Genomic DNA, 110,055 nt, shown 5'->3' on the forward strand with positions numbered 1-110,055 from the left:
AATTTAATATAAAAATATTAATATTTAAGTTAATAAAAGCAAGTAGTTCTAGGCAACAAAGAAGTGAGAAACAGAGCTTATGAGTACATAAGTGAGTATCACAACGACTGAAGTTAACGACGAAATATGCCGCTTATATTAAATTAAAATCTGGTGATGATGGTTTAGAGGGTAACACTCCTTTCCATTCCGAACAGGCAAGTTAAGCCTCTAGACGCCGAGAGTACTGCACGGGTGACTGTGTGGGAGGGTAGGTTGTTGCCAGGTAATATTCCGCGATAGCTCAACGGTGGAGCACTCGGCTGTTAACCGATAGGTTGAAGGTTCGAATCCTTTTCGCGGAGCCATTTTGGAAACATAGAAGTAGAATATCTACTTCTTTTTTTATGTTTAAAAAAATTTCAAATAACTACTATTTGATTTTTGAAATTTATGAATTATAAACCATAGAAAGTTTTTTAGATTAATGAATAAGATGAGTAATAAAATAAATAATAAGTATATGTAGATTTTAAATTGAAATTTTAATTCAAGTGAAAATTTTATATTCATGTTAAATAGAATATATTAATTTAGAAATTTGGAATGCATAAAAGACCTTTGGATGTAATTTATATTAAATAAAATTTAAAAATATTAATAGAAATTGATGCATAATTTTATTTGGTTATATATAATATTTATATATTAAATTCTAATTTGATATATAAAAAATTTGAGTGAGGGTTTTATGGATAAAATAGAATTATTAAAAGATATTATAAAAAATAGTACTAACATTGTATTTTTAGGAGGAGCAGGAGTTTCAACGGAAAGTAATATTCCAGATTTTAGATCTAATCAAGGAATATATAACTCTAAAAATAAATATAATTACCCACCAGAAGTAATGCTTAGTCATAGCTTTTTTAAGAGTAATACTGATGAATTTTTTAGATTTTATAAGGATAAAATGATTTTTAAAGATGCTAAACCTAATTTAGCACACAAAGCATTAGCTAAACTAGAAGAAGTAGGAAAGCTAAATGCTATTATAACTCAAAATATTGATGGGTTACACCAACTAGCTGGATCTAAAAATGTTTTAGAACTACATGGTTCGGTTCATAGAAATTACTGTATGGGATGTAATAAATTTTACAACTTGGATTATATATTAAAAAGTAATAATAACATACCAGTATGTGAAGTTTGTGGTGATACTGTTAAGCCAGATGTAGTTCTATATGAAGAAAGTTTAGATAGTGATATTTTAAGAAAGTCGATTTTATCAGTATCACAAGCAGATACATTTATTGTAGGTGGAACTTCTCTAGTTGTGTATCCAGCAGCAGGATTATTGGAATATTTTAGAGGAAAAAATTTAATTCTTATAAATAAAGAAGCCACACCATATGATAATAAAGCTAATTTAGTTATAAAGGATTCTATTGGAAAAGTATTAAGTGAAGCTTTAAAAGAATTGTAATAGAAATTTGATAAATGGATTTAAGTTTCAGCTTGTTTTCATATGTAATAATTAAAATTAAACTTAAATACATACTAAGTATTTTATAAATATTTAGTATGTATTTAAGTTTATAAAATATAAAAACTATTTGTAGTTATTGTACTTATTTTCTTTTGATTGTTCACAGATTCCTATCATTTCACATACATTTTCATGTAAGACAGAATTAAAATATTCTGTTCAAAATATAATTTAATTTATTATAAAAAAATAAAAACAATATGGTTATAATAGTACATATTAATAAAACTTTGATTTACATAAAAATATTAGGTTCAATAAATATAGAATACTACTTCTATAGGGAAACAAGCTCCAATTAAAATTTATTCAATAACTTTAAAATATTTTTACACAAGATACAGTGTTGAATTTTAAGTGATTCGGAGCATGTCTCACTATTTTAGGTATCCAAGTTTTGGAATGGATAATTTTAAAAGTCAACTTGGAACGCTATATATAGTTATTATTTACATAATAGTAATAGTTTATATATTTTTATATTATTATATCAGAAATTACACAGTTATCTTTCTGATTAACATAATCAAGTAGTTCATCAGCTAATTTATTGGCTCTTTTTAAATAGTAGTTGTAATAATGATCTTTTTCTTCATTTGGATTATTAAAATTATATTCCAGAAATTCAATGAACTCATTTAGCATTGAAAGTTTTATGTCAAAAATATATTGACTATAAGTTAAAGTTTCTGTATTTAGCAGTTTGTATAGTTTTTTTGCAAATAAATTTCTTAAATCATTTGTCATATAAAAGGGGTCATCTCTTTCTGCTCCATGAGATATCAATCTAGCAATATCTAATGAATAGGGCATAATTCCGCCAAAGCCCCAATCAATTATTAAAACATCATTTGAACTATTTATTGCATTTATTTGCATTAAATCTCCATTGCAAAGTGTACGAGGACAAGTTAGTTGCCTTTCTAAAAAACATTTATAAGCTTTTGATAAATTAGCATGATGAGTTAAGCATTTTGATCTTTTAATTATTCGAGCATAATATTTTTCAAATCTATTATCTAGTTTATGTTTATCAAAATCATTTTCTACCCAATACTTATTAAAAATCTTAGACAAACTAATAGAGCTATTTAAAGCTATTTGTTCATTAAACTTTTTCAAATCAGTTCCCTCTATATACTCAATTAAAATCCAATATTCATCATATTCAAAAGTATAACCAAACATTTTGGGGGTAGGTAAATTTTTACTCTCTAGAAATGTTTTATATATAAAGATTTCGCTCTCTTCTGATTTTTTCAAAACAAAATTTTCAGAGTTTATATTTATTTTATAAACAGTATATATTCTTTTTTCATCGGACTCACTTATAACATCTTGAAAGGAAGTTATAATAATTTTATTAAGGTCTTTTTTATATTTAGGTTTTAATCTAATAAAAATCGTTAATAATTTTTTATAATAATCATTATTTTCTATAGAATTTATGTTCGATTCCATCAAATTTTCCTCCCTAATAAATATAATAATTTATAATAAAAATATTAAGTAGATTGAAAAAATTTTTCAATGCTTTTATTGGTAGGAATCTGTGAAAATATAATATAGGTAGAGGTAGTAGCATTTAAAGATGCAACAGAGTCAACAAATTCTTCAATTTCTAAAATAGATTTAGCACTTAATTTTACAAGAATACAGGAATGACCAGCTATTCTATAACAAAAATTTACACGAGGGTGATTATAAATAAAATCTTTGAATTTTTCAAATTCACTATTTTTAAGATCAATTTGGATAATACATTGAAGATTTAATCCTAAAGCTGTTTCATTTATTTTTATAGTATAACCTTCAATTATTCCGCTATCTTCTAATTTTCTTATCCTTTCTGCTACAGAAGGAGGAGATAGGTTTACTCTTTTAGATAATTCTCTAATAGATAAACGACTATCTTGTTGAAGTTCTTTTAATATTTTAATATCTGTATCATCAATTTTCATATGCATAGAAATTGCCTTTCTTTTGTTTTATTTAAAATATATTTACTTTAAAATAATATCAAATGATAAGGAAATTTTACCATATATTCATTATAATATAAATGATATTAAAAAACTTATTTAACACATATTTAGAAAGGATAATTAAAATGAAAGATATAAAAAGTTACACAACTTTAAATAATGGAGTAAAAATGCCTTGGCTTGGATTTGGTACTTATAAGGTTGAAGATGGACATACAGTTATTGAATCAGTAAAAGAAGCGCTTAGAATTGGATATCGTAATATAGATACTGCTTCTTACTATGATAATGAGGAAGGTGTTGGCATTGCAATAAAAGAGAGTGGATTGTCTAGAGAAGAAATATTTTTAGTTAGTAAGGTTTGGAATTCAGACCAAGGTTATGAGAAAACTTTAAAAGCTTTTGAAACTTCTATAAAAAAACTTGGAACAGATTATCTTGATTTATATTTAATTCATTGGCCTAACCTATTACACAATGAATCATGGAGAGCTCTAGAAAAGCTTTATAAAGAAGGATATATAAAAGCAATAGGTATTAGTAATTTTACTGTTAAACATTTAAAAAATTTAATGGCAGATGCTGAAATTATGCCAATGATAAATCAAGTAGAGTTTCACCCGTTACTAATTCAAAATGAGTTAAGACAGTTTTGTAAAAAGAATAATATACAATTAGAAGCATGGTCACCTTTAATGAGAGGTAAAATCTTTGACAATAAACTCTTAAAGGATCTTGCAAAAAAATACGGAAAAACGATAGCTCAAATTGTACTAAGATGGGATTTGCAAATGGGTGTTGTAACTATTCCTAAATCAACAAATATAACAAGAATAAAAGAAAACTCACAGATATTTGATTTTGAGATAAATGAAGAGGATTTATTCAAAATTCAACAATTAGATAAAGGGATAAGGATAGGCTCAGATCCTGATAAAGTTTATAAATATGGAATATAAAATAAGAAGTTTTAGAAATATTTAAGATATTAAATAAAGAAGTTAAAAAGTAGGTATATATATGATACCTACTTTTTATAATGTTTATAATATATGTATTTACTTATGGGTTCCATGTATTACTTTAAAGCCATTAGCTTTTAATATTTTTTCATGTTTAGAGTAGTTATCACATTCGACATCTATGCAAAGAGCAATATGAATAGTATCAACATTTTTATTTTTTAATTGATTTATTTTATGTTGCCAATCTTCATCGTTTCCTAATGTACTTGAACAGCCACTACAATAGAAAAAACTAGCCAAAGTCTCCTTTTTATTTTTATAAATAGTAAAAGCATCTAAATCGTTATTAAAAGCATTAAGGCATCCAGTTCCAGCGCATTTACCAATTAGTTTTCTACAAGACATAATTGCTATTGACATAAAAACACCTCCTTTAGGTATAATCAAATAAATGTGTAGTCTCTTATTTTTTCATATTCATTAAAAGTCTTCAAAAGTTATATAAATTGAATTTTTATTTGGATATTTGTGAATAGTACAGTCTACTTCATAAACATCTTTAATAAGCTCTTTTGTTAATATTTCATTAGGTGCTCCAGTTGCAGCAATATTACCATTATGCATAACATATAATTTATCACAATAAGAAGCAGCTAAATTTAAATCGTGCAATGCAGCAATTACAGTAATACCTAAAGATTTTGTTAACTTTAATATTTGAAGTTGATACTTTATATCAAGGTGATTAGTGGGCTCATCAAGAATAAGTAATTTCACTTGTTGAGCTAGTGCCCTTGCAAGTAGAACACGTTGTTTTTCACCACCAGATAAAGTTAAAAAACTTCTATATCTATAGTCAAACATATCAACTTTTTTAAGCATTTCATGAGTTATGTCAATATCCTTATCGTTATCAATTTCAAGAAGACCTTTATGAGGGCTTCTACCTAGTAAAACCATTTGTTCTACAGTCATATCAAAAGCAAGATTGTTGAATTGACTAACAACTCCTAAATTTTTAGCAACGTCTCTAATTGGTATATTTAAGAGGTTTTTTCCATTCAAAAGCATAACTCCAGATTTAGGAGAATATACTCTGTAAATAGACTTTAAAAGGGTAGATTTACCACTTCCATTTGGACCTATTAATCCAACAAACTCACCATTTTTTACAGTTAAAGAGACATTATTTACAATAGTTTTATTACCAAAAGCAACATTTAAATCTTTAATATCTAAATTCATAATAAGCTACCTTTCTCCAAATCCGTAAGCACGTGTTATCATAATATAAATAAAAAATGGTGCACCTAAAAGTGAAGTAATTATGCCAATAGGCATTTCCATATTTTTCAGTATTATACGGGATAGCACATCTGCCCAAACTAAGAATATAGCACCTAGAAGTACAGTAGTTGGTAAAAGTTTCTTATGGTCTGAACCAACTAAACTACGGGTAATATGAGGAATAACTAATCCTACAAAACCTATCATTCCACAACATGAAACAAGAACCCCTGATAAAATTGAAACGCTAATTAAATAAAACTTTCTATATTTATTTAAATCTATACCTAAAGTTATAGCAGTTTCATCACCTAAAAGCATTACATCCATAACCCTAGATTGTATAATAAAGATTATAATAAAAAATACAACTACGATTGTAGGTATCAATAAGTTTGTCCATTTAGCACCAGTTAAAGAACCCATACTCCAATATGAAAGTGAGTGAAGGGCACTGTTATCGTTTGTAAGATAAATCATAAAACTTGATAAGGCAGAACATATTAAGTTAACTACCATACCAGAAAGAACTAATTTTACAGATGTAGCTCTTCCACCTAAATTAGAAAGTTTAAAGACTACTATTGAGGCGAGTAAAGCTCCTATAAAAGCCCAAAAGGTTACACCTGTATTTTGTAAAACTCCAGTAAATAATGTGGAGGCACCAATTAATATTGAAAAAGTAGCACCTAGTGTGGCTCCGGAGGAAATCCCTAAAAGATAAGGATCAGCTAATGGATTTTGCACTGTAGCTTGCATAACCGTTCCACCAAGAGATAATCCTAACCCAGTTATTACACCAAGAAAAACTCGTGGCAATCGTATTTGCCAAACTATATCAATAGATGCCTGTGGAATTGACTTTCCTTTTAAACTTGTACCAAAAAGTTTATTTAAAATTATACTATAAACATCAGTGGCAGGAAGTTTTACAGAACCTATAGACACTGCTAAAACTATAGATACTAATAAAAGCAACATTAAAGCAATAACTATTAAATAATTATATTTACTTAGTATATTTGAAAAGTTTTTATTTTTCATAAATCACCTATTTATATAATTCAGGATATAATTCTTTAGAGTAGCGTTCAATAGCATCTACTACACGAATTCCACCGGCCCAAGTTTCAGCAAGCCCAGTAACAACTATTGCATTATTTTTAACGGCAGTTACATTTTTCAAGGCCTCATTAGAAGTGAAAATTTTAGCAATTTCAGGATCGTGAATATCTTTTCCGTCGCCATCATGGATAAGAAGAATAGTGTCAGGATTTAAACTAACTATATTTTCTAAACTTACAGTTCCAGATTCTTCACCTAAATTTTCTAATCCAGCTTTTAAAGCCATATCACTTACAAGATCATTCTTGCCATATAATCTAAAATCACCTTTTTCTTCTGATTCTAAAATTAATGTTGTTTTTTTCTTGTCAATAGAATTTGTTTTTTCTTCTATTTTAGTTAATCTATCTTTATTGTCTTGTATATATTTATCTGTTTTATCCTTTATATTAAATATAGTTCCTAAGTCATCAATATCTTTAAATAAATTTTCAACAGTATAATTTCCAACGGATTTAACGGTATTACGCTGAGCAAATGTATTAGTACCTCTGCCTATCCATTCGCTTACATCACCAAGTGTTTTATCGGCAAAGACACTTTTCCATCCAAATATAAAATCTGGATTTAAAGATAAAACTTGCTCTTTAGTAGGATATTTTTCAGATACAACTGGAATTTTTGCATATTTGTCTTTAACTTTTTCTGATATAGGGTTGTCCAAATAGCATGTACCAATTAGCTTATCTTCTAATCCTAAGTCTAGCATCAATTCAGTTGTAGTTTGGTTAGTTGTTAAAACTCTTTCTGGTGCCTTATCAAAAGTAATTTCAATTTCTTCGTTATTCACATTATAATTTTTTATAGTTACAGGATAGCTTGAATTTTTATTTTCCTTGGTAGAACTGTTTTCAGTAGATACACTATTTGTATTAGTAGACTTATTATTACTAGAACAACCCATAAATGAAACTGTCATAGCAATGCAAAGTGTAGTGCATAAAGTTTTCATAATTGTTTTTTTTATATTTTTTGATCTCATAAATAAAACTCCTTTAATTTTTATAAATAAAAAAACCTATTTAACCTTAAGTGGCTAAATAGGTATAAGTACAAACTTATATAAACACTATCCCCATCTCTCGTAGGCTATTGTAGTGAAAAAATAGGCAGGTATTCTGGCTAAAGATTATTGATATAGAAAAAATAATCTTTTACAGTGGCGGGACCGCGCGGGATTTACACCCAACTTCCCCTTTTATATAAAAGTAAAATTACTTTTATAACCTATTCTAAAAGTAAGTTAAATTGAATTTAACTTAAAATTTTATTGAATTATCATTGAAAAGCTTATCATAAATTAAAAAATATGTCAAATAATTTTGAAATGATTAATTTTTATAACTAATTGTTCAAATATATAGTGTTCCAAGTTAATTTTTAAACTTATTCAGTTATCAAGTGAGAAAACTCAAATTAATATTTTATCAATAACTAACAGATTATTTCAGTTAAAAGTTAATAGTGAACAGTTAAATAGTTGTGGTGATTATTACTAACTATGTTCCTAATAATACTAAACGTACTTTTTTAGAATCAGCTTTGATTGCTTTAGGTTTTATTTATATTTTTTCTTAACTGATAACAAAAATTTGATGTATAAATTTAAATATTTTTATAGAAGATAATTATAATTACAAAAAATTAATTTAAATTTTTATTGACAAGGTGTGTATATAGAGTATATACTGTGTATATAGGATATATACAAATTAAAAATAAAATTTATAAAGGAAATAGGATTTATGAAAATTATGTTTATAATTATAATGTTTTGTATAGCTATAGTTTTGGAGCATTTAATTTTCTTTAAAAAACGAGAAAAGATAGAAAAATAATTTTTTTTATTACAACTGTATATAGTGAGTATACTCACTATATAAATAATGTTGAAGAAGAGGGGTATTATGAATATTGTAATTGATAATTCTTCTGGAAAGCCAATATACTCACAAATAGAAGAACAAATTAAAAAATCGATATTTGAAGATAAACTTATATTAGATGATATATTACCATCTATAAAGGCTTTGTCTCAGGAATTAAAAATAAGTGTAATAACGACTAAAAGAGCTTATGAAGAATTAGAAAAGCAAGGATTTGTTTATACAGTTCCAGGAAAGGGAACTTTTATCTCAGATAAGGATAAAGAATTTATAAAATATACTATAATGGATAATGTTAAAAAATATCTTTTAAAAGGCATAAATGAAGGGAAAAAAATAAATTTATCCTTAGATAATATGAAAGAAAAATTAGAAATTATATATAAGTATTAAAGGAGTTGAGGAGTATGAAAAATGTTTTGGAGATAAAAAATATAACAAAAACCTATAAAGATTTTAAATTAGATGATGTATCTTTTAATTTAGAAAAAGGATATATAATGGGATTTATAGGTGAAAATGGAGCAGGTAAAACTACAACAATAAAATTAATAATGAATTTATTAAAAAGAGATAGTGGAGAAATTAAGATATTTGGAAAAGATAATGTTAAGTATTCTAAAGAAATAAAAGAAAAAATTGGTTTTGTATATGATGATTGTTTTTATTATGAAAAATTATCTATAAAGAAAAATGCTAAAATAATTTCTAACTTTTATAAGCAGTGGAGTTTTGAAACTTTTAGCAAATATTTAAAGATATTTGGATTAAATGAAGATCAAAAAGTAAAAGAACTTTCAAAGGGTATGAAAATGAAATTTGCAATTGCTATAGCACTTAGTCACAATGCTGAGTTTTTAATAATGGATGAACCAACTGCAGGTCTTGATCCAATTGTTAGAGAAGAACTTTTAGATATATTTCAAAAGGTAATTCAAAATGAAGATATAGCTATTTTAATATCAACACATATAACATCAGACCTTGAAAGAATATCTGATTATATAACTTATATTAATAAAGGAAAAATAGAATTTTCTAAACCTACAATTGATGTATTGGAAGAATATCGAATTGTAAAAGGTGATAAAAGTTTATTAAATGATGAAAATAGAAAAGCATTTATATCAATAAATATAACGAGTTTTGGATTTGAGGCTTTAACTAATAATGTATCAAAAATAAAGGCTATATTTAAAGATAGTGTGATTTTGGAAAAACCAACATTAGAAGACATTATGGTATTTAAAAGCAGAGAAGCAGTTGAAAATATATAATAACGAATTTAAAGATGTAATGGGGAGCGGATTAAGATGTTAAATGTAATAAAAAGAGATCTAAAAATACAGCTTTTATCATTAAAAGGTTCACAATTTATAGTGTTATTGATAAGTATGACAGTAATAGCTATGACACAAGGACAAGATTTTATAAATTATCTTATTATGGTTTTTGTAATAGGAGGACTTAGTTATACAGAACTTGAAAATAGAGATGGTGTTTATAAGTCTACACTTAGTTATCCTTGTACAAGAAAAGATTATGTTTTAGGTAAATTTATAGCTTCAATAGTAGTGGCAATGATAGGATGTATAGTGTCAATAATATTAAATGAGATTTTATTAATAGCAATTCCTACAAAGTTTGCAGGCGTAAATATACATTCATTAAAATCAATATTGCTTTATTCATTAGTAATTTTATCAATGTATTATTTTTCATATTTCTCATTAGGAATTAAAGCAGCTAAGATAAGTTACTATGTAACACTTGTAGTTTTTATGATAGGATTTATGTTTATAAATAATATTTTTAAATTTAATCAAGGCAATATAACAAAATTTATTTCTAATACTAGTATTCAATTTAATATAATACTTATTATGGGGGTATTAGCTATAACTGGAATATTAGCTACTTTATCTGTTGTAATATATGAAAAAAGAGATTTATAGGAGGTATAATATATGAATGCATTACTTAAAAAAGATATGATAACTAGCAAAAATCCATTAATTATAATGAATTTACTTGTAGGATGCGTTATGGTAGTTTTAACGATAATTGGTGCTAAAGCACCAGTTTATTTTCCAATATATATATTTGCAACTTTATTTATACCAATAATATTAAATAAATTTACAGCAACAGAAGAGACACGTAAATATTATGATATGTTAATAAATAGTTTTCCTGTTGATAGAAAAGATGTAGTAGTAAGCAAATATACTTTTTACTTATTAGTGTATTTTATAACATCAATATTTCTATTGTCTATAATTTTTGTTTTGGGAAAAATAAGTGGTGAAGATTTAAAGATGTTGTTGTTTTCTCAATCATTCTCATTCTTATATTATGTAGTGATCATATGCGTTCCAAATTATATTTTTTATAAAGCTAGTTATGATGTGGCAGTAAAATATAGTGGATTTACACTATTAGGAATAATATATTTACCAATGTTAGTGATTTTTTTAGCAGAAAAGATATTTCCATCGGCTTCAAAAAAAGTTGTAGGTTTCTTTATGAAAAGCATAGAAAATGGATTTTTAATAATACCATTAATATTTTTAATAGGGTTAGTGATTTATGGGATAATAACGACTTTATCAATAAAGGGATATTGTAATAAAGATTTATCATAAACAGTTAGGAGGAGGAAGATGAATATAATAATAAACAATTCCTCAGGAGAGCCGATATACTCTCAAATAGAAAAACAGATAAAAGATGATATACTTATGAATAAATTATCTGCAAACGAACCATTACCTTCAATAAGAGCTTTAGCTAAGGATTTGAGAATAAGTGTAATAACAACAAAAAGAGCTTATGAAGAACTTGAAAGAGATGGTTATATTTATACAGTACCTGGAAAGGGGTCTTTCGTTTCGGCTCAAGATAAGGAGCTTGTAAAGGAGCTAATTATAAGAAATATAGAAGAATATTTTACAAAAGCAATAGAGGAAAGTGAAAAGATACAGCTTTCATTAAAAGAAATGAAAGAAATACTAGAAGTTTTATATGAAGAAAAGTAAATAGGTTACAAAACCTATTTACAGATATAGTTAGAAGGAGAGAGCTTATATGGAAAATATATTAGAAGTAAAGAATTTAACCAAGACATATAAAAATTTTAAATTGGAAGATATATCATTTACTCTTCCTAAAGGATATATCATGGGTTTTATAGGACAAAATGGTGCAGGTAAAACTACAACTATAAAGCTTATAATGAATTTAGTAAAAAAAGATAGTGGAGAAATAAAAGTTTTTGAAAAAGATAATTTAAAATTTGAAAAAGAAATAAAAGAACAAATAGGATTTGTATATGATGAAGGATATTTTTATGAACATTTATCAATAGAAGATAATGCAAAACTTGTAGCACCATTTTATAAAGAATGGAGTTTTGAAGCCTTTTATAAATATTTAAATAAATTTGGACTTAATAAAAGTCAAAAGTTTAAAGAACTTTCTAAAGGGATGAAAATGAAATGTTCACTTTCAATAGCCCTTAGCCATAATGCAAAATTTATAATAATGGACGAGCCAACAGCAGGATTGGATCCAGTTGTTAGAGCAGAGGTTTTAAATATATTAAGGGAATTAATACAAGATGAAAATGTAGGTGTATTGTTATCTACTCATATAACTTCAGATCTTGAAAAGATAGCAGATTATATAACTTATATAAACAATGGAAAAATTGTATTTTCTAAAAGTAAAGAAGAAGTGTTAGATACTTATAAAATAGTAAAGGGAGATATAGGTATTCTAACTAAAGAAAATGAAAAATATTTTGAAGGAATAAGAAAGAGTTCTTATGGATTTGAAGCTCTAACTTCTGATGTAGAGGGTGTAAAAAAAGAATTTAAAGATAGTGTTTTAATACAAAATGCAACGTTAGAATTAATAATGATATTAAAAAGAAAATAGAATATAATGATTTGGTAGGTTAAAATATGATGATTAAATCAATAGGCAAAGAGGTTAAATTACAAATTTTAAATTATAAAGGCTATTTAAATATAATGTTTCTTTTACTGCCTATAATTTTGATGTTGTTAACTAATAGAGGAAATTATTATAATTATTTAATTAGTATGGTGGCAATAGCTAATATTGCCACCATACAATATGAAGTAAGGCAAAAAAATCATATATTATTTTTAAGTATAGGTATGTCTAGGGATGAATATATAATATCAAAGTTTTTAGGGTCAGCAATAATAATTATTATAGGAGGAATATTAGGATTTGTTATTAATGAATTATTAGATAAATTTATTATTAAATTACCTATGGATATATTTATAAAAGATGCAATATTAACGTTAATAATATTATTATTATCAATAAGTATTTACTATTTAATATATTATACATTAGGAAATAAGGTTGGTATGGTAGCTTATTTTATAGTCTTTATAGTGATAATTAACATTATGTTTGAAAGTAAATTTAGTCAATACTTAAAAGTGTTTAATGGTGGACAATTACTAAATAATATTCAACTATTAATCTTTATAATATTAGCCATAGTTATTTTTATGGCTATCATGTATATAACAGTATTTTTTTATAGAAAGAAAGATTTTTAGACATACAATTAAAAAATAAGGATTTAAAAAGGATTTGGAAGTGTAAGAAATGGTAAAAGAACCTATAGTTTTTGTTATTGCACTTGTACTAGTTTGTATAGGTGGGATAGTTTCTAGCTTAACAAAAACTATTATTAAAAATTATATAATGCATATTTAATAAAATAGAATTTAATTCTAAACAACTAGGTTTACTAGTTGTTTTTTTTATTTAAGGTTTATTTAAGTTTATGGTTACTTAAGTGTAAGGTTAAATATTTAAAATTATATTTGTCAGGAGGAGATAATATTGTTTAGATTAGAATTAAATAAATTGATAAAAAATAAGAATGGAATAATTGCATTGGCAATATTTATAGTTTTATCACTTGTCATGGTGTTTTTAAATCCGCAACTGGAAAGTGAGAGATCTTATTTAGAACAAGAAAATTATGGTTTTGTAGATATGAGAGAGGGCAGTGTTTTAGCATCAGAAAATTTTGAAATAAAAATTAATGAACTTGAACAGTTAGCAAATCAATCTGCAAATGATAGTAGTAGCAAAAAAATGAGAAATATGGCTCAGGAAAAATTAGATAAAGTAAAGGTTATGAACTATAAGGATGTGGATTTTTGGAAGGTATATAACCATAAAGTAGCTCATCCATTAGCATTAATAGGATTATTGTCTATAATTGCAATGTTAATTTGCAATATATATAGTGATGAAGTGGTTTCATCAATGGATACATTAATACTAACATCTAAAAATAAATATAAGGCACTTAGTTCTAAAGGGATGTTAGCAATTGTAGTTCCAATAGTAGCATACGTAGGGTTTTTAACTATAACATTCATTGAGACATTCTTAAAGTATGGTAGACCTATTAACGGAGATTTACAAGCTTTTAGAATTGTTGATAACTTTATGATGCTAGAGGGTTCTTTTACCATAATACAATATGTAGCTTTAAAAATAGTTTTTGTATTAGTTTTACTTTTAAGTTTATCAATCATAGGGGCTATAATATCATTTAAAACAGAAAGTTCTATGGCATCAATATCTATATTTGGTGTATACATAATTTTAGGCAAAATATTAGTATTTTTAATAAAACCTATAAGTAAGTTTTTAATTGAAATAGGGGGAGCAGACATAATTAGTATATTAAATTTTGGTAATTATCCAGACTTAATATTTCAGGGGAATAATTTAATAGGAATGTACTTAGGTGATATAAGTGTATTTGGATATGATATAAGTTTAATTAAAGCCATATTAGCTATATTAGTAATGATAACTATAGCAAGCATTATATATATGTTTAATAGTTTTAAAAGAATAGAAAGTAAATAATAGAATTTTAGGAGGTATTTATACTATGAATAAATTAGAAATAAAAAATTTAAATAAAAGCTTTGGGAAAAAAAGAGTAACTAATGATTTAACAGTTACATTAGAAAGTGGTGTTTATGGTCTTTTAGGACCTAATGGAGCAGGAAAAACAACACTTATGAAGCAAATAACAACATTACTTACAAGTGATAGTGGAGAGATTTTATATAACGGTGAAAATATAAAATCATTAGATGAAAAATATAGAGATGTTTTAGGGTATTTACCACAGCATTTTGAAGGTTATGGTAATTTTACAGCAAAACAATTTTTAAATTATATGGCAGCATTAAAAGGTATTTCAAAAGATGGTCTTAAAGAAAAAATAGATGAAATATTACATTTAGTTGGGTTATATGACGTTAGAAATAAATCATTAAAGAAATTTTCTGGTGGTATGAAAAGAAGAGTTGGTATAGGACAAGCTTTGTTAAATAATCCTAAAATATTAGTTCTAGATGAACCTACAGCAGGTCTTGATCCTCAAGAGAGAACACGATTTAGAAATTTATTAAGTGAAATATCTAGAGATAAAATAATAATTTTATCAACTCATATAATATCTGATATAGAGTCTATAGCAAGAGAAACAATAATAATTAAAGATGGAACATTACTTGTAAAGGGCAGTCATAAAGAAATTCTAGAAAATATGAAAGATAAAGTATATGTAATAAATACAGACAATGAAGATATAATTAGAGATATTCAAAATAAATATAAAGTAGTAAATATACAAAGAGGAATAGATAAAACTGAAATAAGAGTAATAGCAGATAAAGAACCAGTTTATAAAGAAGTGCATAAAATAGAGCCAAAATTTGAAGATGTTTATATGTTCTATTTTGATATTGAAGATGCAAAAGAAGTTTAGTATTATAAAGGAGGATTGAAATGTATAATTTAGTAAAAAGTGAATTAAGAAAAGTACTACTTAAAAAAAGAGTATTTTTAGTTTGGATATTAGGGGCGTTATTATGTTCAGTACTTGTAAGATTTGATAGCTCATATCCTAATTATATATTAGAAAATTATGCTTCCGTATTTGATAAAACTTATGGAATAGCACCAATAATGGGGATGCTTATACTTATAATAACTTCATCTATGTATAATGTTGAGTATAACTCATATATGACTGATTTGATAAACTCAAGTAAAAATGGAAAGAAAAAAGTTGTTATGGCAAAAAGTATAGCAGGGAGTATAGCTACATCAATAGTATTATTGTCACTATATTTAATTATTGTATTTTCTGCTATACATTACTCAGGTGCTGAAGGTTTAAATTTACAATTAAAAGAATTATGGTATTTTGGAAATAGTGGTTCAACAATAACAGTTCTTCAAATGATTATAATATTAGGAATAACAATGGTAATGGGGTGTATATTCTTTACTCAGATAACACTTTTATTATCATCTATAAGTAACAATGCAGTAATGCCCTTTATGGTAAGTGGATTATTCATGGGAATACCATATATAGCAGCAAACTTTTTACCAGCACAAATTCAAAAATATGCAGGACTGACTCCACTATGGGCTATGTATTCATCGACTTTTATAAGGTATAAAACACCTATGTTCATAGCAGGAATAGATTTACTAATGTTTATATTAGTGTTAATAATAGTTCCTAAAATAACTTATAAAAACTTTGTTAGTGAAAAAAGATAAAATATATAAAGGAGATTAGATATGAAAAAACAATATATTTGTCCTAAATGTGGATGTAATGAATATGAAAATGATGAATTTCAAGCTACTGGAGGAAATTTAGCTAAAATATTTGATGTTCAAAATAAAAAATTTATTACAATAAGTTGTGCTAGATGCGGATATACAGAATTATATAAATCTAAAACAAAAGCAGGATGGAATATACTAGATTTCTTAACATCATAATTTAAACCAATATAATATATAATTATTTTATAAAACTGTTTCAATATAAAGATTTAATATATTGAAACAGTTTTTTTAAACTAAATTATAAAAGTTAAATTTATTTATCTATAGGAATTATATTAATTTTAAAACATTTATATTTAGTTATTATATGTATATAATAAAAGATATAAATATATGGTTTTAATTAAGAAAGGATGAGGTAGTGTGGAGGATATATCAATTAATAATAAAAAAATACTTTTAGTAGATGATGAAGTTGAAATATTAAAACTTTTATCAACAGTTTTGAAAAAAGAAGGATTGAATCATGTTTTTACTGCAGAAACAGGAAGTAAAGCATTAGAAGTTTTTAAAAGAGAGCTTCCTGACTTAGTTATATTAGACATAATGCTTCCAGATATGGAAGGATATGAAGTATGTAAAAAAATGAGAGAAAAGGCTATGGTACCTATATTATTTTTATCTGCTAAAAATGAAGAATTGGATAGAATATTAGGTTTTGCTATAGGTGCAGATGATTATATAACAAAACCTTTTAGTCCTAAAGAGGTGGCATATAGAGCAAAAGCCCATTTAAGAAGAAGTGTTTATGTTGAAAATGCTAATAAAGAGGAAAGTATAATAAAGTTTGGTCCATTTGTATTAGATGAGGAAAAATTTGAATTAAGAAAAAATGGAGAAATAGTAGAATTAAAAGCAAAAGAATTTAAACTATTAGCTTATTTGGCTAATAATAAAAATCAAATAATAAGTAAAGAAAACATATGTGATAGAGTATGGGGTGAAGATTACATAGGATTTGATAATACCATAATGGTTCATATGAGAAGACTTAGAGAAAAAATAGAAGAAAATCCATCTAAGCCTCAGTATTTAGTAACTGCTAAAGGTCTTGGATATAAACTTGTTGTAAAGGATGAGTAATTTATGAATATAAAACTTACTGCAAGATTTGTTATAACAATAGTACTTATAAATGTGTTTATATTTTTTATAAATGTAACATTAGGAATGGTATCTATAATTAAAAATTCATCACAAGGGTTTGTGCTAGTAGAACCGATGACATATAAAGAAGTCAAATTAGATCCAGAAAATTTCACAAGGGTTTTTGGGGATAATATAGAATTATCTAATAATGAAATAATTATAAGAGATGAAGGTAAAAAAAGTTTAGATGAGAATAATCTTTGGGTTCAAGTATTAGATGAAAGTGGAAAAGAAATTACAAATTATAAAAAGCCTAAAGAGGTACAAGATGAATATACTCCTGTAGATATTGTTAATGCTTATAAATATACAGGTGGTGCAGAAGGGTTAGAAAACATATTAGTATCAAGTGTTGATATAGGGGATAGAAAGTTAAGTTACATAATTAATTTTCCAATGGGTAAATTGAGCAAGACAGTTATAATGTATAGCGAAAATATTATGGGAAATCTTATGAAAGATATATTAACAGGGGTATTAATCATGGATAGTTTAATTGCTATAATAGGTGGATTATTATTTAGTAGAAGACTTACAAAGCCAGTTGGAAGAATTATAGATGGAGTAAAAACTTTATCTATGGGAAATTATAATTTAACATTTAAAGAAAAGGGTATTTATTTAAATGTATTTAGAAATTTAAATGCATTGTCGTCTATTCTTAAAGAAAATGAGGTTGAAAGAAAGAAAAATGAAAAAATGCGAGAGGAATGGATAGCAAATATATCTCATGACATAAAAACTCCACTAGCTTCTATAAGAGGTTATTCAGAACTTATAAATGGTGATTACGATTTTACAGAAGAAGAAATACAAGAATATGGTGAAATTATATATCAAAAATCTTTATATATAACAGAGTTAGTTAATGATTTAAATTTAAGTACTCGTTTAAAAAATAACGCATTATTTTTAAAAAAAGGTAGGGCCAATTTAGTAAGCCTAACTAAAGAAGTTATAATAGCTATATTAAATGATAACAAATATAGTAATAGAGATATTGAATTTATTCCTAAAACAGAAGTTGCAGAAAAAGAAGTAGATATTCTTTTATTGAAACGTTGCTTAACAAATTTAATTTTTAATGCAATAGTCCATAATGATGAAGATGTAAAAATTAGAGTTGAATTAGAAAAAAGAGAAAGAATATATATAACGATAAGTGATAATGGAAAAGGTATAAGTGAAGAAGACTTAAAGCATATATTTGATAGATATTATAGAGGAACAAATACAGGTGAACTTCACAAAGGTTCAGGTCTTGGAATGGCTATTTCCAAGGAAATAATTAAAAACCATGGTGGAGATGTACAAATTGAAAGTAAGTTAAAAGAAGGCACAAAAATAACAATAATTTTATAAAAAATATAATATAAGATGAACTAAGTTATTAATAAGTTACATTAAAAAAGCTAAGCAAACTTTTGCTTAGCTTTAATGTAACTTATTATAATTACTTATATAGTCTACATACAGTTTCCACGTGTGGTGTATGTGGGAACATGTCTTTTAATTTTATCTTATCTATTTTATATCCAGCATTAGTAAGAACTTGTAAGTCAGTTACCAATGATTTTGGATTACATGATACATAAATTATTTCTTTAGCATCAAATTTTATTACATAATCTAATGCAATAGGGTGAACTCCAGCTCTTGGTGGATCTAGAATTATTATATCTGGTTTAATTTTTACATCTTTTATTACCTTAGCTACATCACCTGCTATAAATTCACAGTTATCTAAATTGTTTAATTTAGCATTTTCTTTAGCAGCATCTACTGCTTCTTCAATTAATTCTATTCCTAGGACTTTTTTTGCTTTTGGGGCTACTATTTGACCGATGGTACCAGTACCACAATATAAGTCAAAAACTATTTTGTTTTCAGAGTCCCCCATAAAATCTCTAACCATGGAATAAAGTTTTTCAGCACCCTTTGTATTTGTCTGGAAGAATGCAAAGGGATTAATTTTAAATTTTAATCCTAATAAGTCTTCAACTATGTAATCTTTACCGTATAAAACTTTTATTTCATCAGCTTGAACCACATCAGATAGTGAGTCATTTAATGTATGTATAATGCTTACTATTTTTCCATTAAGATTAAGAGATTTTAATTCTTCAACAAATTTTGTTAAATCATAACTATTTTGAGTTGTAGTTACTAAATTAACAAGTATTTCGCCGGTATTTATAGCTTTTCTAACTACTAAGTTTCTTAAAAAACCTTCATGCTTTAGAACTTTATAATATGGAAGCTCTGTGTTTTTAAAATGATTTAATGTAGTTGTTAATATAGTTCTAAAATCATTATCAACTATTTTGCAGTTATCAACAGTTATTATACTAAAGTTTCTGTTTTTAACATGCATTCCTAAAGTTAGCTCTCCACCTTTTTCCATATCTCCAAAGGTAAATTCCATTTTATTTCTGTATTCAAAAACAACAGGACTTTCTTCTATACCTAAGAAGTCATAATCTTTAATATTACCCTCATCTAAAAGTTTTTTAACTTGTTCTGTTTTAAACTTTAATTGAGTTTCATAATCTAAGGATGCATGACTACAACCACCACATTGATTAGAAATATCACAATGTGGCTTTATTTTATAATCTACATCCTCTAACACCTCTATAAGTTTTGCTTGAACGCCATTTTGACTACTTTTTTTAGTAACTCTAGCCTTTACCTTTTGTCCTGGTAATGTGTTTTTTATAGCAACTTTTTCGCCTTCATAAAAAGCTATGCCTTTTCCAGGAAACTCAGTTGTTTCTATTAAAAATTCATACTCTTTTCTTTTTCTCAAGTAAATCGCTCCTAATTTTTATTTTTTGTTAAACGTATGTTTGATAGCTTTTGACCAAGTGTCATTTTGTTTTTCATTGTTGTCATTAATACATTATATAATATAAGTGCAGGAATAAACAATATAACTATAAATAAAAATTTGTCGCTTATATAAAATTTAAAAATTCTTAGAATAAAGTCTATAACAATGGTTCCTAATATAGATATACTAGCAGTTATAAGTACATCTATAAGTTGACTTTGTAATGCATCTTTAAAAGTAATTGAATCGGTAAAAGCGTTATTATTAAGTTGAAGTTCTTCACCTTGTAATTCTTCAGAGTTTTCATTATTAGTAGCTATAGTTTCAATAGTATCATCAGATTCTGTAAACTCATCTAAAGATGCGTCATTAGATAGTTGCATATCCTCTTCTAAAGGTTTGTTATCATTTTCATTATTTTTTAAATCCATTTTAAATCCTCCTAAAAAACTTATTATTTATATTAAACATTAAAAAGTTTTATGTTTTTAAATATACCCATTAATTGGATTTTCATAACTTACTATATTATAAATTCAAAAGGTTACAGTATAATGACAGATATATTTAATATATTTCCATATATAAGTTAAAAATTAAACCATAAAAAAGAGCATGAATTTTATTATTTAAACTGAAATTGGAATTTATTTCATTATAAGTATAACAAAGAGTACAAATAAATACTAATATAGATTTAATTTAAATAGAAAAGTGTTTCGTTATTTTATGGAATATAATGTATATTATAATTGATGTAAAAATCATAGGTTTATTAGGAGGAGAGTTATGGGAAAATTAGAAGGTAAAGTTGCACTTATAACAGGAGCATCTAAGGGAATTGGAGAAGGCATTGCTAAAACTTATGCAAAGTATGGAGCAAAAGTTGTACTATTGGCGAGATCCTCATATGTTGATAGCTTAGCAGATGAATTAAATAAAAAAGGATTTGAGGCTTTAGCAGTTAAAGCGGATGTAGCTAATAAAGAAGAAGTAGAAAATGCAGTAAAAAATGCTGTTAGTAAGTTTGGTAAGATAGATATATTAGTAAATAATGCAGGAGTTTGTAAATTAGGAAACTTTTTAGAAATGACAGATGATGATAGAGATTTTCATATTGATGTAAATATAAAGGGAGTATGGAATGTCACAAAAGCGGTTTTACCTTTAATGATTAAAGAAAAATATGGAAAAATAATTATAATGTCATCAGTTACAGGGGATATGGTAGCAGATGCAGGTGAAACTGCTTATGCTACTACAAAAGCGGCATTAGTTGGTTTTACTAAGTCTTTAGCAATAGAGGTGGCTAAACATAACATAACAGTTAATGCTATTTGTCCAGGTTATGTAGAAACACCAATGGCAAAGAGTATTGCAAAGCAATCAAATGGGGAAAATCCAGAAGAAGTGACTAAAGGAATAGAAAATGCTGTACCGTTAAAAAGATTGGCAAAACCAGAAGAGGTTGGAGAACTTGCTGCATTCTTAGGGTCAGATGAGTCATCCTATATTACAGGAACACAGGTTGTTATAGATGGAGGAAGTACTCTGCCAGAAACAGTTAGTGTAGGTGTTTAATTTATAAATAGATAAATTAGAGTAGTAGATTATAAGTTATTTCAAATTAACTGAAAAAATATAAATCTTATTCATTGTATTGTATCTGTTTAAAAATAATTATAAAGGGTAAACTACAAGAAAAATTTTTATCAACTTATAGGTTAGTTATGTAAAAATACAAGTTATTGTATATAAGATTGCAAGAATCTATAATTAAATTAATTCATGAATTAACTAATTATAGGTATAGGTGGAGGAGAATTTTATGGTTATTGAAATTGGAAAACAGATAAAAAATTTACGTATAGAAAAAGGTGTTACTCAGGAAGAATTAGCAAATCATTTAGGAATTTCATATCAAGCTGTTTCTAAATGGGAAAATAATATTACAGCACCAGATATTCAATTGCTTCCTATGATTTCAGTTTATTTTGGGATTACTATAGATGAGCTTTTTGTTATACCATATGACGCTCAAATGAAAAGAATAGAGAACATGTTATATAATGAAAGAATAATAAGTGAAGAGGTTTTTAATTATGCTGTTAATTTCCTTGAAGGAATTATTAATAGCGAACCTAAAAATGCTAAAGCATACTATCTTTTAGGGGAGCTTTATAATCATAGAGCTGAAAGTGATAGTAAAAAGGCATCGAATTATATAAAAAAGGCTTTAAAATATAAACCATATGAAAAGAACTATCATACTGCACTTATTCATGCAGAAAAAGGTGTATTTGGAGATGAATATTATAATAGACATGATGATTTAATTAAGTACTATGAGGAGTTTACACAAAATCACCCTAAATATTGGAGTGGATATTTGTATTATTTAGATCAATTAATTAGAGATGGTTATTATAAGAAAGCTAAAAAAGTATTAGAGCATGTAAAGCAATTAAATCATACCTGTTTAGATTTTATGTATGAAGGTGATATTGAGTTACAACAGGGGAATATAGAAAATGCTTTAAGATTGTGGAATAAGGGAGTGAGTGAATTCCAAGGAGATTGGAGAGCTTATGTTTCACGAGGAGATCGTATGATGAGATTAGGAGAGTATGATAAAGCACTTAAAGACTATGCAAAATCTATGGAATTACAAGAAAAACCTCGTATTGTGGATCCACTTGAATTTATGGCTAAAATATATGAAACACTAAAAAAATATGATAAGGCTATAGAAGTTTTGCAACAGGAGATATCAATTATACAGAATGAATATAATGTCTTTACAGGAGAACTGGTTGATAGAAATAAAAGAGAAATTGAAAGATTAAAAAAGATTTATGAGAATAAATCTTTATAAGTTAAAATATTTAAACAATTATATAGATAATTAATTTAAAAATAATATTAATTTAATTTAAATTTTTAAGCTCATAAGTTTTTCTTGTGAGCTTGTTATTATATAAATATTAAAAAATATTTATGTAGTTAAGTTAAATATAATGAAGGGATAGTGTACAATTCATAAAATAGAAATTTTACAATAATTTTTAGTTGCGTGCACAACTAAAATGCTTTATAATAAATCTACAAAGGAGAAAATGATATGAACGATTATAGAGAAATAGGCGATTTAATTTATTTTATTTCAAAAGAAACTAAAACACGAATGGATGAAGGTGTTAAAGAAAATAAATTAGGTCAAGGGCAAATGCTTACCATAATGAATTTAATGAAATTAAAAGATAATATACCGATAAGTCAAGAATTGCTTGCTGAAAATATGGGAATTAATAAGGGGAATATAAGCAGAAATTTAATGAAACTTAGTGAAAATGGATTTATAGATATTATTCAAGATAATGACGATAAAAGAAAGAAGAATATAATATTAAAAGACACTTTTTTTAATGAATTTATTGAAATTAGCAAAGTTTTAGAAGATATTTTTAAGGATATGATAAAAAATATAAGAGAAGAGGACCTTTTAATTACGTTAAAAGCTTTAAAACAAATGAAAAATAATTTATATAAAAAATAATGCATTGCACTTATATTAATATATAAATTTTCAGGAGGATAAGATATGAAAATTTCGATAATGTACTTTTCAGGTAGTGGTAATACAAAATACATAGCAGATAGGTTAAAATCAAAATTAGAGGATATAGGATTTAATGTTAAAGCTAATAGTATAGAAGAAAAAATAAGTTTTAATGATGACATAGATTTAATTGTTATTGGAGGACCTATTTATGCTGGAAATGTTCCAGAAAAATTAATAAAGTGGTTATTAAGAAATGTGCCTAATACTATAAATAAGACAAAAGCTATAGTTTATTCAACATCGGCTGGTTTAATAAATGCTAATGGTGTAGATTCATTAGCATCAAAATTAGAAAAAAAGGGATATGAAGTTATAGGAAAAGAAACATATGTTATGCCTAAAAATTTTTATTTTGGTAAATATAAAAGGAATACAGAAGAAGAAATTGAGGTTATGTTTACAAATGTGGAAAGTCAAATAGACGTTTTAGTTAAAAATATAGAAAATAACAATATAGAAAAGATAAATGATAATAAGAGCATAGTTTCAAAGGATATTTTAGCAGAAGTATTTTCTATTATGGCTAAGTTTATGGGCAAAAGTTTTTCAACAAGTGATATGTGTAATGGATGTGGATTATGTGCTAAACAATGTCCACAAAATAATATAATTATTAAAAATAAAGTTGTTAAATTTAAAAATAAGTGTATGATGTGCACTAGATGTATACATAGTTGTCCTAATAATGCTATTAGATATAAAAAACAACAATACCCACAGTATAAAATAGAAAGTTATATTAATAAAAATAAATAAATATATAATAATTAAAGCACTTTGGAAATATTATTTTCTAGAGTGCTTTAGTTATAAAGAAATAGTTATTAAATACGTATAAAAAGGATTTTATGCATACTATAAAGAAATAGAACATGGAAATATTAAGTATTTGATTTATAGTATTCATCGCCCCAAGTACACATCATTTTAAGAATAGGCATTAAACTTTCACCTAAATTTGTTAGGGAATATTCTACTTTTGGAGGAACTTGAGGATAAACTTTTCGGTTAATTAAATTATCAGATTCTAGTTCTCTTAGTTGCTGAGTTAGCATTTTTTGAGTGGTGTTAGGAAGCAATTTTTTTAATTCATTAAATCGTAAAATTCCTTTAGTACCTAAATGCCAAATTATAATTGGTTTCCATTTTCCACCGATTAAATCTACTGTAATTTCAAAGGTACATGTATAATTTCTATTTTTGAATTCTATAGTGTTACAACTAGAAGTCATATAAATCATCCTTTCTATAGTACCTTTTTAGGTACTATGGTACAAAATAGTGCGTACTTGTTATATATAAACTGATTTTTTATAATGATAGCATAACTTTTAACCAAAAACAATTAGGAGGAATATATATGGATGCAATATTAAAAAGAAAAAGTATAAGAAAGTATAAAGACATAAAGATAGAAGATGAGATTATTGAAGAATTGTTAAGGGCAGCAATGCAAGCACCTTCTGCTGGAAATGAGCAACCTTGGGAATTTATAGTCTTAAGAGATAAGGAAATTATGAGAAAAATTACTGATATTCATCCTTATTCGAAAATGTTATTAAATGCAGATGTGGCAATTGTAGTTTGTGGTGATGAATCAAAGGAAGTATTTAAAGGATATTGGGTGCAGGATTGCTGTGCTGCGACAGAAAATATATTATTAGCCGTTGAAGATAAAGGATTGGGCGCTGTATGGTTAGGGGTTTATCCTATGGAAGATAGAGTGAATGGTTTAAGAAGAATTTTAAATTTACCAGCTAATGTAACTCCATTATCAATAATCCCAATTGGATATCCAAACGAAAATAAAGAAGCAGTAAATAGATTTGATGAAACAAGAATACATTATGATAGATGGTAAATAAATTGTTTAGTGAATGCTAACTAAGTTAGTATTTTATTAATCAATTTAATATACAAGGACATGAATAAATTATATACATTATAAAAAATTATTAGATATTAAAATAAATCAGAAGTAAAAAATAGAAAACTTAATTTTACAGGAGGTAATTTTATGAAGGTTGTTGCATTTAACGGAAGTCCTAAGAAGGAAGGAAACACATATAATGCTATAAGGATGGTTGCAGAAGAGCTTGAAAATGAAGGAATAGAAGTTGAAATTGTTCATGTAGGTAATAAAATAATAAGAGGATGTCTTGCTTGTAATGCTTGCGCAAAAAATAAAAATGGGAAATGTATAATTGATAATGATGAAGTAAATGAATTTATACAAAAGATGAAAGAGGCAGATGGAATAATATTAGGTTCACCGGTACATTACTCAGGTATAGCTGGAACTATGAAATCATTTTTGGATAGAGCATTCTATGTTGCAAATGATGGGGCTTTAAGACATAAGGTAGGAGCATCTGTAGTTGCTGTTAGAAGATCAGGAGGAGTTGCTACTTTTAATCAACTAAATAATTATATTAATTATGCGGAAATGCTTATGCCAAGTACAAATTACTGGAATGTAATACATGGAGCAATGCCAGGTGAAGTTTCAAAAGATGAAGAAGGAAAACAAATAATGAGAGTTCTTGGAAAAAATATGGCTTGGCTTATGAAAACAGTTGAAAATGGCAAAAAAACAATTAAAGAACCGGAAAGGGAAAATAAAATACTTACAAACTTTGTTAGATAATTGATAATTCAATTATAAAAAATTAAAAGGTAGGGATTTAAATGATAAAGGTAGTTGCTAGAAATGTTGCTAAAGAGAATAAACTTACTGAAGTTATTCAGCTTTACAAAGAACTAGTAGGATTAACAAGGAAAGAAGAAGGATGTATAAAGTATGAATTGTATCAAGATGAAAATGATCCTACAATTATTACGATGATTGAAGAGTGGGAAAGTAGAAAGGCTTTGGATGAGCATTTGAAATCAGAGCATTTTACTAGAATTGTTCCAAAGATAAAAAAGTTCATGACGAAACAAACAGATATGAATGTATACAATAAATTAATTTAATACTTGTGATAAAAATTGGGCAACTTTACGCAAAGTCAATATTAATTTATGTATGAATAATATGTTAAAATAAAAAACTTCCAACATTGTAATCTAGGTTAATGTGTTGGAAGTTTTTTATTTTAACAATCGCCTAATAAATCAAAATTTAAATCGCTTAATAAATGATTAGTAGTAGTTACATTTAGCTTCTTTTTTATTGCAAAAATTATAGCTGAATCTCTTGAATCTTTTGCATATAATTGTCCTACGTTTCCAAGGGTTAAAATTCTTTGTATTTCTTCAAGACTTAATTTAGCAGCAATACAAAGTTGTAAAATTTTATCACGGCTAGGTTTTTTCTTTCCGCTTAAAATTTGATAAGCATAAGTTCTATCAAGATTAGAGTCATCTATGATTTTACTCTTTTTAAGTTTTTTTTCATGTAGAATATTTTCAAAATAAGTGCAAAAATCTAAGTTGTTAAAAGCAGTTTTAGTTTCATTTATGTATGTATTTAATTTGGTTGTATCATCTATTGAATTTAATATATCTAAAAGTTCAGAAGTTTTTTTATCTTTCATAAGTACAATCCTCCTTAAAATTCGCTGGTATGATTATCATAATTATACCAGTATGATATAATTTTCATTGGAGAAAAGCAATGATTAAAGGGGAGTTTTAATGGAAGATTTACTTAAAGAATATGTAGAATATAAATTATCAAATTATAAAGTATTAACTAAGCTTAGTGAAAATAAGAAAAGTAAGATTTTTTTAGTGCAACATGTTGAGACAAGTGTTATTTATGTAAAAAAAATTCTTATTAATTATGATATAGAGGTTTATAAAGAAATACAAAATATTAGGAGTATATATACACCATATATTTATGAGGTTTTAGAATATAGTGGTAAATTAATATTGATAGAAGAGTTTATAAATGGTTCTACATTAGAAAAAACTTTAGAAAATATTAGTGGGCCTTTAAGTGAAATTAAAACTATTGAATATATAATTTGTCTTTGTAATATACTAGAAAAACTTCATAGTTTAAAAAAACCTATAATTCACAGAGATATAAAGCCATCTAATATTATTATAAGTAATGATGATGTTTTGAAATTAATAGATTATGATGTGTCCAGGACTTATAAAATAGAGGAAAATCATGATACAGTTATTATGGGTACACATGAGTACGCACCACCAGAACAATTTGGATTTTCACAAACAGATTGTAGGAGTGATATATATTCTATAGGAATATTAATGAATTTTATGACAACAAAGGATTATCCTAAAAATAAAAAAAATGATGGAATTTTAAAAGAAGTAATAGAAAAGTGTACAAAATTTTTACCGAATGATAGGTATCAATCCGTTAGAGAATTACAAGAAGAATTAAAATTAAAACTAAATGCATATAAAGAAGATTTTATCTGTAGAGTAAATTCGTCCAATATGGGATTATCAGAAATAGAACCTTTAGACTTAAAGGAAAAGGTTGATGTATTTGGAAAAATTTTTGATAAGAAGATAGAAAATTATAAATATAAACCGGATAATATGACTTTAAAAAATTTTTATAAGGCTATTCCAGGGTTTAGAAGTGGCCAAACTTGGAAAAGCATTATAGCATGTATTTGGTATATATTTTTAATGCTTATAGTGGTAATTATATTTCCTACTTCAAAAAATATTTCTGAAGATGCAATGATGTTTTTCATGTTTATAGTATTAACAATGTTATATACAAATTTTTTAAATATAAGAAAACACATACCTATAATAAATAATTTGAAAATTTATATAAGAATTTTAGGGTATGTATTATATACATTTATAATTATAATTATAACAGGAGCACTTTTAAATATTTAAATTAAAAAATATTTTTTTACTCTTTTTGTATGCTTACAGCACACCAAATAAAATAATATAAGTTTTATAATGAATCTGTCGCAATAAATTATGTGACAGATTTATTTTTTGGGGTGATGTAATATGAACAAAGGAAAAGTTAAAAAGAAAATTTATAAAAGATGGTGGTTTTGGACTGTAGCAATTATTTTCATTTTAATCTTAGCGAATCCACTTAATAACAATAGCAAAACTGTTAAAGAGAAAAATAGCGTTGAAACTGATAAAAAGAAATCAGAGGAAAAAGTAGTAGAAGATAAAACTAAAACCAGAGATAACTCAACAGCAGTAGAAACAGTATTAGAAACGGGAAATTTTATAGTAGGACAAGACATACCTAAAGGAAGATATGTATGTACTAGTGATTCAAGTGGAAATTTTGTTATTTATGATAAGGATAATATTCCAGTAGTTAATGAAATTTTAGGGGATGAAAATTTTGGGGTTACAAAAGTGACTGTTGATATTAAGGATGGCGAAAAAATAGATATAGGTGGAATTAAAAATGTTAAATTTACTCCAGCAAATACTGAGTTATTACAGGAGTTAACTACAGGAATATGGGAAGTTGGTCTTGATATTAAAGAAGGTAGATATGTTGCATCATCAGCTAAGGGACAAGGGAATTTTATAGTTTATAGAAAGGGGCTTCCAATAACTAATGAAATATTATCTCATTCAGGAGAGTTTGGAGTTCCTAGTATAACACTTGAAATTAAAAATGGGGATTTAATTCAAATAAGTGCATTAGAGAAAGTTATATTTAATTCAAAATAAAGCTAATAATGGAGGTTAATTAAGTAATGAAAAAAAGTAAAGCATTAGTTATATCAGCAGTATTAGGTATTATATATTCAATTTATTTAGTAAGTTATTTTGGTGGAACAATATTTGGAGCAGGGTCAGGAACTGAAGCTGTAGGTGGTGCAATTGCAACGGCATTAGTTACACCACATATGATATGTATAGTTTTAGCTACAATATTTAATACACTAGGTGCATTTTTAAATAAATCTGGGTTTGCATTGACAGGTGCAATACTGTATTGTGTTGGTGGTGTTCTATTTATAATGTATATATTCTTTGTTATACCGATGATAGTTCTAAGCTTTGTTGGATACGGAAAAGTTAAAAAGAATATGATTTTAAGTAAATAATAAATTGGATAAAAACTGTATTAAAATAGGATTTGAATTCTAGATTAATGCAGTTTTTTAGTATGTATAAAAATATATGTAATATTATATATATTTTGATAGAGAAACCAAATAAATACTTATATTTCAATTGAAATTTTAAAACAACTATAAAAAATATTAAAGTTTTTATAAATGATAACGAATTCATTATTGTAGAACAAAGTATAAAATATTAGGAAAATTAAGAAATGTTAATTTATTTTTAGGAGGTATATTATGAAATCACAAAAACTTGCTGCAATTATGTTATCTGTAGTAGTAATATTAGGAGCTGCTAGTCCAATTTTAATGGAAGGTACTACAGTTCAGGCTAAGGAGATAAGCACTAAAAATATACAAACAAAAATATCTACTAATATTGGAATTGGTCAAGAATCATGGGGTTCTACTGTATTTGCTCCATATGTAGATGCTTGTTCGTATCCTGTATTTTCTCTTACTGATTATGCAAAAGCAACAGGAACAAAACACTTTATATTAGGTTTTGTAGTTGATAAAAATGGACAACCATCTTGGGGAACATATTATGATATGGAGGAAGGTCCTACAGATTATCAAGGCGGTAGTTTGTTAAAAGAAATTCAAGGTTTAAGGCAAATGGGCGGAGATGTAATGGTTTCTTTTGGTGGAGAAGCTAATGTACCATTAGCATCATCAATTAAAGATGTTAATAAATTAAAGGATACCTATAAAAAAATTATTAAGGATTATGGATTAACACATGTAGATTTTGATATTGAAGGGGCATGGACAGCAGATTTTGATTCTATAGAAAGGCGTTCAGAAGCGCTTGCATTACTTCAAAAAGAACTTAAAGCTGAAAATTATCCTCTTGAAGTATGGTATACACTGCCAGTGTTACCTTCAGGAATGACTAATGGAGTAGACGTAGTAAAAAGTGCAGTTAAACATGGCGTAGACTTAAGCGGTGTAAATGTAATGACTATGTGTTTTGGTAGCAAAGTACCAGACGGAACTATGGGAGATTTAGTTATAGATTCAGCTAAAAGCGTTCATAAACAATTAAAAAATATATATGCTCAAGCTAATATAAAGAAAAGTGATGCAGATATTTGGAAAATGATAGGAGTTACTCCTATGAATGGTTTAGATTATAGTGGAAATATAGTTGATCAAAATGAAGCAAAGGAAGTTTTGAATTTTGGTAAAACTGTAGGAATGAGACTTATAGGTATGTGGTCTGTAAATAGGGATTTCCAAAATTCTCAAGGAAAGACTAATTATGTTTCTATAAATGATAGTTCTATATTACAAGAAAAGTTTGAGTTTGGTAAAATACTTTCAAAATATGATTCAAATGATGGAACAGAAGTAATAGAAAAACCAGATACAGAAGATCCAGGTGATGGTGGTGAAGTAGATGGAGTTTCTGCATATAAAACAGATAGAGCATATGTAGCAGGAGAGCAAGTAAGTTATAAAGGAAAGATTTATGAAGCAAAATGGTGGACAAAGGGAGACTTGCCAGATGCAAAAGTAAGTAATTCATGGGAAACACCATGGAAATTAATTAAAGATGTAGAGACTCCAGGAGAAAAACCAGATGAAAAACCAGATGAAAAACCAGGAGAAGATGGAGAAACATCAGAAGATGCACCATTATATAATTCTGATAAGGAATATATAGCAGGAGATAAAGTAACTTATAATGGAAAAGTATATAAAGCAAAATGGTGGACAAAGGGAAATTTGCCAGATACAAAAGTAAGTAACTCATGGGAAACACCATGGGAATTAGTAGGGTAGATAAAATATAAATAATAAATTAGAAGCTGTCTTAAAGATAAAATTAAGATGGCTTTTAGTTTATAAAAATGTATAAAGAAATAATTTTAAACTAAAATTATACTAAAGTACATAAATAAGAGAAAGTAGTGAAAATAATGAGAGTATTTTTTGCAATTACATTTTATGAAAAAACAAAAGATAAATTATTAGAGTATAAAAATTTAGTAGCTAGTAATTCAATTAAAGGAAAATTTACAGATAAAGATAATCTTCACCTAACACTTGAATTTATAGGAGAAGTTGATGAAAAAAATTTGAAAGTATTAATTAGTATATTACATAGATTACAAAAAGGTCCAATAAACCTTGTTACATCTGATATTGGTTCATTTAAAAGAGGAAATAAAGAAATAATTTGGCTTGGAATTAAAAAAAATGAAGAACTTATAGAATTACAAAGGGAGTTAAAAAAATTATTAGTGGATAATAAATTTAAAGTTGATGATAGAAAATATACCCCTCATATTACAATTGGAAGACAAATAATTATTGATAATAAAATAAAACCAAACAAATTTGAATCTATAGAAATTCCTATACGTTCTATAGTAATTATGGAAAGTAAAAGGGTTAATGAAAAGTTGGTTTATGAGCCATTAGAAGAAATAATGTTGAAAAACATACACTAGAATTATAAAGAAGTATTTTTTTATTTTTGGTTTCATTCTATAATTAAAACATATGGAAAATAAATGTTTTATATATGGGGGTAGTATATATGAATGAAGATATGAAATATAAAAAAATTATAGAAATTGTTCAAAATAAATTAACTTGTTCAGCACATAATTTGGATCATGCTATTTTAGGTAGTGAAATTGCAGAAAATATATTAATAGATCTAAATTATGAGAAAGAAAAAATAGAAAAAATAAAGCATTGTATTGTTACACACAGGTTTAGAACAGGAAATGAGCCAAAAACAATAGAGGCTAAAATACTTTTTGATGCAGATAAACTTGATGTTATTGGAGCAAGTGGAATAGCTCGTACTTTTATGTTAGCAGGGCAATTTGGTCAAAGATTAATAGTAGATGAATCAATAGATGATTATTTTAAAATTAATACTGTTGAAAATGGAAGATTAAAAGATGTTTCTAAACATACACCTTTTATTGAATATGAAGTAAAATTTAAAAAAATTCCTAATAAATTGTACACAAAGAAAGCAATAGAAATAGGTAAAGAAAGACTAAAATTTATGGATGAATATTTCAGTAAATTAAAGTCGGAGATTAAAGGTGTTGAATAAAAATAGTTTATTATACATTAAGTAAATTAAAATCTATTCAATTCATTTAAATATACAGTGATAAAATATAATGTTAAAGAAAGGTATGGTGGGGGTATGAAATTTGTATAAAATATTGATAGTAGAAGATGATGTGATTTTAAACAATGGAATTAGTTTTAATTTTAAAATGGATGGATTTGACATATTTCCAGCCTTTACTTTAGAAGAAGCTAAGGTTATTTTATATAAAGAAGATATGGATATTATTATATTAGATGTTAACTTACCAGATGGAAGCGGATTTGAATTTTGTAAAGAGATAAGAAAAACCTATTCTAATCCTATTATATTTCTTACTGCTTGTGATATGGAATTAGATGTTATAACAGGATTAAAAATTGGCGGCGATGATTATATTACAAAACCTTTTAGTTTAAATATATTAAGGGAAAGAGTTTTAGCAGTTTTAAGAAGGTATGGCAAAAGCAAAAGTATTATTTTAGATATATTAAAAAGTGGAGAATTTGAATTTGACTTTGATAATATGACTATATATAAAAATGGGGAAACAATAGATTTGCCACCAACAGAATATAAAATTTTAAAAAAATTAGTAACATCTAAAGGCGAAATTTTAACAAGGCAAACATTATTAGAATCCATATGGGAAGATGATAGATATATAGAAGAACATGCATTAACAGTAAATATTAATAGACTTAGAAGAAAAATAGAAGATAATCCATCAAAGCCCAAATATATTAAAACTATTTATGGTGTAGGATATTGTTGGGGTGGTGAAGTGAATTGAAAAGCGTAAAAGTACTTTTATTAGATAATTTATACAAAGTATTTATTATGATTATTTTAATTATAAGTGGTGTTTTCCTTTTAGGTGCTAAATATAAATTTAAAAATGCATTAAAGGTAAACATAGATTTAAATGAATTATTAAATTATATTTTTATTATGAACAGTATATTTATATTTATTATTTTCATACTTATTACAGGATTTGTATATTTATTAAGGAGTAAGGTTTTAAACTTTTCTAATAGAATGAGTGATATTATTGATAAAATTATATGTAATGAAGAAAATATTGTTTTTGATACAGATAAGGAAACTTTACTTTCAAAACTTGAAAATAAATTAAAAAAACTTGTTGATATAATAGAAACTGATAGAAAAAAATATTTTATGGAAAGAGATAGTATCAAATCTTTAATTTCAGATATTTCACATCAAATAAAAACTCCAATAGCTAATATATGTATGTACAATGATACATTAATTGAAAGAGAATTAGATGAAAATAATGAAAAACTATTTTTAAGTAATATGAGAAATCAAGTTTCAAAGCTTCAATGGTTAGTACAAGCCTTAATTAAAATGTCTAGACTTGAAAGTAATATAATTGCGCTTAATAATAAAAATACTTTTTTAATGGATACTATAGCAATTTCTTTAAAAGGAATTTATTTAAAGGCAGAAAATAAAGATATAAAACTTACAGTTAGCTGTCCACAAAAGTTGAAGTTATGTCATGATAAAAAATGGACCAGCGAAGCAATATTTAATATTATTGAAAATGCAGTTAAATATACTGAAAATGGAGGGGAAATTCAGATTATAGTAGATGAATGGCAACTATTTACCAAAATAGATATTACAGATACAGGTATTGGTATAGAAAATCAAGATATAAATAATATATTTAAAAGATTTTATAGAGGTAAGGAAGTAACTGAATTTGAAGGTGTAGGAATCGGATTATATTTAGCAAATGAAATAATCACAAAACAAGGTGGATATATTAAAGTAAATTCTAAAAAAGGTAAGGGTAGTACTTTCTCAATATTTTTAAAGAATTAAAAGTAGCAACATTTTTATTATGCTGCTTTTTATTTTTTTGTATAGACATTCAAAACAAATCACAAATTTATTAACTTAAAAAAGTAACAATCTTAAAATTGAAAATTAAAAAGTGTATAAATATGAATATCACTAAACTGTTACTTTTAGACTTTAGAATATCTCAATTCTGTGAGGTCTGTAGCAATATAGTAGTGATATTATAGTGCTAACAGGTATTTGAGAGGAGATAAAAGAGATGGGTATATTAAAAGTAGAAAATTTAAAAAAGTATTATGGTAAAGATGAAAATTTAGTTAAAGCCTTAGATGGTGTTAGTTTAGAGATAGATAAGGGGGAGTTTGTTGCCATAGTAGGAACATCAGGCTCTGGAAAGAGTACATTATTGCATTTAATAGGGGGATTAGATAGGGCCAGTAAAGGTAAAGTTGTTATTGATAATAAAGAAATATTTTCAATGAATGATGATGAACTTACAATTTTTAGACGTAGAAATATAGGGTTTATATTTCAAAATTATAACCTTGTTCCAATTTTAAATGTATATGAAAATATAGTATTACCAATAGAACTTGATGGAGAAAAAGTTGATTCTAAATATGTTGATGAAATAATAGAAACTTTAGGATTAACAGATAAAACTAACAGGCTCCCTAACAATCTTTCAGGTGGTCAACAACAAAGGGTAGCTATTGCTAGATCTTTAGTAACTAAACCATCTATTATACTAGCAGATGAACCAACAGGAAATTTAGACTCTAAAACAGAGCAAGAAGTACTAGGACTTTTGAAATTTACAAGCAATAAGTTTAATCAAACTATAATCATGATTACTCACAATGAGCAAATAGCACAGATGGCAGATAGAATAATTAGAATTGAAGATGGAAAAATTGTTGTGAATAGGGGGTAGAAATTATGTTGCAAAATAATAATAGAAATTCTGTTAATAAATTAAGCAAAAAAAGTTTAAAAGCTAATAAAATGAGAAATATGTGTGCAATACTTGCAATAATATTAACTACCATATTAATAACAATTACTATATCAGGAGGTATAACATTTTATAAAACTAACAAGATTTATGATATAGTTTCTAATTATAATGTTAATTGTGATGGATATCTTAACATAAACCAAGAAAGTGAAAAAAAGTTAAATTCAGTAGATAATGTTGATAAGGTAGGAATTATTCAATTAGCTAGTGTTGAAGGGGTTAAAAATAAAGAATTATTAAATGAAAATATAGCTTTAGAGTCGGTGAAAAATAAAATTGCATTTGATATGATGGCTGTAGTTCCTATAGAAGGGTCTTACCCTAAAAAACCAGAGGAAGTTTTTGTTCCAACTTGGATATTAGAAGTTTTAGAGGTAGAGAAAAAAGTTGGGAAAAAAATAAATTTAGATGTTGAAATTAACGGTGAAGTTAAGACTATAGAGTGTGTTTTAAGTGGTTATTATGAGTCTTTAGTACCAAGGGGTTCAAATCAAACAAAAATTTTTGTGAGTAATGAATTTATAGAAAAGTATAATAGTGAGATAATAGATAAAAAAAATACTAAGGTAGCCTTTATTACTCTTAAAAATTTAAATGATGAATCTTCATTTAAGACAGCTAAAGATGAAATACAAAAGATAGGACAAAAAATAGGAGCGTTAAGTTATAAAGCAAACCCTAAATATGATAAAGAAGAAAATGGAGTGTTTCAATCAGACAACATGGAACAAGTCATAGCTATAAGTGTTGGATTATTAATAGTTATGATTACTGGATATTTAATAATATATAATATTTTTCATATATCTGTAGCTAGAGATATTAGATTTTATGGTCTTTTAAAAACAATTGGAACTACATCAAAACAACTAAAAAAAATAATACTAAAACAGGCAATTAAACTTTCTATTATAGGTATACCAATAGGACTTATTTTAGGATATATTGTGTCAATAATTATTGTTCCTATGGCACTTAAATTTACTATATTTGGTAATATAACTGTGGTTTCCCATAGCTTAAGTATGTTTTTAATATCAACAATTTTTTCATTAATAACTGTTTTAATAAGTTGTAATAAGCCAGCAAGAGTGGCAGGGAAAGTTTCACCGATTGAAGCAGTTAGATATGTAATTTCTGATAATAAATCAAAGAAAAAGGTTAAAAAGGGTGCCTATGGAGCTAAAATTCACAAGATGGCATGGAGCAATATTATAAAAAATAAGAAAAGAGTTATACTATCTATAATCTCAATTTCATTAAGTGCCTTAACTGTTATATTCACTGTAAATGCAACTATGGGGTTAGACCCTAAAAAGCATGCAAATGCTCAAATGACATCAGATATTTCAATTAAAAATCTTGTATATAATGGTATTCAGTCAGGAAAAGGATATGAACCTATAACAGAAGAATTTATAGAGAAAATTAAAGAGTTAGATATAGTAGAAAATGTAACACCTTATTACAGTGGAATTACACCGGAACAGGATGGAACAATAATTATGTTTTGGAGTAAAATTAAAATTGATGAAAATTTTAAAAAAGAACTGCAAGGTTATGGTGACCCTAATAAAAAATATACAGGTTTTTCTATTGATCAAAGAGAGGAAAATACAATATATACAAGTGTTAGAGCTTTAAAAGCTGATATTGTAGATAAAGAAGTAGAAACATTAAAGTTAATTGATGGAACTATAGATAAGGAAAAATTTAAAAAGGGAAATTATATTATCTTTTATCCTACATCAGAAAAAGATAATTCTGTAAAAGCTGGAGATGTTTTACCTTTAACTTTTCAAATACGAGATGAAAATGGAATTTTTAAAGAAGTTAAAAAAGATTTTAAAGTTATGGCTGTTGTTTCACATCAAGATGGTGAATTTGCATCAAATAATTTAGAATTTTTAAATATAGAAGAAAATGCATTTAAAGAAATATTTCCCAATTATAAAAATTATGTAGATTGTCTTAATATTAAATTAAAAGATGGAACTGATTTAAAAAATGCAGACAAAGTTATATCAAAACTTATTATTGAATCTGGCAATATTTCTTTAAAATTAAGTTCCAAAAACTTTTTTATAGAAGGTCTAAAAAGTATTAAAGTAACATTTTTAGCAATTGGAGCTATTATTTCAGGAATTTTAGGTTTAATAGGAATTATAAATGTAATGAATACAGTTCTAACAGGTATTTTTTCAAGAAGAGTAGAATTTGCTATGCTTGAATCTATTGGTATGACAAAAAAGCAGCTTAAAAAGATGATATTATTTGAAGGTCTATATTATATAGTATTATCGTCATTACTCATAATACCATTAGGAATTGCTGTGTCATATGTAGCACCAATGATGTTACCGATTTATGGAGGATTAAATATTTCTATATGTATAATATCGATTTTAGTAGCTATAATAATTATAGCCATATTAATAATGATAATTCCAATTATCGGATATAAATTAGTAAGTAGAGAAAGTATAGTAGAAAGACTTAACTTCGTAGAATAGAATAAAATTAATTTTAGAGGTGTAATATAGAAATAACGCCTCTAATTTTTATTTAAAATATTTCAATTTAAAAATTAGTGTTAAATTTAAGTTTTTAGAAAAATATAAATTGAAAATTTCGTTAAAAACTTATATTATAAAGCATATAAAGTTTTACAAAGGAGTATCATTATGAAAAAAATATATTTATCACATCTTTTAGAGGATAAAGATATGGAGAAAGTTTTGAAAAATTATCCTATTGGTATAGAAATAATAGAGTTTGGCATTGGCCAATCATTAGACTGTAAAGAAGAAAGTTTGAAAAACTATAAGGAAAGATTAAATAAAATAATAAAAAAGCCATCACTTTCAGTACATGGACCTTTCTTAGATTTATGCCCTGCAAGCTTTGATAGTTTAATAAAAGATGCTACTATGAAAAGGTTTGAAAGTTCCTATTGGATGGCAAAAGAAATAGGTGCAGAACGTATAATTTTTCATACGTGCTTTAATAAAATGGTATACTTTAAGAGCTCTTGGGAATATAATTCTAAAATATTTTGGAAAGAATTTTTATCTAATAAAGATGATTCAATAAAAATACATATAGAAAATGAATATGATAGTGATTATGAGCATATTGTAAATCTTATAGATGGAGTAAATCATCCTGCATTTTCAGTATGTCTTGATATAGGTCACGCAAACTATTGTTCTAAAATACCATTAGAAGATTGGATAAAAGGGCTTGGAAAAAGAATTGGTCATGTACATTTACATAATAATTATGGAATAAAAGATAATCATAATGGAATTTTAAATGGGGACATTTCTATCTTAGATGTCCTAAACAAAATTAATGAAACGTCTAAAGATGCAACATGGACTTTAGAGGTTGGCAAATATGATGAAATAATTAGTTCATTAGAATGGCTAAAAGAAAATAAATTTTTATAAAAACTTTATATATTTAAATTATATTATAAAAAATCCTCCTTTGGTTGATAAATAGTTGGTTTTTATACCAATACTTAAAATACAAAGGAGAATTTTATATATAAATTACTATGTTTTATTACAAATATGGAGTAATAAAATAGTGTTGTATTAAAGCTAACATTAAATTAAAGATTAATATTAAAGAAATAATAATTATATGACGTTTTTTATGCATTACTACAATAGCTATATATTCTCTAATTAATGCATTTGGCAAGAAATAAAGTGCTGTTTTAGAACCAATTCCTTGGCTTTTTAAACCAGCCATTTTTGCATACAGAGCAGCACGGAATAAATGAAAATTATTTGTTGTAAATATGCTGTTGTATTTATTACTTAAATTATCCATTATGTTTTTTGAATATGTCATATTTTCAAAGGTAGTAGTTGATTTATCTTCTAAGATTGTATCTTCAAATGGAATACCTTTTTCAACTGCATATTTTTGCATAGCTAAGGATTCTGAAATTTTTTCATCATTTCCTTGTCCGCCAGAAAAAATAATTTTCGGAGGAGTTGTAACAATACTTTGCTTATTATAAAATTCAATTGCTCTATTAATGCGACTTGCCAATAGAGGTGGAACCTTATCTCCAATTAATCCACTACCTAAAACAATAATAAAATCTTGATTTAATTTTGGATGGTTAAATTGATATAGAAATGATATCATCAAAAAATTAAAAACATCAAAGAAATAATATAATGAAATTATAATAAAACTACTTAAGAAAATATTTATTTCTTGAGAAAATAAATTTGTTGATAAAATAAAGGAGCCAATAAGGAATAATATTAATCCAATAGCTATAAATAAAGTTAATAAATTAGAAAAACGTTTTCCCTCACGATTTATAAGAATTTTAGTATTTATGAATAAGCCTACTATTAATGCATGAATACCAAATATAGGAATCAACAATAAGAAAAAAATAAAAATAAGGGCTATAATAATTAAAAAACGATTTTGTGTTGAAAATGCAGCATATATAGATGTTATTATAGCTGAAAATAAAAATATATTAAATAATAATCCATTAATTAACTTTCTTGAATCAAGCAGATAAGATGTTAAAAAAATTATAAATGTAAATAACGTTAAGCCTAATAGAAAAAACATGTTGTAACCTCCATATGATTTTAAGTTGAGTTTTATTTAAAATTCATTCAATATATATTTTATCCTAAAAAGTATAAATATTATATGTTTTTTAATAGCACTTAATTATACAGCATAAATTTTAAACAGTGAAAATATGCTAAAAGTATATAAAGTTGTAAAATTAAGCTTTTTACTTTTGATATAGGTTAAAAATAAAGCTTATTTCATTATATGATAGTATAATGAATGTGTATAGTAAAAACTAAAAACATATAGGGAAGAGAGTTTTATAAGATTATATATTAAGTGAGAGGAGTATTGAACAAATGATAATAGTTGATATACCAGGTTATAAAAGTATTGGAATAAAAAATGTTGTCTTTGATTTTAATGGGACCATTGCAGAAGATGGTGTATTAATTGAAGACGTAAAAGAAAAAATCAAAGAATTATCATATAAAGATGTTAATATATTTGTTGTTACAGCAGATACTTATGGTACTGTAGAAAAGCAATGTATGGAACTTCCTGTTAAAGTAAAAATTTTTAATAAGGATAATGCATGTGAAGATAAAAAGAAAATAGTTCAAAAGCTTGGTAGCGATAGTACTGTAGCAATTGGCAATGGGAAAAATGACATAGAAATGTTTAAAAACAGTATAATGTCTATAGCTATAATTGGAAAAGAAGGATGTTTTACTAAAGCTGTTTTTCAAGCTGATATTGTAGTAAATAATATAGTTGATGCAATAGATTTAATATTAAAGAAAAATAGGGTAAAAGCTACATTAAGAACATAATATCTATTAAAGAAAAAGAGGGGAGATTTTAGTGGAAAAATACATAACATTCATAAAAAATGCTTGGGAAAATTTTATATATAATGATATTATCAATGAACAAATAAGAAGTGAAATATTAGAATCATGGATTAGATGTAAAAAATATAATGTTAATCCTATGGGTGGAAAAGGTAAAAATAAGCATAGTAATATTAAAGAGCTTATAGATAAAAATAGGGAATTAATAAAAATAGCTAAGCCAGTTATGGAAAGTGTATATAAAATAGTTGAAGGGTCAAGTTTTGCTATGATTTTAGCAGATAAAGATGGTTATATACTTGAGGTTATTGGTGATGAAGATATAATGGATAGGGTAAATGAATTAATTTTTTTAAAAGGGGAATTATGGAGTGAAGAAGAGGTTGGGACTAATGCAATAGGAACTGCTCTTTATTTAAAAAAACCAATACAAACAATAGGAGCAGAACATTTTGGTATAAGTCAACATTCTTGGACATGCTCTGCATCACCTATATACGATGAAGATAAAAAGATAATAGGATGTATAAATATGTCTGGAAATTATTATAATGCACATTCACACACTTTAGGAATAGTGACATCTGCAGCAGAATCAATACAAAAACAATTTGCTTTAAGTAGGTCATATAACCTTTTGAATGTAACCTTTAATTCCATATCAGATGGAATGATAGTCATTGATTCAGATAGTAATATTAAGAGAATAAATGGTAGAGCGTTAGAGGTATTAAACTTAACTTTAGATGATGTTATGAATTTAGATATTAAAAGTTTAATTACTAATATTGATTTTAAAGCATTATTAAAAGGTGATAAAAAAGAAATTTATAATATTGAGAGTGATTTTAAAATAAAAAATAACAAAATAAAATGTATTGTTAATGCAGTTCCAATGAATGTAAATAATAAAAATATTGGTATGGTAATAACTTTTAAAGAAACAAAACATATACATAAATTAGTCAGTAAACTAGCAGGATTTAAAGCTAGCTATACCTTTGATGATATAATAACAGAAAATAAGAATATGAAAAATATGATATTATTAGCGAAAAAATCTGCTAAAAGTGATTGTAATGTATTAATAGAAGGGGAAAGTGGAACAGGAAAAGAACTTTTAGCGCAATCTATACATAATTATAGTGATAGAAGAAATAAACCGTTTGTAGCTGTAAATTGTGCATCTATACCAAGAGAATTAGTAGAAAGTGAACTTTTTGGTTATGAAAAAGGGGCATTTACGGGAGCAGCTAAAGAAGGGCATGCAGGAAAATTTGAATTGGCAGATGGAGGAACAATATTTTTAGATGAAATAGGTGAATTACCGCTAGATATGCAGAGTAAACTTTTAAGGGTTTTAGATAATGGAAAAATAATTAGAGTGGGAGGAACTTTTGAAAAGCAATTAGATGTAAGGGTAATAGGTGCAACAAATAGAATATTAAAAAAAGAAGTAAATAGAAAAAATTTTAGAAATGATCTTTATTATAGATTAAGTGTTATGAATATTAAAACAATACCGTTAAGGCAACGAAAGGAAGACATAGGATTGTTAGTTAATTATTTTACAAAAAAATTATCTATAAAAAAAGCAACAGAAGTTAAAAAAATTAATAAAGATTATGTGGAAAAGTTAAAAGATAACTATTGGGAAGGTAATGTTAGAGAATTAAGAAATGTTGTAGAACGTGACTTTTATTTAAGTGAAAAAAATATATTAGTTTCTTATGAAGTAGAAAATACATGTAAAAAAGAGGAGAAAATATTTGAAAATGTAATTGATATTAAAACATTAGAAAAAGAAGCTATAGAAAAAGCTATAATACAAAGTAATGGGAATATGGTTCAAGCGGCAATTTTATTACAGATAGGACGATCTACACTTTATAGAAAAGTAAAGAAATATAATATTGCTTATAAAATTTAAAGTGTATCAAAATGAGAAAAGTAGATATATGTATCAAAATGAAACAATTACTCTTGTTTCATTTTGATACATTTTTTATTTTGCACTCATAATTAAATATATAGTCTATTGTAGAAAATATGTAAGAAAGACTAATTTAAAAATTAACAAAATAAAGAATTTAAATAGTTGGCATAATTATTGCTTTATTTAATTGTGAATAGTTTAACTAATAAAATTTAGGAGGAATATTATGAAAGCAGCATTATGGTATAAGAAAAATGACGTTAGAGTTGAGGAAATAGAAGAACCTAAAGTTGTAAAGGGAAGTGTGAAAATAAAAGTTAAGTGGTGTGGTATATGTGGTTCTGATTTACATGAGTATTTAGGAGGACCGATTTTTATACCAGTAGGTCAGCCACATCCTTTAAGTGGCACTACTGCACCTGTTGTATTAGGACATGAAATTTCTGGAGAAGTAGTTGAGATTGGTGAAGGTGTTTCTAATTTAAAAGTTGGAGATAGGGTAATTGTTGAACCAATAGTAGCATGTGGAAAATGTCCAGCTTGTTTAGAAGGAAAATATAATTTATGTTCATCTTTAGGATTCCATGGACTTTGTGGAAGTGGTGGTGGATTTGCTGATTATACTGTATTTCCACAAGAATTTATACACAAGATACCAGAAGGCATGAGTTATGAACAAGCAGCACTTGTTGAACCGATGGCCGTTGCACTACATTCTATAAGGGTAGCTAATTTTAAAATAGGTGATACAGCATTAGTTTTAGGATCAGGACCTATTGGACTAGCTACAATTGAATGTTTAAAAGCAGCTGGTGCTAAACTTGTTATAGTTTTACAAAGAAAATCAATAAGACAAGAATATGCTAAAAGAGCGGGTGCAGATTTTGTTTTAGATCCAAATGAAGTTGATATAGCATCAGAAGTTAAAAAACTTACAAATGGAGTAGGAGTAGATGCTGCATTTGAAACTACAGGAGCAAAAATAGGTTTTGATACAGGTGTTAATAGCTTAAAATTTGAAGGGACTATGGTAGTTACAAGCATATGGGAAGATGGATTAAATTTCAATCCAAACGTTTTAGTTTTCACAGAGAAAAAAATTGTTGGTACATTAGCTTATAGACACGAATTTGAAGCAACTATGGCTCAAATGAATGATGGAAGGATAAAGGCAGAAGGATATATAACAAAGAAAATTCACTTGGATGATATTGTTAAAGAAGGATTTGGTACATTAACAGGTCCAGATAAGAAGAAGCACGTTAAGATATTAGTAACACCAGATAAATCACTTTTATAAAAATTAATATAGAAATATAGGGATGCAATCTATAACTTAAATTTATACATCAAATTTTTGTTATCGGTTGAGAAAAATAAGTACAAATATAGTTAGTTAAGAATTAAGAATTAAAAATTATTGATGAAACTGTGCATCAGTTTCTTAAAGTTAAAAATACATTGAGAATTACTAGGAGCAAAGTGAGTAGTGATAACCACAACTATTCACTATTAACTCTTAACTAAAATAATCTGTTAGTTATTGAAAAAATATTAATTTGAGTTTTCTCATTTGATAAATGAATAAGTTTAAGATTTAATTAGGAACCCTATATAGGGTTCCAAGTTGACTTTTAAAATTATCCATTCCAAAACTTGGATACCTAAAATAGTGAGACATGCTCAGAATCACTTAGAATTTAACACTGCATCTTGTATGAAAATATTTTAAGGTTATTGAATAAATTTAAGTTGGAGCTTGTTTCCCTATATAGGGTTCCAAGTTGACTTTTAAAATTATCCATTCCAAAACTTGGATACCCCAAATAGTGAGACATGCTCTGAAGCACTTGGAATTCAACACTATATTTTGTATAAAAATATTTTAAAGTTATTGAATAAATTTAAATTTGAGCTTGTTTCCCTATAGAATTGGTTTAAATAGAAATTGTAATTATTTTAATAATATACGAAAATCCCTCTGAGAATTCAGAGGGATTTTGTATTTAATAAACTTAAAAAAACTTTGATTAATTATATTATTTTAGAGAGGCTTACAAAATAGTTTATATAGATATGATAATATTTATATTAGAGAGTAAATGTGATAGAATTTAATAATTAAGTATTTTATGGGAGATTGTAATGAGAATTTTATTAATTGAAGATGATTTAAAATTAAAAAAATATATAAGTGAATATTTAAGAGTATACGATTATAATGTTGATACAGTTGAAAATTTTGACGATGTCATGGGATATATTACTAAAATTAATCCAGACTTGATAATCTTAGATATTAATTTACCTAAATTTGATGGCTTCTATTTTTTAAAGCTTATTAGAAAGTTATATAAAATTCCAGTAATAATACTTTCTGCTAGAAGTGATGAAGGCGAACAGATAAGAGGTATGGAACTTGGAGCGGATGATTATGTAACTAAACCTTTTAGTATAGGTATATTACTTGCTAAAATTAATGCTTTATTAAGAAGGGTTAAGGATTATAACGAGGAAGAAATTGAGGTTGGAGAATTAACCTTAATTAATAATAGTATGAAGCTTAAATATAAAAATCAAATTATAGAGCTTACAAAAAATGAGTATAGAATATTAAATATACTTATAAAAAATATAGAAAAAGTAGTTAGTAGAGAAGAGCTTTTAGAAGCTTTATGGGATGATAGTAATTTTATAGAAGATAGTACTTTAACCGTTAATATGACAAGGGTTAAGAAGAAATTAAGTGATTTAGGTATAAATAATTCTATAGTAACTAAAAGAGGGGTAGGATATGTCTTTAATGGAGTTGATAATTAGGGTTTTAAAATTAAAAAGACGAGATTTAATAGCTCTAATAGTAAATACTACATTCATAATAGTATTCTACTTTTTATTATTTGAAAATAGTGAGATATTATATCCATTAATATTAAGTGGAACAGTGATAATAGTTTATTTCATTATTGAGATTATTAAGTATTGTGGATTTAAACAAAAACTTGCAGATAGCACTAAAAGTCCTAATTACAAAAAGAACAATGTTGATTATAAAGAAGAGGAAATTTTAAATGTAATTGATGAAATTCATAATGAGTATCTTAATGAAATCTATGAGTTAAAGGAAAAAATAAAAGGTAAAGATTATTTGTTTTCTCAATGGATTCATAATATGAAAACATCAATAACAGTAATTGATTTAGCTTGTGAGAAAAGTGAATTAGAAAATAAAGAAATAAAATATATTAAGGATATAAAGGAAGAGAACTCTTCAATTAAAAAAAATTTAGAAGAGTGTTTAAATTTATTGAGATTAGAAGATTTTTCACGAGATTATGTTACAAACCCCTATAATCTTAAAGAACTAGTTAGTAATGCAATTAATTTAAAAAAAAGAGACTTTATATATAAAGGAGTGTTTCCAAAGGTAAATATTAGTGAAAATATTTATATTTATACTGATAAAAAATGGTTTTTATATATGTTAGAGCAAATAATAGCTAATGCTATAAAGTATTCTAAAATTAAAAATAGCAGTAGGATAGAGATATATGCAAAAGAAGATGCTAGAGAAGTAGAATTAATAGTTAAAGATTATGGAGTAGGTATAAATAAAGAAGATTTACCAAGGATATTTAATCCATTTTTTACTGGTAACAATGGAAGACAAGAAAGAAGTTCAACAGGAATTGGACTATATATGGTAAAATTGATATCTAAGAAACTTGGAATTTTAGTTGATATACAATCCGATGTTGGTAAAGGTACTAAAGTTAGTATTAAGTTTAAAGATGAAAAAGTTATTTAGAATTAAACATTGCAGAAATGTAACATTGTGTAAGGGGAATCCATTTAAGACAAATGGATTCCCCTTTATACTAGTATTATGCATATAAGAATTAAATTTTTAGTTTGAAGTTTTAGATGAAAAAGTAAAAGTAATTTTAAAAATAGGTGAGGAGTTTAGAAATGGAAATTTTAATGATAAATAACTTAACAAAGATTTATAGTTCATACAAAGGTGTAAAAGAAGTAAAAGCATTAGATGGAATAAGTTTAACTATTAACGATGGAGAATTTGTTGGAATAATGGGACCTAGTGGTAGTGGAAAGACAACATTACTTAATATACTTTCGGGGGTAGACAATAAAACTTCAGGAGAAATAATTATAAAGGACAAAAATATAAGTAAAATGAAAAAAGATGAGTTAGCTTTGTTTAGAAGAAAAAATATTGGATATATATTTCAAGATTTTAATCTTTTAGATAGTTTAAATTTGGAAGAAAATATAGCACTACCACTTATATTAGATAAATTGGAGCCTGTGAAAATAGAAAAAAAAGTTCATAGTCTTATGACATTTTTCAATATAGAAGATTTAAAAAAGAAGTATCCATATCATGTGTCTGGTGGCCAAAAACAAAGAGTAGCAGCTGCAAGGGCCTTAATTAATGAACCGGCTATAATATTTGCAGATGAGCCAACAGGAAACCTAGATTCAAAATCAGCTAATAATGTAATGGAAACCATAAGTAGCATGAATAAGGATATTAATAGTACCATTTTAATGGTAACTCATGACCCTTTTGCTGCATCTTTTTGTAAAAGAATAATATTTATTAAAGATGGTAAAATCGAAATAGAGATAGCATCAAATGGAGATAGAAAAGATTTTTTCGATAAAATATTAGAAGTGCAAAGTGTTATAGGGGGGGATAAATAATGACTTTTTCTTCTATAATACGTAAAAATTTTATTCATAATTTCAACAAATATATTTCCTTTTATCTTATTAATGCATTAATTGTAGCTATGTTATTTATGTATGGAAGTTTAATGTTTAATCCAATCATTTTGCAAAGCATTGGAAAAACTTCATTATACGAGACTATTAAAATTGCGTTAATAGGAATTGTAATATTTTCAATAGTCTTTATAACTTACACTAATATAGCATTCTTAAAAAATAGAGGTAAAGAATTTGGAATGTATTTAACTTTAGGTATGACTACTAAAGATTTAATGAAGCAAATACTTATAGAAAATTTAGGGATAATGGTGTCTTCATCAATAACAGGAATTTTAGGCGGTGTTATATTTGGAAGATTATTTTATATGGGGTTAAATAAAATATTGAATGGAGCATCAATTCCATACAAATTGAATTATAAGAGTTTTTTATTAAGTTTAGGAATATTCCTAGTAATATTTTTATGTAACCTTTTATTTAATGTAATTTATATAAGAAAAATGTCTATAATGGAAATTTTAAAGTCTTCAAAGAAAAGTGAAATAGGTAAAAAATATACAGTGATAGGGTTAATAGCTTTAGTACTATTTATAATATCATTATATTGTTTACCTAAAACTCTTTTAAATGAAATCTTTAAAAATAAATCTTATATGCTTGGATTATTTATAATTTTTACAATAATATGTCCCTATATGATAATAGGAACATGCATTGCTTTGATTAAAGAGATATTTAGTAAGTTTCCTAGAGCTTATAATAAAAATATTCTTATTCTTTCAAATTTATCCCATAGATTTTTAGGGTATAAAAATGTTCTATATATGATCTCGTTATTAATGGCAGGGGCAATGTTCTTTGTTGGGTTTAGTTATTCCTTATATGCATCAAGTAGAGAATATATAAATATGAATAATCCATTTGATATTATGTTTGTTGAAGATGAAGGCTACAATAAAATAAAAAAAGAAGAAGTAGAAAAAATAATAGAAGATGAAAAGGGAACAATAAAAGATTATAAGATATTAGAGTGTTTAAATATACCTATGTTTAGAGCGGAGAATGAGGGATTTATATTTTGGGGAGCCAGAACAGTTGTAAGTGAAAGCAATTATAATAAGCATATGAATGAAAACATTGATATAAAACCTAGCAGTGCACAATATATAAATGTAGTGAAAGAAAAAATGGAATTTAATCATCCAAAAGCTATTTTAGCCACGCTTAGTGAAAGCCAAGTTGAAGAGGCAAGAAAATTGGAAAAAGAAAATATAAATAATAATTATATAATAAATGTAGGAAGTGTAGAAAAAGTTATAGGAAATAGCTATATTCTTAATTTAGAAAAAGAAAATATTGAAAGTAGAAAAGGAGTTCCTTTTGTAAATCATCAATTAGGAAGTGCTTTTGTTTTAGATGATAGAGACTATGAACTTTTAAAAAATAAGTTATCAGTAAAAGCAGTAGAAAATATTCATTTAATAAATGTTAAAAATGGAGATAAAGGTTTTTACTCTTTAGTAAATTATTTAAGAATTAAAAATAACTTAAATGAATCATTTTGGAAAGAAGGAAATCTTTGGGGTAAACATTCATATGATGAGGAAGGAAGAAAAGAATATTATAGACCAATGTATAAAGAAGAGCTTATAAAGTTGCAAATAGAAAATTATGGCATAGTATTTTTTACAATGTCTTTTATAGGACTATTGTTTGTAATAGCAAATGGTGTTGTCTTATATTATAAAGTATTGTCAGACATAAATAATGAAGAAGAAAGAATAGCAACATTGATAAGGATAGGTGTAACTAAAAAAGAAATAAAAACTCTAATAAGCAAAGAATTAGCTATAACATTTTTCATACCAATTTTTGTTGGAGGAGGACTAGGTATGTATTACTTGTATGTTATGTGCTCAAATATGACAATCACAACACTTCTTATGAAAAAAGCATTATTAATCTTAGGCTTAGGAGTAAGTATTCAAATAATATTCTATTTGCTAAGTAGAAAAAAATATATAAAAGAAATTATATAATCATCATAAAAAATCCCCTGTGAAATAGATAAATGATAATATCTATTCTACAGGGGATTTAAAGTAAATATTGATTAAATTTACAATTTTACATTTATTTTTAACTTAGCATAGTTCATAATGAATGTAAGACATAATAAAACATTAAAGGAGTAAGTTTATGGATTTTAATTTTAGGCCAATGGATAATAAATATGCAAAAGAAATTCTAAATTGGCATTATGATAAGGAGTATTCCTTTTATGACATGGAGTTTGATAGTGAAGATTTAGAAGAATTTTTAATGAATATGAAAAGAAATTATTGGGAAAATAAGTTTGTAGTATTAAACAAAAATGAAAATCTTATAGGTATATTTTCTTATGAATTTAAGGATAATGTGATGGAAATAGGGCTTGGGTTAAAGCCAAATTTAACTGGAAAAGGAATAGGCGAATCATATATTAGAGCTGGAATAGAATATGGCAAAAATAAATTTAAATATAATAAAAATATAATAAAGCTTGCAGTTGCAAGCTTTAATAAAAGAGCCATAAAAGTATATGAAAGATTAGGTTTTAAAGAAACAGGTAGGTATATTGAAAATATAAGTGATAAGAAATATGAATTTATTATTATGACACTAAATTTAGAAAAATGAATCTTATACATTATTAAGAAAAGATTGAATATTTAAAATATAAAATTAACGTAATTGACCTTTTGAAAAATAAATGATACTATATAAATATAGGTTAAAATATAGATAGATTTCAAAGTAAAGTGAGGGAAGTTTGTGAGTGTTTAGTATCTTAAATAATTAATTGAATATTAATTTCTAAAAAATTGGGTATTTACTACCTTTATTTGTTGTGGAATTAATTAAAATTATTAAGATACAAGTCCGCAAATTTACTCATTGTGAAGGTGTTTAAAAGTCATTTTTAAATATCTTTAAAAGTGTTAATTTAAAGCTGTGGTGTATCCATGGCTTTTTTTATTGAAAAAATGAAATCTATCATGCAAGGTGAGTAAAAAATATAGAAGACTTGTTGATATTATTTATTTCAATCAATAAATTATTTATTGATTATTTAATAGGAGGAATATTAACAAGATGAATAAAGAAACATTAGAAAAATTAAATTATTACGAGTTAAAGGAAATAGTTAAAGAATATTGTGTTAGTGGATTAGGAAAAATTTTATTAGATAAATTAGAGCCTAGTAATAGCTTAAAGCAAGTAAATAGGATGTTAGATGAAACATCACAGGGGAGAAATCTTTTAGATGCAGGATATCATATACCATTAGAAGGAATATTTAATATTACAAATTATATAGAAAGAATAGAAAAAGGTGCTGCTTTAGAGCCTTCGGATTTAACAACTATATCTGACTTTTTAAGAGGGTGCAGAAAGGTGAAAATATTTATAAAAGACAAGGAAGGATATGCACCTACATTAAGTGCCTATGGTGATAATATATCTGATTTAAGTTATATAGAAGAAGAAATAAGTTTATCAATTAAAAGTAATAGAGTAGACTCAAATGCTTCAAGAGAATTAAAAAAGATAAGACGTCATATTGAAAGTTGTGAAAGTAAAATAAGAGAGAAACTTGAAAAATTTTTAAAATCAAGTAGCAATAAAAATTATATACAGGAATTCTTTATAAGTGAGAGAAATGGAAAGTTTACAATTCCTATAAAGGCTGCTTATAAAAATAGCATAGAAGGAAGTATAATAGAAACATCACCAAAGGGTACTACAGTGTTTGTTGAATTAGCATCAATTCAAAAGTATACAAGTGAACTTGCTGTTTTAAAATCAGAAGAGGCTGTAGAAGAGTATAAAATATTAGCATTATTAACAAATATGATATTTGAAAAAATAAAAGAATTAAAGATGAATATAGATGTTATATCAGAGTATGATATGATTTTTGCAAAGGCTAAATATAGTAAAAGCATAAATGGTGTAAAGCCTTTAATGAATAAAAATGGATATATTAATATAGTAAAGGGAAAATATCCATTATTAAAAGATAGTGTCCCTTTAGATTGTAACATTGGTAAAGATTTTAGAACATTAATTATAACAGGACCTAATGCAGGGGGGAAAACTGTTGTTTTAAAAACTATTGGATTGTTAACTTTAGCAGTTCAATCTGGGTTTCATATAGCAGCTAAAGATGGAACTGAAATGGCTGTTTTTAATAAGGTATTTGTTGATATAGGAGATAATCAGAGTATAGAAAATGCTTTAAGTACTTTTTCATCTCATGTAAAAAATTTAGCCACAATTTTAAAATTAAGTGATAAATCAACACTATTATTATTTGATGAAATAGGAAGTGGAACAGAACCAAATGAAGGTGCAGCATTAGCCATATCTATACTAGAGGAGTTTTATCATAAAGGATGTATAACGGTAGCATCAACTCATTATGGTGAAATTAAAAATTTCTCTTTTAATCATCCTGATTTTGAAAATGCAGCTATGGAATTTAAATGCGATACTTTAGAACCGCTATATAAATTGCAAATAGGCAAATCAGGTAATAGTAATGCTTTATATATAGCCGAAAAAATGGGAATAGATAAGCCTGTAATAGAAAGAACTAAAGAATATATAAAAAATAAAAACTACAATTATGATTTTCTAAGAAGTAGTAAAATAATTAAAAATGAAAAAGAAGTTAAAAGAGAATATAATTGTGATTACAAAGTAGGAGATAAAGTTTTTATAATAGATGACAATGAGTATGGTATAGTATATAAGGAAAAAGATGAATTTAACAATCTAATTATTTTTATAAATAATAATTTAAAAGAAATAAATTATAAGAGGATTAAGTTAGAAATAAAGGCAGAAGAGTTATATCCAGAAGGATATGATTTAAATCAAATCTTTGTATCCTTTAAAGAAAGAAAGTTAGAAAAAGATATAAAACGTGGATCTAAAAAGGCTTTAAAACAAATACAAAAAGAAATGAAAAAATAATGAAGACTTCACCAATGCTTTTTATAGTATTGGTGGAGTTTTTATATTTACAAATTATCAATAAAAATTAATATCTATAATGTCGTTTTATATTATAATTATATTTGTATAAAATTATGTATTAATTTACGGAAAGTATTCGATATTACTGTTGAACAAGTGATAATAATTTAATACTGCAAAAGAAGACCTTCTTATGAGAAGATTATCTATAAATATTGAAATATTGTATAATTTTAAAATTGAAGAATTGACTTGTAAAATAGGAAAAGTAATGTCTTATAAAAGTAGAATATTCAGGTAGGTTAAAACTTCAAATTAGAAATCTATATAAGGAATAGTTAAAAATAAAATAAATTTAAGTGTTATTATATTAAAAGGAAAATAGACTTGAAAGTATTGAGAGGAGTAATTTATGTATAAAGTTTTAATTGTTGAAGATGATTTAGTAATTGCAAAGTCACTTAAAAGCTGTTTAAGTCAATGGAATTACGATGCAGAGTTTGTTGTAGACTTTAAGGATATTAATAAGCAATTTATTGAGTTTAATCCACATCTAGTTCTGTTAGATATATCGCTACCATTTTTTAATGGATATCATTGGTGTACTGAAATTCGTAAAATATCAAAGGTTCCTATTATTTTTATTTCATCTATGTCTGACAATATGAATATTGTTATGGCTGTAAATATGGGAGGCGATGATTTTATTGCCAAGCCATTTGATTTAAATGTTATTATTGCAAAGGTGCAAGCGTTGTTAAGAAGAACATATTCTTTTAGTGGACAAATGAATGTAATTGAGCATAATGGAGCAGTTTTAAATATTAGTGATACAACTATAGAGTATAAAAATTCTAAAATTGAACTTACTAAAAATGAATTTAAAATAATTCAAATTTTAATGGAAAATGCAGAAAAAGTGATTTCTCGTGAAGATATTATGAAAAGGTTATGGGAAAGTGATAGCTTTATTGATGATAATACTTTAACTGTTAATGTTACGAGATTAAGAAAAAAGTTAAGTGATATTGGACTTATTGATTTTATTAAAACTAAAAAAGGTATAGGATATATGGTGAATTAGTTATGGAAAAAAAAACGTTTTTATGTATATTAATTTCGTATATTAAAGACCATATAAAAATCATATTTATATATAGTATTTTTATTATGATTTTCATTGCAGTATTTTCTTTGTATTCTTTAGAACTTGAAGCAATAGTATATTCATTTTTATTATCATGTGCTGTTGCTATTATATTTATAGTATATGATTTTATTAAGTATTATAAGAAGCATAACCAGTTATATGTTTTAAAAAAACAAATTACTATTAGTTTAGAGAAAATGCCTTTAGCAAAAAACTTAATTGAAAAGAATTATCAAAATATTTTAGTAGAACTTTATAATAACAAGATAGAGATGAATTCAAAAGCAGACATGAAGCGTACAGAAATGATGGATTATTATAATCTTTGGGCACATCAAATTAAGACACCTATTTCTGCAATGAGATTATTGCTACAGATGGAAAAAAGTGAAGGAAACAAAGAATTATTAGCAGAGCTTTTTAAAATTGAACAATATGTTGAAATGGTTTTAGGTTATTTGAAAATTGAAAATGCATCATCAGATTTAGTTTTAAAAAATTGTGATTTATCTAAAATTATAAAACAAGCAGTTAGAAAACATGCTAACACATTTATCAGAAAGAATATATCTCTTGAATTTAATGAAATAAATTGTACTGTTTTAACTGATGAAAAGTGGTTAGTCTTTGTAATTGAACAAATATTATCTAATGCTTTAAAATATACAAATGAAGGTAAAATAGCTATATATATGCATAAGTCTAATGAAAAGATTTTGATTATTGAGGATACAGGAATAGGAATTGCTAAAGAAGATTTACCACGAATATTTGAAAATGGTTATACTGGTTATAATGGGCGTATGGATAAAAAGGCGACAGGTATTGGATTATATCTTTGCAAAAAAATATTGAATAAGTTATCACACAAAATAATAATTACTTCTGAAATAGGGGGAGGTACAACAGTTAAAATTGATCTTTTTTCAGCTAAAACTATGTTTGAATAATGAGGTGCTTACAAAAGTGTAAGGTTAGATAGGAAAATGCAAGGCTAAGTTATGGCATTGCATTTTCTTTTTTTTTATAATAAAAACATAGAAGATATTGAATTTAAGTAGATTAAATTCTAAAAAATATTTGATTATGCTTTATAAAGAGTAGAAAATTAAATTTAAGTTCTTAAGTTTAGGTTTGAAAATAATAGGTTTAAATGAGATTTAGGAGGAGTTTTTTATGAAGTTGTTAGAAGCAAACAATTTAAAAAAAATATATATGACAAGATTTGGTGGAAATAAAGTACAAGCATTGGAAAATGTAACATTCTCAGTAGAAAAAGGTGAATATGTAGCTATTATGGGTGAGTCAGGTTCAGGAAAAACTACTTTACTTAACATATTAGCATCTTTAGATAAACCAACTAGTGGTGAGGTTTTATTAAATGGAAAAAACATTGTAGCTATAAAAGAAAGTGAAGTTGCTACATTTCGTAGAGATAACTTAGGATTTGTATTTCAAGATTTTAATTTACTTGATACATTTTCTTTAAAAGACAATATATTTTTACCACTTGTTTTATCAGGAAAATCATACAATGAAATGGAAAGTAGATTAGAGCGTATTGCAAATAAGTTAGGTATCAAGGAAATATTATCGAAATACCCTTATGAAGTTTCTGGCGGACAAAAGCAAAGGGTAGCTGTTGCACGAGCTATTATTACTAACCCACAACTTATTTTAGCAGATGAGCCAACAGGTGCACTTGATTCAAAGGCTACAGATCATTTATTAAAAATGTTTTCAGAAATAAATGAAGGAGGTCAGACAATTTTAATGGTTACTCATAGCATTAAAGCTGCAAGTCATGCTAGTAGAGTATTATTTATTAAAGATGGAGAAGTGTTCCATCAGATATATAGAGGAATAATGTCTAATGAGGAAATGTTTGAAAAAATCTCCAATACATTAACAATAATTACCAATGGAGGGGATGTAAATGAGTAGAATGTTTTATCTTAAATTAGCAATAAGTAATATTAGAAAAAACAGCAAAACTTATATCCCATACATTATTACGTGTATATGTAGTATTATGATGTTTTATATTATGAGCTCTATTTCAAAGAACCCGGGATTAGACCAAGTTCCAGGATCAGATAGCTTGAAAAGTATGCTTTCTTTTGGAACAGTTGTAATTGGTATTTTTTCAACTATATTTCTTTTTTATACCAATAGTTTTTTAATAAAGAGAAGGAAAAAGGAAATTGGGTTATACAATGTGCTAGGGCTTAGTAAGAAACACATTGCGAAGGTTTTATTTTTAGAAAATATTTTTATTGCAAGTATTAGTTTCATATTTGGACTAACTAGCGGAATTATTCTTGATAAGTTTATGTTCTTGTTATTTTTAAAGGTGCTTAATTTCCCAGTAGCTTTCGGATTTTATATTTCAAAAATATCTATAGTAAGAACATTAATTCTTTTTATAGGAATCTTTTTTATGACACTAATGGCAAATTTATTTGAAATTAAAAGATCTAATCCAACTGAACTTTTAAAAGGTGGGCAGCATGGAGAAAAAGAACCTAAAACGAAATGGATTATGACAATTATAGGTGTTGTAGCACTTGGGGCTGGATATGGAATAGCTTTATATGTTAAATCACCACTCTCAGCTTTACAATTGTTTTTTACTTCTGTTATTTTAGTTATTATAGGAACCTATGCGCTTTTTACAGCAGGAAGTATTGCTTTATTAAAGCTTTTAAGAAGAAATAAAAAGTTTTATTATAAAACAAGCAATTTTGTATCTGTTTCTGGAATGATATATAGGATGAAGCAAAATGCAGTAGGTCTTGCTAACATTTGTATTTTAAGCACAGCAGTACTTGTTATGCTTTCAACAACGGTTTCTTTATATGTTGGAGTGGAAGATGTTTTAAGAAATAGATATCCAAGAGAAGTTTTAATAAATACATCAGAAGTTGAAAAAAGCCAACGTGAAAAAATAGATAGAATTGTAGATAGTGAAATAAAAGAAAATAATATAGTAGAAAAAAATAGGGTGAATTATTTAGAATATACTATTCCATGTGTAAAAGAAGAAGACAAATTTTTAGTCATAAAAGATGATTTACTTGATTCAGATGTTTGTTTTATAAATGCTGTTCCACTTTCAGATTACAACAGATTAGAAAATAAAAATGTAAATCTTGGTGATGATGAAGTTATTATTTTTTCAGAAGGAAAGAAGAAATATGGAAAAGATAGTATTACTATTAATGATAAAACTTATAAAGTAAAAGAAGAAATAGATAAATTAGAAAGTATATCGGGAAGTTTTACGGATATAGTAGAGTCGTATATAGTGATTTCAAAAGATATCAACAATATTTGTGATCTTAATAAAAAGCGTAAAGGATACATAGTTGGATTTGATGTTAATGGAAAATCAAATGATATGATTACAATTTCAAATAAATTAAATAAAAAATTTGATGAAAATAATATGGCTGTTACTGCCGAGAGTATAGAAAGTAATAAAAAAGATTTTTTATCTTTATATGGAGGATTGTTCTTTTTAGGAATTTTTCTTGGCATATTATTTTTAATGGCAACAGTATTAATTATTTATTATAAACAGATATCTGAAGGATACGATGATAAAGAACGTTTTGAAATAATGCAAAAAGTTGGTATGAGTAAGGTTGAAATAAAAAGAACTATAAGAAGCCAAGTTTTAATGATATTTTTCATACCAATTACTTTTTCAGTAATTCATATTGTTTTTGCATTTCCTATAATCACGAAGTTGCTAGCAGTTTTCATGTTAACAAATGTAGCATTATTTAGAATAACTACGTTAATAACAATTTTAGTTTTTACAATTATTTATTTTATAATATTTGCTCTAACAACAAGGACTTATTATAAAATTGTTGAGGAATAAATAAGAAATAAGAGAATACTGTCTTATTATTTATATGGTTATGTCTAATATAAGATGATAATCATATTTAAGCCCTTGAAGTTCAAGGGCCTTTTTCTATATTGAATTCAATAGGTTATATGTATGGTTTAAAAAGTTTATAGCTATAAGTAAAAAAATTAAACCTTTATTGTATACCCAAATTAAGTATAGTGCAATTTATGAAGTAATTGGAATGAAAAAACTCACTTAGAATATATGTAGATATAATAGGAAATAAAGAAATTGACCATTTAAAGAATAACATGTCAGTAGTGTTTTATAGATAATTATAATATTCTTAAGTAGCATTAAAAATAGCTAAAAATTGGTGGTAATTTACCATTTGTTAACAATCTAAAGTAATAACATTAATATCTATAATGTTATTTTATATTATAATTATATTTATACCACTAGGGTGCAATTTTTAAATGCTTTTACAAAGTTATATAAAGCATGTGGTTATAAAAGCAAGTGTAAATCTAAAATATAAGAAGTAAATATGCTTGCATTAGAGGAAAAATAAAAATGGATTTTTAAAAGAAATTAGTAGGTAAAATGAATTTGAAGAGGTTTTTATGGACATATTGAATTGCGAATTTAAAGAATCAATTATATGTAAAACATTATAAGAATATAATAAAATATTGACTTGTAATTTTATAGATGAATGTATAAGGTGGTGTAAAAATGAGAGATTATAGATTGCAATATCATACCGTAAGTAAAATGCTTCAAGCAAAGACCAGAATGACTAAGTCAGCTATGCTTTGCTTGGAGCTAGATAATTGTTAGTAGCTGTAACAAACAAGCTCCGATAAGATATGTAAGCTTACTTTTTCATAGGTCTTTGCCTTAATTAATAGTATTAAGGGGGGCAATGAGTATGAAATATGTTAAAGCGTATGAGGTTTTACCAGAGGATATTATAGAAGTAATTCAAAATTATATAGATGGAGAGTATTTATATATACCAAGAAAAACTGAAAATGAAAAGTCTTGGGGAGAAAAAAGTGGAGCTAAAAAAATGCTAAAGGAAAGAAATTCTCAGATTTTAAGAAAATATAATAAGGGAATTAAGGTTACACAGTTAGCTAAGGAATACTTTCTATCAGAACAAAGTATACGAAGAATCATAAGTAAAGAAAGAAGAGAAAATTTACTACAAAGTGGTTAATTTAAAATATAAAAAAGTCCTATCATCAAAACTATTAAAGGTATTAATGATGGGGCTTTTTTTATATCAAATTTGATACAGAATAGTTTTGGATATATATAATTTCAGTTAAAGTTAATAAAATTAATATATAGAGAGTAATAAAAATGGGGGCTATTATTATGACTAAAAATGTTAAAGTAATAAATGAAATAAAAAAATTTTTAAAAGTGTTTCAAGAAAAATATATAAAAAATGATTTGAATAATATTGAAGAGTTCATTAAAGAATTTTTTATTGATGACGATAATACAAGTCTTTTAGGAGTAGGAGAAAAAAGTTGGTATTTTGGATTATCTCAGATAGAAAGTGCAATTAGAATTTATTGGAGTGATAAAAATAGTTATTTAAAGAATATTGATTTAGATATAGAAAACTCTGTGATAAATGCAGAAGAAAATGTAGCTTGCATAGCAATTAGTGGAAAAAGTTTAAATAACATCAGTGAAGAAAAAGCTTCAAATATTATGATTGATAGGTTATCAAATATATTAAATGCAAGAGAAATATCAAAAGCTGATTTAGTTCAATTTTCAGATCAAATATCAAGAAGTTTATATGATATAAGTTTAGGTGAAGAATATGTATTTCCTTTTAGAACAACATTTATTACAGTTAAAGATAATTCTAAATGGAAGATAAAACACATGAAAATTTCATTTGGAGGAGCAAGAGAAGATTTAATAATTGATGATGCAAGCATTGAGGATGAGTTTAAAATACTTCCAATAAAAAATAAAGAAGATAAAGAAGTAAATGAAATTGAGAAAGTATTAGAAATTTTACAAGAAAGTTATGACAAAAGGGATGCATCACTTGTTGACTATTATGGTGAAAAATTATTTCATCATGATGAGAATGTGTATATATTTGGAACCGATAATGGAGAAAATTTTCATGGGTTTGAAGAAAGTAAGGAATTATTAGAATGTGACTGGAAATATTGGGGGGATTTTAATGTAAACAAAGAAAATGCATATATTTCAGTTTTAGGGGATATGGCTGTTGTTATTTCAAAGGCATTTATAAAATTTAAGTTTTTAGAAAAAACCGTTTGTACTTGGCCAAAATCTAACTTTGAATATTTTATACGAGAGAATAAAAAGCAAAAAGAGTTATTACAAAATATGTTATTTTCAATAAATATGTCATTAAACTGTCTAGAATCTTATAATGAAAACTCAATTTGTCCTATGAGATTTTTCGGTGTATTAGTAAAAAAGAAAGGTAAATGGAAATTTAATCACATGCATTTTTCAGATATAGTTGAAGGGCTTCCAAGTGAAAGAATTATTAAATAATATATTGACTTAAAAAATATAATTATTAAAAAGGTGAAAAGTTATGAGCGATAAAGAATTTAGTAGTTATAAAATAAGTGAGTTAGAAGAAAAAGTAAAATAATTTTAATATTTTTAGAAAAGTTCTTTCACAGTCAGGCTCTTATTGGTATAAAGAAGAGTATTTGACTAAAGAGTATAAGCTGATAGATAAGTTACCATTAAAGTTTTATCTAAATGCTGGAGTATTAGAAGATAGACATTATGACACTGAGCCCATAATGATGGAAGTTATAAATAATATAAAAGATGTATTAGTAGAAAAAGGTTATGATGTGAAATATGAAAATTTTTATTCAGGTCATGATTATTTAAGTTGGGGTGAAACATTGGCAAATGGTCTCATAGCACTTATAGGCAAGGAGAGTGTATAAAGAAAAATACAGCTATTAAAATTTTATAGCTGTGTTTTTCTTAATTGTAATATAGGAATGTTATATATATTTAATTGTAATATAGGAATGTTATATATATTTAATTGTAATATAGGAATGTTATATATATTTAATTGTAAATAGTAGAATTTATAAATTATAAAAGAATTAAATTTAGGAGGATGTTATGAGATTTGAAGATTTTGAATATAAAAGGGTGGATATAGAAGAAGCTAAAAGAAAAGTTTTTAAGTTAATAGAGGATTTTAGCAATAGTGATTCTTATGAAAATCAATGTTTTGTAATAGATGAAATTAATGAAATTAGAAATGAATTTATATCTATGAGAGCAATTTGTGAATTAAGAAAATGTTTAGGTGTAGATAAAGAGTTTTATAGTAAAGAAATGGAGTATTATGCAGATGCTGAACCTATTTTAGATGGATTAATTTGTGAATATTATAAGGTTTTAAATAGTTCAAAATTTAAAAAAATGCTTAAGGGTAGATATGGGAATCAACTTTTTGATTTGGCAAAAATGAAAATGAGATGTGTTTCTGATGAAATAATAGAAGAATTACAACAGGAGAAAAAATTAATACTAGAATATGTTGAAATGGGGCAGTCTTTTAATAAAAAATTTCAAGGAAAAATTCTTGGAAGATGGGATTTTGATTCCTATATAAATTCTCAGGATAGAAGTATGCGAAAGAGAGCTTATGAAGCACAAACAGAAATATATATAGAGCATGAAAAAGAAATGCAAGAATTATTTGATAGGTTCGTAAAAGTAAGACATAAAATGGCTTTAAAGATGGGATATGAAAATTTTGTTGATATGGGATATGCTCGTATGAATAGAATTGGTTATGATAAGGAAATGGTAGCTAAGTTCAGAAAGCAGATATTAGAGTATATTGTACCATTAAATAAAGAACTTATAGAAAAACAGGCTAAAAGGCTTGGAATAGAAAAAATAAAATATTATGATGAACCAGTACATTTCTTAAGTGGTAATGCAAAGCTTATAGGTGATATTAATTCAATTATAAAGAAGACATCAAAAATGTATGAGGAATTATCGCTAGAAACAAGTGAGTTTTTTAAATATTTGGTGGAAAGAAACCTTTGGGATATTGAAAAAAGAGAAGGAAAAGAGTCAGGTGGTTTTTGTGAGTATATACCTAAATATAAGGCACCTTTTATATTTTCTGTATGCCAAGGAACTATAGAAGATTTTAATACATTTATCCATGAAGTTGGACATGGATTCCAAAAATATTTATGTAGAAATGAGAAAATGCCAGAGTATTATGGTGCACCTGAAGATGTAGCAGAAATTCATTCCATGAGCATGGAATTTTTGGCTGAGCCATGGGTAAAGGACTTTTTTGAAGAAGATGCAGAAAAATATAAATTTGAACATATGTGCAATGCATTATTTTTGGTAGCATATATTGCAGCCGTTGATGAATTTCAGCACTTTGTTTATGAAAAACCTGAAGCAACATATGAAGAGCGAAATAGTTTCTGGAGAGAACTTGAAAAGAAGTACATGCCTTATAGAGACTATGAAGAAAATAGCTTTTAGATAAGGGTGGATATTGGCTACGACAATCACATATTTTCTGGGGACCCTTTTATTATATTGATTATGGATTGGCACAAATAGTAGCATTTAATTTTTGGTGCAAATCTAAATTAAATAGTAAAGAAGCTTGGAATGACTACATGAAAGTATGTGAAGCTGGTGGAAGTAAATCATTTTTAGAAATTATTAAATTAGGAAATCTAAAAAATCCCTTTGAAGAGGAAAGTATAAAATATGTTATAAAATGTATAAGGGAATGGATACTTGATATAGAAGAAAAGTTAATATGATATATAAGGCGGTGAGTGTACATGACATATTCAAAAGAAATATTTTAATATGATTTAGAAGAATGATATACCATTGAAAGAGTAGAAAATCAAGTGTTTTCTAAATATTATAAAATTTATTAAATAAATAATTCATTTGAAAAAAGTTATGATAATGTTTGTTCAATAAAACTTGTATATGATAAACATACTAAAAATTTAGTAGGGATTTGTTATATATTTATTTAGAAAGAGTGGCCATTAATTTATCAAATTGCTGTGAAACCAGGTTACTCAGGCAGAGGAATTGGTACCAATATGATAAAGAAAGCACTTACTATGTTAAATGAAGAATATTTAGCTATTAGATTGTATGTAGATATAGGGAATAAGGCAGAAGATTTATACTATAAACTAGGCTTTTTAAAGGGAAGCGAATTGATTAATATGAAGCTAGTAGAAAATTTGATTGGAGAATAATGATATGAATTTTGAATTTGTTCCAATGAACTTAGAGTATGCAAAGGAAATAATTAATAATTGGAATTATGAAGGTAAATATAATATATATAGTTATGTTAACGAAAAAGAATTTTTATTAGATAAAGAAACGTGGGGATTAGGAAGGTTTGCAGTTTTAAATGAAAAAAATGATATTATAGGTGAGTTAACAATAGAATTTTTTAGAGAAAATAGTGAAGATGAAGAAGATGAGGGGTATGTTAAACATGAAATTGTAAAAAACACTCCTGAAGAAAAATATGAAATGTGGGTTGGTTGGGGATTAAAACCAGAACTTTGTGGAATAGGATTAGGAAAAAAGTTTGTTGATGCATGTGTAAAGTTTGCATTAAAAGAATATGATTACAATGGGGAATACGTTAGATGTGGCGTTGCTGAATTTAATAAAAGAGCAATAAAGGTTTACGAAAGATCAGGGTTTAAAGTCTTTAATACATCAGTAGGAGAAATAGAGAAAAATGAATATAGGATTTTAAGTATGAGAAAAAAGATTAATATGGAATAAGAAAGGAAACACTATTATTTTTTGTTTTAATATAAAAGTGTCTTATAGGGTTTAAATTTGATATTTAAAATTAGATACTTCTAAACATATTTCAGTGACGTCCTGTATAGGCAGTCGCGAAACCCGTCCTTGGGTTTCAATCCTAAAAATGTTAAAAAACCTCATAAGAATTTCTAAGTTACAACTAAAAATCATATTTGAAACCCTATATATGCAAATATTAAATCATGGATAATATGATTTTTATAAATTATAAAAGAATTAAATTTAGGAGAATGTTATGAGATTTGAAGATTTTAAATATAAAAGGGTGGATATAGAAGAAGCTAAAAGAAAAGTTCTTAAGTTAATAGAGGATTTTAGAAATAGTGATTGTTATGAAAATCAATGTTTTGTAATAAATGAAATTAATGAAATTAGAAATGAATTTATATCTATGAAAGTTATTTGTGAATTAAGAAAATGTTTAGGCGTAGATAATGAGTTTTATAGTAAAGAAATGGAGTATTATGCAGATGCTGAACCTATTATGGATGGATTAATTTGCGAATATTATAAGGCTTTAGATAGTTCGAAATTTAAAAAAATGATTAAGTGTAGATATGGGAATCAACTTTTTGATTTGGCAAAAATGAAGATGAAATGTGTTTGTGATGAAATAATAGAAGAGTTACAAGAAGAAAATAAGATTATGGTTGATTATTTTGAGCTATTTAACAAATTAAAAAGTAGAAAAAAATTTGATAGAAAATTTATTGGAATATATGAGTTCAATGAATATATAAACTCTGATTTAAGAGAAATAAGAAAAAGTGGATATGAAGCTCAAACAGAAATATATATAGAAAATGAAAATGAGATACAAAATCTGTTTGATAAACTTGTAAAAGTAAGAAATAAAATGGCTTTAAAAATGGGATATGAAAATTTTATTGATATGGGATATGCACGTATGAAAAGAGTGGGTTATGATAAAAATATGGTATCTAACTTTAGAAAACAAATACTAGAGTATGTTGTTCCATTAAATAAGGAACTTGCAAAGCGTCAGGGAAAAAGAATTGGTGTAGATAAATTAAAATATTATGATGAGATTATACAATTTAAAAATGGAAATTCTCAATTAAATATAAAAGAAAAAGATATTATAAAAAAATTACAAAAGGTGTATGAAGAAATATCAGATGAAACGAGAAAGTTTTTTAAATATATACTTGAAAATAATCTTATTGACATTGAAAGACGAGAAAATAAGGAATCTTTTGCATTTTGTGAGTATATTTTTAGATATAAAGCTCCATTCGTATTCTTAGTGTATAACGGAGTTACAGAGGATTTAAATTCAATTATTCATGAATTGGGACATGCATTTCAATTATATTTATGTAAAGATTATGATATACCAGAATATATAATTCCATCTGAAGATGTTGCAGAAATATGTTCTATGAGCATGGAATTTTTAATAGAACCATGGATAGAAGAATTTTTTGATAAAGATATAGAAAAATATAAGTTTTATCATATGGTTAATCAATTATATTTATTAACTTATATTGTTATAGTAGATGAATTTCAACATTTTGTATATGAAAAACCAGAGGCTACATATGAAGAACGTAATAAAATTTGGAGAAAGCTTGAGATGAAGTATATCCCATATAGAGATTATGGGGAAAATGATTTTTTAAATAAAGGTGGATACTGGCTAAGACAAGCTCATATTTTTGTAGATCCATTTTATTATATTGATTATGGATTGGCACAAATAGTTGCATTTAATTTTTGGTACAAATCTAAATTAAATAGTAAAGAAGCTTGGAGTGACTACATGAAAGTATGTGAAGCTGGGGGAAGTAAATCATTTTTAGAAATTATTAAATTAGGGAATCTAAAAAATCCATTTGAAGAGGAAAGTATAAAATATATTATAAAGTGTATAAGAGAATGGATACTTGATATAGAAGAAAAGTTAATATGATATATAAGGCGGTGAGTGTACATGACATATTCAAAAGAAATATTTAAATATGATTTAGAAGAAGGATATACTCTTGTAAAAGCAGAAAATCAAGTATTTTCTAAATATTATGGAATTTATTATATAAATAATTCATTCGAAAAAGGTTATGATGAGGTTTGTTCAATTATTGATAAGGATGATAATTGTTTTTGGATAATAAAGGATGGTAAAAAAGTTGGAGGGGTTATTATTGAACCTAATTCAATAGAAGGGTTATTTTTAATTCCGCCCTGTTTAGATGAAGGTATCATACTAAAGAAGCTTAAAGAAGTTTTAGTTGAGTGGTCAGATATATCTAAACCTATTGAAGCTTCTGTAGTTAATCTACATCAAATTGAATTTTATAAAAATATAGGATTTGTAAGAGTAGAGAGTGGACGTTGGATGATACGACCAACGGAACTCTTTGATATTACTTGGGAAAATGATTTTTATGTTTGTTCACCTAATAAAGAAAATGAATTGGAAATGGGAAAAGTTTTATATGAAGCATTTGAAAATAATGAAGGATTAAATTTTAATTATAGTTTAGAGGAGTATACTTCATGGGTTAAAGAGTATTTTGATGATAATTTAGGAAAAGGTATTTTAAATAAAGCATCAACACTTGTATATGATAAACATACTAAAGATTTAGTAGGGCTTTGTTATATATCTATTTGGAAAGAGTGGCCATTAATTTCTCAAATTGCTGTAAAACCAGGCTACTCAGGTAGAGAAATTGGTACCAATATGATAAAGAAAGCACTTACTGTGTTAAATGAAGAATATTCAGCTATTAGATTGTATGTAGATATAGGGAATAAGGCAGAAGATTTATACTATAAGCTAGGCTTTTTAAAGGGAAGCGAATTAATTAATATGCAGCTTATATAAGTGATAAAAAGAAGTTGGAGTATTAAGTTTGAAATACTGTTTATTTATAATATTATATTGAAGATTATTAAAAACAAAAAAACGATGTAAACACCGAGTAAATAATGATAAAACGTTATTTTTTACATTATTACTTGGTGTTTTAAATTTAATTGTGAATTATACCATTTTACCTATTCTTTTATTCCAAATAAAGAGAGACGTTCCTAAACAACACAAAGTAATGATTAAAACAATATATATATTATTAAAATTATATGAGCCTGCCAAAATATAGTATCCAATTTCAGTTGTTTTAAAAAATATATCAAACATTGGCTTAAATAAATATATTGAGGTAAGTATAAAAGTGATACTTCCTAAAAATGTTAAAATAGGCTTTTTTACTACAGTACTTATTAATGAAGTTATACCAAGCAATGATAAATGTATTAAAAATATTATTAAATAATATTTTAAGTTGTATATTATAGAACCTCCTATTCCTACAGAGGAGGTTAAAATAAAATATTTTGTGGATTTAACCTTTGGCATAAACATATATCCAATTAAAGTTTTTGTTAAATAAACACATAATAAAGTTAATGCATAAGTACTTGCTATAGCTATCCACTTAGATACTAACAGTTTCCACTTTTTTATTGGCCTCAATAATATCATTTTATAAGCTCCTGTATCAAGTTCTAAACTTAAACATTCTGAAAAATATAATGGCAATATAATGAATATTAGAACAACATTAAAATCTAGTAATTGCATAACTGCATAATTAAGATTATCAAGGGGAAGTTCTACGCCTCTTTTTAAAATTACTGTACTGTTTTTCCAATGAACTTGAAGTAACATAAAATTAAAAATTTGAAATAGGATTGAAATCCCAAACAATATTTTAGTACTTTTTCTTTGAAAAATTCTTTCATACTCAGCTAAAATTAATCCTCTCATATAACTTTTCATCCTTTCTATTCTAAATAATCTTCGCTTATGAATGTTAAATACGATAAAATTTGAAAAAATAAAATAATTATTATCATACTAATTAGAAAAATATTTGTAATTCCAGCAGCAAAACTTGCAGCCCCATTAAATTGAGTATAAATTGTTGATATAGACATATAGCTATCTATATTTGTCTCATTGCAAAAACTAATTATAACTGCCATATAAATAATATTTATAAATAATACACCTATACTGGCTCCTAATGCAGTTGTTATTGTTTTGCACTTTATAGAAAAAAATTGAACAATACTTCCAAATGCTATCAATGTTAAATATGCTAAAAAATAATATTTAATAGTATATAAAGCTACACTACTAAAACTATATAATCCTTCTTTTAAGAATAATGCCGTCTCACTAACTTTAGGCAAAAAAATATTAGCTATAATAATAGCGATAAAAAAGTGAACTATAAGCATTAAAAATATATTTAAAGCTAATACTAAAACTTTAGCTATATACAGCTTTTTTATAGAAATTGCTCTTGAAAAAGCTAACCTTAAATTTCCTTTTCTATATTCTTCATTAAAACTCAAAATGAAAAAAATTATTATAATTAGATTAAAAGCAGTTAATAACATTTCCTGAAGACTTGATATATGAAAATTCATATTAGAACTAAATATTACTTCTGTAAAATTTGCATTAATATTAGTTTCTAATGCAAATTTTAATGATATCAATACAACTATTGGTATACTAATAAAGCAGAGTATATTAATCCTTTTCAACCAAAATTTTTCGAATTCATAAATAAAAATATTCTTAAACATTAAATTCACCTCATAGTTTTTTAACAGATTTAGCCCATGGATTCCATAAAAATATCTTCTAATGTTCTAGTATTACCTATAGAATCTAATAGTGCATTTGATTTGCCACTCCACTTTATATATCCATCTTTTATAAGCACATATTTATTACATATTTTTTGAAGCTCATCTAAATGGTGACTTGATATTAAAAAAGTAATTCCTTTTTCATTCCTAAGTTTTAATATTAAATTTCTTAGTTCTTTCATACCTAAAGGATCAAGTCCATTAGTTGGCTCATCTAGTATTACTATTGATGGATTATTAAGTAATGTTTGAGCAAGTCCTAGTCTTTGCTTCATTCCCAAAGAGTACGTTTTTACTTTATCATCTCCTCTATCAACATCTTTAGTTTTAAGCCCTACAATTTCTAATACCTCTTCTACTTTTTCAAGCTGTTCTTTTCTAGTCATACCATAATTAAGTCTAGCTAAATTTTGAAGGTTTTTTCGTCCTGACATATAATCAAAAAATACTGGAATTTCTAAAACAGCACCTATTCCAAATAAAGCTTTTTCTCTATCCTTATTTACATCCACACCATTTACAAATATTTTTCCTTTATCGGGACTAATTAATCCTGTTATCATTTTCATTATTGTGGTTTTACCAGCACCATTAGGCCCTATAAAGCCACAAATATCTGAACTTAAAATTTTAAATGAAGCATTATTAATTACTCTTCTTTTTCTAAAAGTTTTACTTACATTTTTAATTTCAATTTTTTTATTATCCATTTATTTCAACTCCCTATGTTAATATATTTTCACGCCTATATTTAGTTTGTTTTAACTAAATATAGGAAGAATCTATTATTATATAAACAGATGAAAATAAACTTTTTATAAACTTTGACATGTGAAATAAAATAATAAATCAAATTTGTAAAATATATTTCAAATCTATCATTTAATTAAATACAACTAAATAAGTTAAGAGTTTATACTTGCAATAAATATAGTAAAGATATACCATTATGTATATATTTGGAATAAAAGTAGACTAATTTAGATAAGTTACACTTAGAAATTTTATATATTAAAGTTTTTTATGTTTAATGTTAAAAGGTATAGAATAAGAGGTGATTATTGTTAATGAATAAAAAGATACTCATTATAGATGATAACGAAGAAATTATTTCTTTTATAAAACCTGCGTTAGAATTTGAAGGTTTTGAAGTTGATTTTGCTATAAGAGGATATGAAGCTTTAGAAAAAATAAGGGAAGATTTAGATATAATTTTACTTGATGTAATGCTTCCAGATTTAAATGGGTTTGATATTTGCAAACAAATTAGAAAAAATGTTAATTGTCCCATTATTTTTTTAACTGCTAGAGGACTTGAAGAAGAACGAGTTAAAGGTTTTTTAGTTGGTGGTGATGATTATATAGTAAAACCTTTTTCTTTAAAAGAACTTATTTTAAGAATAAATGTTCATTTTAAAAGAACCTGCAAAAATTTAATAAAAAAAGAAAGAACTAAATTAGATTTTGATAATATATCAGTTAACTTAATATCAAAATCTATTAAACAAAATGAAAATATAATAGATTTTGCTAAAAAAGAATATGAAATTATTGAACTTTTATGCACTCATCCGGGACAAGTATTTTCTAAAGAACAAATATTTGAAATTATATGGGGGTATGACAGTGAAAGTGATCTTAACACTGTAACTGAACATATAAAAAGAATAAGAGGTAAATTTAAATTAAATAATATATCTAAAAATTATATAAAGACTGTATGGGGGATAGGATACAAATGGGAGTCTTCAAATACATAAATAAAAAGCTAAAGATAAAAACCCAATTTATATTGTTCTTTATTTTTACTACTATAGTATCAATTATTATTTCTAGTATTGTCATTTGTTCAGTGTTATTTATAAGTTATAATAAAAAATTGTCATGTTCAAATGAAATGTATGCAACAAGAAATATAGATAAGATTTTTGATGAGAATTTTAAAATGGAAATAGATAAACAGACAAAGGAAAAAAATTTTAATTATTGGGTACTGTTAAAAAATAAGGATGTTTTATATTCTTCAAATTCTAGTGAGCTGACTGAAGAAATTTCTATTAAATCTAACAGATATTCTGTAAAAAAGTATAATAAGATTGATAAAAAAACTTATATGATTGTTTTTACTCCATTAATTTTTAATAACGAATTAAAAGGTGGTTTTGTCCAAAAATATATAAGTAATCCTATTATAGAAACTACTGTTATTGACAACTTTATTCAAAAAATAGGTTGTGAACTTTTTTTTAGTTTATTTTCTATTATTGCAATATTTTTAATTAATATTATAGTCACAGTTAGTTTCTCATTATTGTTTTCATCTGGTTTTGAGAAGAGCTTTAGAAAATTAATTATAATGAGTGATGAAATTAAAAATGGACGCCTAGATTTTACAACAGACTTGTCTTATGAAAATGAAATAGGTGATGTTTTATTAGCTTTTGAGGAAATGAGATTGGCTTTAGAGGATTCGCTAAAAACACAATGGTTAATGACACAACAAAGAAAAGATATGATTTTAGCTCTTACTCACGATATAAAAACTCCAATAACTATTATACATGGGCATTTGGAATTACTTTCAGGTAACTATACTAATATATCAGAAAAAGAAAAAGAGTCATATATTAAAATTTTACTAAACAATGCTGATATAGTAAGAGTACTAATAAATCAGTTAAATGAAGTATGGGATTTAGAAAGACCAAACTTATCTTTGAATATGCAAAATGTGAATGTAGAAGAGTTTATTTCATGTATTAAAGAAAACATTTCTTATCTTTGTGATGAAAAAAAAGTAAATTTTGTAATTTCCCATTCATTCAAAGGTACAGACAGTTGCTTTTTTGATGCATTTAGAATAGAAGAAACTCTTTCAAATATTATATCAAATGCGCTAAAACATACAGAAGAAAATGATGAAATATTGCTTGAAAGTTTTTTAAAAGATAATTCACTCTTATTTAGAGTTTCAGATACTGGTAAAGGTTTTACGAATGAAACAGATATTATTTTTAATAAATTTTATAAAGGCAATGAAGATATAGCCTATAAAAGTAGTTCTGGATTAGGACTTTATATATGCAAACTTATTGTTGAAAAACACAACGGTAAAATTCATGCATATAACAACGCTAATGGTGGTGCAACTGTAGAATTTTTACTACCATTAAAAAATTAGGTGAAATCACTATATAAGAAAACATGATATGTATATTTTCTAATGTAGTAATAAATTATAAATTAAAATGTCAAATAAAATAAGAATTTAAAATATAAATATAATTATTTTAAACTTAGCAAAATAATAAGGATGTTTAACAGTTTATTAATAATTATAGTGCAATAAGAATATACAATCAAAGATATTTCATTAAAGAATATTGTAATATTAAAGAATGTTGTGATATTGAAGAATATTTAAAATAATACAATGAATTTTATTATGAAAGAATTGGAAGGTGAATTTTATATGAGTTTAAAAGAACTTAATCCAAAAAATAGATTTAATAATCGTGCAGATAATTATGGGAAATATAGACCAACATATCCTAGAGAAATAATACAGTATTTAGAAGAAACTATCGGACTAAGTAAGGGGAGTATAATTGCAGATATAGGATCAGGCACAGGAATTCTAAGTAAAGTTTTTTTAGAGAATAAAAATAAAGTTTATGCCGTCGAACCTAATGAGAATATGAGATTAGTAGCTGAAAAATCCCTTGGAGAATACAATGATTTTCACTCTATTAATGGTGGTGCTGAGGATACAAATCTAAAGGAAAAATCAGTAGATGTCATTACTGTGGGACAAGCATTTCATTGGTTTGAAACTATGGAGACAAGAAAAGAATTTGAAAGAATATTAAAGCCGAATGGCTCAATTGTAATTTTATATAATATACCAAAAAAATCCGATGAATTTATGAGTAAATTTTTAAAATTTACAGAAAAATATGGGGAGAAATATATTAAAGAATCTATAAAAGATTCTAAAGTTGAATTTTTTAAGGATGAAATTATACACAAGAACAACTTAATAAATAGACAAGAAGTAGATTTTGAAGGGTTAAAGGGATTAATTTGTTCATATTCATATATGCCTAGTGAAGAGAATCCGAAATTTGAAAGTATGATGGTTGAATTAAAGGAATTATTTAATAAATATAGTGAAAATGACAAAGTAACTTTAGAATATAACACAGAAATTAGTTGGTGTAAATTAAATAAAATATAAGTATATAAGACATGGGAGAGCGCAGGTTTATGGTTAAAGATATTTTAAACAATAATTGTGAAGCTGAGTGATAGGATGTGCAATTGCTAATAAGGAAATGGAAATACCAGGTGGGATAATTTATGAAACAGAAAATTTTATCATTCAACAAGATTTAGAGGTGCCTATTGAAGGTTTTTTAGTTATAGTGAGTAAAAAACACATTAGATCTATAAGTGAATTGAGAATGAATGAAATGGTAGAGTTGTCAGAGCTTATATATAAGAGTAGAAATATTCTGAAAAAAATAGACAGCCTTACAGATGTAACTATAATACAAGAAGAAAGGTCAAAGCATTTTCATGTATGGTTATTTCCAAGATACAAGTGGATAGATGAAAAGTTTGATAATTCATTGCCAGCAATTAGAGAAATAATGAAATACGCTAGAGAAAATTTAAAGACTGATACTCAGATTAATAGGGTATTAGATGTAGCTGAAATGGTAAAAGATGAGTTTAATAAAATAAATTGAGGAATATTTAAATAAAGTAGAGTTTAATGCTTATGGTAAGCGAATACAATTATGCGATTCCATAGTACTACCTAACGGATTTAGATATATATTTAACTTAGGTCAGTTATTATATAGATTTAACTAAGGATGTGATTTGGGTGAAAAAAGTAGATATTTTTAAGGATAAGTTTCCTAAATTAGATACAGAAAAATTTATTCTTAGAGAAATTAAATTTAATGACTATAAGGAGTTTTATGAAATTTATTCTAATGATGATGCTGTAAGATATCAACAAATGAAGCCAATGATGAGTTTAGAAGAAGCTAAGAAAGCAGCAAATTTTTTTAAATCTGCATATAAAAATAAGAAAATTATCCGCTGGGGAATTACTAATAAAGGTAATGATAATATTATAGGTTTTATAACATTACATAGCTTTGATAAAGTAAATTTTAAGGCTGATATAGGATATATGTTAAATAAGAATTATTGGGATAAGAAAATTATGAGTGAAGTTGGAAAAGTAGTTATTGATTATGGGTTTAATGAAATAGGATTGCATAGAATAGAAGCTAATATACATCCTAATAACATTGCATCTATAAACTTAAGTTTAAAACTTGGTTTTAGAAAAGAAGGAGTAAAGAAAGATTCTATATACAATATGTGGACTGAAAAATTTGAAGATAGGGAAATTTATAGTATTATTAATGAAACAAATCATTAAAATAAAATTTAAAAGAGATGATGATTTATGAGAAGATTTATAAATATAAATGGAAGAAAAATTGAATATTTTATTAAAGGTAATGGCAAAAAAATATATTAATTATGCCAGGAATGGGAATTGGGATTCATCATTGGTTAGATATTGTAGAGGAAGTATCAAAAATTGCAACAGTTATTGTTGTTCACATTAGAGCTTCCAGTATCAAATGAAACAGGTTCAGATGAGACATATTTAAATTTATGGACAAAGTACTCTAAATATACTAAAGACCAATTAAGAGATGAAATAAGAGCAAAGTTGACAGATAAACAGCTTAATCTACCCAAGGATATTCAAAAGGAAATTTTAGAATTTGATATAAGACCACAAATATATGAAAATCAACTTTCAGAGCTTGTAGATATAAGAGAAAATATAATTAGTATGAAAAATGATGGTGAATTTCCAAATGTTTTTACAGTAATACTTAAAACAGATAGTAATTATTCAATTAATGAAATGATTAAAGAAGGTATTCCTAAACTAGAAGCAGAGCAGATTGAAGTTTTATGGAGGAGTTTAGTAGATGGGCTAAAAAATTTATCTAATAAAAGTGAATTGAAAGTTGTAGAAAATAGCAATCACTGCATAAATGAAACTAGACCAGATGTTATAATTACTGAAATAAAGAAATTAATAGAATGTAATTAAGGTTTTAGTATAAGGAAATATATATTTTTGATATATTAAACTTTTAAAGGAGATTTAAGATGTTTTATGAAGCTGATAGTGATTTAAAAAAAGGTTTGTTTCATATGTTTGATGGCATGGATGATACTATGATTTTATCATGTTTACAAGGCCATATGGGAAAAGCATGGGTTGATGATATAAAAAATCCTAAAGTGGTACAAATTATAGTTGGAGTTTTTGTGTTCTTTGCAGGGGATGCAAGTTCTGATGTGGCAGAAGAAATGTTATATAACTTGCCTAAATATAGCTTAGTAATTGTAAAGAGTGACGAATGGAAAAAGCGCATAGAAGACGTTCATAAGGGACGAGTAGAGAAAGTTAAAAGATATTCTTTTGAGAAAAGTAGCAAGTATTTAGAAGAAGAAAGGCTTAAAAAGTTTTTAAAAAAGATTCCTGATGGATATGAATTAAAAAAAATAGATTCATATTTAGCGTATTCTAAATCATTACAAGATCTTTCGCTGGATATAACAAGTCAGTATAGTTCTATAGAGGACTATATAAAAAAGGGAATAGGATATTGTATTTTACATCATGATAAAATAGTGTCAGTTGCATCTTCTTACAGTGTTTATGATGGTGGTATAGAAATTGAAGTTGATACTCATCCTGATTATGTAAGAAGAGGATTTGCTACAATAGTTTGTGCGTCATTGATTTTAGATTGTTTAAGTGGAAATAAATATCCTAGTTGGGATGCAGCAAATTTACCCTCAGTAGCATTGGCTAAAAAATTAGGATATATATTTAAAGAGGACTATGATACGTATTGTATCGATTTGAGACGTATATAAGTGACAGTTATTAAATTTCAAAATAATCCCTCCTTTATTATATGATTATAATGAAGGGGGGATTATTTTGGGAAAAATTGAAGATATGCAAAAAATTATTTTGGTTATGAGACAAGAACTTCAAGATTTAATTAATGAGAAATCTGACCTACTACATCCAGAAGTCATTGCAGCAAGCCAAAAACTTGATCAAGCTTTGAATAATTATAATGATATACTCAAAGAATTGAAAAAGTAAACAGCTGAAGGGGTTAAAATAAAACCCCTTCTTCGAGGCGTATTTCATAAATTTCTCAGAAATTATATTAAATTAAGTAAAAGTCATTAAATATTTAAATGATAATATATGTTTATAAAAGTTGTTTTGGAAATTTAATAACTGTCACCATAATAACCATTAACCATAATAAGAAAAATAAAATTTGCAGATTTATTTTATACATTCATAAGAGTTAGGTGTTATAGATAAGAAAAGTGAATATAAAAGTTGAATGTGTCAAGTATCAAGATAAAAGCATAAAAATTAAGGAGTGTATTAAAGTGCCAACTCAGCCAAGAAAAAAAGAAAAATATGCAATATATCATATAATTATAAAAAGTGTTAAAGATAGATTGCTTTTTAAATCAGATGTAGATAAAGCAACTTTTATGATTAAGTTAAAAGAAAGCCAAACGAAATATCCATTTAAGTTATACGCATATTGTTTAATGGACAATCATGCTCATTTACTTATAGATTGTCAAGATCAAGATATTTCTGTAATAATGAAAAGTTTAAATTTAAGATATGTTAAGTTCTATAATAAGAAATATGAATTAGATTCACGTTTATGTAAAGGTAGGTTCAAAAGTGAAATAATAGACAATGATAGGTATTTATTGGCAGTATCCTTATATATTCATAGAAATGCAAAAGATTTACCAGGCTTTAGAGAATGTCCGCAAGAATATTTATTTTCAAGTATGTCAACTTATTTAGGAGAAGGAGACCTTTTCGGGGTTTTGGATGAAGAAAGGATATTAGAATTTCTAGATAAAAATAAAAAGAAGGCAAGAAAGGAATATGCCCAATTATTTGAATATACTATGGAAGAGCATGTAGGTAATTTAAAGAAATTAGATTTAAGAATTAAGAGTAAAAAAGAAAAATATATTAATGAAAGGGGAATATTAAAATCAGATTACAAAATAGAAGATGTAGTAGATTTTGTAGCTAAAAAAGAAAATATACAGTCTAATGAAATATTTATAAAAAATAGAAGCTATAATCAAAACGCTAGAGCTATGGTAACATTACTTGCAACAGCATTTTGTGAAAAAAAATGCAAGGATATAGCTATGAATCTTGGGAGCTTAAGTGTTAGTAGGATATCTCAATTAGGAAATAGAGCTATAAAACTAATCATAAATAATAGCCATTATAAAATGATTTTTGAAAATTTCATAGGGTAGTTTAAAAATTAAAATTAAAAAAATATATATAAAAATTAAAATTAAAACTTTTACAGCAAAAATAGGTTAAAAAATTAAGACTAATACTTTTGAGTGAAAATTGTACAAGCTATTTCAGAAAATATGATATTGAAACTTTTAATTAGGTATTATATATAGTTGGTTACTGTTAACTATTTAAAATACCCTATTTTATTAGTGACAGTTATTAAATTTAAAGAAAATTACAGTAATATACTAAAATATGAGATATCTTTTAGTATTTAATAATATTTAATAACTGTCACCTTTTAGGGAGGGGTTATTTGTTAATTGGAGAAACAATTGGTTTACCGTTTTGATCTAAGAGTGGAGTTATTCCACCTACGTATCCAGTCCAACTAAATAAATAATGAACTCCTGTTTCTTTGTCTACAAGTATTTTACAACCAGAGATATTATCTTCTTTATAAATGACTTCAAATCTTTTGTTATCGCTTTTATCTTTAAACATTTCAAATCCTCCTTAAATTTATATGTTTCGTGAAATATAGAATTAAATTCTCATTATATATAAATTTTTATATTAGAATAATGTTAAGTTAAACAAAAAGTGATAAGGAAAATAGATATAATAATGCTAAATTAGATTATAGAAATGTAAAAACAGGTAGTCTTTAATAGACTGCCTGTTATATTTAAAAAAGCTATAATTGATATTTATTCTATATAATAATTATACCATAAAAAGGAAATAAATAACAGTCTGTTAATTATTAAGTATTTGGAGTATATTTAGTTAATATTGTTAAAGGGGTGGTAAAATGAGTAATGCTGTAATTGAAAACTTAAAAAACCATAGATCTAAACCATAGATTTATCAGAAGCTTTTTAGATAAGAAAGTTGAAGATAGCATCATTGAAGAAATTATTGATGCTGGTATAAGGGCGGCTACAGGTGGAAATTTACAATCTTATTCTTTTGTTGTTATTAATGATAAGAATAAACTTAATCAGTTAGGTGTTTATAATACTCCTTTGGTAATTCTTGCATTAGCAGATCAATTTAGAACTAGCAAATGGTTTAAAGTAGATAAAGTAGTAGATAATTGTTGGGTGAATAGTTTGCAAGGTTTTTATATTGCTATTTGGGATGCATTAATTGCATTACAGAATATTGTTATAGCTGCTGAAAGTTTAGGACTTGGTGCATATTATTATGGAGATATAACCTCTATAAATGTAAAAAATGTTATTAATAATCCAGAATATACTTTTCCAGCAGTAATGATATGTTTAGGATATCCTAATAATAATGGAAAGCTTTCTGATAGGCTACCAAAGGAAACTATTATTCATTATAATACTTATAAAGAGCCTACTGAGGAAGAAATTATAGAATGGTATAAAGAAAAAGAAACTTTATTTTTAATGAAAAATAGTAAAGAAAATCTTGAAAGTTTTAAGTTGAAAAATATTTATAATCTAGGGCAAGCTTATGCATATAATAAATTTAAAAAAGATGAGCTTGACAAGCTAGGATATGGTATTAGACAAAACTTAAAAGAATCTAAGTTTGATTTATAATTAAATAAATTATTAAATAGTTTAGGAGGAGTTTTAAGAATATATATTGAAATATGTTTAAATATAATAGATATATTTATAAGATTAAAAAATAAATAACAAGGGATAAGGAGAAATTTGTTATGAGAAAGAAAATGTTTAGTTTAAAACCTTTTTCAAAGGATGATCAATATTTTGTAGAGAAGATGCTAGAACATTCAAGAGTCAATAGAGAATATGAACTGGGTTACCCTAAGTGTGATAATATGAAAGAATTATTAGCAGAAGTTGAAATGTATGAAAATACATTGGAAAAAAGTATATATATTATATTTTATGAAGATAAACCTATTGGGATAAGTGGTTACTTATATACTCCTAATGAAGGAGATGGATATATTATTGGTCCTATTGTGAATGAAGAATTTCACTTTAAAGAAGGTCTTAATATAATAATAAATCTGGTATTAGATAATAAAATGGAGATATTTAATACTCTAGAAGCGGTAGTATCCCATAAAAATGTTGTATTAGATCAATGCTACTCAGAATTGGGATGGAAGTATAGAAGAACGTCAAGAGAAATGCGTTATGATATTAATGGGGTTAAAAAAGAAGAATCTCAATGGAAAATAAATTTAATTGATAAAAGTAATAAAAAAATTATAGATGAAAGTTTTAAATTACTAGATAAAGCTTTTAGGTGGAATGGTAATAAGAAAAAAATGGAGGAACTTTTAAACAATGAATATAAATTAGCCTGTGTTTTAAATGAAAGAAATAAGGTTATTGGATTTGTTTGTTGGGCTTATTTAGAAGATATAAGTTTTTCAAGACTTGAATATGTAGTTGTAAATGAAAAATATAGAAAAAGAGGAATAGGACAGGCTTTAGTAAACTATGTAATAAATAGTTCAATTGATGATGGAGTTAAATGTGTTTACTTAAGTACAAACATTATTAATGAAGCAGTTAATATATATAAAGCGGTAGGGTTTTATGATACTGTAATTTCTAATATTTATAGAGAAAAGTAAATGTGTATAAGATTTTAAAATAAAATTATATATAAGTAATTAATAGGAGGTCAAAATGATTAGTGCAACTAAAATTAGTAAAACATTTAAAATAAAGCAGCATTGTGGTAAAGGTGTTATAGGTAATTTAATTAATCCACAATATGCTGAAAAAGTTGCAGTTGAAAATTTTAATGTTATTGCTAATGATTGTGAAATCATAGGTATTATAGGGTTAAATGGTGCAGGAAAAACAACTATTATAAAAATGCTGTCTGGTATTATGAAACCTGACAAAGGAACAATATCTATAAATGGTTACAATCCTTTTTTAAAAAATAAAAAATATAGAAATGATGTTGCATTAATCTTAGGCCAAAATACAAAATTAGATTCAGATGCTTCGTTAATAGATTCAGTACGTTTATATAGTGCTTACTATAATATTGATGAAAGTGAAGGATTAAAAAATACAAGAAAAATGGCAGAGAATCTTTTACTAAATGAATTGGATATAAATAAACAATGCAGAATGTTATCATTAGGACAGCGAATGAAATGTGAAATTATTCTCTCTTTTCTCCATACACCTCATACTATATTTTTAGATGAACCAACACTAGGTTTAGATTATCAGTCATGTAAAATAATACGTAATTTTTTAAAGCAATATGTAAAACAAAACAATGCATGCATTATATTGACCAGTCATAATATACAAGACATTGAAGCTTTGTGCGAAAGAATATATATTATAGATAAAGGTAAAACAATATTTAATGGAAATTTAAATGAACTTAGTAATTATACTAAATTAGGAAAATTAGTTTCTTTTAGTTGTGAAAATATAGATGAATGTATAAATATTAATGGTTTAAATATATCCAATAAAGATTCTAACAAGTCATATTTCATAAAATATAGCGAAGAAAATAGTTTGCATGTTTTGAAATTTATTGAAAATAATTTTGATAAAATTGAATGTGTTAATTTCAGTAATGCAACTCTTGAAGATATGATTGATAATTTATATAAAAGAGGTATTAAAGAATGAAAAGGTTGAAAATTATATCTAATATAAAATTTCAATTTAAACGATTTTCATATTATAGAATTGATTTTTTTATAGAAATAATAAGTTCACTTATAGTTCCGTTAATAATTAATTATTTATTTTGGAAGTCAATTGCATCAACAAATGAACTAACATACTCCTTTCATGAATTGATTATTTATATAACATTATCAAATATTATTTTGGATTTTACTCAATTCAATTTAGAAAGTAAAATAGCTGAAGATATTAAGACATTTAAATTAGGATATAGATTACTTTTACCTATGCATTATTCAACACAGTTAATTATTAATAAATTATCTGAAAAATTAATTAGATTATTATTGATAATAGTCCCACTTATTATTTTTATAATCTTTTTTCATGTACGATTAGTATTATCATTAAAGCTATCATATTTTTTAGCTACAGCGCTAATACTTAATTGTTTATTATCTTTTTTTATTGGTGCTCTTTGCTTTTATCTTAATGAAATATGGGGAATTAGTGCAGTAAAAGGCTTTTTTATATTAATTTTTTCTGGAGCGTTTTTTCCTATTGATATATTAAATTATAGATATGAAAAACTATTAATGCTTATGCCATTCTCTTATATGAGCTATGTTCCAAGTAAACTTTTTACTAACAAATTTTTTTATATAAATGGTTTGTATTATTTTGTTCCATTAATATGGATTTTAATATTATCAATTTTGACAGCTGTAGTATGGAAGAGAGGTGTAAAAAAGTATGTCAGTTATGGAACATAAGAGATTATTAAAACAATCATTTATATATGCTGCTCAGCGTAGTAGAAAATATCCTATCAATTTAATAAGTTGGGTACTTGCAGATTTTTCAATGTATTTTTCAATGTTTTTAGGGTATCTTCTGATGTCAACAAGCTTAAATTCTTATGGTACTTACTCTTCAAAGGAAATGCTTTTATATTTAAGTTGCTACTATGTTGTAAATAATTTATTTGCTGTATTTTTCACCCAAGGATTAGATATATTTTGTGATGAAATTTGGTCAGGGTTATTTGTATATGCATTACTATCACCAGTAACTAATTTGAAATATTATTTATATCGTAATATAAATATTCCTGCATTACTTTCTACTATTCCATTATTTATAGTTAATTTAATATGTTTAAAAAATTGTAATGTAAGAATTTCATTATTCTATATTGTATCAATAATATTATCAACTATATCTATGGTTTTAATATTTGCAATCATTTTTTCTTTGCAGCTATATGGTATTCATTCTTTTGCTTTATCATCAATAATAGTTCAGTTTTTATCCTTAGCTGAGAAACCGGATACTATATTTTCTAATAGAGTCAGATATATTTTAACATTTATTATTCCAGTATTTATTATGAGTGCAATACCATGTAGAATAGCGTTGAATAAATATAATAATATATATGTTTTTATAATAATTTTAGTTCCAATTATGTTAATGATAATATTTTTCTATGTGTTTAAAAATGGGGTTAAGAAATATCATGCGGTGAATATGTAGTAAGCATGTATAATAAAAATAGAACATCTATTATATTAACAAAGTTCAGGAAAAACTAATAGCGGGTATATGCTATTAGTTTTTTTGTTATGAAAAAATCAATAAAAACAAACAAATGATAAAAATGTTTGTATATGTATAGACAAAACTTAAATAAAACTATATTATATAAGTAATAGATAATGTTGGAGGGGATAATATGGATAAAAGTAACAAAGAATTATTTTGGGATGCAACTATTGAAGAAGTGAAAAAAGGGTATGTAGAAAATGATGATAGTTATAAATGCATAATTTGTGAGGAAATATTTACAAAGGGAAGAATCTATGAAATAGAATCTTGTTTATATGATGCTAAAAAAACAACGGAAATGCATATAAAAGACAAGCATAGTTCTGTGATAGAATATTTATTAGGAATGAATAGTAGTTTTACTGGCATATCTGATGTTCAAAGAGAATTATTAATGTTGATGGCTGAAGGATTATGTGATAAAGACATGGCATCAAAACTTGGTGTTGCGCAATCAACTGTTAGAAATCATCGTTATAAGTTAAGAGAAAAAGAAAAGCAAGCACGATTGTTTTTGGCTATTATGGATTTAATTTCAAAGGATACTAAGAAGAAAATAAATAAAGTAGATAAAGATATTCTGTGTGACCCTCATAAAACAGCAACTACTATAGACGATAGATATAATATAACTGATAAGGAAAGAAATACTATAATTAAAACGTACATGGATGAAACAGGTGCCATAAAAACATATCCATCAAAGGAAAAGAAAAAAATAATAATATTAAAAGAAGTAGTTAAGAATTTTTCTAAAGGGAAAATTTATTCTGAAAAAGAAATAAATAGAATTTTAAAAAGAATATATGAGGATTATGCTTCTTTAAGAAGAGCATTAGTTGAGTATGGATTTATTGAACGTTCAAATGACTGTAGTGGTTATTGGGTTAAAGAATAAATTTTAAAATTTAAAATAACTTATATTTAAAAGCTAGTAATAGTACAATTACTAGCTTTTATAATTTATAATCGTATATTCTTGTTAATATAAGTTATATATTGACTTATATTAATTTAAAAAAATTTCAACTATTTATAGAGTATTTTAAGTTTTTTCTATCTGAAATTTTAAGAAATATGATGTTAGTTAATGGAACAAGGTATATATATAAAGCAAAGGGCATAAATCCTACACCGCTAACGTCCATAGTAGTAGTTGGAACAAATGCTGCTATATTCCAAGGTATAAGTGCAGATAATAAAACTGCTGTATTTTCTAAATCTATAGCTAATTTATATTTATCAATATTTTTGGTTTCATAGCTTTTATCCATAAGTTGATGTGTCAAAACAATAGCAATAGATTGATTACATCCAAAGGCTGCAGTGAAAATACTAGTAATAGTAGTATATATAAATAAACTACATCTTGTTTGAGCTTTAGTTAATATGACCTCAATATTTGATAACATATTTGTTTCATTAAATATACCTGCTAAAGCACAAGAAATAAAAACAACAAATGCTGCTTTACACATGGATATAATTCCTCCACCTTTGAATATATTTTGTAATGAGTTATGAGAATCTAAGTTAAATCCTAAAACTATAAATTTAAAAACTTGTACTAGTGTGTAATGTTGAAATATTATGGCAATGATACAGGCTGATAGAATACTAACAAGCATAGATATTTTAACGTTTACTTTAAATAAAGAAAAAATTAAAATTAGTATTGCAGGCAATAAAATAATCCAATTTATTGTAAAAGTATTTAGTATTTCTACATCCATATTACTTTGCGTAAGATTTAGTGGATGTTTTATTGAAAGGATTGTATAGAAAATTACACATAAAATAAATGGAAGTAATGATGTCTTGAACATATTTTTTACGTTTATAAAAAGGTTGGTTTCAGTTAAATTTGATATCAAATTTGCACTAGAAGACATAGGTGAACATCTATCACCAAAATAAGCCCCAGCAATAATTGCCCCAGCAACAATATTTATATTTGCATTTCCGTTTTTAGCCATTAACATTAATGCTACTCCTACAGTACTTACTGTACCAAAGCATGTACCTAAAAGAAAGGATACAATACAACTTATTAGAAAAGCATATAATATAAAAAAATTTAAATTCATATATTTTATAGCAAAATATATTATTGCAGGAACTGTTCCAGAAGCCATCCATATACCAGTTATACAACCTATTAATACAAATACATTTAAAACAACAATAGCTTTTTTTCCTCCAGCAATTGACATTTTGAAAATATCTTTTATCATAAATCCTTTTTTAAATGAAATGAAAGTAAAAATCAAAAATCCTAATAATAATGGAAATCCAACAAAGATTCCTTTATAAACAGAAAGAATTAGTATAAAAAATGTGAAAAGCATAGCTAAAATTATATCCATAAAATAAACGCCCCTTCATTGAAAATTAATATTTATATTTAGTAGAAAAATGTAATTTTATGATTAAAAGTAGTACAATTATAATTAAGATTATGGTAACACGAATTATAATGTGAGACAAATGAATTTTTTCTATAAGTATAATCAGTTAAAAGTATAGGTTATTTTAAAAAAATTATATAATTTTAAAATATATTATGTTTTTGCATAGTATATTTTTTATGATTAAATATATAAGAAAGAAGAATTTTATAAAAAATTTATAATAAAATATTTTATATTAAAGAAGTTTTATAGGATGAGGTGTATAGTAATGAACTTTTTAAATAAGTATATAAAAAAATACTGGAAACTTTTTTGTATTGCAATAATTTGTTTAACATTAGAAGCTGCCTGTGATCTTATGCAACCAACTATAATGTCTAAAATAATCGATATAGGAGTTAAAAATAAGCAAATGGATTTTATTTTAAAAATGACTATACTAATGCTTGGAATTACTGTATTAGGGGCATTATCAGCAGTAAGTCGTAATATTATATCAAGTACTGTATCTCAAAAGTTTGGTGCAGAGCTTAGATATGATCTTTTTAAAAAAGTTCAAAGTCTTTCTTTTGTAACTTTAGATAAATATGATAGAGCTTCTTTGGTTACAAGGCTTAGTAATGATGTTACTCAAGTTCAGAATTTTGTTAATGGGCTTATGCGAGTTTTTGTAAAAGCACCTCTTTTATGTATAGGTAGTATTATTATGGCTATAAACCTTAATCCTAGTATGTCCTTAACATTTATAGTAGTTATACCTATTGTATCAATAATTATATATATGAATATGAAAATAGGTTATCCATTTTATGTAAGAATTCAAAAATCTTTAGATAAAGTAAATTCTGTAATAAGAGAATATTTAGCAGGGGTTAGGGTTGTTAAAGCTTTTAATAGATTTAACTATGAAACAGAACGTTTTCAAAAATCTAATGAGAAATTGGCAAACATATCAACTAAGGCAATGGGCATAATGTCAATATTTTCACCAGGTATTACACTTACTGTTAATTTAGGAATAGTAGCAATTATTTGGATAGGTGGAATTAGAGTAAATAAAGGCAATATGGAAGTGGGACAAATAATTGCATTTATAAACTATATGACACAAATATTATTTTCATTAATGATGATATCTTTTGTATTTACTATGTTAGTTAAAGCAAAAGCTTCAGCAGGGCGTATAGGAGAAATATTTCAAGAAGAAAGTGATATGAATGTAAAAAAACAACAACCTTATAATAATTTATTAAAGGGAAAAATAGATTTCGAAAATGTAAGTTTTTCTTATTCTAATGATTTAAAGGAACCTGTTCTTAAAAATATAAGTTTTTCTTGTGTGTCAGGAGAAACTATTGGGATTATAGGATCTACAGGCTCGGGAAAGAGTACTATTGTTAATTTGATTGAAGGTTTTTATAAGGTTAATTCAGGGAATATAAGAATAAATAATATTGATATTAAAGATATAGATTTAAAAATGCTTAGAGAAAAAGTAGCTATAGTACCTCAAAATATAATTCTTTTTTCAGGATCAATAATAGATAATATAAGATGGGGAAAGGAAAATTCTAGCTATGATGAAGTTGAAAAAGCTGCTGTAGTGGCAGAGGCTCATGAATTTATTAAGAATTTACCAGAAGGCTATGATACAATTCTTGGACAAGGAGGAATAAATTTATCTGGTGGACAAAAACAACGTATTTCTATTGCCAGAGCATTGATTAAAAGACCAGAAATTCTTATATTAGATGACTGTACAAGTGCAGTAGATGTAGTTACTGAAGGAAAAATACGTGAAGCTATAAAAAATTATTCTACAAATCTTACATCTATAGTAATTGCTCAGCGTATTACTTCAGTTATGGATGCTGATAAGATAATAGTAATTGATAATGGAAGTGTGGTTGGTATTGGGCAGCATGTAGAACTTATGAGAAGCTGCAAGGTTTATAAAGAGATATTTTTATCTCAGGTTGGTAAGGAGCTGGTATAGTATGAAAAGTGATAAATATAAAGATACATCAATTCAAATACAAAAAAGCCCTTCAATTAGACCAGGTGGTTTTGGTGGAAGAAAAAGACATATGGGTCCAGTTATAAAGCCAAAAGATTTTAAAAAAACTATTTCAAGATTGTGGAGATATTTTAAAGAAGAAGAAAAACTATTAGTATTAGTATTTATTTTTATAATAATTACTTCATTAATATCATTAGCAGTACCTTATCTAATCGGTCGTTCAATAGATATTATGTCCTTTGGAAATGGTTTAGTAAATTTTAAAATGTTGGAAATAATAGTAATTGTATTAATTTGTTCATATATTGTTGATGGAATATTGAATTTCTTACAAGGATATTTTATAGCAGGTATATCTCAAAAAATTGTAAAAAACTTAAGGAATGATCTTTTTAAAAAGCTTCAAAAGTTACCGATATCATTTTTTGACACTAATAGTAATGGAGACATTATGAGTAGGCTTTCTAATGATATTGACAATGTAAGTACTACTATTTCACAATCTATAATTCAATTAATGTCAGGAGTAATTTCTATAGTAGGTTCTTTAATAATGATGTTAACTTTAAGTACATGGCTTACATTAGCTAGTATTATAACTATACCACTAGTTTTTTTACTTACGAAAACTATTGCTAAAAGAACAAAATTTTTATTTAAAGAGCAACAAGTAGAACTTGGTAAGCTTAATGGAATGATTGAAGAATCTATATCAGGAATTTTTGTAGTTAAGGCCTTTAACTATGAAGAAAGGGTTGTTGAAGAGTTTTATAGTATAAACAATAAACTTTGTAATGTAGGTATAAAAGCTCAAATCTTATCAGGATTTATTATGCCACTTATGAACGTAATTAATAATATAGGGTTTGCTGTAGTTGCTGGTGTTGGTGGCATTCTTGCAGTTAGAAATATGATTACAGTGGGAATAATTGCAAGTTTCTTAAGTTATTCTCGACAATTTACAAGACCATTAAATGATTTGGCAAATATTTTTAATACATTACAATCTGCTGTAGCTGGGGCAGAAAGGGTATTTGAAGTTTTGGATGAAAATGAAGAGGATAAAGATAGGTTAAATGCAAGAGAAATCAGTAATTTAAAAGGAAATGTAATTTTTGAAAATGTTTCTTTTGGATATAGAGAAGATGTACTAATACTTAAAGATGTAAGTTTTCATGTTAAGGCAGGAAGCAACATTGCATTAGTAGGGCCAACAGGAGCTGGAAAAACTACAATCGTAAATTTATTAGCAAGATTTTATGATGTATCAAAGGGGAAAATTCTAATAGATGGTGTTGATATAAGAGATTATAAAAGAGATTATTTAAGAAAATGCTTTGGTATAGTATTACAAGATACATATCTTTTTTCTGGTACAATAATGGAAAATATAAGATATGGAAGGCTAGAAGCAACAGATGAAGAAGTAGAGAAAGCTGCAATCATGGCAAATGCAGATGTATTTATTAGACGTATGCAAAAAGGTTATGAAACAGTTCTTTTAGATGGTGGAAGCAACTTAAGCCAGGGACAAAGGCAACTGTTATCTATAGCAAGAGCGATTTTATCTGACCCAGATATATTAATTTTAGATGAGGCTACAAGCAGTGTTGATACCCGTACGGAGCTAAATATACAAGAGGCAATGTTAAAACTTATGAAAGGAAGAACTAGTTTTATAATTGCACATAGGCTTAGTACTATTAGAGATGCAGATACTATAATGGTAGTAGATGATGGACAAATAAAAGAAAAAGGAAATCATAATGAACTTATTGATAAAAAAGGAGTTTATTATGATATGTATTCTAAGCAATTAAAAAAAGAAGATAAAATATAATATATTTTTTACTATAAGTTAATTTTGAAATATAAAATTTAACTGACACTCCATTGGTTAACTTATAGGTATGAATTATACTAAAGTCGTAAGGTCTTACAAATTTTATATATGGAGTGATGATTAATGAATAAATTATCAATAGGGGAAGTTATTTATAATCTAAGAAAAGAAAAAGGAATTACTCAAGACCAATTAGGAACCTTTATAGGAGTATCTACAGCAGCAGTATCAAAATGGGAAAGTGGTATTTCATACCCAGATATAACAATACTACCTGTTATTGCAACATTTTTTAATATTTCTATGGATGAACTATTTAATTTTAAAATTAAACTTTCTGATAAAGAAGTAATGAATATATTTAAAGAATGCGAAGCCTTATTTAGTAAAGGTAATATAAAAAGTGCTATAGAAAAAAGTAAGGAATATGTTTTAAAATATCCTATAAGTTATGATTTAAAACTAAAAATAGGTGCATTATTTAATATGTATTCGTGGAAAAGTAATGATGAAGAAAAATCTATGAGCATGATATGGTATGCTATTAAATTATTTGAGGATATAGCTAAAAATTGTAATGATATAGATTTAAATGAACAATCTTTATTTCAATTAGGAGCTGCTTATTCTATAGTTGGAGAAGAGGATAAGGCTATAGATGCATTAGAAAAAATAAAAAAAAGTCAATTAGATACTGACATTGTATTATCAAGTATATATATTAGGAAAAAGGAATTTAAGAAAGCTAGGGAATTGCTTCAAAGTAATTTATTCAAGGATATAAATAATATAACTATGATATGTATGGGGTTAGCTAATTCATATTATAATGAGAGTAAAAGTAAAGATAGATTAAAGATAATGGAAAGATATTATAATTTGTCTATAGATTTAAAAAGAATGATTTTGCCTAAAGAAAATTCTATATTAGGATTACATATAGAATATTTAAATCTTGCAGAGGTATATTTAAATTTTAAAGAGGATAAAAAAGCTATAAAAATGCTTTATGAAATGGTTGAAGATATAAAATACAATGATATAAATAATATGAAAAAATTTAGTAACTTTTGGTGTTTTAATGAAATGAAAACTAGTGAAAGAACTATAACAATGAATTTATACGAAAATATTTTCAAGATTTTTGAACATAAAGAATTTGATTTGATTAGAGAAAGTAATGATTTTAAAAATATAGTTAAAGAATTACAAGTATTAGAGGAAAAATCTTTAAAAGAATTTAGATAACTTATAAAAAATATAATATATATTTTAATGTTTAATTAGATACTTTTAAAGAAATAATTTTATTAATGGAGTAAAAAAGAATAAATTATGCTAAAATATCAAAACCTAAATTAAAATAAACTAATTTAGGAGAGAGTGATATTATGCTTGGAATTCCAATGATTGAATGGGTTGGATATGCAGCATCATTATTTATTGCTATATCATTACTTATGACATCTATTATTAAACTTAGAATATTTAATACAATTGGTTGTATACTGTTTGTTGTTTATGGTTTTGTGATAAGGGCATATCCAATTATAGTTACAAATGGTGCTATAATCTTAATAAACTTTTGGAATTTATATAGAATTTATTTAGATAATAAAGATTTAGAATAAAAAACAGATTTAAAGATAATAATTTAAGTTTTTATATGATTATTTTAATATTAAAAAATTCAAATATATTAAAAAAACATTAAGAATGAAAAGAACAATATAGCAAATTATCTAAATTAATAATTTGCTATATTGTTCTTATTATATTTTGAATGGATTTATAGGGTCACAAGTTGACTCTTAAAGTTATCAATTCCAAAACTTGGATACCTAAAATAGTGAGACATGCTCCGAATAACTTAGAATTCAACACTGCATCTTGTATAAAAATATTTTAAGGTTATTAAATAAATTTAAATTGAAGCTTGTTTCCCTATATTACAGGAATTATATTTATAACAGGAACTTCATAAGGATGAACATTTTTAATTGTAGATATAACATCTTCTAATAAAATATTATTGCAACAAAATTCAACTTTAAGTTCTTCCACTTCACATAGCTTATCTATAGTTCCATTAAAAGGATGGGCTCCTTTTAATGGACGCCAAAAACTAGTGACTTTTGAAACAACCATACAATTATCATAATTTCCACCTACAGTGAGGGCATTAATATTATTTAATGACATTCTTAATTTATGTACATATTTCTCAGGTATAAATGTTTCTATTTTTAAAAAATCAAATTCTATCATAGTATAATTATCATTTCATTAATTATTAAAGTTAAGAGATATTTATATTTTTTACACCACTAATTCTATCATGCAAAAGTAATGGATCTTTTTTTATAATATGACTAATTAAATGTAAAAAAACAAAAACATTTAATAATATTTGAACACCTAATATTATAATTAAAAACTCATAGTATTCTAAATTATAAAGATAATTATTTGCATCATTTAATATATAGGATAAAAGAAAATATCCATATAGTAGTACACTATACCTTTGTAAAATCTCAGAAAATTTTAATTTAGTACTATTACCCTTTAATTGCATTTTCAATAAATATTTACCTACAGTAAATCCGTTTGTAAAATAAGGTATTAAAATGAAGTACAAAAAAGTTAGTATTATGAATGTAAAAATATTATGTTCATCAAAAAATAAAAAACATATATTCCAATCAATAAAAAATGCAATTAATCGCCTTGGATAAGTAGAATATTTGCCAATATTAAAATTTTTAGATTTAATAATATTTATATCAGGTAGCATATATTTAAATAAAGGAGTAATAAAATAACCAATTATTCCACCTAAAGTATTTATTATAAGATCATCTACATCAAACACCCTATAGTGATATTTGTAAATTCCATAAATCCCAGTTAACTGAGTAATTTCAAAGAAGAGAGATACTAAAAAAGTTATAATTAATGTTTGTTTAAAACTTTTTTTAAAATAATATCTAAGATAAATGCCTAAAGGTAATATAAGTAAAAGGTTAAAGAACACTTGCATAAAGGCTGGTTCCGAAAAAATATATAAATATGTATTGGGATTACTAAAACTAAATTTAGTTTCTAATAAAAAATCTTTTAAAAATGTAAAAGGGATTAATTGAATGTTTCTACCACTAATAAAAACTGGTTTATCTATATCAGGTAACGGTAATAAGGTCATAAAAAAGGCTGTAAGCATATAAAAAATAAAAGTGTAAAATATAAAAATTTTAAATTTATTATTAACACCATATTTTCTATAATTATATATAGCATAAGGTATACAAATAGCAGCAGCTAAAAAAGGAAATAATATTACTGCTACTTTAATAGGAATCCAATAAAGTTCCAACACAATTCCTCCTCTAATATATAATAATTTGGTAAAATATTGCCTTGAAAATAATTATATATAAATATTTTATGTATTAAAATTATATTTATAATTATTTTTGAAAAAATTTAAAAAGATTATAAATTAATTATATTTCAATTATAAAACTGTATGTAACTATAAAATTTATTAGTATATATGTCAAATGAAAATGTAATAAATGATACAAAATAGCATAACGATGAAATTGCTGTCGAGAAATGAAAAATAAAAACGAACAAAAATTATGTGAATATTCAATTAATTATGTTACAATGTAGTTAAATTTATTAATAATAAAAAGGGGGATAAGTTATGTCAGAAAATAAAGATAAACAAATTATGTGGTATACATTAGCGTTTATGGCATTTTCAACGGTGTGGGGATTTGGAAATGTTATTAATGGGTTTTCTGAATATGGTGGACTTAAAGCAATTATATCTTGGATTCTAATTTTTGGAATTTATTTCGTCCCTTATGCTTTAATGGTAGGTGAGTTAGGTTCTGCTTTTAAAGATTGTGGTGGTGGTGTTAGCTCTTGGATTTATGAAACTATAGGTCCAAAACTTGCTTACTATGCAGGTTGGACATATTGGGTAGTTCATATGCCGTATATTTCACAAAAACCATCAGGATTTGTAATTGCTACAAGTTGGGCAATTTTTCAAGATAACAGAGTAAGTAGTATGAAACCAGAGATTCTACAATTAAGTTGTTTAGTAATATTTATAATTGGTATGTATATTGCATCAAAGGGATTAAATATACTAAAGAAATTAGCAGCATTTGCAGGAACATCTATGTTTATAATGTCAATTTTATTTATTCTTTTAATGACAGCTGCTCCAGCTATTACAGATGCTAAATTATATTCTATAGATTGGTCATTAAAAACATTTATGCCAACTTTCGATGCAAAATTTTTTACTAGTCTTTCTATTTTAGTTTTTGCTGTTGGTGGATGTGAAAAAATTTCACCATATGTAAATAAAATGAAGAATCCTGAAACAGGATTTTCAAAAGGGATGATTTCACTTGCGATTATGGTTGCTGTATGTGCAATTTTAGGTACTGTTTCACTTGGAATGATGTTTGATTCAAATAATGTTCCTAAAGATTTAATGACTAATGGTGCATATTATGCATTTCAAAAATTAGGTCAGTATTATCATTTAGGAAATTTATTTGTAATTATATATGCAATTACTAACATGATTGGGCAATTTGCAGTTTTAATATTATCAATAGACGCACCATTACGTATGCTTCTTGATGGTGCAGATAGAAGATTTATTCCAGAAGCAATGTTTAAACAAAATAAAAATGGAGCTTACACCAATGGACATAAGCTTATTTTTGTTATTGTATCCATATTGATTATAGTTCCTATTTTTGGAATTGAAAATGTAGATGTATTAGTTAAATGGTTAGTTAAATTAAATGCTGTATGCATGCCACTTCGTTATTTGTGGGTATTTGCAGCATATATAGCTCTTAAAAAAGCTGGGGAAAAATTCAATCCACAATATAAATTTGTGAAAAATAGAATAGTAGGTATTATATTTGGTGCATGGTGCTTTGCATTTACTGCTTTTGCATGTATTGGAGGAATGTATTCTGAAGATAAATTTCAATTAGTATTAAATATTGTTACACCATTTGTATTAATAGGATTAGGATTAATAATGCCTATTTTAGCTAAAAATAATGAGAGCATAGATAAAGATACTGTTGCATAAAATATAGGAAGTTTTAAGACGTAAAATAAAAAAATAATACAAGGTAGGTTCTATAAATATATATTATAGAACCTATTTTAAATTTAGAAGTTTGAAAAATATAATAAAATATTAGCACTCACTATTGATAAGTGCTAACAAAAGTGGTATATTAAAAATTAAGTAATGAAAGGAGATGTTTATTTTGGAAACAAAACAATTTAAGGCAGAGTCTAAAAGACTTTTAGATATTATGATAAATTCAATTTATACTCATAGAGAAATTTTTTTAAGAGAATTAATTTCTAATTCAAGTGATGCTATTGATAAAATTTATTATAAGGCATTAACTGATGATTCATTAACTTTTGAGAAAGATAATTATTATATAAATATAATTCCTGATAAAGAAAGTAGAACTTTAAAAATCTGTGATACTGGTATAGGTATGACAAAAGATGAATTAGAAAATAATTTAGGTGTTATAGCTAAAAGTGGTTCATTACAATTTAAGAAAGAAAATGAAGTTGAAGATGGACATGATATAATAGGTCAGTTTGGAGTTGGATTCTATTCAGCATTCTTAGTTGCAAAGGAAGTTACTGTTATAAGTAAAGCATTTGGAAGTGATAAAGCTTATAAATGGCAATCTAAAGGGGCTGACGGTTATACAATTGAGTCTTGTGAAAAAGATTCAATTGGTACAGAAATTTTATTAACTATTAAAGATAATACAGAAGATGAAAATTTTGATGAATATTTAGATGAATATAGATTAAAATCAATAATTAAAAAATACTCTGATTTTATAAGATACCCAATAAAAATGGATGTAACTAAGAGCAAACTTAAAGAGGGTAGTGAAAGTGAATATGAAGAGTATAAAGAAGAAGAAGTTATAAATAGTATGGTTCCTATTTGGAGAAAAAACAAAAAAGAACTTAAGGACGAAGATTATGATAACTTTTATGTTGAAAAACATTTTGGATTTGATAAGCCGCTAAAACATATTCACATAAGTGTTGATGGTATGGTAAGCTATAATTCAATTTTATATATACCAGAAAAAGCACCATTTGATTTTTACACTAAGGATTATGAAAAAGGTTTAGAATTATATTCAAGCGGCGTAATGATAATGGAGAAATGTGCAGATTTACTTCCAGATTATTTTAGTTTTGTTAAAGGAATAGTAGATTCAGAGGATTTTTCACTTAATATATCAAGAGAGATTTTACAACATGATAGACAATTAAAACTTATAGCTAAGAACATAAAAACTAAGATAAAAAATGAATTAGAAGGTCTATTAAAAAATGAAAGAGAAAAGTATGAAGAATTCTATAAAGCTTTTGGATCACAATTAAAATATGGTGTATATAGTGATTTTGGAGCAAATAAAGATGTATTACAAGATTTATTAATGTTCTATTCATCTAAAGAAAAGAAACTTGTTACTTTAGATGAATATGTTTCTAGAATGAAAGAAGAACAAAAATATATTTATTATGCATCTGGAGAATCATATGAAAGAATAGAAAAGCTTCCTCAAACAGAATTACTACTAGATAAAGGGTATGAAATATTATACTTTATAGATGATGTAGATGAATTTGCAATAAAAATGCTTGCAAATTATAAAGAAAAGGAATTTAAATCAGTATCAAGTAGTGATTTAGGAATAGATACTGAAGAAAATGAAGTAAAAACAAGTGATGAAGATAATAAATTATTTGAAAGTATGAAAGAATTATTAAAAGATAAGGTTAAAGAAGTTAAGGCATCTAAAAAATTAAAAAAACATCCTGTATGCTTATCTAATGAAGGGGAACTTTCAATAGAAATGGAAAAAGTATTAAGTGCTATGCCAAATAATCCAAGTTTAAAGGCAGATAAAGTATTAGAAATAAATATAAACCATGAAGTATTTGATGCGCTAAAAGATGCACATGAAAAAGATGAAGAAAAGTTTAAACTATATACTGATTTATTATATAATCAAGCTTTACTTATAGAAGGATTATCAATAAGTGATCCAGTAGAATTTACAAATAATATATGTAAGATAATGAAATAAGAAATAATAAGATAGGACCATATAGAAGTTACATTTATATAACTGACTATATGGTCCTATTTATGCTAGATTAAAGAATAGCTTATTTCTAAATAAGGATTATTTAGATAACTAAAATATATTAATCCTTTACCTAATTCATAAGTTCTAGTTTCTGTATAATACTTTCCATTTTCAAAGCTAAGAGCTTTTATAACAGTTTCAGTTGTGAAAGAAGTATCATTTTTTTCTGTTATTGTGGTTATAGCTTCATATTCAACTCCGTCTATAATTGTCTTTTGGGTCCATGAGTTATTTTTTTTAATTTGACCTTTTAAAACTACAAAGTCTTTAATAAAAGAATGTAATGTATCTTTATTTTTAGAAATATAATCATTATTATTAATAGATTCTATAACCATATCATTAGTAACTTTATATTTTGCCGTAAAAGTTCTTTTTCCTCTAATATCTTGACCATAACCATCATTCATAAGTCCATCATAAGTGTATATTGTATAGTCATTTAAGGATTCAATATTATTAAAAGTTATTTTATGTCCTGTTTCAGCAGAACCAGTATAGGTTATAGGAGTATTTTTAGTATAAAAATATTGTTTATAATCATCTAAATACGAATGTTTATTACTAGTATAATTACTTGTTTTAGATGAAGATATAGAGGAATTATTATTTATATTGTTTGAAGGGTTATTACTTATATTACAACCAACAAGTAAAATGCTAAATATACATATAAGTGAAACTAAAGATTTTTTATTTTTCAAATTAATCACATCCTTTATTTTATAATTTCACTTTTATAGAAAAATATACAAAGTGTTTTTAATTTGTTTTGTATATAATATGTGGAATTTAAAATTAAGGAATACAAGTTAAAAATTTATTTTTATATGTAATAATATTGAAAAAAGTGAAATAGTTTGTTTACAAGTAAAATAAAGTATTATATAATAATTTTGGGAATGATGAAGTATAATTTATATGTGGGCACTTGGATTATATGGAGTTAGTAGTGCAACCGACCTAATTAAATATTTTAAAATTAGGAGTGTTGGATATGCAGAAAAAGCAATTAAAAATTTTAACATCAGTAGTATTAGGAACATCTATAATTTTTGGTGGAATGGTTTCTACAGCTTCTGCTGTTGAAAAAAATACATCACAATATGGTGTAATAAATGAAAATAGTGAAATAAGTATTTGGAATTGTCAAGAAGGACTTAATCAAAATCAAAAGAGTCCTTATGAAAAAGAAAGTATTGTTGTACAAGGTTCAAAAATTTATAAATGCAAAAGATTTCACTATCCTCAATCAGGTTGGAAACCTTCTGATTCACCAATGTTTTGGAAAACAGTAGGAAAAATTCCAGAGTGGAATGCCCAAGAGGAATTAACACAAGAAAATAAAAGTCCATATGAAAAAGGTGATATTGTTATGTACAATTCTCAGGTATATAAATGTAAAAGATTCCATTATGCTCAACCAGGTTGGAATCCTTGTGAGGGACCAATGTTCTGGGAATTAATTAAATAAAGATATTAAATTATATATTGTATGAAAATAAGCCTACTAAGTCTAAATTCTTAGTAGGTTTTAAGTTTTCTTTAATATTTTTATATATTAGTTTCTTTATAAGATTCTTTGTTCATTTTCCATTTAAAAATAAGTTTATTAGGATCTTTTTTTAATAAGGTTTGAAAATTTTCACAGTATCCAACAAAAGCTGTACTACAATTTTTAGAAATATAGTCTATAGTCTCATCAATAACGTTATCGCCTTTAACCAAATCGACGTTATATGTATTTTTATCGGAAAAAACCAAAACTAAACTAGTTGTTTTACCAACAGGAATAAACATACAAGCCTTTTTTTTTATAGTTTGTTTATATATCCAAACCAATTCTTTAAGTGGAAGAGCTAATACAATCTTTTGAGTATATACAATTATATAATTTTCTGTTATGGTTATAGGCCCATTTTTATAGGATATAGGTAAGCTATACTCATAATCTATTTGTTTATATACGTTTTCAATATTTTCCATAGAGAAATCTTTAAGACTTTTTAAGGCAATAGAATTTTTCCTTACACCAATCATATATAAAAATATAGTATATACAAAACAAAGACAAGCAATCATAAGGAAAAAAGAAGCTTCAATAATAGGACTTTCATATTGTAAGTATTGAAGGTATGGCTTTAAATCCATTCCATTAGACAATTCAGTATTATTTTTAATAGCGTCACGTAAAATTACTAAATCATTGTCATTAAGTTCAAACAAATGGCCTTCTAATATAAAAGGACCTTCCTTTTTATTGATAAGATTATTATATTCTTTCTTTGGCAAAGCTACTGTTAATACAAAAGGATCTAATTTTATTGCAACTAAGTGTGATTTAATGCTTTCAGAGATGGGTATACCTAGTTTACTAGTAGTTTCTTTTAGTGTAACATCTAAATCATAAAGTTTATCAGCAGAAATTTTTAAATAAAGATCATTATTAAGGGCTTCTTTATAATCTTCAATAGTAGTAACTTCAAAGGCATTATTTTTGTTATTATAATATGTATACATTCCAAAACATGCAACAATAAATGCAAGAACTATCATAGCTATTAAAGATATAATTTTAGGTGTTCTTTTCTTTTTATAAGTTTTAATAAAACTTGAATTTTTCAATTATAAAACACTCCTTTATAGTTAATTTTAAATTTAATTTACATTTTGTATAATCGTTTAAAAAATATAAAAATTAACAAAAAATTATCTTTTAACACTATTATGTAGCATGAATGTATTGTATAATATTAAAAATGTTTTAGAAAATAAAATTTAAATATTTAATTTATAATAAAATATAAGAATATAGAGAGGTATTTATGGGGGATAAAAATACAGAGATTAAAAAAGATATAACTGACTTATTTGACAGAGTATCATCGGTTTTTGATGATAATGGACCGAGGTTTTTTAAATACTTTGGAGAAGAATTGGTTAAATTCGCAGATATAAAGTATGGAGAAAAAGTATTAGATGTTGCTTCGGGAAAAGGAGCATCACTTTTTTTATCAGCAAAGAAGGTTGGGGAAAAGGGAAATGTTATAGGTATAGATATATCTAAAGGTATGGTTGATAAAACAAATTTAGAAATAAAGCATAAATGCATAGAAAATGCACAATCAATAGTTATGGATGCTGAAAATTTGGATTTTGCAAGCGAGTATTTTAATCATGTATTATGTGGTTTTGGAGTTTTCTTTTTTCCAGATTATAAAATTGCATTTAAGGAATTTATGAGAGTTTTAAAACACGGTGGTAAATTCTCATTTACTACGTTTTTAAGAAAAAAAGATGAGAACTTTATATGGTTAGATGAATTAGTGGAAGAATATTTACCAGAATACGAAGAGGATTGTGGATATGAAGAAACTGTTGAATTTGACACAGAAGAAGGATTATATAAAATCTTAAAAGAATCTAATTTCAAAAATATAAAAATCGAGAAAGAAGAAAAAATTTTTATATACAAAGATGAGCAGGAATGGTGGGATAAACTTTATACCCATGGATATGTGACCATATTAGATGCTATACCGTTAGATAAGATAGAAGAATTTAAATTAAAAGTTTTTGAAAAGCTTAAAGTACTTAAAAAAGAAAATGGTATAGAAAATAGTATGTATGTTTTATATGCTAAAGGTGAAAAATAAATTTAATAATATATATTGACAAAATAAAAATAAAAGAGTAATATGAATAAAAATAAATATTCAGAAATCTTTGAAGGGAAGAGTAGATATTAACTTAGTATTTAAAGCGAGTAGAGGATGGTGTAAGCTCTATAAGAAAAGTAATATTGAATGACATCCTGGAGATTCTTATTTGAAAAATTGTAGTAGAATGAGACGGGTTCCTACGTTAAAAGGATTAGAGATAACTAAGTTAAATTTAATTTTGTTAGATTAGGATGGCACCGTGAATAAAGCTTTCACTCCTATTATGGAGTGAAAGCTTTTTATATTTATTAGAGGTTATTCTAGTATATTTCAATGAATTTGAGCTCAATTTATTGAAGTTGATCTAATGAATTTAAACCAATATAGTTAAAAAAGGGTGGTACCGCGAAATTTTTGCCCCTTAAGTTTTAAACTTAAGGGGTTAATTTTATTTAAGGAGGAAAATTTATGAAAAGAATTATGATAAATGAATTAAAAAATAATATGAATGAAAAAGTTATGATAAAAGGTTGGATCCACAGAATAAGAAAGTTAAAATCAATTACATTTATTATATTAAGAGATAGAACAGGAATGGTACAATGCGTTTTAAACAATAAGGAGATTGATATTAGTTTGATGAAATTAGAATCAGTAATATCAATAATTGGTATAGTTAACAATAGCAATAATAAGCTTAATAATTTTGAAGTGTTAGTAGAAAAGTTAGAAATAATAAATGATTTTATAGGTGAAATGCCGATTGAAATTAATAAGGATGAATTAGAGGTAAACTTAGATACTATGTTAAATAATAGAGTATTGAGTTTACGACATGAGAAAATAAATTCTATATTTAAAATACAGAATATTATAGTTCAAGGTTTTAGAGAGTTTTTAACTAAAGAAGGATTTACAGAGATTTTCACACCTAAAATTGTTGCTGAAGGAGCTGAAGGAGGGACGGATATGTTTGAAGTAAAATATTTTGAAAATAAAGCATATCTAGCACAAAGTCCTCAATTTTATAAGCAGATGATGATAGGGGCAGGTTTTGAAAGAGTTTTTGAGGTAGGCCATGTTTATAGAGCAGAACAACATAACACTAATAGGCATTTAAATGAGTATGTTAGCATGGACTTTGAAATGGGATTTATTGAAAATGAAGAAGAAATCATGGATATGGAAGAAAATCTATTAAGGTTTATATTAAATAAAATTGATAATGATGGCAAAATGTATTTAAAGAAAGTAAATGGAAATTTACCTGTAATTGAAAATAATATACCAAGAATTAAGTTTAGTAAAGCTTTAGAAATATTAGAAATAGAATATAACAAAAAAGATTTAGATGGAGATTTAGACCCAGAAGCAGAAAAGCTAATTTGTAAATATGCTAAAGAAAAATTAGGTTGTGATTTTATATTTTTAACTCATTATCCAAGAAAAAAAAGACCAATGTATACAATGCCTTATAATGAAGAAGAAACTAGAAGTTTTGATTTATTATTTAGAGGAATTGAAATTACCACTGGAGGACAAAGAATTCACAATTATGAAATGTTAATTAAAAATATAGAATATAAAGAATTAAATAAAGAAAACTATGAAAACTATACATCTGTATTTAAATATGGAATGCCTCCACATGGTGGTCTTGCTATAGGTCTTGAAAGAATAACAAGTAAATTACTAGGACTTGATAATGTTAGAGAAGCATCTCTTATACCAAGGGATAGAACAAGGTTATTACCATGATAAAATATATAATTTAAAATATTCATAAAATATTGACAATTAATTTAGAATTGTGTATAATATTTCCAAGTAGTGAGTGTATCTAAGTCCAAACGAGCGGTACAGGGAGAATATCCTACACGTAGGTAAAACTCTACGGAGTCACTTTAATGTGATTTCGTAGAGTTTTTCTTTACAAATAATGGAATAAAAATATGCAAATTTTAAATTCAGCTTATATATTGTAATTTAAATCTTAATTTAAATAAAAAAATATAGGATGTGATAATATGAATTTTATGATAAGACCAGTAAAAATAGAAGATGCAACATTTATAAATGAAATAAGACGTCAAGATGGTGTTCGTGAAAATACAATGGGGATTATTAGTGAAAGAATTTCAAGGATAGAAGGAATTGTAAATAATCTTAGTGATAATGATCATATGATAGTTGCAGAAATTCAAGAGGATGATGTTTTAAAAGTAGTAGGGGTAGCCAATTTATCTGTTAATAAATCTAATAGAGTAAGACATTCTGCTAGTATTGGAATTATGATAAGAAGAGAATACCAGGGAAAAGGTATTGGAAGAACTTTAATGGAGAATTTAATTGACTTAGCAGATAATTGGCTTATGCTAGTTAGGGCAGAATTAGGAGTATTTACTGATAATGAGAAAGCTATAAATCTTTATAAATCATTAGGTTTTGAAATTGAGGGAAAAAGAAAATACGCAGTCATAAAAAATGGTAAATATGAAGATGAATATATAATGGCTAGATATAATTTATAATAATATAAAATAAGTTTTTAAATTATTAATTTTAAAAAAGGTAAAAATACTAAACTTGAAGAATACACTTATTAATAAGGAATCTTAATGTTAATTTTGAGAATTCGAATTATAGGGGGTGGCAATATGTTTATTTCATTCAACAAAGAGGATAACGTTTTAAATGAAAAACCATTTTTAGGTGATGAGGTTCAATTTAATATATTTCATAAAATTATAGAAGGTAAAGAAGTTCTATCATTAAAAACAGAAAGTGGTAATGCAATAGCTATGCATAACCCTGGTTACGAAATGTGGGTATGGGTTAACAAAGAAATTGAAGCAAATGAATTTGGAGATATAATAAAAGAATTATGTAGTATTTTAGATGATAATGATATATCAGGAATATCCGGTAATCCAGATGTAGTAAAGAAAATAGCTGATGCATATTTAAATCATTTTAATGTAAGTTATAAAGAATATATGGAAATGAATGCTTATGAATGTAATAGGGTTGTATCCTTAGACAATACAAAAGGTAAAATGATTAAGGCAGAATTAAAGCATAAGGATATAGTTGCAGAATATTGCCATGGATTTAAAAAAAGTATGAATGGTGATGATATGGAAAAAGAGGTTCAACTTTGTGAGGCAGAAAAATTAATAAATTCAGGAAATTTATATTTATGGGAAGTAGAAGATAAGGTTGTATCAATGGCAAATATAGCACATAAATCACAAAGACACTGCCGAATAAATAATGTGTATACTAAAATAGAAGAAAGAAAAAAGGGATATGGTACGTCGCTAGTTGCCAATGTAAGCTTAAAGCTATTAGAAGAGGGAATTACCCCAATGTTATATTCTGAAGTGGAAAATATAGCAGCAAATAAAATCTATAGAAATATTGGATATGAACATTGTGGAAAAATTAACACTATAATGTTTATTTATTAGATGGATTTTAGGGGGATTAATAATGTATTCAGGGGAAAAGGTTAAATTACGAGAGTATAAAAAAGAAGACATTAGAAGAGCTCAGAAATATATGAATGATCCAGAAATAAAGAAATTATTAAATTCAAACATTCCATATCCAATTACTTTTGAAGATGAAGAAAGATGGTATGAAGGTTTAAGTGTAACAAAAGATACTTATAATTTTGCAATAGAGACATTAGAAGATAATCAGTATATAGGTGGCTGTGGAATAAATAAAATAGATTGGAAAAATAGCGTGGTAGTTATAGGCATATTTATAGGAGATAAAGAATATTGGAATAAGGGTTATGGAACAGATGCTATAAATATATTAATAAAATTTATCTTTGAACAAATGAATATACGAAAAATTAAGTTACAAGTATTTTCATTTAATGAACGTGCTATAAGAGCATATGAAAAATGTGGATTTAAAAGGGAAGGTGTGTTAAGACAAGAAATTTTTAGAGATGGAAGATATCATGATGAAATTATTATGGGACTTTTAAGACAGGAGTATTATTAATATAGGGAAACAAGCTCCAATTTAAATTTATTCAATAACTTTAAAATACTTTCACACAAGATACAGTGTTGAATTTTAAGTGATTCGAAGCATGTCTCACTATTTTAGGTATCCAAGTTTTGGAATGGATAATTTTAAAAGTCAACTTGGAACCCTATATAGGGTTCCAAATTAAATCTTAAACTTATTCATTTATCAAATGAGAAAATTCAAATTAATGTTTTATCAATAACTAACAAATTATTTTAGTTAAAAGTTAAGAGTGAATAGTGAACAGTTGTGGTTATTGCTACTCACTTCGTCCTAGTAATTCTCAACGTACCTTTTTATAAATTTGCAAAGCAAATTATATTGATAGATTTTTTAAAATCATTTTTAGAAAGTGGTTGCCACTTTCATCCTAAATTCATAATTCATAATTCTTAACTAAATATATTTGCACTTATTTTTCTCAACTGATAACAAAAATTTATTCAATAACCTTAAAATATTTTTATACAAGATATAGTGTTGAATTCTAAGTGATTCGGAGCATGTATCACTATTTTGAGTATCCAAGTTTTGGAATGGATAATTTTAAAAGTTAATTTGGAACCCCATAGAATAATAAAATAAAGTGTAAATGAAAAGGTTTAAAATAATTATAAATTCGTGATATTTTCTTGCATAAAAAAACAACACCATTTAAAATTAAAAGTAAATAATTAAGAAATAACAAAGTGGAAGGATAAAATATGGAGAATAATTTACTAAAGATAAAGAAAAAATGGATTCAGCTAAAGAAAAGAGAACAGATAAAAGTATCTACTATGCTAAGGGAAAGATATATTAATTTTATAGTAGAACATAAGAGGAAACCTAACAGGGAAGAACGAAAATTTATAGCATCGAAGGTTTATTTAGAAACAGAAGAAATGAAACTTGAGATAAGCGATAATGAAATATGTAAGTATTTTGAAAGTAAGATATCAAAATATGATAAATCGGTAGAAAAAATGGAAATATATTAAAAATCATAAGACACTATATGCTTATAAGGTATATAGTGTTTTATCATATTTATCATTAATAGATGAGGATAAATAGATATGTATTAATTAGAGTATTTGACAAAATTGCAGGAATTATATTAGGTAAGCACGAACTATTTGATGATATGGGAAGTAATAAGAAACCATATGAAATATTATTAGAAGTTATGGGAGAATGTAATGTACCATTTATTGCAGAATTTGATTGTTGTCATACACACCCTATGGTTACATTACCAATAGGTGCAATTGTAGAATTGGATGGGTATAATGGAAAAATAAAAATAATTTCTAATTGTTTTGAGAAATAAGAAGGTTTTGATTAAATAATAGTTAGAAAATAGGGTTAATTAAAAAATGGGGGATAAGAATGTTTGAAATAAATACAGAAAGATTGAGATTAATACCATTAGACATTAAAAATTATAAATTGTATTTAGAAGATACTGATAAAATGGAAGAAAATTTAGGACTTACAATAACAAATACTATTATTGAAGAACCACTTAGAACTGCTCATAAGATTACATATGACAATGTTTTGAAAAATATTGATAATTATTTATGGGAAACAAATTGGATAATTGTCTTAAAAGAGGAAAATAAAATAATTGGTGGAATTATGATAAAAGGAGAACCAAATGAATTTGGTGAAGTAATAATAGGATATGGAATAAATGATTATTATCAAAACAAAGGATATATGACAGAGAGTGTAATGAAACTAAAACAGTGGATTTTTAAAAATTCTAAAGTTAAAAACATTATTGCTGACACCGATAAAGACAATGTTTCATCACATAAGGTTTTAAAAAAGAATGGCTTTAAAAAGTATAAAGAAACTATAGAAATTAATGATGAAGGGGAAAAAGAGTTTTTAGTTTGGTGGAAGTTAAAAAAAGAGTGTGAAAATGTTTACTAAACATATGTAGAATTTTATAATATTAAATTAGAGACATATAGGGAAACAAAATTTCATTTAAATTTATTTAGTAATTTTAAAAGTCAACTTGGAACCCTATAGATAATTAAAATAAGTATGATAAATAATAGTTTACTCATAAAATGTAATGAAATTTTATTTTGGTTCTGTTTTATAATTTAAACTTTCAAGTAAAAATATAAATTAGGAGGTGATTTTATATAATAAAATATTTAATTTACATATAAATAATAGGGTAAACATAAAATTTTTATATATTTTTATACACATTAGGGGGAGAATTTATGAATTTGAAGAAGATTAAATTATCAAGCAAACTTATTATAGGGTTTGGAGTAATTTTAATTTTAATGACTATGATTTCTTTAACAACTATATTTAAGTTAAATAATGTAAAGAAATCTTTGACAGAAATAACAGTTACCAATACTGAAAAGCAAGAAACTGCTACTAATATGAGAGCGTGTTCAAATAATATTTCAATAGCCATAAGAAATTTATGTATTAGCAATAGTGACGAATTTATGCAAAAACAAAAAAAGACAATAGATGATAATATAAATAAATATATGAAGCTAGAATCTGAACTTGAAAAAACAATTACAACTGGAGAGGGAAAAAAAGTAGTAGAAGAAATTAAACAATCTCGAGAGAAAGAGCTATCTTTAATAAATAGTTCAGTTAAAGAAGGTATGAAAAAAAATATAACTGGTGTAGAAATTGAAAAAATAATTTCAAATATCGAAGAAAATGGGAATGAGTGGAAGGCAGATATTGAAAAAATGGTTGACTTAATGACTACTTTTAATAATGAGGCTGCTAAAAAATCAGATGAAGCTATGGATAATCTTATAAATATAACAATAATATTAACTACTATAGCTGTGTTATTAGGAATTGGTTTTGGATATATAATCTTATTAACTATAAAACAGCAAATGAGAGAAGTTGCAGAAGCTGCTGAAAAGATGGCAGATGGAGATTTAATGACAAGTATAAATTCTTATTCTAAGGATGAGGTAGGACAAACTGTCAATGCTTTAAATAATGCTATTAAAAAATTAAAAAACACAATGATATCAGTAAAAAATGAAAGTAGCTCTATAACTGAAAGTGCTAAAGCCACTAATGAATTGTTTAGTGAAGTGTATGCTGAAGTACAACAGGTGTCAGCTGCAACAGAAGAAATATCTGCAGGAATGGAACAATCATCAGCAGCAGTGCAAGAAGTTACAGCTATGGCTAATACTGTTAAATTAAATGCAGATGATTCTACTAATAAAGCTAAAGAAGGGTTAGATTTAGCGTTAAATATACAGAAAAAAGCAGAAGTTATAAATAAAAATTCATCTAAATCAAAAGAAAATACAGAAAAAATATATGAACTATCAAAAGAAAAACTTGGAAAAGCTATAGATAATGCAAAAGTAGTTCAAAATATTTTAGATATGTCTAATGCTATTTTAGGAATATCAGAACAAACAAATCTTTTAGCATTAAATGCAGCTATAGAAGCTGCCCGTGCAGGTGAACATGGAAAAGGATTTGCTGTTGTTGCAGAAGAAGTACGTAAATTAGCAGAGGAATCATCTTATGCCGTTGCAGATATACAGGAAAATGTTAATAAGGTTCTAGTTGCAGTAGAAGATCTTTCAAATTCTTCACAAGATGTTTTAGCATTCATAGAAAAAGAAGTATTAAAAGATTATGCTGAGTTAATAAATACTAGCGTTGAATATAAAAGAGATGGGGATACTATAAAAAAATTAGTAGAGACACTTGCAAAATCATCAGAGGATGTTTCCTATTCAGTAGATGAAATAGCAAAAAGTATGGAGGAAGTATCTTCATCTGTGGCACAAGTTACAGCTTCTTCTACAGAAATAGCAGAAAGCATTTCAATGGTAAATAATAAAAATGATATGATATCTAGTGAAACTGATAAAAACTTAGAAGTAGCATCAAGATTGTCTAAAACCGTTGAACAATTCAAATTAGAATAACATAAGGGATAAACTTAAAGTTAAATTTATTCAATAATTTTAAAATAGTTAAGAAATATAACTGTATTTCTTAACTATTTTTATTTTACAACAAGAAAATTTATATAAATTAATTATAAATTCATAAGTATGTTAAGATTTATAATTTGACAACGAAAATATTATACATAGGTAAAGAAGTAATTTGAAGATTATAAGTAAAATAATGGTTAAAATGTAGATTAATTAATAAGGATGCATTTTAATTAAGTATTATAAAATTTTAATTGTATGTAATAAAGAAGACATTAAAAACTTTTATTTTACTTGTAATCTCTTAAACACAGGAGGAAAATTATGAATTTAAAAAAAGTTAAATTATCTAACAAACTTATATTAGGATTTGGAGTAGTTATAGTTTTAATGGCTCTAATATCTAGTACCGTTATCTTAAAACTAAAAGGTGTAGATAAATCATTACATCTTATAGTAGATGTAAATAGTAAAAAACAAAATATTGCTACAGATATGAGAGGAGATATAAATAATATTGGATTAGCTATAAGAAATTTATGTGTCAGTAAAAATATGAATTATATGAATGAACAAAAGAAAAATATAGATGAAAATATAAGTAAGTATATGGAATCAGAAAATGAACTTGTAAGTATTATGGAGACTGAAAAAGGAAAAACTATTATGGAACAGGTTAAAAAAGATGGAGAAACAGCCATAATAGCAATAAATAAAGCAGTTGAAGAAGGAATGAGAACAAATGTAAGTTCAGCTGAATTAGAAAAAATTATAATTTCACTAGAGGAACCGAGTAATAAGTGGAAGGAAGATGTAGGAAAGGCTATTACTTCTATAGAGGATATGAGTAAGATAGCAGCAACTGAAGCTAATGATAGCATGGAGAAAGTTAGAAATTTAACTATGAGTTTATCTGCATTAGGAGTAATTTTGGGAGTTATATTTACATATTTGATTTTAAAAAGTATTAAAGATCAAATGAAAGAAGTAGTAGAGGCTACGGAAAAATTAGCAGAAGGTGATTTAAGTATAAAAATTAAATCATATTCAAATGATGAAATAGGACAGACTGTAAATGCTATTAACAATGCAGTTAATAGATTGAAAAATTCTATGATATCTGTTCGTAGTGAAAGTGAAAGTATAGAAGAAAATGTTAGAATTACTGGTGATATGTTTGGTGATGTTTATGCTCAAGTACAACAGGTATCAGCAGCTACTGAAGAAATATCAGCAGGAATGGAACAATCATCGGCAGCGGTACAAGAAGTAACAGCTATGGCAAGTACTGTTAAATCAAATTCAGATGATTCTACTAATAAAGCAAAGGAAGGATTAAATATAGTTGCAAATATACAAAAAAAAGCAGAGAATATAAATAAAAATTCTTCTAAATCAAAAGAAAATGCGGAAAAAATATACAATCTATCAAAAGAAAAACTTGGAAAAGCTATAGAGAATTCAAAGGTAGTTCAAAATATTTTAGATATGTCAAATACTATTTTGAGTATATCTGAACAAACAAACCTTTTAGCATTAAATGCTGCTATAGAAGCTGCTCGTGCAGGGGAACATGGAAAAGGATTTGCTGTTGTGGCAGAAGAAGTTCGTAAATTAGCAGAAGAGTCTTCTCATGCCGTTGCTGAAATACAAGAAAATGTTGGTAAAGTATTAGTTGCAGTAGAAGATCTTTCAACGTCTTCTACAGATGTTTTAACATTTATAGAAAAAGAGGTGTTAAAAGATTATACTGAATTAATAAACACTAGTGTTGAATACACAAAAGATGGAGATACTATAAGAGAATTGGTGGAAGTTTTTGTTAAATCATCAGAGGAAGTTTCATGTTCTGTGGAAGAAATAGCGAGAAATATGGAAGAAGTGTCAACATCAGTAGCACAAGTTTCAGCTTCTTCTACTGAAATAGCTGAAAGTATTTCAATGGTAAATAACCAAAATGATAGTATATCTGTTGAAACTAATAAAAATTCAGAAGTAGCATTAAAATTAATAAAGGTAGTAGAACAATTTAAGTTAGATTAGTAAATTATAAATAAAATTTGTATAATGGATAAGGGGCTGTCGCACTAAATAATTAGTGCACAGCTTTATTTTTGCAAAAAAATAAATCTCAAACTCTATAAGCTTGAGATTTATAGTAAAATATATTTATGCAACAAAATAATATTTTACAAAAAGATTATACCGTTAATCAGAAGTTTTATCAACTAAAACTTCCAATAAATATTGATTGCATCTGATTGATTTTTGATAATGTCTTATTATAACGTATGTGATTATGTCCTCAAATTTTAAAATATAGTATAATAAAC

At 25.7% G+C, this 110,055-nt stretch carries 107 protein-coding genes, 1 tRNA gene, 1 rRNA gene, 2 riboswitches and 1 other annotated feature; of the genes, 89 read left to right on the forward strand and 20 right to left on the reverse strand.

Going from position 1 to position 110,055, the window contains the following annotated elements; genetic code table 11:
* Window positions 1-149 precede the first annotated feature (149 nt).
* The 3 genes from rrf (at window position 150) to AZI32_RS02375 (ending at window position 1,468) form a co-directional block, all read left to right on the forward strand.
* A 5S ribosomal RNA gene (rrf, locus tag AZI32_RS02365) occupies window positions 150-267 on the forward strand.
* A 5-nt stretch (window positions 268-272) separates the two neighbouring features.
* Window positions 273-347 (forward strand) — tRNA-Asn (locus AZI32_RS02370).
* Window positions 348-730: 383 nt separating this feature from the next.
* The gene (locus AZI32_RS02375) at window positions 731-1,468 is read left to right on the forward strand and encodes an NAD-dependent protein deacylase (protein ID WP_061994314.1); all 738 of its coding nucleotides are present in this window, start codon (window positions 731-733) and stop codon (window positions 1,466-1,468) included.
* Window positions 1,469-2,008: 540 nt separating this feature from the next.
* Here AZI32_RS02375 and AZI32_RS02380 read toward each other — a convergent pair.
* Window positions 2,009-2,992 carry a phosphotransferase gene (locus AZI32_RS02380; RefSeq protein WP_061994315.1) on the reverse strand — a complete coding sequence of 328 codons (984 nt, stop codon included), beginning with the start codon at window positions 2,990-2,992 and terminating at the stop codon, window positions 2,009-2,011.
* A 44-nt stretch (window positions 2,993-3,036) separates the two neighbouring features.
* A complete protein-coding gene (locus AZI32_RS02385) occupies window positions 3,037-3,492 on the reverse strand; it encodes an Lrp/AsnC family transcriptional regulator (RefSeq protein WP_061994403.1) in 456 nt (151 codons plus the stop codon).
* Between the two features lie 149 nt (window positions 3,493-3,641).
* On the opposite strand from AZI32_RS02385, the gene AZI32_RS02390 reads away from it, so the two are divergent.
* Complete coding sequence (locus AZI32_RS02390; protein ID WP_061994316.1) at window positions 3,642-4,475, forward strand: aldo/keto reductase; 834 nt, start codon at window positions 3,642-3,644, stop codon at window positions 4,473-4,475.
* A gap of 99 nt (window positions 4,476-4,574) precedes the next feature.
* Here the strand turns inward: AZI32_RS02390 and AZI32_RS02395 are convergent, their stop codons facing one another.
* From AZI32_RS02395 to AZI32_RS02410, 4 genes are read right to left on the reverse strand one after another with little or no spacing between them, the layout of a single operon-like run.
* Window positions 4,575-4,901, reverse strand: a complete 327-nt coding sequence (locus AZI32_RS02395; protein WP_061994317.1) for a CGGC domain-containing protein — start codon at window positions 4,899-4,901, stop codon at window positions 4,575-4,577.
* Window positions 4,902-4,961: 60 nt separating this feature from the next.
* A complete protein-coding gene (locus AZI32_RS02400) occupies window positions 4,962-5,726 on the reverse strand; it encodes an ABC transporter ATP-binding protein (RefSeq protein ID WP_010299543.1) in 765 nt (254 codons plus the stop codon).
* Window positions 5,727-5,732: 6 nt separating this feature from the next.
* Window positions 5,733-6,812 (reverse strand): iron ABC transporter permease, encoded by a 1,080-nt coding sequence (locus AZI32_RS02405; RefSeq protein WP_010299542.1) that lies wholly within the window; start codon window positions 6,810-6,812, stop codon window positions 5,733-5,735.
* Between the two features lie 7 nt (window positions 6,813-6,819).
* Complete coding sequence (locus tag AZI32_RS02410) at window positions 6,820-7,875, reverse strand: ABC transporter substrate-binding protein (RefSeq protein ID WP_010299537.1); 1,056 nt, start codon at window positions 7,873-7,875, stop codon at window positions 6,820-6,822.
* Window positions 7,876-7,983: 108 nt separating this feature from the next.
* Window positions 7,984-8,139, reverse strand: a riboswitch (cobalamin riboswitch).
* A gap of 661 nt (window positions 8,140-8,800) precedes the next feature.
* Here AZI32_RS02410 and AZI32_RS02415 point away from each other — a divergent pair.
* The 13 genes from AZI32_RS02415 to AZI32_RS02475 all read left to right on the forward strand — a co-directional run bounded on the left by AZI32_RS02415 (window position 8,801) and on the right by AZI32_RS02475 (window position 19,024).
* Entirely contained in the window at window positions 8,801-9,172 is a 372-nt protein-coding gene (locus AZI32_RS02415) for a GntR family transcriptional regulator (RefSeq protein ID WP_061994318.1), read from the forward strand.
* Window positions 9,173-9,186: 14 nt separating this feature from the next.
* On the forward strand, window positions 9,187-10,056 hold the full coding sequence (locus AZI32_RS02420) for an ABC transporter ATP-binding protein (RefSeq protein ID WP_061994319.1): 870 nt from the start codon (window positions 9,187-9,189) through the stop codon (window positions 10,054-10,056).
* A 36-nt stretch (window positions 10,057-10,092) separates the two neighbouring features.
* The gene (locus AZI32_RS02425) at window positions 10,093-10,734 is read left to right on the forward strand and encodes an ABC-2 transporter permease (protein ID WP_061994320.1); all 642 of its coding nucleotides are present in this window, start codon (window positions 10,093-10,095) and stop codon (window positions 10,732-10,734) included.
* Window positions 10,735-10,746: 12 nt separating this feature from the next.
* The gene (locus tag AZI32_RS02430) at window positions 10,747-11,424 is read left to right on the forward strand and encodes an ABC-2 transporter permease (RefSeq protein ID WP_061994321.1); all 678 of its coding nucleotides are present in this window, start codon (window positions 10,747-10,749) and stop codon (window positions 11,422-11,424) included.
* A gap of 18 nt (window positions 11,425-11,442) precedes the next feature.
* The gene (locus tag AZI32_RS02435) at window positions 11,443-11,817 is read left to right on the forward strand and encodes a GntR family transcriptional regulator (RefSeq protein WP_061994322.1); all 375 of its coding nucleotides are present in this window, start codon (window positions 11,443-11,445) and stop codon (window positions 11,815-11,817) included.
* Between the two features lie 49 nt (window positions 11,818-11,866).
* Entirely contained in the window at window positions 11,867-12,718 is an 852-nt protein-coding gene (locus tag AZI32_RS02440) for an ABC transporter ATP-binding protein (protein WP_061994323.1), read from the forward strand.
* A gap of 26 nt (window positions 12,719-12,744) precedes the next feature.
* On the forward strand, window positions 12,745-13,383 hold the full coding sequence (locus AZI32_RS02445; RefSeq protein WP_061994324.1) for an ABC-2 transporter permease: 639 nt from the start codon (window positions 12,745-12,747) through the stop codon (window positions 13,381-13,383).
* Window positions 13,384-13,672: 289 nt separating this feature from the next.
* Complete coding sequence (locus tag AZI32_RS02450) at window positions 13,673-14,719, forward strand: hypothetical protein (RefSeq protein WP_061994325.1); 1,047 nt, start codon at window positions 13,673-13,675, stop codon at window positions 14,717-14,719.
* A gap of 25 nt (window positions 14,720-14,744) precedes the next feature.
* Complete coding sequence (locus AZI32_RS02455; protein WP_010299508.1) at window positions 14,745-15,632, forward strand: ABC transporter ATP-binding protein; 888 nt, start codon at window positions 14,745-14,747, stop codon at window positions 15,630-15,632.
* A 20-nt stretch (window positions 15,633-15,652) separates the two neighbouring features.
* Window positions 15,653-16,438: an ABC transporter permease gene (locus AZI32_RS02460; RefSeq protein ID WP_061994326.1), complete on the forward strand. Its 786-nt coding sequence runs from the start codon at window positions 15,653-15,655 to the stop codon at window positions 16,436-16,438.
* A 21-nt stretch (window positions 16,439-16,459) separates the two neighbouring features.
* Complete coding sequence (locus AZI32_RS02465) at window positions 16,460-16,666, forward strand: zinc ribbon domain-containing protein (protein WP_010299503.1); 207 nt, start codon at window positions 16,460-16,462, stop codon at window positions 16,664-16,666.
* Between the two features lie 210 nt (window positions 16,667-16,876).
* Complete coding sequence (locus AZI32_RS02470; RefSeq protein ID WP_061994327.1) at window positions 16,877-17,596, forward strand: response regulator transcription factor; 720 nt, start codon at window positions 16,877-16,879, stop codon at window positions 17,594-17,596.
* A gap of 3 nt (window positions 17,597-17,599) precedes the next feature.
* Entirely contained in the window at window positions 17,600-19,024 is a 1,425-nt protein-coding gene (locus AZI32_RS02475; RefSeq protein WP_061994328.1) for a HAMP domain-containing sensor histidine kinase, read from the forward strand.
* Between the two features lie 91 nt (window positions 19,025-19,115).
* On the opposite strand, the gene rlmD is transcribed toward AZI32_RS02475, so the two are convergent.
* On the reverse strand, window positions 19,116-20,471 hold the full coding sequence (gene rlmD / locus AZI32_RS02480; RefSeq protein WP_010299487.1) for a 23S rRNA (uracil(1939)-C(5))-methyltransferase RlmD: 1,356 nt from the start codon (window positions 20,469-20,471) through the stop codon (window positions 19,116-19,118).
* 11 nt (window positions 20,472-20,482) lie between these two features.
* Window positions 20,483-20,926 (reverse strand): hypothetical protein, encoded by a 444-nt coding sequence (locus AZI32_RS02485; protein WP_061994329.1) that lies wholly within the window; start codon window positions 20,924-20,926, stop codon window positions 20,483-20,485.
* A gap of 358 nt (window positions 20,927-21,284) precedes the next feature.
* Between AZI32_RS02485 and ucpA the strand changes: the two genes are divergently transcribed.
* From ucpA to AZI32_RS02505, 4 genes are all read left to right on the forward strand, one after another.
* Window positions 21,285-22,076, forward strand: coding sequence for an SDR family oxidoreductase UcpA (ucpA, locus tag AZI32_RS02490; RefSeq protein WP_061994330.1), 792 nt, complete (start codon window positions 21,285-21,287; stop codon window positions 22,074-22,076).
* Between the two features lie 247 nt (window positions 22,077-22,323).
* Window positions 22,324-23,370 (forward strand): helix-turn-helix transcriptional regulator, encoded by a 1,047-nt coding sequence (locus tag AZI32_RS02495; RefSeq protein ID WP_061994331.1) that lies wholly within the window; start codon window positions 22,324-22,326, stop codon window positions 23,368-23,370.
* A 246-nt stretch (window positions 23,371-23,616) separates the two neighbouring features.
* Window positions 23,617-24,051, forward strand: a complete 435-nt coding sequence (locus AZI32_RS02500; protein ID WP_061994332.1) for a MarR family winged helix-turn-helix transcriptional regulator — start codon at window positions 23,617-23,619, stop codon at window positions 24,049-24,051.
* Between the two features lie 45 nt (window positions 24,052-24,096).
* The gene (locus tag AZI32_RS02505) at window positions 24,097-24,873 is read left to right on the forward strand and encodes an EFR1 family ferrodoxin (protein ID WP_061994333.1); all 777 of its coding nucleotides are present in this window, start codon (window positions 24,097-24,099) and stop codon (window positions 24,871-24,873) included.
* A gap of 125 nt (window positions 24,874-24,998) precedes the next feature.
* On the opposite strand, the gene AZI32_RS02510 is transcribed toward AZI32_RS02505, so the two are convergent.
* Window positions 24,999-25,349: a helix-turn-helix domain-containing protein gene (locus AZI32_RS02510; protein ID WP_061994334.1), complete on the reverse strand. Its 351-nt coding sequence runs from the start codon at window positions 25,347-25,349 to the stop codon at window positions 24,999-25,001.
* Window positions 25,350-25,477: 128 nt separating this feature from the next.
* Here AZI32_RS02510 and AZI32_RS02515 point away from each other — a divergent pair, with 128 nt between their 5' ends.
* The 3 genes from AZI32_RS02515 (at window position 25,478) to AZI32_RS02525 (ending at window position 27,093) form a co-directional block, all read left to right on the forward strand.
* Complete coding sequence (locus AZI32_RS02515) at window positions 25,478-25,978, forward strand: nitroreductase family protein (protein WP_010299477.1); 501 nt, start codon at window positions 25,478-25,480, stop codon at window positions 25,976-25,978.
* Between the two features lie 156 nt (window positions 25,979-26,134).
* Window positions 26,135-26,764 carry a flavodoxin family protein gene (locus AZI32_RS02520; RefSeq protein WP_010299476.1) on the forward strand — a complete coding sequence of 210 codons (630 nt, stop codon included), beginning with the start codon at window positions 26,135-26,137 and terminating at the stop codon, window positions 26,762-26,764.
* A gap of 41 nt (window positions 26,765-26,805) precedes the next feature.
* Window positions 26,806-27,093, forward strand: coding sequence for a putative quinol monooxygenase (locus AZI32_RS02525; protein ID WP_061994335.1), 288 nt, complete (start codon window positions 26,806-26,808; stop codon window positions 27,091-27,093).
* 122 nt (window positions 27,094-27,215) lie between these two features.
* Here AZI32_RS02525 and AZI32_RS02530 read toward each other — a convergent pair whose 3' ends face one another.
* Window positions 27,216-27,656, reverse strand: coding sequence for a transcriptional regulator (locus AZI32_RS02530; RefSeq protein ID WP_061994336.1), 441 nt, complete (start codon window positions 27,654-27,656; stop codon window positions 27,216-27,218).
* A gap of 100 nt (window positions 27,657-27,756) precedes the next feature.
* Here AZI32_RS02530 and AZI32_RS02535 point away from each other — a divergent pair, with 100 nt between their 5' ends.
* The 11 genes from AZI32_RS02535 to AZI32_RS02585 all read left to right on the forward strand — a co-directional run bounded on the left by AZI32_RS02535 (window position 27,757) and on the right by AZI32_RS02585 (window position 39,561).
* Window positions 27,757-28,956, forward strand: coding sequence for a protein kinase (locus AZI32_RS02535; protein WP_061994337.1), 1,200 nt, complete (start codon window positions 27,757-27,759; stop codon window positions 28,954-28,956).
* Window positions 28,957-29,079: 123 nt separating this feature from the next.
* Window positions 29,080-29,772, forward strand: a complete 693-nt coding sequence (locus AZI32_RS02540; protein WP_061994338.1) for a hypothetical protein — start codon at window positions 29,080-29,082, stop codon at window positions 29,770-29,772.
* A gap of 26 nt (window positions 29,773-29,798) precedes the next feature.
* The gene (locus tag AZI32_RS02545) at window positions 29,799-30,152 is read left to right on the forward strand and encodes a hypothetical protein (protein ID WP_061994339.1); all 354 of its coding nucleotides are present in this window, start codon (window positions 29,799-29,801) and stop codon (window positions 30,150-30,152) included.
* Between the two features lie 258 nt (window positions 30,153-30,410).
* Window positions 30,411-31,961, forward strand: coding sequence for a chitinase (locus AZI32_RS02550; RefSeq protein WP_061994340.1), 1,551 nt, complete (start codon window positions 30,411-30,413; stop codon window positions 31,959-31,961).
* 137 nt (window positions 31,962-32,098) lie between these two features.
* Complete coding sequence (gene thpR / locus AZI32_RS02555; protein ID WP_061994404.1) at window positions 32,099-32,632, forward strand: RNA 2',3'-cyclic phosphodiesterase; 534 nt, start codon at window positions 32,099-32,101, stop codon at window positions 32,630-32,632.
* A gap of 89 nt (window positions 32,633-32,721) precedes the next feature.
* Window positions 32,722-33,255, forward strand: coding sequence for an HD domain-containing protein (locus tag AZI32_RS02560; protein ID WP_061994341.1), 534 nt, complete (start codon window positions 32,722-32,724; stop codon window positions 33,253-33,255).
* 103 nt (window positions 33,256-33,358) lie between these two features.
* On the forward strand, window positions 33,359-34,048 hold the full coding sequence (locus tag AZI32_RS02565; protein WP_061994342.1) for a response regulator transcription factor: 690 nt from the start codon (window positions 33,359-33,361) through the stop codon (window positions 34,046-34,048).
* Window positions 34,045-35,112 carry a HAMP domain-containing sensor histidine kinase gene (locus AZI32_RS02570; protein ID WP_061994343.1) on the forward strand — a complete coding sequence of 356 codons (1,068 nt, stop codon included), beginning with the start codon at window positions 34,045-34,047 and terminating at the stop codon, window positions 35,110-35,112. Before AZI32_RS02565 ends, AZI32_RS02570 begins: the two co-directional genes overlap by 4 nt.
* 238 nt (window positions 35,113-35,350) lie before the next feature.
* Window positions 35,351-36,025, forward strand: a complete 675-nt coding sequence (locus AZI32_RS02575) for an ABC transporter ATP-binding protein (RefSeq protein ID WP_061994344.1) — start codon at window positions 35,351-35,353, stop codon at window positions 36,023-36,025.
* A 5-nt stretch (window positions 36,026-36,030) separates the two neighbouring features.
* The gene (locus AZI32_RS02580) at window positions 36,031-38,622 is read left to right on the forward strand and encodes an ABC transporter permease (protein ID WP_061994345.1); all 2,592 of its coding nucleotides are present in this window, start codon (window positions 36,031-36,033) and stop codon (window positions 38,620-38,622) included.
* A 171-nt stretch (window positions 38,623-38,793) separates the two neighbouring features.
* The gene (locus tag AZI32_RS02585) at window positions 38,794-39,561 is read left to right on the forward strand and encodes a TIM barrel protein (RefSeq protein WP_061994346.1); all 768 of its coding nucleotides are present in this window, start codon (window positions 38,794-38,796) and stop codon (window positions 39,559-39,561) included.
* A 118-nt stretch (window positions 39,562-39,679) separates the two neighbouring features.
* On the opposite strand, the gene AZI32_RS02590 is transcribed toward AZI32_RS02585, so the two are convergent.
* Window positions 39,680-40,723: a YdcF family protein gene (locus AZI32_RS02590; RefSeq protein ID WP_061994347.1), complete on the reverse strand. Its 1,044-nt coding sequence runs from the start codon at window positions 40,721-40,723 to the stop codon at window positions 39,680-39,682.
* Between the two features lie 308 nt (window positions 40,724-41,031).
* Here AZI32_RS02590 and AZI32_RS02595 point away from each other — a divergent pair, with 308 nt between their 5' ends.
* The 22 genes from AZI32_RS02595 (at window position 41,032) to AZI32_RS02695 (ending at window position 67,015) form a co-directional block, all read left to right on the forward strand.
* Entirely contained in the window at window positions 41,032-41,505 is a 474-nt protein-coding gene (locus AZI32_RS02595; protein ID WP_010299430.1) for an HAD hydrolase family protein, read from the forward strand.
* 31 nt (window positions 41,506-41,536) lie between these two features.
* Entirely contained in the window at window positions 41,537-43,456 is a 1,920-nt protein-coding gene (locus tag AZI32_RS02600) for a sigma 54-interacting transcriptional regulator (protein ID WP_061994348.1), read from the forward strand.
* 232 nt (window positions 43,457-43,688) lie between these two features.
* Window positions 43,689-44,762, forward strand: a complete 1,074-nt coding sequence (locus AZI32_RS02605) for a 2,3-butanediol dehydrogenase (RefSeq protein WP_061994349.1) — start codon at window positions 43,689-43,691, stop codon at window positions 44,760-44,762.
* A gap of 845 nt (window positions 44,763-45,607) precedes the next feature.
* Entirely contained in the window at window positions 45,608-46,282 is a 675-nt protein-coding gene (locus tag AZI32_RS02610) for a response regulator transcription factor (RefSeq protein ID WP_061994350.1), read from the forward strand.
* Complete coding sequence (locus AZI32_RS02615; RefSeq protein ID WP_061994351.1) at window positions 46,257-47,270, forward strand: sensor histidine kinase; 1,014 nt, start codon at window positions 46,257-46,259, stop codon at window positions 47,268-47,270. The genes AZI32_RS02610 and AZI32_RS02615 overlap by 26 nt, the downstream gene beginning before the upstream one ends.
* A 161-nt stretch (window positions 47,271-47,431) precedes the next feature.
* Window positions 47,432-48,187 carry an ABC transporter ATP-binding protein gene (locus tag AZI32_RS02620; RefSeq protein ID WP_061994352.1) on the forward strand — a complete coding sequence of 252 codons (756 nt, stop codon included), beginning with the start codon at window positions 47,432-47,434 and terminating at the stop codon, window positions 48,185-48,187.
* Window positions 48,187-50,253 carry an ABC transporter permease gene (locus tag AZI32_RS02625; RefSeq protein WP_061994353.1) on the forward strand — a complete coding sequence of 689 codons (2,067 nt, stop codon included), beginning with the start codon at window positions 48,187-48,189 and terminating at the stop codon, window positions 50,251-50,253. Before AZI32_RS02620 ends, AZI32_RS02625 begins: the two co-directional genes overlap by 1 nt.
* 160 nt (window positions 50,254-50,413) lie before the next feature.
* A complete protein-coding gene (locus AZI32_RS02630) occupies window positions 50,414-50,893 on the forward strand; it encodes a GNAT family N-acetyltransferase (RefSeq protein WP_061994354.1) in 480 nt (159 codons plus the stop codon).
* A gap of 456 nt (window positions 50,894-51,349) precedes the next feature.
* A complete protein-coding gene (locus AZI32_RS02635; RefSeq protein ID WP_061994355.1) occupies window positions 51,350-53,236 on the forward strand; it encodes an endonuclease MutS2 in 1,887 nt (628 codons plus the stop codon).
* Window positions 53,237-53,651: 415 nt separating this feature from the next.
* Complete coding sequence (locus tag AZI32_RS02640; protein ID WP_010299398.1) at window positions 53,652-54,323, forward strand: response regulator transcription factor; 672 nt, start codon at window positions 53,652-53,654, stop codon at window positions 54,321-54,323.
* Window positions 54,324-54,325: 2 nt separating this feature from the next.
* Window positions 54,326-55,339 (forward strand): sensor histidine kinase, encoded by a 1,014-nt coding sequence (locus tag AZI32_RS02645; RefSeq protein ID WP_061994356.1) that lies wholly within the window; start codon window positions 54,326-54,328, stop codon window positions 55,337-55,339.
* A 226-nt stretch (window positions 55,340-55,565) separates the two neighbouring features.
* Window positions 55,566-56,333: an ABC transporter ATP-binding protein gene (locus tag AZI32_RS02650; RefSeq protein ID WP_061994357.1), complete on the forward strand. Its 768-nt coding sequence runs from the start codon at window positions 55,566-55,568 to the stop codon at window positions 56,331-56,333.
* A complete protein-coding gene (locus AZI32_RS02655; protein WP_061994358.1) occupies window positions 56,326-58,278 on the forward strand; it encodes an ABC transporter permease in 1,953 nt (650 codons plus the stop codon). The genes AZI32_RS02650 and AZI32_RS02655 overlap by 8 nt, the downstream gene beginning before the upstream one ends.
* Before the next feature lie 907 nt (window positions 58,279-59,185).
* Window positions 59,186-59,476, forward strand: coding sequence for a CD3324 family protein (locus AZI32_RS02660; protein ID WP_061994359.1), 291 nt, complete (start codon window positions 59,186-59,188; stop codon window positions 59,474-59,476).
* Window positions 59,477-59,637: 161 nt separating this feature from the next.
* Window positions 59,638-60,816, forward strand: a complete 1,179-nt coding sequence (locus AZI32_RS02665; RefSeq protein WP_061994360.1) for a hypothetical protein — start codon at window positions 59,638-59,640, stop codon at window positions 60,814-60,816.
* A 164-nt stretch (window positions 60,817-60,980) separates the two neighbouring features.
* A complete protein-coding gene (locus AZI32_RS02670) occupies window positions 60,981-61,229 on the forward strand; it encodes a hypothetical protein (protein WP_061994361.1) in 249 nt (82 codons plus the stop codon).
* A gap of 187 nt (window positions 61,230-61,416) precedes the next feature.
* Window positions 61,417-62,820, forward strand: a complete 1,404-nt coding sequence (locus tag AZI32_RS02675) for a M3 family oligoendopeptidase (protein ID WP_061994362.1) — start codon at window positions 61,417-61,419, stop codon at window positions 62,818-62,820.
* 68 nt (window positions 62,821-62,888) lie between these two features.
* Complete coding sequence (locus tag AZI32_RS02680) at window positions 62,889-63,110, forward strand: hypothetical protein (protein WP_061994363.1); 222 nt, start codon at window positions 62,889-62,891, stop codon at window positions 63,108-63,110.
* A gap of 252 nt (window positions 63,111-63,362) precedes the next feature.
* Entirely contained in the window at window positions 63,363-63,569 is a 207-nt protein-coding gene (locus AZI32_RS17845; protein ID WP_268869880.1) for a GNAT family N-acetyltransferase, read from the forward strand.
* Window positions 63,570-63,573: 4 nt separating this feature from the next.
* Window positions 63,574-64,116: a GNAT family N-acetyltransferase gene (locus AZI32_RS02685; RefSeq protein WP_061994364.1), complete on the forward strand. Its 543-nt coding sequence runs from the start codon at window positions 63,574-63,576 to the stop codon at window positions 64,114-64,116.
* Between the two features lie 280 nt (window positions 64,117-64,396).
* The gene (locus tag AZI32_RS02690) at window positions 64,397-66,097 is read left to right on the forward strand and encodes a M3 family oligoendopeptidase (RefSeq protein ID WP_061994365.1); all 1,701 of its coding nucleotides are present in this window, start codon (window positions 64,397-64,399) and stop codon (window positions 66,095-66,097) included.
* A gap of 21 nt (window positions 66,098-66,118) precedes the next feature.
* Entirely contained in the window at window positions 66,119-67,015 is an 897-nt protein-coding gene (locus AZI32_RS02695) for a GNAT family N-acetyltransferase (RefSeq protein ID WP_061994366.1), read from the forward strand.
* Window positions 67,016-67,174: 159 nt separating this feature from the next.
* On the opposite strand, the gene AZI32_RS02700 is transcribed toward AZI32_RS02695, so the two are convergent.
* The 3 genes from AZI32_RS02700 to AZI32_RS02710 are packed head-to-tail and all read right to left on the reverse strand — an operon-like array spanning window position 67,175 to window position 69,566.
* Window positions 67,175-67,960: an ABC transporter permease gene (locus AZI32_RS02700; protein ID WP_061994367.1), complete on the reverse strand. Its 786-nt coding sequence runs from the start codon at window positions 67,958-67,960 to the stop codon at window positions 67,175-67,177.
* A 17-nt stretch (window positions 67,961-67,977) separates the two neighbouring features.
* A complete protein-coding gene (locus tag AZI32_RS02705; RefSeq protein ID WP_061994368.1) occupies window positions 67,978-68,790 on the reverse strand; it encodes an ABC transporter permease in 813 nt (270 codons plus the stop codon).
* A 29-nt stretch (window positions 68,791-68,819) separates the two neighbouring features.
* The gene (locus AZI32_RS02710; protein ID WP_061994369.1) at window positions 68,820-69,566 is read right to left on the reverse strand and encodes an ATP-binding cassette domain-containing protein; all 747 of its coding nucleotides are present in this window, start codon (window positions 69,564-69,566) and stop codon (window positions 68,820-68,822) included.
* A gap of 357 nt (window positions 69,567-69,923) precedes the next feature.
* Here AZI32_RS02710 and AZI32_RS02715 point away from each other — a divergent pair, with 357 nt between their 5' ends.
* The 9 genes from AZI32_RS02715 (at window position 69,924) to AZI32_RS02755 (ending at window position 77,298) form a co-directional block, all read left to right on the forward strand.
* The gene (locus AZI32_RS02715) at window positions 69,924-70,616 is read left to right on the forward strand and encodes a response regulator transcription factor (RefSeq protein ID WP_010299356.1); all 693 of its coding nucleotides are present in this window, start codon (window positions 69,924-69,926) and stop codon (window positions 70,614-70,616) included.
* Window positions 70,595-72,037, forward strand: coding sequence for a HAMP domain-containing sensor histidine kinase (locus AZI32_RS02720; RefSeq protein ID WP_061994370.1), 1,443 nt, complete (start codon window positions 70,595-70,597; stop codon window positions 72,035-72,037). Before AZI32_RS02715 ends, AZI32_RS02720 begins: the two co-directional genes overlap by 22 nt.
* Window positions 72,038-72,328: 291 nt before the next feature.
* On the forward strand, window positions 72,329-73,093 hold the full coding sequence (locus tag AZI32_RS02725; RefSeq protein WP_061994371.1) for a class I SAM-dependent methyltransferase: 765 nt from the start codon (window positions 72,329-72,331) through the stop codon (window positions 73,091-73,093).
* 67 nt (window positions 73,094-73,160) lie between these two features.
* Complete coding sequence (locus tag AZI32_RS02730) at window positions 73,161-73,607, forward strand: HIT family protein (protein ID WP_242865253.1); 447 nt, start codon at window positions 73,161-73,163, stop codon at window positions 73,605-73,607.
* A gap of 140 nt (window positions 73,608-73,747) precedes the next feature.
* Window positions 73,748-74,317, forward strand: coding sequence for a GNAT family N-acetyltransferase (locus AZI32_RS02735; RefSeq protein WP_061994372.1), 570 nt, complete (start codon window positions 73,748-73,750; stop codon window positions 74,315-74,317).
* A 165-nt stretch (window positions 74,318-74,482) separates the two neighbouring features.
* Entirely contained in the window at window positions 74,483-75,010 is a 528-nt protein-coding gene (locus AZI32_RS02740; RefSeq protein ID WP_061994373.1) for a hypothetical protein, read from the forward strand.
* A gap of 59 nt (window positions 75,011-75,069) precedes the next feature.
* Complete coding sequence (locus AZI32_RS02745; RefSeq protein WP_061994374.1) at window positions 75,070-75,846, forward strand: GNAT family N-acetyltransferase; 777 nt, start codon at window positions 75,070-75,072, stop codon at window positions 75,844-75,846.
* Window positions 75,847-75,913: 67 nt separating this feature from the next.
* Window positions 75,914-76,084 carry an aspartyl-phosphate phosphatase Spo0E family protein gene (locus AZI32_RS02750; protein WP_010299334.1) on the forward strand — a complete coding sequence of 57 codons (171 nt, stop codon included), beginning with the start codon at window positions 75,914-75,916 and terminating at the stop codon, window positions 76,082-76,084.
* A gap of 302 nt (window positions 76,085-76,386) precedes the next feature.
* Window positions 76,387-77,298, forward strand: a complete 912-nt coding sequence (locus AZI32_RS02755) for a transposase (protein WP_061994375.1) — start codon at window positions 76,387-76,389, stop codon at window positions 77,296-77,298.
* A gap of 301 nt (window positions 77,299-77,599) precedes the next feature.
* Here the strand turns inward: AZI32_RS02755 and AZI32_RS02760 are convergent, their stop codons facing one another.
* Window positions 77,600-77,791, reverse strand: coding sequence for a DUF6440 family protein (locus tag AZI32_RS02760; protein ID WP_061994376.1), 192 nt, complete (start codon window positions 77,789-77,791; stop codon window positions 77,600-77,602).
* Between the two features lie 365 nt (window positions 77,792-78,156).
* Here AZI32_RS02760 and AZI32_RS02765 point away from each other — a divergent pair, with 365 nt between their 5' ends.
* From AZI32_RS02765 to AZI32_RS02790, 6 genes are all read left to right on the forward strand, one after another.
* Complete coding sequence (locus tag AZI32_RS02765; protein WP_275934969.1) at window positions 78,157-78,864, forward strand: nitroreductase family protein; 708 nt, start codon at window positions 78,157-78,159, stop codon at window positions 78,862-78,864.
* Between the two features lie 122 nt (window positions 78,865-78,986).
* On the forward strand, window positions 78,987-79,880 hold the full coding sequence (locus AZI32_RS02770; protein ID WP_061994378.1) for a GNAT family N-acetyltransferase: 894 nt from the start codon (window positions 78,987-78,989) through the stop codon (window positions 79,878-79,880).
* 55 nt (window positions 79,881-79,935) lie between these two features.
* The gene (locus AZI32_RS02775; RefSeq protein WP_061994379.1) at window positions 79,936-80,913 is read left to right on the forward strand and encodes an ATP-binding cassette domain-containing protein; all 978 of its coding nucleotides are present in this window, start codon (window positions 79,936-79,938) and stop codon (window positions 80,911-80,913) included.
* On the forward strand, window positions 80,910-81,686 hold the full coding sequence (locus AZI32_RS02780) for an ABC-2 family transporter protein (protein ID WP_061994380.1): 777 nt from the start codon (window positions 80,910-80,912) through the stop codon (window positions 81,684-81,686). Before AZI32_RS02775 ends, AZI32_RS02780 begins: the two co-directional genes overlap by 4 nt.
* A complete protein-coding gene (locus tag AZI32_RS02785) occupies window positions 81,667-82,449 on the forward strand; it encodes an ABC-2 family transporter protein (protein ID WP_061994381.1) in 783 nt (260 codons plus the stop codon). Before AZI32_RS02780 ends, AZI32_RS02785 begins: the two co-directional genes overlap by 20 nt.
* A 199-nt stretch (window positions 82,450-82,648) precedes the next feature.
* Window positions 82,649-83,419, forward strand: coding sequence for a DUF2087 domain-containing protein (locus tag AZI32_RS02790; RefSeq protein ID WP_061994382.1), 771 nt, complete (start codon window positions 82,649-82,651; stop codon window positions 83,417-83,419).
* A gap of 127 nt (window positions 83,420-83,546) precedes the next feature.
* On the opposite strand, the gene AZI32_RS02795 is transcribed toward AZI32_RS02790, so the two are convergent.
* Window positions 83,547-84,887 carry a Na+/H+ antiporter NhaC family protein gene (locus AZI32_RS02795; protein WP_061994383.1) on the reverse strand — a complete coding sequence of 447 codons (1,341 nt, stop codon included), beginning with the start codon at window positions 84,885-84,887 and terminating at the stop codon, window positions 83,547-83,549.
* Between the two features lie 313 nt (window positions 84,888-85,200).
* Between AZI32_RS02795 and AZI32_RS02800 the strand changes: the two genes are divergently transcribed.
* From AZI32_RS02800 to AZI32_RS02815, 4 genes are all read left to right on the forward strand, one after another.
* Complete coding sequence (locus AZI32_RS02800; RefSeq protein WP_061994384.1) at window positions 85,201-86,928, forward strand: ABC transporter ATP-binding protein; 1,728 nt, start codon at window positions 85,201-85,203, stop codon at window positions 86,926-86,928.
* 1 nt (window position 86,929) lies between these two features.
* The gene (locus AZI32_RS02805) at window positions 86,930-88,792 is read left to right on the forward strand and encodes an ABC transporter ATP-binding protein (RefSeq protein ID WP_061994385.1); all 1,863 of its coding nucleotides are present in this window, start codon (window positions 86,930-86,932) and stop codon (window positions 88,790-88,792) included.
* Between the two features lie 126 nt (window positions 88,793-88,918).
* On the forward strand, window positions 88,919-90,043 hold the full coding sequence (locus AZI32_RS02810; protein WP_061994386.1) for a helix-turn-helix transcriptional regulator: 1,125 nt from the start codon (window positions 88,919-88,921) through the stop codon (window positions 90,041-90,043).
* Window positions 90,044-90,186: 143 nt separating this feature from the next.
* On the forward strand, window positions 90,187-90,426 hold the full coding sequence (locus AZI32_RS02815; RefSeq protein WP_061994387.1) for a YgjV family protein: 240 nt from the start codon (window positions 90,187-90,189) through the stop codon (window positions 90,424-90,426).
* A gap of 313 nt (window positions 90,427-90,739) precedes the next feature.
* On the opposite strand, the gene AZI32_RS02820 is transcribed toward AZI32_RS02815, so the two are convergent.
* On the reverse strand, window positions 90,740-91,060 hold the full coding sequence (locus AZI32_RS02820) for a hypothetical protein (protein ID WP_061994406.1): 321 nt from the start codon (window positions 91,058-91,060) through the stop codon (window positions 90,740-90,742).
* Window positions 91,061-91,094: 34 nt separating this feature from the next.
* Window positions 91,095-92,171: a VanZ family protein gene (locus AZI32_RS02825; RefSeq protein ID WP_061994388.1), complete on the reverse strand. Its 1,077-nt coding sequence runs from the start codon at window positions 92,169-92,171 to the stop codon at window positions 91,095-91,097.
* 336 nt (window positions 92,172-92,507) lie between these two features.
* Between AZI32_RS02825 and AZI32_RS02830 the strand changes: the two genes are divergently transcribed.
* A complete protein-coding gene (locus AZI32_RS02830) occupies window positions 92,508-93,932 on the forward strand; it encodes an amino acid permease (protein ID WP_061994389.1) in 1,425 nt (474 codons plus the stop codon).
* A gap of 184 nt (window positions 93,933-94,116) precedes the next feature.
* Window positions 94,117-95,988, forward strand: a complete 1,872-nt coding sequence (htpG, locus tag AZI32_RS02835) for a molecular chaperone HtpG (protein ID WP_010299286.1) — start codon at window positions 94,117-94,119, stop codon at window positions 95,986-95,988.
* 65 nt (window positions 95,989-96,053) lie between these two features.
* Here the strand turns inward: htpG and AZI32_RS02840 are convergent, their stop codons facing one another.
* Window positions 96,054-96,755: a hypothetical protein gene (locus AZI32_RS02840; RefSeq protein WP_061994390.1), complete on the reverse strand. Its 702-nt coding sequence runs from the start codon at window positions 96,753-96,755 to the stop codon at window positions 96,054-96,056.
* A gap of 185 nt (window positions 96,756-96,940) precedes the next feature.
* A riboswitch (cyclic di-GMP riboswitch) is annotated at window positions 96,941-97,024 on the forward strand.
* A 24-nt stretch (window positions 97,025-97,048) separates the two neighbouring features.
* Here AZI32_RS02840 and AZI32_RS02845 point away from each other — a divergent pair.
* Window positions 97,049-97,525: a carbohydrate-binding protein gene (locus tag AZI32_RS02845; protein WP_061994391.1), complete on the forward strand. Its 477-nt coding sequence runs from the start codon at window positions 97,049-97,051 to the stop codon at window positions 97,523-97,525.
* Window positions 97,526-97,605: 80 nt separating this feature from the next.
* On the opposite strand, the gene AZI32_RS02850 is transcribed toward AZI32_RS02845, so the two are convergent.
* On the reverse strand, window positions 97,606-98,676 hold the full coding sequence (locus AZI32_RS02850) for a DUF6709 family protein (RefSeq protein ID WP_061994392.1): 1,071 nt from the start codon (window positions 98,674-98,676) through the stop codon (window positions 97,606-97,608).
* 200 nt (window positions 98,677-98,876) lie between these two features.
* On the opposite strand from AZI32_RS02850, the gene AZI32_RS02855 reads away from it, so the two are divergent.
* From AZI32_RS02855 to AZI32_RS02900, 10 genes are all read left to right on the forward strand, one after another.
* Window positions 98,877-99,707: a class I SAM-dependent methyltransferase gene (locus AZI32_RS02855; RefSeq protein WP_061994393.1), complete on the forward strand. Its 831-nt coding sequence runs from the start codon at window positions 98,877-98,879 to the stop codon at window positions 99,705-99,707.
* Between the two features lie 61 nt (window positions 99,708-99,768).
* Window positions 99,769-99,996 (forward strand) — a binding site (T-box leader).
* 185 nt (window positions 99,997-100,181) lie between these two features.
* Entirely contained in the window at window positions 100,182-101,471 is a 1,290-nt protein-coding gene (gene aspS, locus AZI32_RS02860) for an aspartate--tRNA(Asn) ligase (RefSeq protein ID WP_061994394.1), read from the forward strand.
* Between the two features lie 269 nt (window positions 101,472-101,740).
* Window positions 101,741-102,244, forward strand: coding sequence for a GNAT family N-acetyltransferase (locus AZI32_RS02865; RefSeq protein ID WP_061994395.1), 504 nt, complete (start codon window positions 101,741-101,743; stop codon window positions 102,242-102,244).
* A 126-nt stretch (window positions 102,245-102,370) separates the two neighbouring features.
* Window positions 102,371-103,183 (forward strand): GNAT family N-acetyltransferase, encoded by an 813-nt coding sequence (locus tag AZI32_RS02870; RefSeq protein WP_061994396.1) that lies wholly within the window; start codon window positions 102,371-102,373, stop codon window positions 103,181-103,183.
* A gap of 22 nt (window positions 103,184-103,205) precedes the next feature.
* Window positions 103,206-103,733, forward strand: a complete 528-nt coding sequence (locus AZI32_RS02875) for a GNAT family protein (protein WP_061994397.1) — start codon at window positions 103,206-103,208, stop codon at window positions 103,731-103,733.
* A gap of 734 nt (window positions 103,734-104,467) precedes the next feature.
* Complete coding sequence (locus AZI32_RS02880; RefSeq protein WP_061994398.1) at window positions 104,468-104,743, forward strand: hypothetical protein; 276 nt, start codon at window positions 104,468-104,470, stop codon at window positions 104,741-104,743.
* Window positions 104,744-104,805: 62 nt separating this feature from the next.
* Window positions 104,806-105,075: a hypothetical protein gene (locus tag AZI32_RS02885; protein WP_061994399.1), complete on the forward strand. Its 270-nt coding sequence runs from the start codon at window positions 104,806-104,808 to the stop codon at window positions 105,073-105,075.
* A 59-nt stretch (window positions 105,076-105,134) separates the two neighbouring features.
* Window positions 105,135-105,686 carry a GNAT family N-acetyltransferase gene (locus AZI32_RS02890; RefSeq protein WP_061994400.1) on the forward strand — a complete coding sequence of 184 codons (552 nt, stop codon included), beginning with the start codon at window positions 105,135-105,137 and terminating at the stop codon, window positions 105,684-105,686.
* Window positions 105,687-105,991: 305 nt separating this feature from the next.
* Entirely contained in the window at window positions 105,992-107,710 is a 1,719-nt protein-coding gene (locus AZI32_RS02895; protein WP_061994401.1) for a methyl-accepting chemotaxis protein, read from the forward strand.
* A gap of 336 nt (window positions 107,711-108,046) precedes the next feature.
* Complete coding sequence (locus AZI32_RS02900) at window positions 108,047-109,765, forward strand: methyl-accepting chemotaxis protein (RefSeq protein ID WP_061994402.1); 1,719 nt, start codon at window positions 108,047-108,049, stop codon at window positions 109,763-109,765.
* The last annotated feature ends 290 nt before the right edge of the window (window positions 109,766-110,055 follow it).

The organism is Clostridium sp. ATCC 25772 (genome assembly GCF_001573875.1).
Classification (GTDB): Bacteria; Bacillota; Clostridia; order Clostridiales; family Clostridiaceae; genus Clostridium_J; species Clostridium_J senegalense.

Excerpts from the sequence above, each read along its gene's own strand:
- AZI32_RS02770 (WP_061994378.1), top strand. The coding sequence starts at position 78,987 with ATGAGAAAGAAAATGTTTAGTTTAAAACCTTTTTCAAAGGATGATCAA.
- AZI32_RS02605 (WP_061994349.1), top strand. The coding sequence starts at position 43,689 with ATGAAAGCAGCATTATGGTATAAGAAAAATGACGTTAGAGTTGAGGAA.
- AZI32_RS02800 (WP_061994384.1), top strand. The coding sequence starts at position 85,201 with ATGAACTTTTTAAATAAGTATATAAAAAAATACTGGAAACTTTTTTGT.
- AZI32_RS02540 (WP_061994338.1), top strand. The coding sequence starts at position 29,080 with ATGAACAAAGGAAAAGTTAAAAAGAAAATTTATAAAAGATGGTGGTTT.
- AZI32_RS02705 (WP_061994368.1), bottom strand. The coding sequence starts at position 68,790 with ATGTTTAAGAATATTTTTATTTATGAATTCGAAAAATTTTGGTTGAAA.
- AZI32_RS02580 (WP_061994345.1), top strand. The coding sequence starts at position 36,031 with ATGTTGCAAAATAATAATAGAAATTCTGTTAATAAATTAAGCAAAAAA.
- AZI32_RS02475 (WP_061994328.1), top strand. The coding sequence starts at position 17,600 with ATGAATATAAAACTTACTGCAAGATTTGTTATAACAATAGTACTTATA.
- AZI32_RS02865 (WP_061994395.1), top strand. The coding sequence starts at position 101,741 with ATGAATTTTATGATAAGACCAGTAAAAATAGAAGATGCAACATTTATA.
- AZI32_RS02520 (WP_010299476.1), top strand. The coding sequence starts at position 26,135 with ATGAAGGTTGTTGCATTTAACGGAAGTCCTAAGAAGGAAGGAAACACA.
- AZI32_RS02890 (WP_061994400.1), top strand. The coding sequence starts at position 105,135 with ATGTTTGAAATAAATACAGAAAGATTGAGATTAATACCATTAGACATT.
- AZI32_RS02900 (WP_061994402.1), top strand. The coding sequence starts at position 108,047 with ATGAATTTAAAAAAAGTTAAATTATCTAACAAACTTATATTAGGATTT.
- AZI32_RS02630 (WP_061994354.1), top strand. The coding sequence starts at position 50,414 with ATGGATTTTAATTTTAGGCCAATGGATAATAAATATGCAAAAGAAATT.
- AZI32_RS02380 (WP_061994315.1), bottom strand. The coding sequence starts at position 2,992 with ATGGAATCGAACATAAATTCTATAGAAAATAATGATTATTATAAAAAA.
- AZI32_RS02875 (WP_061994397.1), top strand. The coding sequence starts at position 103,206 with ATGTATTCAGGGGAAAAGGTTAAATTACGAGAGTATAAAAAAGAAGAC.
- aspS (WP_061994394.1), top strand. The coding sequence starts at position 100,182 with ATGAAAAGAATTATGATAAATGAATTAAAAAATAATATGAATGAAAAA.
- AZI32_RS02510 (WP_061994334.1), bottom strand. The coding sequence starts at position 25,349 with ATGACTTCTAGTTGTAACACTATAGAATTCAAAAATAGAAATTATACA.
- AZI32_RS02880 (WP_061994398.1), top strand. The coding sequence starts at position 104,468 with ATGGAGAATAATTTACTAAAGATAAAGAAAAAATGGATTCAGCTAAAG.
- AZI32_RS02595 (WP_010299430.1), top strand. The coding sequence starts at position 41,032 with ATGATAATAGTTGATATACCAGGTTATAAAAGTATTGGAATAAAAAAT.
- AZI32_RS02585 (WP_061994346.1), top strand. The coding sequence starts at position 38,794 with ATGAAAAAAATATATTTATCACATCTTTTAGAGGATAAAGATATGGAG.
- AZI32_RS02780 (WP_061994380.1), top strand. The coding sequence starts at position 80,910 with ATGAAAAGGTTGAAAATTATATCTAATATAAAATTTCAATTTAAACGA.
- AZI32_RS02440 (WP_061994323.1), top strand. The coding sequence starts at position 11,867 with ATGGAAAATATATTAGAAGTAAAGAATTTAACCAAGACATATAAAAAT.
- AZI32_RS02805 (WP_061994385.1), top strand. The coding sequence starts at position 86,930 with ATGAAAAGTGATAAATATAAAGATACATCAATTCAAATACAAAAAAGC.
- AZI32_RS02410 (WP_010299537.1), bottom strand. The coding sequence starts at position 7,875 with ATGAGATCAAAAAATATAAAAAAAACAATTATGAAAACTTTATGCACT.
- AZI32_RS02870 (WP_061994396.1), top strand. The coding sequence starts at position 102,371 with ATGTTTATTTCATTCAACAAAGAGGATAACGTTTTAAATGAAAAACCA.
- AZI32_RS02655 (WP_061994358.1), top strand. The coding sequence starts at position 56,326 with ATGAGTAGAATGTTTTATCTTAAATTAGCAATAAGTAATATTAGAAAA.
- AZI32_RS02645 (WP_061994356.1), top strand. The coding sequence starts at position 54,326 with ATGGAAAAAAAAACGTTTTTATGTATATTAATTTCGTATATTAAAGAC.
- AZI32_RS02640 (WP_010299398.1), top strand. The coding sequence starts at position 53,652 with ATGTATAAAGTTTTAATTGTTGAAGATGATTTAGTAATTGCAAAGTCA.
- AZI32_RS02760 (WP_061994376.1), bottom strand. The coding sequence starts at position 77,791 with ATGTTTAAAGATAAAAGCGATAACAAAAGATTTGAAGTCATTTATAAA.
- AZI32_RS02390 (WP_061994316.1), top strand. The coding sequence starts at position 3,642 with ATGAAAGATATAAAAAGTTACACAACTTTAAATAATGGAGTAAAAATG.
- AZI32_RS02775 (WP_061994379.1), top strand. The coding sequence starts at position 79,936 with ATGATTAGTGCAACTAAAATTAGTAAAACATTTAAAATAAAGCAGCAT.
- AZI32_RS02495 (WP_061994331.1), top strand. The coding sequence starts at position 22,324 with ATGGTTATTGAAATTGGAAAACAGATAAAAAATTTACGTATAGAAAAA.
- AZI32_RS02375 (WP_061994314.1), top strand. The coding sequence starts at position 731 with ATGGATAAAATAGAATTATTAAAAGATATTATAAAAAATAGTACTAAC.
- AZI32_RS02400 (WP_010299543.1), bottom strand. The coding sequence starts at position 5,726 with ATGAATTTAGATATTAAAGATTTAAATGTTGCTTTTGGTAATAAAACT.
- AZI32_RS02500 (WP_061994332.1), top strand. The coding sequence starts at position 23,617 with ATGAACGATTATAGAGAAATAGGCGATTTAATTTATTTTATTTCAAAA.
- AZI32_RS02675 (WP_061994362.1), top strand. The coding sequence starts at position 61,417 with ATGAGATTTGAAGATTTTGAATATAAAAGGGTGGATATAGAAGAAGCT.
- AZI32_RS02455 (WP_010299508.1), top strand. The coding sequence starts at position 14,745 with ATGAATAAATTAGAAATAAAAAATTTAAATAAAAGCTTTGGGAAAAAA.
- AZI32_RS02460 (WP_061994326.1), top strand. The coding sequence starts at position 15,653 with ATGTATAATTTAGTAAAAAGTGAATTAAGAAAAGTACTACTTAAAAAA.
- ucpA (WP_061994330.1), top strand. The coding sequence starts at position 21,285 with ATGGGAAAATTAGAAGGTAAAGTTGCACTTATAACAGGAGCATCTAAG.
- AZI32_RS02725 (WP_061994371.1), top strand. The coding sequence starts at position 72,329 with ATGAGTTTAAAAGAACTTAATCCAAAAAATAGATTTAATAATCGTGCA.
- AZI32_RS02885 (WP_061994399.1), top strand. The coding sequence starts at position 104,806 with ATGAGGATAAATAGATATGTATTAATTAGAGTATTTGACAAAATTGCA.
- AZI32_RS02420 (WP_061994319.1), top strand. The coding sequence starts at position 9,187 with ATGAAAAATGTTTTGGAGATAAAAAATATAACAAAAACCTATAAAGAT.
- AZI32_RS02895 (WP_061994401.1), top strand. The coding sequence starts at position 105,992 with ATGAATTTGAAGAAGATTAAATTATCAAGCAAACTTATTATAGGGTTT.
- AZI32_RS02425 (WP_061994320.1), top strand. The coding sequence starts at position 10,093 with ATGTTAAATGTAATAAAAAGAGATCTAAAAATACAGCTTTTATCATTA.
- AZI32_RS02395 (WP_061994317.1), bottom strand. The coding sequence starts at position 4,901 with ATGTCAATAGCAATTATGTCTTGTAGAAAACTAATTGGTAAATGCGCT.
- AZI32_RS02635 (WP_061994355.1), top strand. The coding sequence starts at position 51,350 with ATGAATAAAGAAACATTAGAAAAATTAAATTATTACGAGTTAAAGGAA.
- AZI32_RS02690 (WP_061994365.1), top strand. The coding sequence starts at position 64,397 with ATGAGATTTGAAGATTTTAAATATAAAAGGGTGGATATAGAAGAAGCT.
- AZI32_RS02515 (WP_010299477.1), top strand. The coding sequence starts at position 25,478 with ATGGATGCAATATTAAAAAGAAAAAGTATAAGAAAGTATAAAGACATA.
- AZI32_RS02855 (WP_061994393.1), top strand. The coding sequence starts at position 98,877 with ATGGGGGATAAAAATACAGAGATTAAAAAAGATATAACTGACTTATTT.
- AZI32_RS02815 (WP_061994387.1), top strand. The coding sequence starts at position 90,187 with ATGCTTGGAATTCCAATGATTGAATGGGTTGGATATGCAGCATCATTA.
- AZI32_RS02845 (WP_061994391.1), top strand. The coding sequence starts at position 97,049 with ATGCAGAAAAAGCAATTAAAAATTTTAACATCAGTAGTATTAGGAACA.
- AZI32_RS02745 (WP_061994374.1), top strand. The coding sequence starts at position 75,070 with ATGTTTTATGAAGCTGATAGTGATTTAAAAAAAGGTTTGTTTCATATG.
- AZI32_RS02505 (WP_061994333.1), top strand. The coding sequence starts at position 24,097 with ATGAAAATTTCGATAATGTACTTTTCAGGTAGTGGTAATACAAAATAC.
- AZI32_RS02535 (WP_061994337.1), top strand. The coding sequence starts at position 27,757 with ATGGAAGATTTACTTAAAGAATATGTAGAATATAAATTATCAAATTAT.
- AZI32_RS02445 (WP_061994324.1), top strand. The coding sequence starts at position 12,745 with ATGATGATTAAATCAATAGGCAAAGAGGTTAAATTACAAATTTTAAAT.
- AZI32_RS02715 (WP_010299356.1), top strand. The coding sequence starts at position 69,924 with ATGAATAAAAAGATACTCATTATAGATGATAACGAAGAAATTATTTCT.
- AZI32_RS02415 (WP_061994318.1), top strand. The coding sequence starts at position 8,801 with ATGAATATTGTAATTGATAATTCTTCTGGAAAGCCAATATACTCACAA.
- AZI32_RS02615 (WP_061994351.1), top strand. The coding sequence starts at position 46,257 with ATGTCTTTAATGGAGTTGATAATTAGGGTTTTAAAATTAAAAAGACGA.
- AZI32_RS02560 (WP_061994341.1), top strand. The coding sequence starts at position 32,722 with ATGAATGAAGATATGAAATATAAAAAAATTATAGAAATTGTTCAAAAT.
- AZI32_RS02575 (WP_061994344.1), top strand. The coding sequence starts at position 35,351 with ATGGGTATATTAAAAGTAGAAAATTTAAAAAAGTATTATGGTAAAGAT.
- thpR (WP_061994404.1), top strand. The coding sequence starts at position 32,099 with ATGAGAGTATTTTTTGCAATTACATTTTATGAAAAAACAAAAGATAAA.
- AZI32_RS02525 (WP_061994335.1), top strand. The coding sequence starts at position 26,806 with ATGATAAAGGTAGTTGCTAGAAATGTTGCTAAAGAGAATAAACTTACT.
- AZI32_RS02530 (WP_061994336.1), bottom strand. The coding sequence starts at position 27,656 with ATGAAAGATAAAAAAACTTCTGAACTTTTAGATATATTAAATTCAATA.
- AZI32_RS02785 (WP_061994381.1), top strand. The coding sequence starts at position 81,667 with ATGTCAGTTATGGAACATAAGAGATTATTAAAACAATCATTTATATAT.
- AZI32_RS02430 (WP_061994321.1), top strand. The coding sequence starts at position 10,747 with ATGAATGCATTACTTAAAAAAGATATGATAACTAGCAAAAATCCATTA.
- AZI32_RS02665 (WP_061994360.1), top strand. The coding sequence starts at position 59,638 with ATGACTAAAAATGTTAAAGTAATAAATGAAATAAAAAAATTTTTAAAA.
- AZI32_RS02435 (WP_061994322.1), top strand. The coding sequence starts at position 11,443 with ATGAATATAATAATAAACAATTCCTCAGGAGAGCCGATATACTCTCAA.
- AZI32_RS02650 (WP_061994357.1), top strand. The coding sequence starts at position 55,566 with ATGAAGTTGTTAGAAGCAAACAATTTAAAAAAAATATATATGACAAGA.
- AZI32_RS02810 (WP_061994386.1), top strand. The coding sequence starts at position 88,919 with ATGAATAAATTATCAATAGGGGAAGTTATTTATAATCTAAGAAAAGAA.
- AZI32_RS02795 (WP_061994383.1), bottom strand. The coding sequence starts at position 84,887 with ATGGATATAATTTTAGCTATGCTTTTCACATTTTTTATACTAATTCTT.
- AZI32_RS02710 (WP_061994369.1), bottom strand. The coding sequence starts at position 69,566 with ATGGATAATAAAAAAATTGAAATTAAAAATGTAAGTAAAACTTTTAGA.
- AZI32_RS02385 (WP_061994403.1), bottom strand. The coding sequence starts at position 3,492 with ATGAAAATTGATGATACAGATATTAAAATATTAAAAGAACTTCAACAA.
- AZI32_RS02625 (WP_061994353.1), top strand. The coding sequence starts at position 48,187 with ATGACTTTTTCTTCTATAATACGTAAAAATTTTATTCATAATTTCAAC.
- AZI32_RS02550 (WP_061994340.1), top strand. The coding sequence starts at position 30,411 with ATGAAATCACAAAAACTTGCTGCAATTATGTTATCTGTAGTAGTAATA.
- AZI32_RS02790 (WP_061994382.1), top strand. The coding sequence starts at position 82,649 with ATGGATAAAAGTAACAAAGAATTATTTTGGGATGCAACTATTGAAGAA.
- AZI32_RS02830 (WP_061994389.1), top strand. The coding sequence starts at position 92,508 with ATGTCAGAAAATAAAGATAAACAAATTATGTGGTATACATTAGCGTTT.
- AZI32_RS02695 (WP_061994366.1), top strand. The coding sequence starts at position 66,119 with ATGACATATTCAAAAGAAATATTTAAATATGATTTAGAAGAAGGATAT.
- AZI32_RS02485 (WP_061994329.1), bottom strand. The coding sequence starts at position 20,926 with ATGGATTTAAAAAATAATGAAAATGATAACAAACCTTTAGAAGAGGAT.
- AZI32_RS02545 (WP_061994339.1), top strand. The coding sequence starts at position 29,799 with ATGAAAAAAAGTAAAGCATTAGTTATATCAGCAGTATTAGGTATTATA.
- AZI32_RS02610 (WP_061994350.1), top strand. The coding sequence starts at position 45,608 with ATGAGAATTTTATTAATTGAAGATGATTTAAAATTAAAAAAATATATA.
- AZI32_RS02620 (WP_061994352.1), top strand. The coding sequence starts at position 47,432 with ATGGAAATTTTAATGATAAATAACTTAACAAAGATTTATAGTTCATAC.
- AZI32_RS02660 (WP_061994359.1), top strand. The coding sequence starts at position 59,186 with ATGAAATATGTTAAAGCGTATGAGGTTTTACCAGAGGATATTATAGAA.
- AZI32_RS02720 (WP_061994370.1), top strand. The coding sequence starts at position 70,595 with ATGGGAGTCTTCAAATACATAAATAAAAAGCTAAAGATAAAAACCCAA.
- AZI32_RS02465 (WP_010299503.1), top strand. The coding sequence starts at position 16,460 with ATGAAAAAACAATATATTTGTCCTAAATGTGGATGTAATGAATATGAA.
- AZI32_RS02590 (WP_061994347.1), bottom strand. The coding sequence starts at position 40,723 with ATGTTTTTTCTATTAGGCTTAACGTTATTTACATTTATAATTTTTTTA.
- AZI32_RS02685 (WP_061994364.1), top strand. The coding sequence starts at position 63,574 with ATGAATTTTGAATTTGTTCCAATGAACTTAGAGTATGCAAAGGAAATA.
- AZI32_RS02405 (WP_010299542.1), bottom strand. The coding sequence starts at position 6,812 with ATGAAAAATAAAAACTTTTCAAATATACTAAGTAAATATAATTATTTA.
- AZI32_RS02700 (WP_061994367.1), bottom strand. The coding sequence starts at position 67,960 with ATGAGAGGATTAATTTTAGCTGAGTATGAAAGAATTTTTCAAAGAAAA.